The organism is Streptomyces sp. NPDC056527, assembly GCF_042794475.1.
GTDB lineage: Bacteria > Actinomycetota > Actinomycetes > Streptomycetales > Streptomycetaceae > Streptomyces.
In genome coordinates this window covers 1-89,512 of record NZ_JBHTTQ010000020.1, presented here as the reverse complement: position 1 = coordinate 89,512, position 89,512 = coordinate 1, and the positions used below count along the sequence as shown (strand labels likewise).

Annotated in this window: 80 protein-coding genes and 1 riboswitch; of the genes, 17 read left to right on the top strand and 63 right to left on the bottom strand. The window is 71.3% G+C overall.

Features of this window, described 5'->3' with window-relative positions:
- Positions 1-40: 40 nt before the first annotated feature.
- The 4 genes from ACFQ7Q_RS13755 to ACFQ7Q_RS13740 all read right to left on the bottom strand — a co-directional run bounded on the left by ACFQ7Q_RS13755 (position 41) and on the right by ACFQ7Q_RS13740 (position 3,964).
- Entirely contained in the window at positions 41-1,129 is a 1,089-nt protein-coding gene (locus tag ACFQ7Q_RS13755; RefSeq protein WP_383553756.1) for a branched-chain amino acid aminotransferase, read from the bottom strand.
- Positions 1,130-1,370: 241 nt separating this feature from the next.
- Positions 1,371-2,411: a 3-isopropylmalate dehydrogenase gene (locus ACFQ7Q_RS13750; RefSeq protein ID WP_383553753.1), complete on the bottom strand. Its 1,041-nt coding sequence runs from the start codon at positions 2,409-2,411 to the stop codon at positions 1,371-1,373.
- A gap of 310 nt (positions 2,412-2,721) precedes the next feature.
- Entirely contained in the window at positions 2,722-2,856 is a 135-nt protein-coding gene (locus ACFQ7Q_RS13745) for a hypothetical protein (protein ID WP_383553750.1), read from the bottom strand.
- A gap of 232 nt (positions 2,857-3,088) precedes the next feature.
- On the bottom strand, positions 3,089-3,964 hold the full coding sequence (locus ACFQ7Q_RS13740) for a LysR family transcriptional regulator (protein ID WP_383553747.1): 876 nt from the start codon (positions 3,962-3,964) through the stop codon (positions 3,089-3,091).
- Between the two features lie 101 nt (positions 3,965-4,065).
- On the opposite strand from ACFQ7Q_RS13740, the gene ACFQ7Q_RS13735 reads away from it, so the two are divergent.
- From ACFQ7Q_RS13735 to ACFQ7Q_RS13725, 3 genes are read left to right on the top strand one after another with little or no spacing between them, the layout of a single operon-like run.
- Positions 4,066-5,073 carry a zinc-binding dehydrogenase gene (locus tag ACFQ7Q_RS13735; protein ID WP_383553745.1) on the top strand — a complete coding sequence of 336 codons (1,008 nt, stop codon included), beginning with the start codon at positions 4,066-4,068 and terminating at the stop codon, positions 5,071-5,073.
- 49 nt (positions 5,074-5,122) lie between these two features.
- The gene (locus tag ACFQ7Q_RS13730; RefSeq protein WP_383553742.1) at positions 5,123-5,461 is read left to right on the top strand and encodes a PadR family transcriptional regulator; all 339 of its coding nucleotides are present in this window, start codon (positions 5,123-5,125) and stop codon (positions 5,459-5,461) included.
- On the top strand, positions 5,458-6,180 hold the full coding sequence (locus ACFQ7Q_RS13725) for a hypothetical protein (RefSeq protein ID WP_383553739.1): 723 nt from the start codon (positions 5,458-5,460) through the stop codon (positions 6,178-6,180). Before ACFQ7Q_RS13730 ends, ACFQ7Q_RS13725 begins: the two co-directional genes overlap by 4 nt.
- A gap of 13 nt (positions 6,181-6,193) precedes the next feature.
- Here the strand turns inward: ACFQ7Q_RS13725 and ACFQ7Q_RS13720 are convergent, their stop codons facing one another.
- Complete coding sequence (locus ACFQ7Q_RS13720) at positions 6,194-6,730, bottom strand: GNAT family N-acetyltransferase (protein ID WP_383553736.1); 537 nt, start codon at positions 6,728-6,730, stop codon at positions 6,194-6,196.
- Positions 6,731-6,843: 113 nt separating this feature from the next.
- On the opposite strand from ACFQ7Q_RS13720, the gene ACFQ7Q_RS13715 reads away from it, so the two are divergent.
- Positions 6,844-7,770, top strand: coding sequence for an alpha/beta fold hydrolase (locus ACFQ7Q_RS13715; RefSeq protein WP_383553733.1), 927 nt, complete (start codon positions 6,844-6,846; stop codon positions 7,768-7,770).
- A gap of 13 nt (positions 7,771-7,783) precedes the next feature.
- On the opposite strand, the gene ACFQ7Q_RS13710 is transcribed toward ACFQ7Q_RS13715, so the two are convergent.
- The 6 genes from ACFQ7Q_RS13710 to ACFQ7Q_RS13685 all read right to left on the bottom strand — a co-directional run bounded on the left by ACFQ7Q_RS13710 (position 7,784) and on the right by ACFQ7Q_RS13685 (position 13,224).
- Positions 7,784-8,296 (bottom strand): hypothetical protein, encoded by a 513-nt coding sequence (locus tag ACFQ7Q_RS13710; RefSeq protein ID WP_383553730.1) that lies wholly within the window; start codon positions 8,294-8,296, stop codon positions 7,784-7,786.
- Positions 8,293-9,735, bottom strand: coding sequence for a hypothetical protein (locus tag ACFQ7Q_RS13705; protein ID WP_383553727.1), 1,443 nt, complete (start codon positions 9,733-9,735; stop codon positions 8,293-8,295). Before ACFQ7Q_RS13705 ends, ACFQ7Q_RS13710 begins: the two co-directional genes overlap by 4 nt.
- A gap of 7 nt (positions 9,736-9,742) precedes the next feature.
- Positions 9,743-10,159, bottom strand: a complete 417-nt coding sequence (locus tag ACFQ7Q_RS13700) for a hypothetical protein (RefSeq protein ID WP_383553725.1) — start codon at positions 10,157-10,159, stop codon at positions 9,743-9,745.
- A gap of 111 nt (positions 10,160-10,270) precedes the next feature.
- Positions 10,271-10,507: a hypothetical protein gene (locus ACFQ7Q_RS13695; protein ID WP_383553721.1), complete on the bottom strand. Its 237-nt coding sequence runs from the start codon at positions 10,505-10,507 to the stop codon at positions 10,271-10,273.
- A gap of 128 nt (positions 10,508-10,635) precedes the next feature.
- Positions 10,636-12,267: an L-glutamate gamma-semialdehyde dehydrogenase gene (pruA, locus tag ACFQ7Q_RS13690; protein ID WP_383553719.1), complete on the bottom strand. Its 1,632-nt coding sequence runs from the start codon at positions 12,265-12,267 to the stop codon at positions 10,636-10,638.
- 30 nt (positions 12,268-12,297) lie between these two features.
- Positions 12,298-13,224 (bottom strand): proline dehydrogenase family protein, encoded by a 927-nt coding sequence (locus ACFQ7Q_RS13685; RefSeq protein ID WP_383553716.1) that lies wholly within the window; start codon positions 13,222-13,224, stop codon positions 12,298-12,300.
- A gap of 183 nt (positions 13,225-13,407) precedes the next feature.
- On the opposite strand from ACFQ7Q_RS13685, the gene ACFQ7Q_RS13680 reads away from it, so the two are divergent.
- Entirely contained in the window at positions 13,408-14,679 is a 1,272-nt protein-coding gene (locus ACFQ7Q_RS13680) for a PucR family transcriptional regulator (RefSeq protein ID WP_383553761.1), read from the top strand.
- A 124-nt stretch (positions 14,680-14,803) separates the two neighbouring features.
- Positions 14,804-15,796, top strand: coding sequence for an NAD(P)-dependent alcohol dehydrogenase (locus ACFQ7Q_RS13675; protein ID WP_383553713.1), 993 nt, complete (start codon positions 14,804-14,806; stop codon positions 15,794-15,796).
- On the opposite strand, the gene ACFQ7Q_RS13670 is transcribed toward ACFQ7Q_RS13675, so the two are convergent.
- The 7 genes from ACFQ7Q_RS13670 to ACFQ7Q_RS13640 all read right to left on the bottom strand — a co-directional run bounded on the left by ACFQ7Q_RS13670 (position 15,768) and on the right by ACFQ7Q_RS13640 (position 26,245).
- Complete coding sequence (locus tag ACFQ7Q_RS13670) at positions 15,768-16,349, bottom strand: TetR/AcrR family transcriptional regulator (RefSeq protein ID WP_383553711.1); 582 nt, start codon at positions 16,347-16,349, stop codon at positions 15,768-15,770. The two genes, ACFQ7Q_RS13675 and ACFQ7Q_RS13670, sit on opposite strands and share 29 nt — an antisense overlap.
- Positions 16,350-16,443: 94 nt before the next feature.
- Positions 16,444-18,033 (bottom strand): phosphoglycerate dehydrogenase, encoded by a 1,590-nt coding sequence (serA, locus tag ACFQ7Q_RS13665; protein WP_383553709.1) that lies wholly within the window; start codon positions 18,031-18,033, stop codon positions 16,444-16,446.
- A gap of 237 nt (positions 18,034-18,270) precedes the next feature.
- Positions 18,271-19,272 (bottom strand): ketol-acid reductoisomerase, encoded by a 1,002-nt coding sequence (gene ilvC, locus ACFQ7Q_RS13660; RefSeq protein ID WP_383553706.1) that lies wholly within the window; start codon positions 19,270-19,272, stop codon positions 18,271-18,273.
- A gap of 128 nt (positions 19,273-19,400) precedes the next feature.
- A complete protein-coding gene (ilvN, locus tag ACFQ7Q_RS13655) occupies positions 19,401-19,925 on the bottom strand; it encodes an acetolactate synthase small subunit (RefSeq protein WP_215065241.1) in 525 nt (174 codons plus the stop codon).
- Between the two features lie 32 nt (positions 19,926-19,957).
- Positions 19,958-21,841, bottom strand: coding sequence for an acetolactate synthase large subunit (locus ACFQ7Q_RS13650; RefSeq protein ID WP_383553704.1), 1,884 nt, complete (start codon positions 21,839-21,841; stop codon positions 19,958-19,960).
- Positions 21,842-22,046: 205 nt separating this feature from the next.
- Positions 22,047-25,079, bottom strand: coding sequence for an EAL domain-containing protein (locus ACFQ7Q_RS13645; RefSeq protein ID WP_383553702.1), 3,033 nt, complete (start codon positions 25,077-25,079; stop codon positions 22,047-22,049).
- A 203-nt stretch (positions 25,080-25,282) separates the two neighbouring features.
- A complete protein-coding gene (locus ACFQ7Q_RS13640; RefSeq protein ID WP_383553699.1) occupies positions 25,283-26,245 on the bottom strand; it encodes a 2-hydroxyacid dehydrogenase in 963 nt (320 codons plus the stop codon).
- Positions 26,246-26,320: 75 nt separating this feature from the next.
- Here ACFQ7Q_RS13640 and ACFQ7Q_RS13635 point away from each other — a divergent pair, with 75 nt between their 5' ends.
- From ACFQ7Q_RS13635 to ACFQ7Q_RS13625, 3 genes are all read left to right on the top strand, one after another.
- Positions 26,321-27,322, top strand: a complete 1,002-nt coding sequence (locus ACFQ7Q_RS13635) for an aldo/keto reductase (RefSeq protein ID WP_383553697.1) — start codon at positions 26,321-26,323, stop codon at positions 27,320-27,322.
- 83 nt (positions 27,323-27,405) lie between these two features.
- Positions 27,406-28,497 carry a PQQ-dependent sugar dehydrogenase gene (locus ACFQ7Q_RS13630; protein ID WP_383553759.1) on the top strand — a complete coding sequence of 364 codons (1,092 nt, stop codon included), beginning with the start codon at positions 27,406-27,408 and terminating at the stop codon, positions 28,495-28,497.
- Between the two features lie 10 nt (positions 28,498-28,507).
- A complete protein-coding gene (locus tag ACFQ7Q_RS13625) occupies positions 28,508-28,825 on the top strand; it encodes a DUF6191 domain-containing protein (protein WP_383553694.1) in 318 nt (105 codons plus the stop codon).
- On the opposite strand, the gene ACFQ7Q_RS13620 is transcribed toward ACFQ7Q_RS13625, so the two are convergent.
- The 17 genes from ACFQ7Q_RS13620 to ACFQ7Q_RS13540 form a co-directional block, all read right to left on the bottom strand.
- Entirely contained in the window at positions 28,709-31,768 is a 3,060-nt protein-coding gene (locus ACFQ7Q_RS13620; protein WP_383553691.1) for an AAA family ATPase, read from the bottom strand. The genes ACFQ7Q_RS13625 and ACFQ7Q_RS13620 overlap by 117 nt on opposite strands.
- Before the next feature lie 7 nt (positions 31,769-31,775).
- Positions 31,776-31,958, bottom strand: a complete 183-nt coding sequence (locus ACFQ7Q_RS13615) for a hypothetical protein (protein ID WP_383553688.1) — start codon at positions 31,956-31,958, stop codon at positions 31,776-31,778.
- A 130-nt stretch (positions 31,959-32,088) separates the two neighbouring features.
- Complete coding sequence (locus ACFQ7Q_RS13610; protein ID WP_383553685.1) at positions 32,089-32,631, bottom strand: hypothetical protein; 543 nt, start codon at positions 32,629-32,631, stop codon at positions 32,089-32,091.
- 35 nt (positions 32,632-32,666) lie between these two features.
- Positions 32,667-33,233, bottom strand: a complete 567-nt coding sequence (locus tag ACFQ7Q_RS13605) for a GNAT family N-acetyltransferase (RefSeq protein ID WP_383553682.1) — start codon at positions 33,231-33,233, stop codon at positions 32,667-32,669.
- Positions 33,211-35,481 (bottom strand): MMPL family transporter, encoded by a 2,271-nt coding sequence (locus ACFQ7Q_RS13600; protein ID WP_383553679.1) that lies wholly within the window; start codon positions 35,479-35,481, stop codon positions 33,211-33,213. The genes ACFQ7Q_RS13605 and ACFQ7Q_RS13600 overlap by 23 nt, the downstream gene beginning before the upstream one ends.
- A gap of 194 nt (positions 35,482-35,675) precedes the next feature.
- Positions 35,676-37,766: a phosphocholine-specific phospholipase C gene (locus ACFQ7Q_RS13595; RefSeq protein ID WP_383553676.1), complete on the bottom strand. Its 2,091-nt coding sequence runs from the start codon at positions 37,764-37,766 to the stop codon at positions 35,676-35,678.
- 183 nt (positions 37,767-37,949) lie between these two features.
- Positions 37,950-38,336: a VOC family protein gene (locus tag ACFQ7Q_RS13590; protein WP_383553673.1), complete on the bottom strand. Its 387-nt coding sequence runs from the start codon at positions 38,334-38,336 to the stop codon at positions 37,950-37,952.
- Entirely contained in the window at positions 38,333-38,626 is a 294-nt protein-coding gene (locus ACFQ7Q_RS13585; protein WP_383553670.1) for an ArsR/SmtB family transcription factor, read from the bottom strand. The genes ACFQ7Q_RS13590 and ACFQ7Q_RS13585 overlap by 4 nt, the downstream gene beginning before the upstream one ends.
- 121 nt (positions 38,627-38,747) lie before the next feature.
- Positions 38,748-40,259, bottom strand: a complete 1,512-nt coding sequence (gene gatB, locus ACFQ7Q_RS13580; RefSeq protein WP_383553667.1) for an Asp-tRNA(Asn)/Glu-tRNA(Gln) amidotransferase subunit GatB — start codon at positions 40,257-40,259, stop codon at positions 38,748-38,750.
- 16 nt (positions 40,260-40,275) lie between these two features.
- Positions 40,276-40,509 (bottom strand): hypothetical protein, encoded by a 234-nt coding sequence (locus ACFQ7Q_RS13575; protein WP_189513203.1) that lies wholly within the window; start codon positions 40,507-40,509, stop codon positions 40,276-40,278.
- 5 nt (positions 40,510-40,514) lie between these two features.
- Positions 40,515-42,014, bottom strand: a complete 1,500-nt coding sequence (gene gatA, locus ACFQ7Q_RS13570; protein WP_383553664.1) for an Asp-tRNA(Asn)/Glu-tRNA(Gln) amidotransferase subunit GatA — start codon at positions 42,012-42,014, stop codon at positions 40,515-40,517.
- 4 nt (positions 42,015-42,018) lie between these two features.
- Positions 42,019-42,315: an Asp-tRNA(Asn)/Glu-tRNA(Gln) amidotransferase subunit GatC gene (gatC, locus tag ACFQ7Q_RS13565; protein WP_015036350.1), complete on the bottom strand. Its 297-nt coding sequence runs from the start codon at positions 42,313-42,315 to the stop codon at positions 42,019-42,021.
- 118 nt (positions 42,316-42,433) lie between these two features.
- On the bottom strand, positions 42,434-44,491 hold the full coding sequence (locus ACFQ7Q_RS13560) for a putative bifunctional diguanylate cyclase/phosphodiesterase (RefSeq protein WP_383553661.1): 2,058 nt from the start codon (positions 44,489-44,491) through the stop codon (positions 42,434-42,436).
- Between the two features lie 296 nt (positions 44,492-44,787).
- Complete coding sequence (ligA, locus tag ACFQ7Q_RS13555; protein WP_383553658.1) at positions 44,788-46,968, bottom strand: NAD-dependent DNA ligase LigA; 2,181 nt, start codon at positions 46,966-46,968, stop codon at positions 44,788-44,790.
- Between the two features lie 32 nt (positions 46,969-47,000).
- On the bottom strand, positions 47,001-48,014 hold the full coding sequence (locus ACFQ7Q_RS13550) for a methionine synthase (protein WP_383553655.1): 1,014 nt from the start codon (positions 48,012-48,014) through the stop codon (positions 47,001-47,003).
- 5 nt (positions 48,015-48,019) lie between these two features.
- Positions 48,020-48,709 carry an SDR family oxidoreductase gene (locus ACFQ7Q_RS13545; protein WP_383553652.1) on the bottom strand — a complete coding sequence of 230 codons (690 nt, stop codon included), beginning with the start codon at positions 48,707-48,709 and terminating at the stop codon, positions 48,020-48,022.
- 46 nt (positions 48,710-48,755) lie between these two features.
- On the bottom strand, positions 48,756-49,286 hold the full coding sequence (locus tag ACFQ7Q_RS13540) for a TIGR00730 family Rossman fold protein (RefSeq protein ID WP_383553648.1): 531 nt from the start codon (positions 49,284-49,286) through the stop codon (positions 48,756-48,758).
- A gap of 98 nt (positions 49,287-49,384) precedes the next feature.
- On the opposite strand from ACFQ7Q_RS13540, the gene ACFQ7Q_RS13535 reads away from it, so the two are divergent.
- Complete coding sequence (locus tag ACFQ7Q_RS13535) at positions 49,385-50,194, top strand: alpha/beta fold hydrolase (RefSeq protein WP_383553646.1); 810 nt, start codon at positions 49,385-49,387, stop codon at positions 50,192-50,194.
- Positions 50,195-50,334: 140 nt separating this feature from the next.
- Here ACFQ7Q_RS13535 and mnmA read toward each other — a convergent pair whose 3' ends face one another.
- Complete coding sequence (gene mnmA, locus ACFQ7Q_RS13530; protein ID WP_383553644.1) at positions 50,335-51,465, bottom strand: tRNA 2-thiouridine(34) synthase MnmA; 1,131 nt, start codon at positions 51,463-51,465, stop codon at positions 50,335-50,337.
- Between the two features lie 61 nt (positions 51,466-51,526).
- On the opposite strand from mnmA, the gene ACFQ7Q_RS13525 reads away from it, so the two are divergent.
- The gene (locus ACFQ7Q_RS13525; RefSeq protein ID WP_383553642.1) at positions 51,527-52,177 is read left to right on the top strand and encodes an N-acetylmuramoyl-L-alanine amidase; all 651 of its coding nucleotides are present in this window, start codon (positions 51,527-51,529) and stop codon (positions 52,175-52,177) included.
- Positions 52,178-52,193: 16 nt separating this feature from the next.
- Here the strand turns inward: ACFQ7Q_RS13525 and ACFQ7Q_RS13520 are convergent, their stop codons facing one another.
- From ACFQ7Q_RS13520 to ACFQ7Q_RS13465, 12 genes are all read right to left on the bottom strand, one after another.
- Positions 52,194-53,357 carry a cysteine desulfurase family protein gene (locus ACFQ7Q_RS13520; RefSeq protein WP_383553640.1) on the bottom strand — a complete coding sequence of 388 codons (1,164 nt, stop codon included), beginning with the start codon at positions 53,355-53,357 and terminating at the stop codon, positions 52,194-52,196.
- Between the two features lie 126 nt (positions 53,358-53,483).
- A complete protein-coding gene (locus ACFQ7Q_RS13515) occupies positions 53,484-54,446 on the bottom strand; it encodes a helix-turn-helix transcriptional regulator (protein ID WP_383553638.1) in 963 nt (320 codons plus the stop codon).
- Positions 54,447-54,552: 106 nt separating this feature from the next.
- Positions 54,553-55,401 (bottom strand): thioesterase family protein, encoded by an 849-nt coding sequence (locus ACFQ7Q_RS13510; RefSeq protein ID WP_383553635.1) that lies wholly within the window; start codon positions 55,399-55,401, stop codon positions 54,553-54,555.
- Positions 55,402-55,424: 23 nt separating this feature from the next.
- Positions 55,425-56,102, bottom strand: coding sequence for a trimeric intracellular cation channel family protein (locus tag ACFQ7Q_RS13505; protein ID WP_383553632.1), 678 nt, complete (start codon positions 56,100-56,102; stop codon positions 55,425-55,427).
- Positions 56,103-56,258: 156 nt separating this feature from the next.
- Positions 56,259-57,491 carry an ABC transporter ATP-binding protein gene (locus ACFQ7Q_RS13500; protein WP_383553629.1) on the bottom strand — a complete coding sequence of 411 codons (1,233 nt, stop codon included), beginning with the start codon at positions 57,489-57,491 and terminating at the stop codon, positions 56,259-56,261.
- On the bottom strand, positions 57,488-58,621 hold the full coding sequence (locus ACFQ7Q_RS13495; RefSeq protein ID WP_383553627.1) for an ABC transporter ATP-binding protein: 1,134 nt from the start codon (positions 58,619-58,621) through the stop codon (positions 57,488-57,490). Before ACFQ7Q_RS13495 ends, ACFQ7Q_RS13500 begins: the two co-directional genes overlap by 4 nt.
- Entirely contained in the window at positions 58,618-59,619 is a 1,002-nt protein-coding gene (locus ACFQ7Q_RS13490; RefSeq protein WP_383553624.1) for an ABC transporter permease, read from the bottom strand. The genes ACFQ7Q_RS13495 and ACFQ7Q_RS13490 overlap by 4 nt, the downstream gene beginning before the upstream one ends.
- 118 nt (positions 59,620-59,737) lie before the next feature.
- Positions 59,738-61,498 (bottom strand): ABC transporter substrate-binding protein, encoded by a 1,761-nt coding sequence (locus ACFQ7Q_RS13485; protein WP_383553622.1) that lies wholly within the window; start codon positions 61,496-61,498, stop codon positions 59,738-59,740.
- Between the two features lie 49 nt (positions 61,499-61,547).
- Positions 61,548-62,537, bottom strand: a complete 990-nt coding sequence (locus tag ACFQ7Q_RS13480) for an ABC transporter permease (protein WP_383553620.1) — start codon at positions 62,535-62,537, stop codon at positions 61,548-61,550.
- 453 nt (positions 62,538-62,990) lie between these two features.
- Complete coding sequence (locus ACFQ7Q_RS13475; protein ID WP_383553617.1) at positions 62,991-63,734, bottom strand: enhanced serine sensitivity protein SseB C-terminal domain-containing protein; 744 nt, start codon at positions 63,732-63,734, stop codon at positions 62,991-62,993.
- Positions 63,735-63,774: 40 nt separating this feature from the next.
- Positions 63,775-64,515, bottom strand: a complete 741-nt coding sequence (locus tag ACFQ7Q_RS13470; RefSeq protein WP_383553615.1) for an enhanced serine sensitivity protein SseB — start codon at positions 64,513-64,515, stop codon at positions 63,775-63,777.
- Between the two features lie 236 nt (positions 64,516-64,751).
- Positions 64,752-65,423, bottom strand: a complete 672-nt coding sequence (locus ACFQ7Q_RS13465; protein WP_383553612.1) for an AAA family ATPase — start codon at positions 65,421-65,423, stop codon at positions 64,752-64,754.
- 140 nt (positions 65,424-65,563) lie between these two features.
- A riboswitch (glycine riboswitch) is annotated at positions 65,564-65,666 on the top strand.
- 149 nt (positions 65,667-65,815) lie between these two features.
- Between ACFQ7Q_RS13465 and gcvT the strand changes: the two genes are divergently transcribed.
- From gcvT to ACFQ7Q_RS13445, 4 genes are all read left to right on the top strand, one after another.
- Positions 65,816-66,943 (top strand): glycine cleavage system aminomethyltransferase GcvT, encoded by a 1,128-nt coding sequence (gene gcvT / locus ACFQ7Q_RS13460; RefSeq protein WP_383553609.1) that lies wholly within the window; start codon positions 65,816-65,818, stop codon positions 66,941-66,943.
- A 77-nt stretch (positions 66,944-67,020) separates the two neighbouring features.
- Complete coding sequence (gcvH, locus tag ACFQ7Q_RS13455) at positions 67,021-67,401, top strand: glycine cleavage system protein GcvH (protein WP_260227860.1); 381 nt, start codon at positions 67,021-67,023, stop codon at positions 67,399-67,401.
- Positions 67,402-67,421: 20 nt separating this feature from the next.
- Entirely contained in the window at positions 67,422-68,681 is a 1,260-nt protein-coding gene (gene glyA / locus ACFQ7Q_RS13450) for a serine hydroxymethyltransferase (protein ID WP_383553607.1), read from the top strand.
- A gap of 150 nt (positions 68,682-68,831) precedes the next feature.
- On the top strand, positions 68,832-70,202 hold the full coding sequence (locus ACFQ7Q_RS13445; protein ID WP_383553605.1) for an L-serine ammonia-lyase: 1,371 nt from the start codon (positions 68,832-68,834) through the stop codon (positions 70,200-70,202).
- Positions 70,203-70,331: 129 nt separating this feature from the next.
- On the opposite strand, the gene ACFQ7Q_RS13440 is transcribed toward ACFQ7Q_RS13445, so the two are convergent.
- Together ACFQ7Q_RS13440 and ACFQ7Q_RS13435 are read right to left on the bottom strand one after the other, a co-directional pair.
- Positions 70,332-73,271, bottom strand: a complete 2,940-nt coding sequence (locus ACFQ7Q_RS13440; RefSeq protein WP_383553603.1) for an ATP-binding protein — start codon at positions 73,269-73,271, stop codon at positions 70,332-70,334.
- Between the two features lie 57 nt (positions 73,272-73,328).
- Positions 73,329-73,988, bottom strand: coding sequence for a TetR/AcrR family transcriptional regulator (locus ACFQ7Q_RS13435; RefSeq protein WP_383553601.1), 660 nt, complete (start codon positions 73,986-73,988; stop codon positions 73,329-73,331).
- Between the two features lie 71 nt (positions 73,989-74,059).
- On the opposite strand from ACFQ7Q_RS13435, the gene ACFQ7Q_RS13430 reads away from it, so the two are divergent.
- Entirely contained in the window at positions 74,060-75,538 is a 1,479-nt protein-coding gene (locus ACFQ7Q_RS13430; RefSeq protein ID WP_383553598.1) for an MFS transporter, read from the top strand.
- 65 nt (positions 75,539-75,603) lie between these two features.
- Here ACFQ7Q_RS13430 and ACFQ7Q_RS13425 read toward each other — a convergent pair whose 3' ends face one another.
- The 9 genes from ACFQ7Q_RS13425 to ACFQ7Q_RS13385 all read right to left on the bottom strand — a co-directional run bounded on the left by ACFQ7Q_RS13425 (position 75,604) and on the right by ACFQ7Q_RS13385 (position 84,842).
- Positions 75,604-76,353, bottom strand: a complete 750-nt coding sequence (locus ACFQ7Q_RS13425; protein WP_383553595.1) for a class I SAM-dependent methyltransferase — start codon at positions 76,351-76,353, stop codon at positions 75,604-75,606.
- 16 nt (positions 76,354-76,369) lie between these two features.
- Positions 76,370-77,602 carry a flavodoxin family protein gene (locus tag ACFQ7Q_RS13420; RefSeq protein ID WP_383553593.1) on the bottom strand — a complete coding sequence of 411 codons (1,233 nt, stop codon included), beginning with the start codon at positions 77,600-77,602 and terminating at the stop codon, positions 76,370-76,372.
- Positions 77,599-78,741 (bottom strand): bifunctional diaminohydroxyphosphoribosylaminopyrimidine deaminase/5-amino-6-(5-phosphoribosylamino)uracil reductase RibD, encoded by a 1,143-nt coding sequence (gene ribD, locus ACFQ7Q_RS13415; protein ID WP_383553591.1) that lies wholly within the window; start codon positions 78,739-78,741, stop codon positions 77,599-77,601. The genes ACFQ7Q_RS13420 and ribD overlap by 4 nt, the downstream gene beginning before the upstream one ends.
- Positions 78,742-78,758: 17 nt before the next feature.
- Positions 78,759-79,763: a formylglycine-generating enzyme family protein gene (locus tag ACFQ7Q_RS13410; protein WP_383553588.1), complete on the bottom strand. Its 1,005-nt coding sequence runs from the start codon at positions 79,761-79,763 to the stop codon at positions 78,759-78,761.
- On the bottom strand, positions 79,760-81,121 hold the full coding sequence (locus ACFQ7Q_RS13405) for an SGNH/GDSL hydrolase family protein (protein WP_383553586.1): 1,362 nt from the start codon (positions 81,119-81,121) through the stop codon (positions 79,760-79,762). Before ACFQ7Q_RS13405 ends, ACFQ7Q_RS13410 begins: the two co-directional genes overlap by 4 nt.
- On the bottom strand, positions 81,118-81,819 hold the full coding sequence (locus ACFQ7Q_RS13400) for an SAM-dependent methyltransferase (RefSeq protein ID WP_383553583.1): 702 nt from the start codon (positions 81,817-81,819) through the stop codon (positions 81,118-81,120). Before ACFQ7Q_RS13400 ends, ACFQ7Q_RS13405 begins: the two co-directional genes overlap by 4 nt.
- A 135-nt stretch (positions 81,820-81,954) precedes the next feature.
- On the bottom strand, positions 81,955-83,640 hold the full coding sequence (locus tag ACFQ7Q_RS13395; protein WP_383553580.1) for a WD40 repeat domain-containing protein: 1,686 nt from the start codon (positions 83,638-83,640) through the stop codon (positions 81,955-81,957).
- Positions 83,637-84,272, bottom strand: coding sequence for a GTP cyclohydrolase II (gene ribA / locus ACFQ7Q_RS13390; protein WP_383553577.1), 636 nt, complete (start codon positions 84,270-84,272; stop codon positions 83,637-83,639). The genes ACFQ7Q_RS13395 and ribA overlap by 4 nt, the downstream gene beginning before the upstream one ends.
- A 354-nt stretch (positions 84,273-84,626) precedes the next feature.
- Positions 84,627-84,842, bottom strand: coding sequence for an EF-hand domain-containing protein (locus ACFQ7Q_RS13385; RefSeq protein WP_329115664.1), 216 nt, complete (start codon positions 84,840-84,842; stop codon positions 84,627-84,629).
- Positions 84,843-84,956: 114 nt separating this feature from the next.
- Here ACFQ7Q_RS13385 and ACFQ7Q_RS13380 point away from each other — a divergent pair, with 114 nt between their 5' ends.
- Complete coding sequence (locus ACFQ7Q_RS13380; RefSeq protein ID WP_383553573.1) at positions 84,957-85,595, top strand: GNAT family N-acetyltransferase; 639 nt, start codon at positions 84,957-84,959, stop codon at positions 85,593-85,595.
- A 76-nt stretch (positions 85,596-85,671) separates the two neighbouring features.
- Here ACFQ7Q_RS13380 and ACFQ7Q_RS13375 read toward each other — a convergent pair whose 3' ends face one another.
- The 4 genes from ACFQ7Q_RS13375 to ACFQ7Q_RS13360 all read right to left on the bottom strand — a co-directional run bounded on the left by ACFQ7Q_RS13375 (position 85,672) and on the right by ACFQ7Q_RS13360 (position 89,452).
- Complete coding sequence (locus ACFQ7Q_RS13375; RefSeq protein WP_383553570.1) at positions 85,672-86,859, bottom strand: YncE family protein; 1,188 nt, start codon at positions 86,857-86,859, stop codon at positions 85,672-85,674.
- Complete coding sequence (locus tag ACFQ7Q_RS13370; RefSeq protein ID WP_383553567.1) at positions 86,859-87,620, bottom strand: polysaccharide deacetylase family protein; 762 nt, start codon at positions 87,618-87,620, stop codon at positions 86,859-86,861. Before ACFQ7Q_RS13370 ends, ACFQ7Q_RS13375 begins: the two co-directional genes overlap by 1 nt.
- A gap of 404 nt (positions 87,621-88,024) precedes the next feature.
- Positions 88,025-88,528: an ATP-binding protein gene (locus ACFQ7Q_RS13365; RefSeq protein ID WP_383553564.1), complete on the bottom strand. Its 504-nt coding sequence runs from the start codon at positions 88,526-88,528 to the stop codon at positions 88,025-88,027.
- A 156-nt stretch (positions 88,529-88,684) separates the two neighbouring features.
- Positions 88,685-89,452, bottom strand: a complete 768-nt coding sequence (locus ACFQ7Q_RS13360; protein ID WP_383553561.1) for an enoyl-CoA hydratase/isomerase family protein — start codon at positions 89,450-89,452, stop codon at positions 88,685-88,687.
- Positions 89,453-89,512 lie beyond the last annotated feature (60 nt).

The window sequence follows — 89,512 nt, the reverse complement described above, 5'->3', positions numbered from 1 at the left end:
GCCCCGGGGCGGTGTGCCCCGGGGCCGTTCGCGGTGTCGACTAGCCCAGCTGGTGCGTCCAGCCGTGGACGTCCTCGGCCTTGCCCGTCTGGATGGCGAGAAGCGCCTCCCGGAGCTTCATGGTGACCTCACCCGGCTGTCCGCCCGACTGCTGCCAGTCGCCGCGCGCCGCCTTCACCGTGCCGACGGGGGTGATGACCGCCGCCGTACCGCAGGCGAAGACCTCCTTGAGCGAGCCGTTCTCCGTGTCGGCCTTCCACTGGTCGATGGAGATCCGACCCTCCTCGGACCGGTAGCCGAGGTCCTCGGCGAGCCGGAGCAGCGAGTCACGGGTGATGCCGGCGAGCAGGGAGCCGGTCAGCTCGGGGGTGACGATGCGGTCCTCGTACACGAAGTACAGGTTCATGCCGCCGAGCTCCTCGACCCACTTGTGCTCCACGGCGTCGAGGTAGGCGACCTGGTCGCAGCCCTTCTCCGCCGCCTCGGCCTGCGCGAGGAGGGAGGCCGCGTAGTTGCCGCCGGTCTTGGCGTCGCCCATGCCGCCGGGGACGGCGCGGACGCGGTCCTCGGAGAGCCAGATGGAGACGGGCTTCACGCCACCGGGGAAGTACGGACCGGCGGGCGAGGCGATGACGACGAAGAGGTACTCGTTCGCCGGCCGCACGCCCAGACCGACCTCGGTCGCGATCATGAACGGGCGCAGGTACAGGGACTCCTCGCCACCGTGCGCCGGGACCCACGCCTTGTCCTGCTGGACGAGGACGTCACACGCCTCGATGAACGTCTCGACGGGCAGCTCCGGCATCGCGAGACGGTGCGCGGAGGCCTGGAAGCGCCGGGCGTTGGCGTCGGGGCGGAAGGTGGCGACGGTGCCGTCGGGACGGCGGTACGCCTTGAGGCCCTCGAAGATCTCCTGCGCGTAGTGCAGGACGTTCGTGGCCGGGTCGAGGGAGAGCGGGCCGTACGGCACGAGCTGGCCGTCGTGCCAGCCGCGGCCCTCGGTCCACCGGATGGTCACCATGTGGTCGGTGAAGTGGCGGCCGAATCCCGGGTTGGCCAGGATCGCCTCTCGCTCCGCGTCGGACAGCGGGCTGGAGGAGGGCTTGAGCTCGATCGTGGGCGTCGTCATGAGTGCTTGTCCTTCACCGGTTGTGTGTGACGGACCGCGCTCACGCCGCTATCAGTGCTCTGCTAGGACGTCCGAGCTTTCCCGCATGCCGCGGCCCCACGTTCGATTATCGCCCGTGGGAGGCGGTGCACGGAAACGGCGTGCATGCGATCCATGAGTTGATGGTGGCACCCCACGGCCGCATAGGTACAGCCGCCGGGTGCTTGCGCGACCCGGCGGCTGTGTGACGTCAGTCGACGGGTCAGCTCGCTACGCGTACCGCGAGCGCGTCGCCGATCTCGTCCGTCGTGCGGACGGAGTCGCCGCGCTCGGTCAGATCGGCGGCGACGGCGGCCTCGATGCGGGCGGCCTCGGACTCGTGGCCGAGGTGGCGCAGCAGGAGAGCGACGGAGAGAACGGTGGCCGTCGGGTCGGCCTTGCCCTGGCCCGCGATGTCCGGCGCGGAGCCGTGGACGGGCTCGAACATGGACGGGAACTCGCCGCTCGGGTTGATGTTGCCGGAGGCGGCGACGCCGATGCCGCCGGAGACGGCCGCGGCGAGGTCCGTGATGATGTCGCCGAAGAGGTTGTCGGTGACGATCACGTCGAACCGCTCGGGCTGCGTGACGAGGAAGATCGTCGCCGCGTCCACGTGCAGGTAGTCCGTGGTGACCTCGGGGAACTCCTCGGCCACCTTGGCGAACACGTTGGTCCAGAGGTGACCCGCGTACGCCAGGACGTTGTTCTTGTGGACCAGCGTCAGCTTCTTGCGCGGGCGGGCCTGGGCGCGGGTGAAGGCGTCACGGACGACGCGCTCGACACCGAACGCCGTGTTGACGGAGACCTCGGTGGCGACCTCGTGCGGGGTGCCGGTACGGATCGAGCCGCCGTTGCCGGTGTACGGGCCCTCGGTGCCCTCGCGGACCACGATGAAGTCGATCTCGGGCTGGCCCTTGAGCGGGGTCGACACGCCGGGGAGCAGCTTCGAGGGACGCAGGTTGACGTGGTGGTCGAAGAGGAAGCGGAGCTTCAGCAGGAAGCCGCGCTCCAGCACTCCGGACGGGACCGACGGGTCGCCGATCGCGCCGAGCAGGATGGCGTCGTGCTGCTTGAGGGCCTCGGCGTCCGCGTCGGTGAGGGTCTCACCGGTCGCGTGATAGCGCTTGGCGCCGAAGTCGTACTCCTTCGTCTCCAGCTTCACGTCCTGCGGAAGCGCGGCGGCGAGGACCTTGAGGCCCTGGGCCACGACCTCCTGGCCGATGCCGTCGCCGGGAATGACTGCGAGATTGATGCTGTGAGACATGTCGGCACCCTACTCCTCGTCCCAGCGTCTGACACTCGTTGTCCACCATCCGGACGCCGGTGAGTACCGGCAAGCCGCCGGCCAGGACCGAGGACACCCCACGCTTCGGGCGCCCCGACACTCTCGCTCGACGCATGTCGGTGCCGGAGCAACACGACTGTCCGCGCGGGAAGTTGAGGCGCCGTGGCGTTCTCGCCGGTTCGGCGGCATGCGGCGCCGCGGCCGGTACCGGACGGCTCGCTCGCCACCCTGGGCCGTGTCGGCGCGGCGCGGACACGGCCCGGCGCGGGCAGCGCCGACGAGGCCGGGCCTAGTGGCCGGTGGCGCCGCCGTTGTCGCGGCGGTCGAGGGCGCGCTGGAGCGCGGCGGCGGCGTTCTTACGGGCGTCGTCGGCGATGGGGCGGGCGACGGAGTGGCGGACACGGCGGGCGGTCTCAGCGGCCATGGGGATCGACTCCTTGAGATCAGTGGTGATCCGAGATCGGAGATCAGTGATGATCGAAGGCGCCGGAAGGGGCGGGGAGCGCCGCCGCAGGGGTTGCCTGCACAGGGGCATCGCGCTCTCGACCGCCATTCGCTGATGAAGCGAGACGTTCGGCTCCTACAAAGCTAGGACAGGTGGCCGCATCTGTCTCCACAATTACTCGGACTTCCTACTATCTGAGACGGTGATCGCCTCACCACGGCTGCCGCACAGCCCTCAGCTCACGGATCAACGCCCGCACCGCGAGGGATCTCGCCAGCTCAGGGGTGGTGACATAGCCGACGGACCGCGTCGGGCGATCCGGACCGAGATCGGTGATCTGCACCGAGGGCGGTGCTCCGATCAGGGAGAGTTCCGGCATCACGGCCATACCGAATCCACTGCTCACCATCGAGAGCACCGCTCCGTCGTCCTCGGCCTCGACGGTGGCCGCGGGCAGCCAGTCCTGCTCCGCCCACCACTCCCGGGTGTACGAGGTGCAGTTCTCCGTCCAGTCCACGAGCGGCAGGGAGCGCGGCGCGGCATTGCCGGCCGGGTGCACCAGCGCGTACCCCTCCTCGACCAGCACGCCCCCGACGAGCTGCGGCGGCACGGGCGACGTCGTGCCGATCGTCGCGATGCCGAGGTCGGCTCGCCCCTCCAGGACTTCGCCCGCGGTCCCGGGCCCCACCTCCCGCACGATCCGCACCTCCGGGGCGATCTCCGGGTGGCGGGCCGTCAGTCGCTCCAGGGCGCGCGGCAGCAGATGCAGCGCGGCGCTGCGGAAGGCGGCGATCCGCAGCGGCCCCGCGGCCGTGCCCGCCTCGGCACCCCGGACCTCCGCGCCCATCACCTCCAGGAGCCGCAGCACCCGCCGCGCATGGGCGAGGGCCCGCTGCCCGGCGGCGGTGGGTGCGGCCCCGGACCGCCCGCGATCGAAGAGGACGGCGCCGAGCTTGCGTTCGCTGGTCCGCACGGAGTGGGAGACGGCGGACTGCGACATGCCGAGCACGGCGGCCGCGGCCGAGAAACCACCCTCGTTCCCGACGGCGAGAAGGACGCGCAGTTCATGCGGCGCGAGGTCGGTCATCAGGGCTCCCACCTCGGAGTATGAGGAACTTCGATGGATCGGTGCGATCCATCGGAGCAACCTACTGCCCAGCCGTGGCATTCCTTCCTACGGTCTCCCCCATGACGCACGAGACCATGATCACCGTCCAGCAGACCGCCCGTCCCGACGGCTTCCCCACCCCCGCCCACTTCGCCTTCGTCGAGTCCCCGGTCCCGGACCCGGCGCCCGGCACCGCGCTGGTCGAGAACCTGCTCTGGTCCGTGGACCCGTACCACCGCGAGGCGATGGACGGGGACTTCCTGTGGACCCTGCACTCCCCCATGGAGGGCCGCACCCTCGGCCGCGTCGTGGACTCCCGCGCCCCTGGGCTCTCCCCCGGCGATCTGGTCCAGCACCGCAAGGGCTGGCGCACGCACTCCGTCGTCGCGCCGGACGAGGTGCGCCCCGTCCCGGACTTCGCCGGCGTTCCCCTCTCGGCGCATCTGAGCGTGCTCGGCGGCACGGGCCTGTCGGCGTACGTCGGTCTGACCCGGATCGCACGGCTCCAGCCGGGCGAGGACCTGTTCGTCTCGGCCGCGGCCGGCGGGGTCGGCACGGCGGCCGGCCGCTTCGCCCGTCTCCTGGGCGCCGGGCGGCTCGTCGGCAGCGCGGGCTCGGCGCGGAAGGTCGCGTACCTCACCGAACGGGTCGGCTTCGACGCGGCCTTCGACTATCACGAAGGGCCGGTCTCCGAACTGCTCGCGAAGGCGGCACCGGACGGCCTGGACGCCGTGCTCGACGGGGTGGGCGGGGACCACCTGGAGGCGTCGATCGCCGCTCTGCGGGAGCACGGCCGCATCGCCTGGGTCGGCGCGGTCGCGCAGTACCACTCGCTCTCCGCTCCCCCGCCCGCCCCGCGCAACCTCTTCGACCTGGTGGAGAAGAGCATCCGCCTCGAAGGCTTCCTGGTCTCCGGTCACACGGACGCGCAGCAGGAGTTGTACGACTTCGCGGTGCCGCATCTGCGGAGCGGGCGGCTGCCGCTGGACGTGACGGTGGTGGAGGGCTTCGAGCACATCGTGGACGCGTTCCTGGGGATGCTGCGCGGCGAGAACATCGGGAAGATGCTGGTGTCCCGATCCAGCTAGCGACGCCAGCTAGGTTGCATTCCTATCTAGCTGGTGCTGAAATACAGCCATGGCCGCAGACCGCAGATCAAGTTGGCTCAAGGGCGTCCTGGACCTCCTCGTCCTCTCCTGCCTCACGGAGGACGAGAGTTACGGGTACGAGATCTCCAAGGCCCTCGCCGAGGCGGGGCTGGGGGAGATCAAGGGCGGGACCCTCTATCCCGTACTGAACCGGCTGGAGGAAGCCGGGCTGGTGGAGGCCGAGTTCCGGGCCGCCGAGCGGGGGCCGGGGCGCCGCTACTACCGGCTCACCGAGCAGGGCCGGAGCCACCTCACCACCGAGAGCGGGGCGTGGCTGACCTTCCACACCGCCGTACAGACCATGCTGAACACCGGGGGAACACGATGAACACCGAGCCGAGCACGTACTTCGACACGCTGACCGCCGCGCTGAGCAGGGCCGGCGTTCCGGCGGAGCAGATCGCCGCCACCGTCGCCGAACTGCGCGGACACCTCGCCGAGACGGACTCCTCGCCCCAGGACGAGTTCGGCCCCGCCGAGGACTTCGCGGCGCGACTGGGCGGTACGGCGCCGGTGGCGACGGAGCCCGTGGAGGCCGAGACCTGGCTGTGGACGGCCGACATCTACAGCGACCGGCGGCTGCTCGCGCTCCACGGCGACCAGGGGTGGGAGGTCGAGGGGCTCGACACGCTCGGCCGGTTCATGTGCCGCCGGGTGCCGGGCGCCGCCCTGCGCTGGGAGTACCGCCGCGAGCTGATCAGCGGGAAGCGGCGCGACGAGGTCCTCGACCGGCTGACGCCGGAGGGCTGGGAGATGTGCGGAGAGTGGATGATCTTCGCGTACTTCAAGCGCCCGAAGGCGGCCAGCGAAGGACCTGCCGCGGCCCTCGACACACTGCCCGAGCGGCCCGGCCGGTGGCTCTTCCTCAGCCGCAAGGGCAAGGTGCTGCTGACGGTCTGGATGCTGCTGGTCGTCGGCGCGGTCGGGGTGACCCTCGTGGACGTCTTCGACATGCCGGCCTACACGACGCCCTTCGTCGCGCTGTTCGGTGCGACCGGCGCGCTGATCGGCCTGAAGCGGGACGCGGCCAAGGGCTGCCGGGGCTGAGCCCTCCGAACACTCAGAGCACGTCGCCGTCGCGCCAGTCGAAGAGCAGCGCGGCGGCGGGGTCCGGCAGCGTCCCGTCGGCCGCCGCACGCAGATAGGTGGACCCCTCCTCGTCCGGGAGGTGGACGATCCCCTCGGGCCCGATCACCTCGATCCGCCCCTTCCACGGCGCCCAGCCGCGCGCCCGGTAGAGCGCGGCCCCCTCGTCGGAGGCGGAGAGCGCCCCGAAGGCGTACGCCCCGTCGATCACCCGCTCCAACTCGTCCATGACGAGCCCGCCGAGCCCCTGCCGGCGCCGGTCGAGGCGCACAGCCACACCCTCGACGTAACCGATGCGGTGCGAACGCCCGTCGTGGAGCACACGCCGCATGATCACGCTGCCGTGGGCGACGATCCCCCGCGCGTCCTCGATCCAGGCATGCATGCCGCCGAGGGTGTGATCCCAGTCCTCGTCGGAGAAGTCGCCGTCGAACGCGGCGTCGAGCATGTCCTTGATCGAGCGGAGGCGTGCGGGCCCGAGTTCATGGGTGGCAGCGGTGATCACGTTCACCCCTCAAGTCTCCCCCTCACCGCAGCTAACCATCAAAGGATTATTGACAGGTTAGAACCAATCCTGATTCACTCACCGTCAACCAGTCAGAGCGCATTGAGGGGTTAGAGACGATGTCTCCTGTGCAGCCGGTCCACCACCGCACCGTCACCGTCCGCGGCCACGAGATCCACTACCGGGAGGCGGGCCCCGCGGACGCCCCGGTCCTGCTTCTGCTGCACGGCTTCCCCACCAGCTCGCACATGTTCCGCGATTTGATGCCGCTCCTCGCCGGCGCCCCCCGCACTCTCGGCTCCGCCCGAGCGCAGGGGCACCCGCTCCGGCTGATCGCCCCCGACCACATCGGCTTCGGTCGCAGCGCCGCGCCGTCGGCCGAGGAGTTCGACTACACCTTTGCCGAACTGGCCGCCGTCACCACGGAGTTCACCGAGGCCCTCGGCCTGGACCGGTTCGCCCTCTACATCCAGGACTACGGCGCCCCCATCGGCCTCCGCATGGCCCTCGCCCATCCGGAGCGGATCACCGCGATCGTCACCCAGAACGGCAACGCCTACGAGGAGGGCCTCGGGGCCGACGCCTGGGCACCCGTCCTCGCGATGATCGCCGACCGCACGCCGGAGACCGAGGAGCCGGTGCGCGGCATCCGCTCCCTCGACGGCATCAAGTGGCAGTACGAGACGGGCGTCCCCGCCGGGTTCCGCGACCTCCTCAGCCCGGACGCCTGGCACCACGACGCCGCCCTGATGGCCCGGGAGGGCCAGGACGCCATCCAGCTGGACCTGATCGGCGACTACGGCTCCAACTTCGAGCTCTACCCCGCCTTCCACGACTACTTCCGCACGACTCAGGTCCCCCTGCTCGCCGTCTGGGGCGAGGGCGACGAGGTCTTCGTCCCCGCGGGCGCCAAGGCCTTCGGCCGCGACCTCCCCGACGCGGAGATCCACCTCCTGCCGACGGGCCACTTCGCCCTGGAGACCCACGCTCCCCGGATCGCCGAGCTGATCGGCGACTTCCTCGCGCGGCGCGTCCCCAGGCCGTAGCCGGCCGTCGCGATCACCAGGCGCGCAGGTAGACCCGTGTGTGGTCGGCGTCCAGCTTCTGGAGGTAGATCTCGATCCACTGCATGTGCTTGCGCCGCTGGTCCTTGACGCAGGGCGGGCAGACGCCGGCCCAGCGCAGACCGGTGAGGGATTCCGGTTCGGAGGTACCGAGGTGGGCGAAGGACGGGTCGGTCGTGGGCTCGGCGCTCTGCGCCGGCCGCACGATCAGCGGACCCTGCCCCTCGAACTGCCGCCCGAGGGCCTCGGCCTCCTTCGGCGTGGTGACGAAGGTCAGCAGCTGGACCGCGTCCTGGGGGACGAGCTTCACCGCTCCCTTCACCTCGGTGGCCCCCGCGGGCACGTCGACCTTCATGTAGGCCGCGGTCTCGGTCGCTCCGGCGCCCTTCTTCCACTCCGGTCCGCGCTGCTCGTCCGCCCCGGACGAGCAGCCGGAGCCGGTGAGCAGCACGGCGGCGGCGAGGGTCGCCACGAGGACCGTTCGCCTGGAACGGGCGGGCCACGTCATCGGTTCGCCTCCCTGGCGCGGTCCGGGTCCTTGCGGGTGCCGTCCCGGCCCGGATCGGTGTCGGGCACGGGGGTCGAGGACGGGAGGACGGTCAGGTCCTGGTGGCGGACCGAGCTGGATCCTCGCATGTCGAACTCCTGGGCGAGGCCGGTCTTGTGCAGGCGTTGCATGTCGGTGTCCGGGATGTGCACGGGGCCGAGGTCGATCCCCTTGCCGTTGTCCCAGTTGTAGCGGTCCCAGACGTTGACCTGGTAGTCGAGGGCCACCTTGGGCTTGCCGTCGTCCCCCGGGGTCACGGTCACCACGCCGGAGACGTTCTGCTGGTGTCCGTTGATGGCGTGGTACCACTCGGTGCCCTCCTTGAGCTGCTGCCCGATGGCCCGGCTCTCCACCGGGACCGCCACGGGCTTGCCGCCGGACTGCTGGTAGGCATCGAGGGCCTGCTGCCGCCAGGCCTCCTGGTTGAGCTCCAGATGGTTGGTCCTGATGGAGTTGCCGAGCTGTGGTTCGTCGTGCAGGAAGCGGTCCACGTCCACGGTGAGCGGCTCTCCCGTGGCGCTCAGGTAGTGCGACATGTTGCGGCTGGCGCCGTTCTGGCCGATGACGTCGCCGCCGCCCTCCAGCAGCTTCGCCTGGGCGAGGACCCAGTAGTCGCGTGCCGTGGGGTCCTCCACGTCGAACGCGCCGGCGCCCTCGTCGGGCTTGGACCACTTGTAGTGGTAGACGTCGAGGACGCCCGCCTTGCGCAGCTCGTCGCCGCGCTCCTCCAGCAGGATGGCCCGCGTCACCGGATCGAGCCTGCTCCACCACTCCGGCACCTTCGACCGGTCCTTGGGCATGTTCTCGGCCGCGGCAGCCTCCTTGAGGGAGGAGTACGGGCGGCTGCCGTTGAAGCCGCCGAAGGTGCCGTCCTGGAAGTTCGTGTCCGTCACCGCGTCGACGAGGGCCAGCTTGACCCCGTTGTCCGCCTCGTCGAAGGCGTCCACGGCCTGCTGGATCCGCCGTGTCCAGGATCGCTCCACCTCGGGGAGGTCGGGATCGTGGCGGATGGCACGTGCGTCCTGAGTGTCGACCTTGGAGAAGTCGAACGAGGCGACCCCGCCCTCGCTGACCTTCATCCCCGCCGCCACGGCCTCGTCGACCGCCGCTTTCACCTTTCCCTTCAGTTCGGTGAAGAGCGTGCTCGCCTCGCGCAGCAGCATGGCGACCGTCCGCGCCTGGATCTGCGCGCTGTTGTACTCGTTGCGGGTGACGGCGAAGTTCGGTGCGGCCACCTGCTGGGCCTGCCCGAGCCAGATGCCGCTCGTGGTGGTCGACTGGACCTTCTTCTCGTACGTCGTCTCCAACGTCTCGAACTTGTCCGCCATGCCGTCCCAGGCCGTGGCCGCCGTGGTCAGCTTGCCGAAGTCGGTCGTCATGACCTCGTGGTACGTGAGCACGGTCGCCCTACTCCTTCGGGCCGGGCGCCAGCGGCTGAAAACCGTCGCGGATTCTCAACTCCTGTACCTGAAAGGAGAATCCGGACCCGCCGAGCGCGCCCTTCTCGCCGCTGAGCCGTCCGAGCAGCATCTTCACCTGGCCGGTCCAGGTCTCCTCGACGGTCTTCAGCGCGGAGGCCGTCTGCCACCCCGCGAACTCCGTCTTCACCGCGGTCGTCGACGCGTCGGCGTGATCCCCCGCGGTCCTCGTCTCCGGCTCCAGGATCTCGTGGATGGCCTTGGCCGCCGCCTTCTTCTCGGCCGGCGCGGTCTTCAGGTCCGGCTGCGACGTTCCCCCGCCGCCACCCCCGCCCCCGTCGAGCTGGTTGAGCCGCATCGTGGTCGTCTCGGTCTTGATCCGCGACCACTCGTCGTCGAACGCCATATCCACCCCCGTTGAGATCGGCGTCAATCGACGTCACCCTACACAGCGCCTCCGACAGCCCGTTCGAGGAAGTCGCCGAGCTGACCGGCGACTTCCTCGCACGGCGCGTCCTCAGGCCGTGGCCTTCTCCAGATCGCGGGCCATCCGCTCCACCCAGTCGGCGAAGCCCTCCCGATGGAGGCCCTCGCCCCCTCGCAGGGCCTCGATCTGCGCGTCCGTGAGCCGGTCGGGCCCCGGTTCGGTCAGCAGCCGGTGCAGCTCCTTCATCAGCGACGTCATCCGCAGCGCGTCGAGGTGCTCGATCGCGTCGACCCCGTGCCCGGGGCCGATGGTCGTCGAACCAGGCATGGCGTACCTCCTCACCGAGCCCCCTCCCAGCAGCGTAAGCCCCCCGCATGAGAACCGCCCCCGTCCTGGGTTGGGGGACCCAGGAGGGGGGCGGTGTCAGAGGCGGGCCTCAGGAGGCCCGGGGGGCGTCAGCCCATGTGGGGGTAGCCGTACTCGGTCGGCGGGACCAGGGTCTCCTTGATCGCGCGGGTCAGCGTCCAGCGCATCAGGTTCTGCGGCGCGCCGGCCTTGTCGTTCGTGCCGGAGGCGCGGCCGCCGCCGAAGGGCTGCTGGCCGACGACGGCGCCGGTCGACTTGTCGTTGATGTAGAAGTTGCCCGCGGCGAAGCGGAGCTTCTCCATCGTGTACGCCGTGGCGGCGCGGTCGCCGGAGATGACCGAGCCGGTCAGCGCGTAGTCCGAGACCGACTCCATCTGGGTCAACATCTCGTCGTACTTGTCGTCCTCGTAGACGTGGATCGCGAGGATCGGGCCGAAGTACTCGGTCGTGAAGACCTCGTTCGCCGGGTCGGCGCACTCGATGACGGTCGGACGGACGAAGTAGCCCTCCGAGTCGTCGTAGGTGCCGCCGGCCACGATCGTGCAGGTCTCGTCGGCCTTCGCGCGGTCGATCGCGGCCTTGTTCTTGGCGAACGAACGCTCGTCGATCACGGCGCCGATGAAGTTCGTCAGATCGGTGACGTCACCCATCTTGATGCCGTCGACCTCGGCCGCGAACTCCTCCTTGAAGCCCGAGTTCCAGATGGAGGCCGGGACGTACGCACGCGAGGACGCGGAGCACTTCTGGCCCTGGAACTCGAAGGAGCCGCGGGTCAGCGCGGTCTTCAGGATCGCGCGGTCGGCGCTCGGGTGGGCGACGACGAAGTCCTTGCCGCCGGTCTCGCCGACGATCCGCGGGTAGGAGCGGTAGGACTCGATGTTGTTGCCGACCGTCTTCCACAGGTGCTGGAAGGTCTTGGTCGAACCGGTGAAGTGGATCCCGGCCAGGTCGCGGTGGTTCAGGGCCACCTCGGAGACGGCGATGCCGTCGCCCGTCACCAGGTTGATGACGCCCTTGGGCAGGCCGGCCTCCTCCAGGAGCTCCATCAGGAGCACGGCGGAGTGGGTCTGGGTCGGGGACGGCTTCCAGACCACCACGTTGCCCATGAGGGCGGGGGCGGTGGGCAGGTTGCCCGCGATGGCCGTGAAGTTGAACGGCGTGATCGCGTAGACGAAGCCCTCCAGCGGGCGGTGGTCCAGTCGGTTCCACACACCCGGGGAGTTCGCCGGCGGCTGCTCGGCCAGGATCTGGCGGGCGTAGGCCACGTTGAAGCGCCAGAAGTCGACGAGCTCGCAGGGGGTGTCGATCTCGGCCTGCTGGGCGGTCTTGGACTGGCCCAGCATGGTGGAGGCGGCCAGCGTCTCGCGCCACGGGCCGGACAGCAGCTCGGCGGCGCGCAGGATGATCGCGGCGCGGTCGTCGAAGGACATCGCGCGCCAGGCCGGGGCGGCGGCCAGGGCGGCGTCGATGGCGTCCTGGGCGTCCTGCTGGGTGGCACCGGCGAAGGTACCGATGACGGCCTTGTGGTTGTGCGGCTGCACGACGTCGACGCGCTCGCCGCCGCCCATGCGCTTCACACCGTTGATCGTCATCGGGAGGTCGCGCGGGTTCTCGGCCAGCTCCTTGAGCCTGGACTCGAGACGGGCGCGCTCGGGGGAACCGGGGGCGTAGCTGTGCACCGGCTCGTTGACCGGAGCGGGGACCTGGGTTACAGCGTCCATGAGTCTCGTAACTCCTTTTGAGGGGTGGGCTCAGCCCTTGGTGAGGATGGAGCGGGCGAAGAAGAGCAGGTTGGCCGGCTTCTCCGCGAGGCGGCGCATGAAGTAGCCGTACCAGTCCGTGCCGTAGGCCGTGTAGACGCGCATCCGGTGGCCCTCGGCGGCGAGACGGTTCTGCTCCTCGCTGCGGATGCCGTACAGCATCTGGAACTCGTACTCGTCCAGCTTGCGCCCGGCGCGGCGGGCGAGCTCCTGGCCGATGGAGATCAGGCGCGGGTCGTGGGAGCCGATCATCGGGTAGCCCTCGCCCTCCATCAGGATCTTCATGATCCGCACGTAGGCCTTGTCGATCTCGGCCTTGTCCTGGACGGCGACGGAGGCGGGCTCCTTGTAGGCGCCCTTCACGATCCGGACGCGGGAGCCGTTGGCGGCGAGGCGCCGGGCGTCGTGCTCGGTACGGAAGAGGTACGCCTGGATGACGCAGCCGGTCTGCGGGAAGTCCTTCCGCAGCTCCTCGTGGATGGCGAACATCGAGTCGAGGGTGGTGTGGTCCTCGGCGTCCAGGGTGACCGTGGTGCCGATCTCGGCGGCGGCCTCGACGACGGGGCGGACGTTGGCGAGGGCGAGCTCGTGGCCGCCCTCCAGCGACTGGCCGAACATCGACAGCTTGACGGACATCTCGGCGCGCTCGCCGAGGCCCAGCTCCTTGAGGCGGCCGATGAGCTCCAGGTAGGCGTCACGGGCGGCGTGGGACTGCTCGACCGTGGTGATGTCCTCACCGACGACGTCGAGGGTGACCTCCAGGCCGCGGCCGGCGATGTCCTCGACGATCGGGATGACGTGCTCGACCGTCTCGCCGGCGATGAACCGGTCGACGACCTGCTTGGTCCCGGGGGCGGCCGACACGAAACGGCGCATCTTGTCGCTGCGCGACGCGGCGAGGATCACGGGACCCAGCACGGGGACCTCCAGAAGGGCAGGGTGACGAAGGGTGCCTACCCGATCTTTCGTAAGGAATCGGGAACAGCACGGAGAACCACCGTGAAACCTAAGGATCGCTCCGATCCTCTGCCATCGACACCTGTCACGCATCCGTGGGCGGCATCTCATACATATGTCTGAGAGGGTGCGAGAATGGCTGCCGTGAAGGGCGACTACCAAGAACTGGTCGACGAGATCTCGGCGCTGCTCGGCGCCCCGGCGACCCTGGAGAACCGCGATTTCGGGCTGATCGCCTTCGGGGCCCACGACAGCGACGACGACAGCGCCATGGACCCGGTCCGCACCCGCTCGATCATGACGAGGAAGTCGACGCCCGCCGTCCGCGCCTGGTTCGAGGGCTTCGGCATCACCCGGGCGACGGGCCCGGTACGGATCCCGGCGGCCCCGGACGCCGGGGTGTTCCGGGACCGCATCTGTCTTCCCGTGCGGCACCGGGGCGTCGTCCTCGGGTACGTCTGGCTGCTGGACGCCGAGCCGCATCCCACGCCCGACCAGCTCACGGCGGCCATGGAGGTCGCGGCGCGGATCGGCGGCCTCCTCGCGGACGAGGAGCGGGCGGGCTCGGACCTGTCACGGGAGCTGAGGGCCGCGCTGACCGCGGAACGGGGCTGGCAGTACGACATGGCGCTCGCCGCACTGCGCACGGCGCTGGGCCCTGACGCCGAGGGGCTGCACGCGGTGGTGGCCGTGACCCCGTGGCCGGGCGAGGACAGCCCTTCGGTCCGTACGGTTCCGGCCGCGGCCGCGCTCTGCACGGTGCCGTGGCAGGGCCCCGCGACGGGTTCCGCGACGGCGGCGGGGGGCGAGGAGGGCACGGGCGAGCGGGCGCTCGCGGTCCTCGTCCGCCTGCGGGCGGCGGACAACCTCGCGCCGGCCGCGGCGGCGGCAGGGCGACTACGGCACGCGGCGGCCGGGGGGACCGGGGCGGGGACGGGCACGGCGGGGACGGACGCGAAGGCCGGCAGGGCGCGTGGAAGCGCGACGGCCGAGGCGGGGACCGGCGCGGAGGCCGTCGCGGGGATCGCGCTCCCCCGCCGTGGTCTCGCCGACCTGGACACCGCCTGGCACGAGGCCGCCGCCGCCGCCCGGGCGGCGACCGCCCAGCCGGGACTCGGCCCGCTCGCCGAGTGGTCGTCCATCGGCCCGTACCGTCTGCTCACCGCCCTCCCCCGGACCGCCCCCGACCCGGCCGTCCAGGTCCTGCTCTCCCCCTCCCACGCCGAACTGGCCCGCACCGCGGAGGTGTTCCTCGACAACGCGGGCCAGGCGGGACGCACGGCGGCGGCCCTGGGCATCCACCGCCAGACGCTCTACTACCGGCTCTCGCGGGTCGAGCAGCTGACGGGCCTGGACCTGGACGCGGGCGAAGACAGGCTGCTGCTCCACATGGCGCTCAAAGCGGCGAAGTTGTAGTCGTTCCCGGCGGTCGTCCCACCCCCGGGATTCCTCGGGGTTCCGTGGGGATGTTCTCGGGGGCGTCCCCGATACCCCCGGGCACCCCCGGCGCCTACCGTCGGAGGTAGTCGAGGGAGGCCGCATGAAGGCAATCGTTCAGGACCGGTACGGCTCGGCCGACGTACTGGAGTTCAGGGACGTCGAGACGCCGGTTCCGGGGGCCGGTGAGGTGCTCGTACGTGTCCACGCGTCGTCGGTCAACGCGCGCGACTGGCACCTGATGCGGGGCGATCCGTACCTGGCACGCCTGACGCTCGGCGTCCGCAGACCGAAGGCGCAGATCCTGGGTACGGACTTCGCGGGCCGGGTGGAGGCGGTGGGCGCGGGAGTGACGCGACTGCGCCCCGGCGACGAGGTGTTCGGCGAGGCCGAAGGCGCGTTCGCGGAGTACATGTGCGCCTCCGAGGACGTCGTGGAGCGAAGACCGGCGAACCTGTCGTTCGAGCAGGCGGCGGCGATCCCGCTGGCGGGCACCACCGCCCTCATGGGGCTGCGCAACGCGGGAGGCGTGCGGCAGGGACAGAAGGTGCTGATCAACGGCGCGTCAGGAGGCGTGGGGACCTTCGCCGTCCAGATCGCGAAGGCCCTCGGCGCGGACGTCACCGGTGTGTGCAGTACGCGGAACGTGGAGCTGATCCGCTCGCTCGGCGCGGACCGGGTCGTCGACTACACCCAGGAGGACTTCGCCGCGGGCGCGGAGCGCTACGACCTTCTGTTCGACCTGGTGGGCAACCGTTCACTGGCCGAGTGCCGACGCGTCCTGACCCCCGCCGGGACGCTCGTCCTGTCCGGAGGCGGCGTCTTCGAAGGGGGCAGTCTGGTCGGGCCGATGGGGCTTCTCCTCAAGGGGAAGGCGATGTCATTCCTCGTGCGCCAGCGGCTGCTCGTGCTCTCGGCCTCCCCTGGCAGGGAGAAGCTCGCGGCCCTGCGTGACCTGGCCGAGAGCGGGAGCGTCACACCGGTGATCGACCGGACCTATCCACTGAGCGAGGCGGCGGAGGCCATCCGGTACGTGGAGGTCGAGCACGCCCGCGCCAAGGTCGTCGTCAGTTCCCCTCCGCCATCAGGACCTTGAGCCCCTCGGTCAGGTCCTCGGCCGTCGGCGCGGTCTCGGGGTCCACCACCCACTGGATCATCACGCCGGTCACCAGGGCCTGACAGAGCAGCCCCGCCACCCGGGCCTTCTCCGGGTCGGCCTCCGGGTCGATGCCGAGGAAACCCTCGGCCATGCCGAGGCGGCCCTCCCGCTGGGGCTCCTTGATGGCCTCGCGGAGCTTCTCGTCGTCGTCGAGGCGGGTGACGACCTCCGTCTGGAGCTTCCAGACCGGCCGGCTGGCGTCCGCCGCCGCGATGACCTGCTCCCAGAGGTCGTGGAAACGCTGGTACGGGTCGGCCGGCAGCGCCTTCTTCTCCTCGCCGCTTCCGGCCGGGCCGACCTGGTTGCCCCACTCCTCCGTCAGCGTGAGGAAGGCCTGCTGGAGCAGGGCCTCCTTGGAGCCGTAGTGGTAGCCGATGGAGGCCAGGTTGGTGCCCGAGGCGGCGACGATGTCGCGGGCCGTCGTGCGGGCGTAGCCCTTCTCCAGGAGGCAGCGCTTGGCGCCTTCGAGCAGGTCTTCCTTGTGTCCCATGACAGCACTGTACCCGGCAGCTAGACAATCGTGTAAGACGATCGTCTAGCACACCGGGTACGGGTACCTGGGGCGGACCGGGATCCGCCCGGGATCAGACCAGGTTGACCGAGCGGGCCGAGGCCGCGCCGATCTCCTCCGAGATCTCCGCGAGCACGGCCGCCGGGACCGTGTCGTCGACGGTGAGCACGACGAGCGCCTCGCCGCCCTCCTCCGAGCGGGCCACCTGCATTCCGGCGATGTTCAGACCGGCCTCGCCGAGGATCCGGCCGACCGTGCCGACGACACCCGGGCGGTCCTCGTAGCGCAGCACCACCATGTGGTCGGCGAGCGCGACGTCCACGTCGTAATCACCGACGGCGACGATCTTCTGGAGGTGCTTGGGGCCGGCCAGCGTGCCGGAGACCGCGACCTCCTCGCCGCTGGAGAGCGTGCCGCGCACGGTGACCACGTTGCGGTGGTCCGGGGACTCGCTGGAGGTGGTCAGCCGCACCTCGACACCGCGCTCCTGCGCGAACAGCGGGGCGTTCACATACGACACGGTCTCGTCGACCACGTCCTCGAACACGCCCTTGAGCGCGGAGAGTTCGAGCACCTTCACGTCGTGCTGGGTGATCTCGCCGTACACCTCGACGTCGAGACGGGCCGCGACCTCGCCCGCCAGCGCGGTGAAGATCCGGCCGAGCTTCTCGGCGAGCGGCAGACCCGGCTTGACGTCCTCGGCGATGACACCGCCCTGGACGTTGACAGCGTCCGGCACAAGCTCACCGGCGAGCGCGAGGCGCACCGAGCGGGCGACCGCGATACCGGCCTTCTCCTGGGCCTCGTCCGTGGACGCGCCGAGGTGCGGGGTGCAGACGACCTGGTCGAGCTCGAAGAGCGGGGAGTCCGTGCAGGGCTCCTTCGCGTACACGTCGAGACCGGCACCGGCGACCCGGCCCTCCTTGAGGGCGGAGAAGAGCGCGGCCTCATCGACGATCCCGCCGCGCGCGGCGTTGACGATCCGGACGCTGGGCTTGACCTTGTGCAGCGCCTCGTCGCCGATGAGACCGAGGGTCTCCGGGGTCTTCGGCAGGTGGACGGTGATGAAGTCGGCGACCTCGAGGAGCTCGTCCAGGGCCAGCAGCTTCACACCCATCTGGGCGGCGCGGGCCGGCTGCACGTAGGGGTCGTACGCGACGATCTTCATGCCGAAGGCGGACATGCGCTGGGCGACCAGAACGCCGATGCGGCCGAGGCCGACGACGCCGAGGGTCTTCTCGCTCAGCTCGACACCGGTGTACTTCGAGCGCTTCCACTCGCCGTTCTTCAGCGCGGTGTTGGCCTGCGGGATGTTGCGCGCGGTGGCGACGAGCAGGCCGCAGGCGAGCTCGGCGGCGGTGACGATGTTGGAGGTCGGGGCGTTCACGACCATGACGCCGGCCTTGGTGGCGGCGGAGACGTCGACGTTGTCCAGGCCGACACCGGCGCGGGCCACGACCCGGAGCTTGTTGGCGGCGGCGATGGCCTCCGCGTCGACCTTGGTCGCGGAGCGGACCAGGATCGCGTCCACATCGGCGATGGCGGGCAGCAGTTCGGCGCGGTCGGCGCCGTTGCAGTGCCGGATCTCGAAGTCCGGGCCCAGTGCGTCGACGGTGGCGGGCGACAGCTCTTCAGCGATGAGTACGACGGGTTTCGAGCTCACGTGAGTCCTCACAGATCCAGTGCGGACGGCCGTCCCGACGGCCGCAGGCGGTGGAGGGGGCTTGCCGCGTGAAAGCGCACGACGCTGTGGGCCTGAACGCGAATGTTGTTGAGCAGTGTAGTGGTGCGTCGGCGCAGTTCATGCGCCTCGTTGGAAGGATCACTCGTCCGTGGTTGGACGGCCTGTCCAACGATGTGGCACAGGGCCGGACAGTGTGTCCGGCCCTGTGCCGAAGGCTTACGCCTCCTCGTCGTTCACCCAGCTCATGAGCTTGCGCAGCTCCTTGCCGGTGGTCTCCAGGAGGTGCTTCTCGTCCTGGGTCTTGTACTCGTTGTACTTCTTCAGACCACCGTGGTACTCGTCCATCCAGTTCTTGGCGAAGGTGCCGTCCTGGATGTCGGTGAGGACCTTCTTCATCTCGGCCTTGGTGGCGTCGGTGATGATCCGCGGGCCGGTGATGTAGTCGCCCCACTCGGCGGTCTCGGAGACCGACCAGCGCATCTTCTCCAGGCCGCCCTCGTACATGAGGTCGACGATGAGCTTCAGCTCGTGCAGGCACTCGAAGTAGGCGATCTCCGGCTGGTAGCCGGCCTCGACCAGGGTCTCGAAGCCCGCCTTCACCAGCGCGGAGGCGCCACCGCAGAGGACGGCCTGCTCACCGAACAGGTCGGTCTCGGTCTCCTCGGTGAAGGTCGTCTTGATGACACCGGCGCGGGTGCCGCCGATGGCCTTGGCGTAGGAGAGCGCCAGGGCGAAGGCGTTGCCGGTCGCGTCCTGCTCGACGGCGGCGATCGCGGGGACGCCGCGGCCCTCCTCGTACTGGCGGCGGACCAGGTGGCCCGGGCCCTTCGGGGCGACGAGCGCGACGTCGACGCCGGCCGGGGGCTTGATGAAGCCGAAGCGCACGTTGAAGCCGTGGGCGAAGAACAGCGCGTCGCCGTCCTTCAGGTTCGGGGCGATGGACGCCTCGTAGACCTGGGCCTGGATCGGGTCCGGGATCAGGATCATGATGACGTCGGCCTCGGCGGCGGCCCCGGCGGGCGTCACCACGCGCAGGCCCTGCTCCTCGGCCTTGGCCTTGGACTTGGAGCCCTCGTGCAGACCGACGCGGACGTCGACACCCGAGTCACGGAGCGACAGCGCGTGGGCGTGGCCCTGGCTGCCGTAACCGATCACCGCGACCTTGCGGCCCTGGATGATGGACAGGTCGGCGTCGGCGTCGTAGAACAGCTCGGCCACTGGGAATCTCCTTGATGTGCTGGTGTTGCGTCCCACCGTACGGCGGGGAGCGGGAGGGAGGTTTTCGGGTCTCGCCAGGCGGACCGCCGGATGGACCAGGCGGTCCGTGCCCGTTGGCGCCGGGAGGGTCAGGCGCTGCGGTCGAGGGCCCGCAGGGAGCGGTCCGTGATGGACCGGGCACCACGGCCTATGGCGATCGTGCCGGACTGCACGAGCTCCTTGATGCCGAACTGCTCCAGCATCTTGAGCATCGCGTCGAGCTTGTCACTCGAACCGGTGGCCTCGATGGTGACCGCCTCGGGCGAGACGTCCACGGTCTTGGCGCGGAACAGCTGGACGATCTCGACGATCTGGGAACGGGTCTCGTTGTCGGCGCGGACCTTCACCAGGACGAGCTCGCGCTGGATCGCAGCGGAGGGCTCGAGTTCGACGATCTTCAGGACGTTGACCAGCTTGTTGAGCTGCTTGGTCACCTGCTCCAGCGGCAGGTCCTCGACATTGACCACGATGGTGATGCGGGAGATGTCGGGGTGTTCGGTGACACCGACGGCGAGCGAGTCGATGTTGAAGCCGCGGCGGGAGAACAGTGCGGCGATCCGGGCCAGGATGCCGGGGGTGTTCTCCACCAGGACGGAGAGCGTGTGCCTAGTCATGTGCGTCGTTCCTCTTCCTACGGCTCTCGGTCTCAGTCGTCTTCGTTGTCGCCGAAGTCGGGGCGGACGCCCCGGGCGGCCATGACCTCGTCGTTGGAGGTGCCGGCGGCGACCATGGGCCAGACCTGGGCGTCCTCGTGGACGATGAAGTCGATCACGACCGGGCGGTCGTTGATGGCGTTGGCCTCGGCGATGACCTTGTCCAGGTCCGCCGGGTCCTCGCAGCGCAGGGCGACACAGCCCATGGCCTCGGACAGCTTGACGAAGTCCGGGATGCGGGTGCCCTTGCGGGGCGCCGTGCTCGCGCCGACCTGGGAGCCGGTGGCGTCGTGGCCCGTCTCGTCGGCGTGCAGGACCGTGCTCGAGTAGCGCTGGTTGTAGAAGAGGGTCTGCCACTGGCGGACCATCCCGAGCGCGCCGTTGTTGATGATGGCGACCTTGATCGGGATGTTGTTGAGCGCGCAGGTGACGAGTTCCTGGTTGGTCATCTGGAAGCAGCCGTCGCCGTCGATCGCCCAGACCGGGCGGTCCGGCATGCCGGCCTTGGCGCCCATGGCGGCGGGGACCGCGTAGCCCATCGTTCCGGCGCCGCCGGAGTTCAGCCAGGTGGCCGGCTTCTCGTAGTCGATGAAGTGCGCGGCCCACATCTGGTGCTGGCCGACGCCGGCCGCGTAGATGGTGTCGGCGGGGGCGAGCTGGCCGATGCGCTGGATGACCTGCTGCGGCGAGAGGCTGCCGTCCTCCGGCAGGTCGTAGCCGAGCGGGTAGGTCTCGCGCCAGCGGTTCAGGTCGCTCCACCAGGCGGTGTAGTCGCCCCGGTTGCCCTCGGCGGCCTCGGCCTGGACGGCCTGGACCAGGTCGGCGATGACCTCGCGGGCGTCACCGACGATCGGGACGTCGGCGGCGCGGTTCTTGCCGATCTCGGCCGGGTCGATGTCGGCGTGGACGATCTTGGCGTACGGGGCGAAGCTGTCCAGCTTGCCGGTGACGCGGTCGTCGAAGCGCGCTCCGAGGGCGACGATCAGGTCGGCCTTCTGCAGCGCGGTGACGGCGGTGACCGCACCGTGCATGCCCGGCATTCCCACGTGCAGCGGGTGGCTGTCGGGGAACGCGCCCAGCGCCATCAGGGTGGTGGTGACGGGGGCGCCGGTGAGCTCGGCGAGGACCTTCAGCTCGGTGGTGGCGCCGGCCTTCAGGACGCCGCCGCCGACGTACAGGACCGGGCGCTTGGCCGCGGCGATCAGCTTGGCGGCCTCGCGGATCTGCTTGGCGTGCGGCTTGGTCACCGGGCGGTAGCCGGGCAGGTCGGTCTGCGGCGGCCAGCTGAAGGTGGTCTTCGCCTGCAGGGCGTCCTTGGCGATGTCGACCAGGACCGGGCCGGGACGGCCGGTGGCGGCGATGTGGAACGCCTCGGCGATCGTCCTCGGGATGTCCTCGGCCTTGGTGACCAGGAAGTTGTGCTTGGTGATCGGCATCGTGATGCCGCAGATGTCCGCCTCCTGGAAGGCGTCCGTGCCGATGGCCTTCGAGGCGACCTGGCCGGTGATCGCGACCAGCGGGACGGAGTCCATGTGGGCGTCGGCGATCGGGGTCACCAGGTTGGTGGCGCCGGGACCGGAGGTCGCCATACAGACGCCGACCTTGCCGGTCGCCTGGGCGTAGCCGGTGGCCGCGTGGCCCGCGCCCTGCTCGTGGCGGACCAGGATGTGGCGGACCTTCGTGGAGTCCATCATCGGGTCGTACGCGGGGAGGATGGCGCCGCCCGGAATACCGAAGACGGTGTCGGCCCCCACTTCCTCGAGAGAACGGATGAGGGACTGCGCACCCGTGACGTGCTCGACGGTGGTGGCGGACTGTCCGCCGTTACGGGCCCGCGGCTGCGGATGGTGCCCGGTGGCCTGCTCGGTCATCAGCATTCTCTTCTCGAAGCAGAGGGTTTTTGCGAGGGTTTGGGGGGAGCCGGTGCAACAAAAAACCCCTCGTGCCGGGAGGCAAGCGAGGGGAGCGCGTCGGTAGCGTTCAAGCCGGGCCTTCTAAGGCCCTGCTTCAGCCGACGCGCTTTCCAAGTACGAGAATTCGGGTGCGCATGGCACTGACCCTCTCCCCGACGCACCATCAGTGTCAAGGGGGTGGGACGGGCGTCTCACTATTTGAGCGGAACGGGGGATGGTTTCCGGCTGGAATCGCCACCTCCCCGGGGACGGGATACTCGTCCCGCACGAGCGCGCGGCGCAGCCGGTACTCGTCCAGCGGACCCGAGAACGCCATACCCTGGCCGTGCGTGCAACCCATGGCGCGCAGCGCGATCACCTGCTCGGGGACGTCCACGCCGTCGGCGACGGACTGGAGCCCGAGATCGCGGGCGATCCGGAGCAACCCACTGGTGATCTTGCGGAGCCTGGCGGACTCGACGACGCCCTCGACCAGACCTCTGTCCAGTTTCAGTACGTCGACGGGGAGGCGCCGCAGCGCGTTGATGGCCGCGTGGCCGCTGCCGAAGCCGTCCAGGGCGATCCGTACGCCGAGGCGACGCAGGGCGACCAGGCGCTGCTCCAGGTCGTCGAAGGAGACCCGGGGGTCGCTGTCGGCGAGCTCGATCACCAGGGATCCGGAGGGGAGCCCGTGGCGGGTCAGCAGCGCCTCGACGGTGCCGAGCGGCAGGGAGCGGTCCAGGAGCCTTCGGGCGGAGAGCCGCACGGAGACCGGCGTCCGATGGCCGAGCCCGGCCCGCTCGGCGGCCTGCTCGACGGCCTCCTCCAGGAGCCAGCGGCCGAGCTCGGAGACGCGCTCGCTGTCGTCGGCGACGCGCAGGAACTCGGCGGGGGTGAAGAGGATGCCCTGGGCGGAGCGCCAGCGGGCCTGGGCCGCGACGGCGGTGATACGGCCGCTGGTGAGGTCCACGACGGGCTGGTGGAGCAGGGCGAACTCGCCGTCGTCGAGCGCGGTGCGCAGCCGGGTGGCCAGCTCCGTCCTGCGGACGACCTCGGCCTGCATCTGCGGGGCGTACATCTCGACGCGGTCCTTGCCGGCGGCCTTGGCCCGGTACATGGCCAGGTCGGCGTTGCGCAGCAGGTCCCCCGCGCTGATGCCGGGCTCGGCGAAGGCGACGCCGATGGAGGCGGCGACCCGTACCTCGTTCCCGCCGTCGAGCCGGTACGGCTGGGAGAGCGTGAGGCGGAGCCGGTCGGCGATCTCGTGGACCTGGTACTCGCGGGCCGACGTGTCCCGTGAGCCGTCGCCGAGGATGAGCGCGGCGAACTCGTCGCCGCCGAGACGGGCGGCGGTGTCCCCGGCCCGCACGGAGTCCTGGAGGCGACGGGCGGCCTGGACGAGGAGCTCGTCGCCCGCCTGGTGGCCGAGCCGGTCGTTGACGCCCTTGAAGCCGTCGAGGTCGATGAAGAGCACGGCGGTGCCGGGATCGGAGGAGCGTCGGCCGGTGAGGGCCTTGCGGACGCGCTGGGTGAACAGCGCCCGGTTGGGCAGGTCGGTGAGCGGGTCGTGCTCGGCGTTGTGCTGCAACTGCGCCTGCAGGCGGACCCGTTCGGTGACGTCGCGGCTGTTGAAGATGAGCCCGCCCTGATGGCGGTTGACGGTGGACTCGACGTTGAGCCAGTCGCCTCGGCCGGAGCGGAAGCGGCACTCGATCCGGGTCGTCGGCTCCTCCGAAGGAGAAGCGGCGAGGAACCGCCGCACTTCGTGGACCACGCCGCCGAGGTCCTCGGGATGGATGAGGGAGGCCAGCTCGGAGCCGATCAGATCCTCGGCCTCACGACCGTAGACCCCCGAGGCGGCGGGGCTGACGTACCGGAGTATGCCGGTCGGCGCGGCGATCATGATGACATCGCTGGAGCCCTGCACCAGGGACCTGAAGTGGTTCTCCTTCTGGGCCAGTTCATGCGTGAGGGCGATGTTGTCGAGGAGCATGATGCCCTGCCGGACGACCAGGGCGAGGACGACCGTACAGCCGGTGAAGACGACCACGCGGTCCACTCTGCGTCCCTCGACGACGTTGTACAGGATGCCGAGCGTGCAGACCGCAGCGGCGAGATACGGGGTGAGGGCGGCCAGCGAGCCGGCCACGGGGCGGCTGGGGAGGCGCTGGCCGCGCGGGGAGGAGGGCCCTTCGGCGCTCCGGCGAACCCCCCAGGGGGCGTACGCCAGGAGCAGCGATCCGGCGAACCAGCCGGCGTCGAGCAGCTGTCCGGAGGTGTAGTTCTCCCGGAGCAGGGGTGAGGTGAACAGGGCGTCGCACAGCACCGTGAGGGCGAGGGCGGCGATGGCCGTGTTCGTCGCCGAGCGGTTCACGTTGGAGCGGCGGAAGTGCAGGGCCAGGACCATGCTGACGAGAACGATGTCGAGCAGCGGGTACGCGAGCGAGAGCGCGGCCTCGGCGACGCTCTCGCCCTGGAAGTGGGCGGTGTGCGCGAGGGCGAGGCTCCACGAGAGGGTGAGCAGCGAACCGCCGATGAGCCAGGCGTCGAGCCCGAGGCAGACCCAGCCGGCCCGGGTGACGGGCTTCTTGGCGAGGACGAGCAGGCCGACGATGGCGGGCGGGGCGAAGAGCAGGAAGAACAGGTCGGCGACGGAGGGGCTGGGCACCTCCCGGCCGAGCACCACTTCGTACCACCCCCAGACTCCGTTGCCGGCGGCGGCCATCGTGGAGGAGAAGGCGAAGAGCAGCCAGGCCGGGCGGAAGCGGCTCTCGCGGACGCGGGTGTAGAGGAAGCAGGAGACACCGGCCGCCAGGGCCGCCGCACTGAGGCCGAAGTCGCCCATGATGAGCGCCAGTTGTTCCGACCCCCAGCCGAGGGCGGCTCCGGTCGCGTACGCCGCGCAGACGAGTCCGAGGACGACCTGGGTGAGGACTCCTCCACTCTCGGACGGCGTCGGGTCCGGCCCGCGGGCGCCGCGGGCGCCGCCTCCGGACTTCTTCGCCGGGGAGCCGGCCGCCACCGGGGCGGCGGACGAGGCACCGCCGGTCGTCGTGCCGCCCTGCGCGGCGCCCGCGGCGACAGGGCTGCGGCCGATGAGTGCGCCGGGGGCGGTCACCGGGGCTCCCCTGCGTGCGCCGCCGCCTTCCGGCGCCTCCTGTGCCGGAATGGGGCGCGCGAGGGTCGTCGACGGCGGCCCCGCCGCGTCGGATCGTCGGTCCATCGGCCGTACTTCACCCGTCGCCCCCCTCGGATTCTGATGACCCGTCACTTCGCTCCCCAGCGCCAGCTCGTACTCGACGCAGCCCCCCGCTCCGGGACGATACACCAGGACCGTCACTCAGGGACAGGGGTGCTGTACTCTCAGTGACGGCCCTGGGGCTCACAGCGGGCGCACCGAGGGGGCGCACGGCGTGGGCCTGCGGCTCAGGTGGTCAGGACCACGTTGGCCAGTCCCTCCCCCGCCGCGAACCGGGTCAGCTGGCCGGCGATCAGCCGCTTGGCACGGGGCATGAACGCCGAAGTGGAACCGCCGACATGGGGACTCACCAGGACACCGGGAGCGTGCCACAACGGGTGGCCGGGCGGCAGCGGTTCGGGGTCGGTGACATCGAGCGCGGCGGTGATCCGGCCGCTCTCGACCTCCTTGAGCAACGCGGCGGTGTCCACCACGGGACCCCTGGCCACGTTGACCAGAAGGGCCCCGTCCCGCATCCGCGCGAGGAACCCCGCGTCGGCGAGATGCCTGGTCTCGGGCGTGAGAGGAGTGGAGAGCACGACGACATCCGCCTGCGGCAGCAGGTCGGCCAGAGAGGACATCGGCTGGACCGGACCGCGCTCCGTGGTGCGGGCGGAGCGCGCGACGCGCGCCACCCGCGCGCACTCGAACGGCACGAGCCGGTCCTCGATGGCCGCACCGATCGACCCGTACCCCACGATCAGCACCGACTTGTCGGCCAGCGCCGGATAGAAGCCGGCCCGCCACTCCTCCGCGTCCTGGCCGCGCACGAAGCCGGGGATCCCGCGCAGCGAGGCGAGGATCAGGGCGAGCGTCAGCTCGGCGGTGCTGGCCTCGTGGACGCCCTTGGCGTTGCAGAGCTCGACCCCGGGGCGCAGCGCGCCGAGTCCGGGCGCCACATGGTCCGTGCCCGCCGACAGCGTCTGGATCGCGCGCACCGAGGTCATCGCGGCGAGCGGCCGGACGGCGATCTCCGTGCCCTTCATGTACGGGACGACGTAGAAGGCGCAGCGCGCCGGATCGGCGGGGAAGTCCGGACCGCCGTCCCAGAAACGGTAGTTCAGCCCCGACGCGCCCGGCTCCGGAAGCCCTTCGATCTCGTCCGAGGGAATCGGAAGCCACACGTCAGCGGCCGTGTCATGGAGTGTCATGACCGGGAGGCTATGCGAAGAACCCCGCTCACCATTGGTTACTTTGGGGGACGGCACAGGGAGGGGTACCGGCAGGTGGAGCGCAGGACTATCGGGGCGGCGGCGCTCGACGTGGGCGCGGTCGGCCTGGGCTGTATGCCGATGAACTGGGCCTACAGCGCCTCGCAGCGGCGCGGCGACCGCTCGCTGCGCACGGTGCACGCGGCGCTGGACGCCGGGGTGAGCCTGCTGGACACCGCCGACATGTACGGGCCGTTCACCAACGAGCTGTTGGTGGGACGGGCGCTGAAGGAGCGCCGGGCGGAGGCGTTCGTGTCGACCAAGTGCGGTCTGCTCGTGGGCGATCAGCACGTGGTGGCCAACGGCCGGCCGGGATACGTACGGCGGGCCTGCGACGCCTCGCTGCGCCGGCTGCAGACGGATGTGATCGACCTCTACCAGCTGCACCGGGCCGACCCCGAGGTGCCGGTCGAGGAGACCTGGGGCGCGATGGCCGATCTGGTGTCCGCGGGCAAGGTCCGGGCGCTCGGGTTCTGCGCGGTGGGGGCCCGGGCGACCCGGCGCGGCGGAGCGTCGCATCTGCATGAGGGAACGATCCGGCAGCTGGAGCGGGTCCAGCAGGTCTTCCCGGTCAGCGCGGTGGAGGCCGAGCTGTCGGTGTGGTCTCCCGAGGCGCTGGAGCGGCTGCTTCCGTGGTGCGAGGCGCGGGGCGTGGGGTTCCTGGCGGCGATGCCGCTGGGGAACGGCTTCCTGACCGGGACGCTGACGCCCGGCGGCGGCTTCGAGCCGGACGACCCGAGGGCCCGGCATCCTCGCTTCACCGCAGAGATGATGGCTGCCAACCAGCCTCTGGTGGCCGGTCTGCGGCGGGTCGCGGCCCGGCACGGCGCGGAGGTCACTCCGGCCCAGGTGGCGCTGGCGTGGGCGCTGGCGCAGGGGCCGCATGTCATACCCATCCCGGGGGCCAAGCGGGAGGTCTGGGCCGTGGAGAACGCGCGGGCGGCGGAGCTGGTGCTGACTGCGGCGGATCTGGCGGAGATCGCGCGGCTGCCCGCGCCGCGGGGATCGTGGGACTGAGCGCGGGAACCTGATCGGCCCGAGCGGTGTATCAAGGGTAGTGAGCGCCGTTCGAAGGGATCGGGACCGTGGGCCGAGCTTTTGTGGGAGCTGTGTGTGCCGCCGCCGTGCTGGGGCTCGTCACGGGGTGCTCGTCGGGCGGGGGCGGGCTCGCCTCCTCGCCCACGTCCGCGTCCGCGTCGGGGACCGGGACGGGGGGCGCGCCGGCCGACGTGCGGGTCGCCGGGACGCTGACCGAGGATCTGGAGTCGCCCTGGGGCGTGGCCGCGCTGCCCGGCGGGGATCTTCTCGTCGCCTCGCGCGACGAGCGGACGATCACCCGCGTCGACGCGAAGACGGGCAAGAAGACACAGGTCGGAGAGGTGCCGGGGGTGGTCCCCGGCGGTGAGGGCGGGCTCCTGGGCCTCGCCGTGCGGGACGGCCGGGTGTACGCGTACTTCACGGCCGAGTCGGACAACCGCATCGTCCGGATGCCGTACGGAGGCGGGAGCGCGGACCGGCTGGGCGCGCCCGAGGTGGTCCTCTCGGGCATCCCGAAGGGGAACGTGCACAACGGCGGGCGGATCGCGTTCGGCCCGGACGGGATGCTGTACGCGGGGACGGGCGAGCGGGGCGAGACGGGCCTCGCACAGAGCCTGGAGTCGCTGGGCGGCAAGATCCTGCGGATGACGCCGGAGGGGAAGCCGGCGCCCGGCAATCCCTTCCCCGGCTCGCCGGTCTATTCGTACGGTCACCGCAATGTGCAGGGCCTGGCCTGGGACGGGGACGGACGGCTGTGGGCGGCCGAGTTCGGCCAGAACACCTGGGACGAGCTCAATCTGATCCAGCCCGGCAGGAACTACGGCTGGCCGAAGGTGGAGGGCTCGTCGGACGTGTCCGACTTCGTGAACCCGGTGGCCCAGTGGAAGACGGACGAGGCCTCGCCGAGCGGTATCGCGTACGCCGAGGGCGCGATCTGGATGGCCGGGCTCAGAGGCGAGCGACTGTGGCGAATCCCGCTCGCGGGGGCGGAACGCGCGGGGGAGCCCGAGGCGTTCCTCGTAGAGGAGTACGGCCGTCTGCGCACGGTCCTGGCGGCGGGTGACGGCCGGCTCTGGCTGACGACGAGCGAGACCGACTCCCGGGGCACGCCCGGGCCCGGCGACGACAAGATCCTCCGGCTGGAGGTGAGATAGGGGCGACACGATGTTCAACCTGGCGGAAGAGCTCTTCGCACCGGGCCGCAAGCACACCGAGGACGAGCGTCAGCGGCTCGCCCTGACCAGGGAGGACCAGGGCGACGGCGATCCCGGGGAGGGGCCGATAGACCTGACCTCGGGCCGGGTGACGATACGCGTCCCGGGACCGGCCGCCACGAACGATCGGGGCGCCCAGGGTGCGCCCGCCTCAGGGAGTCGGCTCCAGGAGGCGGAGACGGTGGGCGAGGGCAGCCGCCTCGCCGCGGCCGGAGACGCCCAGCTTGGCGAGGATGTTGGAGACGTGGACGCTCGCCGTCTTCGGTGAGATGAAGAGCTCCTCGGCGATCTGACGGTTGGTGCGACCGGCGGCGACCAGGCGCAGGACGTCCTGCTCCCGGGGGGTCAGGCCGAAGGCGTCGTCTCCCGGCTCCGGTTCCGGCGCGTGGTCCGGGGCGGTGAGGGAGAGACGGGCGCGGGCGGCCAGGAGTGCGGCGTCCTCACGGAGCGGGTGCGCGCCGAGGCTGACGGCGGTGGCATGGGCCTCGCGTAGCAGGGCTGCCGCCTCCTCACGGCGGCCACCCTCGGCGAGCAGGGCGTCGGCGAGGCGGTGACGGGCCTGGGCGAGCGGGAAGGGGCGCTCCAGCTGCTCGTAGGCGGTGACGATCTGGGCCCAGCGGTCGACGGGCCGGCGGTCCTCCGCACGGTCCGTCTCCGCCGAGACGAACAGGGAGTACGCCTCCCAGACGGGCGCGGGGGTCGCCAGCCCCCGTACGCAGCGGCGGATCAGGGCGATCGCCTCCGCGCGGCCCTCCTCGGCGGCGGGCAGGCCGAGAGCGTCGGCCTCCGCGGTGGCGGCGGCGAGCAGCAGCGGCCAGGCCTCTCGATGGGTGCCGAGCGGGAAACCTGACTCCACGGCGGCGGCGAGCACGGTCCGGACGTCCTGGATCCGGCCGCCGGCGGCGGCGATGCTCAGCTCGACCATGCGCGTCGGGACGGTGTACTGCGGCATGGGGTCGGCCTCGCCGAAGTGCTCGCGGGCAGCGGCGAGCTGGGTGACGGCGGTGTCCAGCTCGCCCCGGGCGAGCGCCAGTTGGGCGAGGCGCAGGGCCACGGAGCCGCGCGGCTTGGACCGGATGCCGTTCTGTTCCAGCCACTCGCAGTTGCGCTGGACCTCGCACCAGAGCCCGAGGGAGAACTGCGACTCGGCCTGGTTGGAGCGGATCCAGCCCTGGCTGTCGAGGAGGCCGTGGTCGCGGGTGAGCCGGATGCCCTCCTCGGCGACGTCGACGGCCTCCTGGGAGCGGCCGAGGTTCTCCAGGGAGTGGGAGAGATTGACGTGGGCGCGGGAGGACTCGTGGTGGAGGCCGAGGGCGCGGGTGCGGTCGCGTACCTCGTACATGGTGGCGAGTCCGGTCGCGCGGTCTCCGGCGCCGACCTGGAGGGTGCCGAGGGTCAGACGGGCGCTGAGCTCGATGGACTCGTCCTTGACGAGGCGGGCGTATTCGACGGCCCGCTCGGCGGCGGCGAGACTCTCCGGGCCGGGCTTGTGGAGCATCCCCCAGCCGGCGGCCACGGCGAGGATGCGGGCGTGCACGCCGGACGGGGGCATGCCCTTGACGAGTTCCTGGGCGGTGGCGATCTCGTCCCAGCCGTCGGAGCGGCCGAGTCCGGAGACGATGCGGGAGCGTTCGGTCCAGAACCAGGCGGAGCGCAGCGGGTCGCGGTCCTCGTCCTCCTCGCCTTCGAGGAGCCGCAGGGCCATCTTGCCGATCTTCAGGGCCCGTTCGCGCTCTCCGCACAGCCGGGCGGCGTACGCGGCCTCGGCGAGCAGGTCGAGATAGCGCAGCGGCGTGGTCTCGGGGTCGCAGCCGCACGGAGGGTACGCCTCGGCGTAGTCCATCGGCCGCAGGGAGTCGCGCACCGCGGCGGGGACCTCGTCCCAGAGTTCCATGGCCCGTTCGAGGAGCCGCAGTTGTTCGGCGTACGCGTAGCGCTTGCGGGCGTCGGCGGAGGCGCGGAGCACGGCCGGCAGCGCCCGGGAGGGGTCGTGGGCGTGGTACCAGTAGCTGGCGGACCTGGTGGCGCGTTCGTCGGCGCGGACGAGGGTGGGGTCGGCCTCCAGGGCCTCTGCGTAGCGCCGGTTGAGGCGGGAGCGTTCGCCGGGCAGCAGGTCGTCGCTGACGGCCTCGCGGACCAGGGAGTGGCGGAAGCGGTAGCCGTCGCCGTCGGGGACGGACTGCAGGATGTTGGCGCCGACGGCTGCGCGCAGCGCCTCGATGAGATCGTCCTCGGAGAGCCGGGCGACGGCGGCGAGCAGCGCGTACTCGACGGTGGAGCCGCCTTCGGCGACGATCCTGGCGACCCGCTGGGAGTCCTCGGGAAGCGTCTCGACCCGCACGAGCAGCAGATCGCGCAGGGAGTCGGTGAGGGCGCCGGGGGCGCAGCCGGACTCGTGGGAGACGACGAGTTCCTCGACGAAGAAGGCGTTGCCGTCGGAGCGGTCGAAGACCTCGTCGACGAGGGCGGCGTCGGGTTCGGCGGCGAGGATGCCGGTGAGCTGGCGGCGCACCTCGGCACGGGTGAACCGGGAGAGTTCGATGCGCCGGATGGTCCGCAGCCGGTCGAGTTCGGCGAGGAGGGGGCGCAGCGGGTGGCGGCGGTGGATGTCGTCGGCGCGGTAGGTGGCGACGACCACGATCCGGCCGCGGCGCAGAGTGCGGAAGAGGTAGGCGAGGAGGTGCCGGGTCGACGCGTCGGCCCAGTGCAGGTCCTCCAGGACGAGCACGATCGTACGGTCGGCGGCGAGCCGTTCCAGGAGCCGTACGGTCAGTTCGAAGAGGCGGGCGGTGGAGTCCTCGTTGGAGGGCTCGTGGCTGCCGACGTCGCCGAGTTCGGGGAGGAGGCGGGCGAGTTCGCCCTCCTGCCCGGCGGCCGCGGCCGCCAGTTCGTCGGGGAGCCGGCGGCTCAGCGCCCGCAGGGCGGTGGAGAAGGGCGCGAACGGCAGCCCGTCCGCGCCGACTTCGACACAGCCGCCGACCGCGACGAAGGCGCCGCGGTCGCAGGCCGCGGCGACGAACTCCTCGATGAGCCGCGTCTTGCCCACGCCGGCCTCGCCGCCGATGAGCAGGGCCTGGGGCTCTCCCCCACCGGCGCGGACGAGCGCGTCGGTGAGGGCGGTGAGTTCGCCGGCCCGGCCGACGAACACGGGGCTGACTGACCTGGTCTCCACGGCGCCGAGCATCGCACAGACGTCCGGGGTCGTGCTCATACGGGGGTCACGCGGCCCGGACGAAGCGGCCTCGCTCGGCTCCCACCCGCCCTTCGGAGTCATGGTCTCCGGACCGGGCGGCCGCCTTCGCGGCCCGCCGCGCCTTGACGGCCTGGCGGGCCAGGCGCTCGGCGGCGGCCTCACGGACGCGCTCGTCGTGGTCCATGCGGTGCAGTTCGTACGCGAACATTCGATGCTCCCTGGTGTCGGTATCGCTCCTTGCGATGCCTCTACTTTCGTTTCCCAGGGGGTGTCGCCACATCGGGCGAGTGCCGCATGTTCGGCGTACGGGGGGCCTTAGGAGGGTGCCCAGGGGGTACTTAGGGCGCCGCCGGGAGGCTCAGGAACAGATCGAAGTACATGCCAGCGGACAGGAAGAGTCCGATTCCGCCCAGTACGGCGCCGGCGACGGCTACGGCCCGGACCCAGACGGGGCGCTGCGGGCGGGTGAGGACGACCACGGCGGTGATCAGGGCGAGGAGCGAGAAGAGGCCGTTGACGAGTGCGGTGGTGTGCCAGGCGTCGGCGTAGATCTCGGAGATCTGCTGGGCGGCCGTGCCGCCCTGGGCCTTGATCTGGCCGACGAGCGTCTCGCGCTCGCTGGCGACCTTCCCGACCCAGGTGCCGCTCAGCGCGGCGAGCCCGAGGGCGGCGGAGACGACGGCCGCGGCGCCCGCGCCGATGCCGGAGGAGACAGCGGGTTCCTCGTCCGCCGCCTCCGGCTGGTCGAGCTCGTCCGGCTCTTCCTGCTCGTCAGGCTCGTCGACGGCGTCGAAGGCATCGCCGGCGTCGACGGCCTCCGTGGTCCTCACGGCCTCGGTGGTCTTCTCGGCTTCCGTGTTCTCGTCAGTCTTGGCAGTCATGCACGGCACGCTAGGTGCCGCGTATGAGAAGGGCCTTAAGAAGCCCTTCCGGCCCCGAGCGGCTTCCACTCCGGCGCGAGCACCGACCAGACCTCCATGTCGAGGCGCTGCCCCCGGTACGGGTAGCTCTCCCGGAGCACGCCGTCCTTCGTCATGCCGAGTCGTCGGGCCACCGCGATGCTGGCCTCGTTCTTCGAGGAGACCAGCCACTCGACGCGGTGGATGGCGCGTTCCCTGATCGCCCAGTCGATGATGGTGCTCGCGGCCCGGGTGACCAGGCCCTTGCCGACCGCGGACGGCTCCAGCCAGCAGCCGGCCTCGGCCGTCCCGAGGCTCACGTCCATGGCGCGGAAGAGCACACCGCCGACGAGGGTGCCCTCGGTCCAGATGCCGTAGATCCGGCCCGCGTCGTCGGCCGCCTTCTCGGCGTACGCCTTGAGGAAGGAGCGGGCCGAGTCGAGGTCCGCCACGACGTCGGCGAGGGCGATGTGCTGCCCGACGTACTCCCGCCCGCGGTTCATGTGGGTGAGGAACTCCTCGGCGTGCGAGGGCTCCAGCGGCCTCAGCTCGGCACCGTCGTCACCCAGCGATATCGCGAACATCCTCGTTGTCCTCCGCGTTCGAAACCGTCACACGCTGCATGGGGATCTTCGCACGGGTGTCGTCCCGTTCGGCGTCCCGGGCGTCGGCCGCGGCGCGGGACTCGGCGGGTTCGATGCTGATCCGGGGCAGTCGGCGGTCGAGCCAGCGCGGCAGCCACCAGTTCGCGCCGCCGAGCATGTGCATGAGCGCGGGGACGAGCAGGGTCCGCAGGACGAAGGCGTCGAGGGCGACGGCCGCGGCGAGGGCGATGCCGAACATCGCGATGACCCGGTCCCCGCTCAGGACGAAGGCGAGGAAGACGGAGATCATGATGACCGCCGCGGAGTTGATCACCCGGCTGGTCTCGGCGAGCCCGACCCGGACCGCCCGCCGGTTGTCGCCGGTCTCCAGCCACTCCTCGTACATCCGGCTGACCAGGAAGACCTGGTAGTCCATGGAGAGCCCGAAGAGCACCGACACCATGATCACCGGCAGGAAGGGTTCGATCGGGCCGGCGCTGCCGAGACCGAGCAGTTCGCTCCCCCACCCCCACTGGAAGATCGCGACGACGATCCCGAAGGAGGAGGCGACGGCGGCCACGTTCATGGCCGCGGCCTTGAGCGGGATGCCGATCGACCGGAAGGCGAGCAGGAGCAGCAGACAGCCGAGCGCGATGACGACGCCCACGAAGAGCGGCAGCTTGCCGACGATGATCTCGGCGAAGTCGTCGTACGAGGCGGTGACGCCGCCCACGTGCACGTCCAGCGAGGTGCCCTGCTCGGCCGAGGGCAGCACGTCCGTGCGCAGCCGGTCGACGAGTTCGCTCGTCGCCTTCGACTGCGGCGAGGAGTCCGGTACGACGGTCAGGACGGCCGTGTCCCCCGCACTGTTGTACGTGATCGGCGAGACGGACTCGACGCCTCGGGTGTTCGCCAGCTCGGCCGGCAGTTCCCCGAGTGCGACCCGGTCGTCGGCGCCGTCGATCTGGGCGACGAGGGTGAGCGGTCCGTTGACTCCGGGCCCGAAACCGTCGGCCAGCAGGTCGTACGCCTGCCGGGTCGTCGCCGTGGCCGGACCGTTGCCCTGGTCGGAGGTGCCGAGGTGGAGCGAGAGGGTCGGCAGGGCCAGGACCAGCATGACGACGGCGGCGACCGCGCCGAGCAGCTTGGGGTGGCGCTCTACGAAGGCGGACCAGCGGGCGGCGAAGCCGGTCGGCAGCTCGGGCTGCGGGCCGTGCTCGGCGAGCTGTCGCCGTTCCCGCCGGCTGAGCCCGCGCATCCCGATGAGGGAGAGCAGCGCGGGCAGCAGGGTGACGGAGGCGGCGACGGTGAGGACCACGGTCAGCGAGGCGGCGATGGCGACGCCGTTGAGGAAGCTGAGCCTGAGGATCAGCATGCCGAGCAGTGCGATGCAGACGGTCGCGCCCGCGAAGACGACGGCCCGGCCGGTGGTCGCGACGGCGATCTGCGCGGATTCGGCGACCGAGAGCCCGCGTTTGAGGCCCTTTCGGTGCCGGGTGACGATGAACAGGGCGTAGTCGATGCCGACGCCGAGGCCGATGAGCATGCCCAGCATGGGCGCGAAGTCGGCGACCGTCATGACGTGGCCGAGCAGGGCGATCCCGGAGTACGCGATGCCGACGCTGACGAGGGCGGTGGCGATGGGGAGCGCGGAGGCGGCGAGCGAGCCGAAGGCGAGGAAGAGGACGACGGCCGCGACGACCACTCCGACGGCCTCGGCGATGTGCCCGCCGGGGGCCTCGGTGAGGGCGATGGCGCTGCCGCCGAGTTCGACCTGGACGCCGTCGCCTGCGGCCGCGCGGGCCGTGTCGACGAGCGCCTGGGCCTGGGCCTCCGGGATGTCGTCGGCCTGCTCGTGGAAGACGACGGCGGCGTAGGCGGTGTGCCCGTCCTCGCTGATCTGCGCCTCGGCGGCCGGGGTGTCTCCGTACGGGGAGCTCACCGACGCGATGCCGGGCAGTTCGGCCACCTCGTCGAGCATCTCGGTCATGCGCTGCTCGATGCCGGTGGCGCGGACACTGCTCGTGTCGGTGTGCCAGACGATGGTGTCGCTGTCACCGCCCGCGCCGGGGAAGCCCTTGTCGAGGAGCTCGGTGGCGCGGCCGGACTCGGTGCCCGGCACCTCGTAGTCGTTGGAATACGCGTTGCCCGCTACCGCTGCGCCGGCGACCGCCCCGCCGAGGGCGATGAGCCAGAGCAGTACGACGACGAGGCGGTGCTTGATGCACCACCGTGCGATGGCTGCCAAAGGACGTGCTCCCTGGTGGGTGGTTCGTGGATCTTTACCGGGGAACAGCCCGCAAAGAACGCATGACCTACGTGAGGCCACTGTTGCAGCCTTAAGTGATCCTTTGTCCCTTTCGTGTCGTTACTCACAACGCTGCGCGGAAGCTCAGGTCTTTGGTCCTGAGCTTCCGCGCGAAGGGGGCGTTCAGGTGGTCCTCAACCGGAGACGCTCGGCCGCCCGTTCTCGATGTGGCCCATGAGCCGTCGGCGGAAGCCGCCGGGTGTGGTCACCTCGAGGTCGTACCAGCCGTGCGCGTCGGCGGCGGAGTGCACGAGGGTCCGGCTCCTGCCGGGCTTGACGGTGACGGTGCGGGTCCGGTCACGAAGGTCGTCCCGGTCGACGTAACCGAGCGGGCGGACGGTGAAGGAGACCGCGGCGGAGCCCGTGTTCCGTACGGTGAGATGCAGGTCACGGTCATGGTGGTCGATGTACGAGGAGACCTCGGCACCGCCCGCCGCCGGGCCCTCGAACTCGCGGCGGAAGCCGTTCGGACCCGTGATCGTGAACCGGTAGCGATCACGCGTCAGGGGTACCGCCCACTGCGCCGTGCCCCTGACGTCCTGGTGCTGGGGGACGGTGAACTCGCCGGCGTACGGATAGAGCGCGAAGTGGACGCTCGCCTTCCCGCTGTTCCGCAGGGCGACGGTGATCTCCTTCTCCCCCACCTTCGCGGCGGCGTCCGGCTGGTAGGGCAGCGGGCGGGCGGGGCGGGTGCCCGGCTCCTGGACCGGCATCCGCTGGACCGCCGGGGGCTGCGGCCGCCAGCGGCCGGAGAACGGCGGAATCGGCCCCGGCTGCTCGACCTCGGGCTGCCGGTGACCACGGCGGAAGTCGAAGGCGGAGGTCAGGTCGCCGGTGACGGCGCGGCGCCACGGGGTGATGTTGGGCTCCTGGATGCCGGTGAGCTTCTCCAGGAAGCGGACCACGGAGGTGTGGTCGAAGGTCTCGGAGCAGACGTAGCCGCCGACCGACCAGGGGGAGACGACGAGCAGCGGGACGCGGATGCCGAGACCGGTGGGCAGACCCTTGTACCGCTCGTCGGTGTCGTCGGCCGGCGGGACGGGCGGCGGCACGTGGTCGAAGAAGCCGTCGTTCTCGTCGTAATTGATCAGCACGACGGTGTGGCGCCACACGTCGGGGTGCGAGCCGAGGGCGTCGAGCACCTTGTAGACGAGCGAGGCGGAGGCGATCGGCGAGGAGGAGCCGGGGTGCTCGGAGTCGATCGCGGAGGGGACGAGGTACGAGACCTCGGGCAGCGTCCCGGCGGCCACGTCGGCGCGGAAGGCGTCGGCCAGCCTGCCGGTCTCCACACGGCGCAGTCCGCGCTCGAAGAGCGAGCGCTCGGCGGCGGTGAGCGTGGCGACCCCGTCCTCGAGGGCGGCGAGGAGACGGGTCCGCTCGGCGGCGTCCTCGGTGTCGCGGACGGCGGCGTAGAAGGACTCCATGAAGGTGTGCCCGCCGGTGGTGGCGAGCGCCTTGCGGGCGATCTTCTTGAAGCCGGTGAAGAACTCGATGTTGTTGTCGGTGAAGTTCTCCCACTCCGTGTACGTCTTCCAGCTCCGCCCGGCCGCTTCGAGGCGCTCGGCGTAGGTGGGCCAGGAGTAGCCGGGGTGGGTGCCCTCGGCGTACGCGGCGTTGGTGACGGCACGGCTGCCGTCGGCCTCGAAGCCGGTCCAGCCGGACCACAGGTGGTTCCGGTTGGGACTCGTCGAGGTGTGGATGGAGGAGTGGTAGGCGTCGCAGACGGTGAAGGTGTCGGCGAGCTCGTAGTGCAGCGGGATGTCCTGGCGGTCGTAGTACGCCATGGTCGCCGCGGTCTTCGCGGAGACCCAGCCGTCCATCCAGCCGTCGTGCCAGGCCTTGGCGCCACCGCTCCAGGAGTGGTCGAGGTCGCCGATGTACTGGAGGTCCTTCTTCTGGGTCTCCGCGGCGCCGCGGACCGGGAACGGGAGCACGGTCCGGCCGAGGGCGGCGGGCTGTTCGAAGACCGGCTTGCCGGAGGGGAGCTCGATGGCGTTGCGGTCACCGAATCCGCGGACGCCGCGGAGGGTGCCGAAGTAGTGGTCGAAGGATCGATTCTCCTGCATGAGGATCACGACGTGCCTCACCGCCGACATCCCGCCGGCCGGGGGCCCCGCGGCGATGGCCTCCTGCAGCGACGGCGGAAGCAACGAACCGGCTGCGGCGACACCGAGGGCGCCGCCGCCCAGGGCGAGGAGCCTTCTGCGAGACATCTCGGATGACACGAACGACCTCCAGACGACGGCCAATGGTTCGCCTTCGAGCCATTGGGTGGTACGTGGGGGACGCTAGTGAGACCGGATGACGGAGAGAAGACCCGGCGACGGCGCGGTGGTGAACGTCCATCAGGCCGTCAAGGAAGTCCAAGCGAGTTTCGGCCATGGAGGGGTGAGGGCGCGGCGCAGGCCCTACTTGACGTGCACGATCTGGATCAGGTTGCCGCAGGTGTCGTCCAGGACCGCCGTGGTGGACGGACCCATCTCCAGCGGGTCCTGGGTGAACCGGACCCCGAGCCCGCGCAGCCGGTCGAACTCCGCCCGCACGTCGTCCACGGCGAAGGAGACCGCCGGGATGCCGTCCTTCGCCAGCCCCGTCTGATACGCCTGCACCACGGGATGGCGGGAGGGCTCGAGCAGCAGTTCCGTCCCCTCGGGGTCTTCCGGCGACACCATGGTCAGCCATCGGTCCGTACCCAACGGGACGTCGTGCTTCTTCACGAAGCCCAGCACGTCCGTGTAGAAGCGCTCGGCCTTCTCCTGGTCGTCGACGAAGACGCTGGTGATGTGGATCCTCATGGGGTGCTCTCCGGTGATTCCGGCCTGAGCCACCGGCTCGCGATGCGCTCAAGGGGTTCGGTGTTCAGATCGTGGAACTTGTAACGGCCCTGCCGCCGTGAGACGACCAGACCCGCGGATTCCAGTACGGCGAGATGCTGGCTGATCGCCTGGCGGGACAGGCCCAGACCATGCTTGGTGACCAGCCGCGTGCATATCTCGAACAGGGTCTGACCGTCCCGTTCCACCAGCTCGTCGAGGATGCGTCGACGGGTGGGATCGGCCAGCGCCTTGAAGACATCCTCCGTCATGCCCCCACCATAGGCAAGCAACCACTTGCCTATCAATCTCGGGCCCCGCACGACGAGAGCGGCCCGCCCCGGAATCCTCCGGTGCGGGCCGCCCCTGTACGCCTGCCTGTGAACCCGTCGATCAGCCCTCGCTGACGCCCAGCTTCTCCAGGATCAGTTCCTTCACGCGCGCCGCGTCCGCCTGGCCGCGGGTGGCCTTCATGACCGCGCCCACCAGCGCGCCGACCGCCGCGACCTTGCCGCCGCGGATCTTGTCGGCGATGGCCGCGTTGGACGCGATGGCCTCGTCGACCGCCGTGCCGAGCGCGCCCTCGTCGGAGACGACCTTGAGGCCGCGCTTCTCGACGACCTCGTCCGGACCGCCCTCGCCGGCCAGCACACCCTCGATGACCTGGCGGGCCAGCTTGTCGGTGAGGTCGCCGGAGGCCACCAGCTCGGTCACCCGGGCGACCTGCGCCGGAGTGATCGGCAGCTCGTCCAGGGCCGTGCCCGACTCGTTGGCGGAACGGGCCAGTTCGCCCATCCACCACTTGCGGGCCTGGTCCGCCGGCGCACCGGCGTCCGTGGTCGCGACGATGAGGTCGACCGCGCCCGCGTTGAGGATCGACTGCATGTCGTGCTCCGACACGCCCCACTCCTCACGGAGCCGGTTGCGGCGCACACGCGGCAGCTCGGGCAGCCCGCCGCGCAGCTCCTCGACCCACGCACGGGCCGGGGCGACGGGGACGAGGTCGGGCTCCGGGAAGTACCGGTAGTCCTCGGCGTTGTCCTTGATCCGGCCGGACGTGGTGGAGCCGTCTTCCTCGTGGAAGTGACGGGTCTCCTGCACGATCGTGCCGCCCGACTGGAGGACGGCCGCGTGGCGCTGGATCTCGAAGCGCGCCGCCCGCTCCACCGAACGGAGCGAGTTGACGTTCTTCGTCTCCGAGCGGGTGCCGAAGACCTTCGTGCCGTGCGGACGCAGCGACAGGTTCACGTCGCAGCGCATCTGGCCCTTGTCCATCCGCGCCTCGGAGACGTCCAGCGCGCGGATCAGCTCACGCAGCTCGGCGACGTACGCCTTGGCGACCTCGGGAGCACGCTCGCCCGCGCCCTCGATCGGCTTGGTGACGATCTCGATGAGCGGGATGCCGGCCCGGTTGTAGTCGAGCAGGGAGTGGGACGCGCCGTGGATGCGGCCGGTGGCGCCGCCGACGTGCAGCGACTTGCCGGTGTCCTCCTCCATGTGGGCGCGCTCGATCTCCACGCGGAAGATCTCCCCGTCCTCCAGCTGGACGTCCAGATAGCCGTTGAAGGCGATCGGCTCGTCGTACTGCGAGGTCTGGAAGTTCTTCGGCATGTCCGGGTAGAAGTAGTTCTTCCGGGCGAAGCGGCACCACTCGGCGATCTCGCAGTTCAGCGCGAGACCGATCTTGACGGCCGACTCCACGCCGATCGCGTTGACGACCGGGAGCGAGCCCGGCAGACCGAGACAGGTGGGGCAGGTCTGCGAGTTGGGCTCGGCGCCCAGCTCGGTCGAGCAGCCGCAGAACATCTTGGTCTTCGTACCGAGTTCGACATGGACCTCCAGGCCCATGACGGGGTCGTACGCAGCGAGTGCCGCGTCGTACGACAGCAGTTCAGTGACGGTCACAGTGAGACTTTCCCTCTCAGCCCAGCAGGACGTCGTCGTCGCCCAGGCGCTTCAGCTCCCGGTAGAGGATCGCCAGGCCGGTAACGATGGCGGCGGCGGACACGGCGGAGTCGATCAGCCGCAGCATGTCGTTGTCGTTGCGGGCCATCTTGGCCTGCTTCGCGACGCTGATGGCACCGAACGCGGTGGTCGCCAGCGAGACGTAGACGCCGGTCTTCGACTTCTTGAAGTTCTTGGCCTTCTTTGCCATGGCACTCACAGCGACGGAGCCTCCTCGAGCAGCGGGTGACCCCACTTTTCCACGAAGGCCGCCTCGACGGCGGCGCCGACCTTGTACAGCCGGTCGTCCTTCATGGCGGGGGCGATGATCTGCAGCCCGACCGGCAGACCGTCCTCCGGCGCGAGACCGCAGGGCAGCGACATGGCGGCGTTGCCGGCCAGGTTGGTCGGGATGGTGCACAGGTCCGCGAGGTACATCGCCATCGGGTCGTCGGCGCGCTCGCCGATCGGGAAGGCGGTGGTGGGCGTCGTCGGGGAGACGATCACGTCCACCTGCTCGAAGGCCTGCTCGAACTCGCGGGTGATGAGGGTGCGGACCTTCTGGGCCGAGCCGTAGTACGCGTCGTAGTAGCCGGAGCTCAGCGCGTACGTACCGAGGATGATGCGGCGCTTGACCTCGTCGCCGAAGCCGGCCTCACGGGTGAGGGCGGTGACGTCCTCGGCCGACTTGGTGCCGTCGTCGCCGACCCGCAGGCCGTAGCGCATGGCGTCGAAGCGGGCCAGGTTGGAGGAGCACTCCGACGGCGCGATGAGGTAGTACGCCGAAAGGGCGAGGTCGAAGGTCGGGCAGTCCAGCTCGACGATCTCGGCGCCCAGCGACTTCAGCAGCTCGACCGACTCGTCGAAGCGCTGGACGACACCGGCCTGGTAGCCCTCGCCGCGGAACTGCTTGACGACACCGACGCGCATTCCGGCGACGGAGCCGTTGCGGGCCGCCTCGACGACCGGCGGGACCGGGGCGTCGATGGAGGTCGAGTCCAGCGGGTCGTGTCCGGCGATGGCCTCGTGGAGCAGCGCCGCGTCCAGGACCGTACGGGCGCAGGGGCCGCCCTGGTCGAGGGAGGAGGAGAAGGCCACCATGCCGAAGCGGGAGACGCCGCCGTAGGTCGGCTTGACGCCGACAGTGCCGGTGACGGCGGCGGGCTGGCGGATCGAGCCGCCGGTGTCCGTGCCGATGGCGAGCGGGGCCTCGTACGCCGCGAGGGCGGCGGAGGAGCCACCGCCGGAGCCGCCGGGGATCCGGGTCAGGTCCCAGGGGTTGCCGGTGGGGCCGTAGGCGCTGTTCTCGGTGGAGGACCCCATGGCGAACTCGTCCATGTTGGTCTTGCCGAGGATGACGACGTCGGCGGCCTTGAGGTTCTTCACCAGGGTCGCGTCGTACGGCGGGATCCAGCCTTCGAGGATCTTCGAGCCGACGGTCGTCGGGATGCCGACGGTGGTGAAGATGTCCTTGAGCGCGAGGGGGACGCCGGCCAGCGGGCCGAGCTTCTCTCCCTTGGCGCGCTTCTCGTCCACGGCGCGGGCCTGGGCGAGGGCGCCCTCGCGGTCGACGTGCAGGAAGGCGTGGACCTTCTCGTCGACGGCCTCGATGCGGGCGAGGTGGGCCTCGGTCACCTCGACCGCGGTGAGCTCGCCCGCGGCGATCTTCCCGGCGATCTCGGCGGCCGTGAGCTTGATGATGATGCTGTCCGTCATGTGATTAGTCCTCCCCCAGGATCTGCGGCACCTTGAAACGCTGCTGCTCCTGGGCCGGGGCGCCGGAGAGCGCCTGCTCGGGGGTGAGCGACGGACGGACCTCGTCCGCGCGCATGACGTTCGTCAGCGGCAGCGGGTGGGAGGTCGGCGGAACGTCTTGGTCGGCGACCTCGGAGACGCGGGCGACCGCGCCGATGATGTCGTCGAGCTGACCGGCGAAGTGATCGAGCTCTTCGCCCTTCAGCTCCAGACGCGCCAGCCGTGCGAGGTGGGCGACCTCCTCGCGCGTGATGCCAGGCATGCGATCCTCACGGGGTGAGTTTGATGGTGTTGGGCCCAATCCTATGGGGCCCGCACCTCTGCCCGTGAAACGGTTTGCCCCGGCTGCCCCGGGGGCGTGCCCCAGGGCGGTCGGACGGCTACTGCACCACGTGCCCCGAAGGCTGGTCGGCGGCGGGTAGCGCGGCCTCCTCCGAGGGGCGGCGCCAGCCGTGCTCGCCGCGGGCCCGGAGCCAGGCCGTGGCCTCGCCGGGCGGCATCGCGGCGGCGACCAGCCAGCCCTGGACGGCGTCGCAGCCCAGGTCCCGCAGGCGCTCCCAGGTCTCGTCGTCCTCGACGCCCTCGGCGACGACGAGGAGGCCGAGCGAGTGGGCGAGGTCGAGGGTGCAGCGGACGATCTCGGCGTCCTCGGCGTCGACGGCGAGCCGGGCGACGAAGGAGCGGTCGATCTTCAGCTCGCTCACCGGGAGCCGCCGCAGGTGGACGAGGGAGGAGTAGCCGGTGCCGAAGTCGTCGAGGGACATCTTCACGCCGTGGCCGGTCAGACCGGCCATGGTGTCCGCGGCCCGCTGCGGGTCCTCCAGGAGCACGTGCTCCGTTATCTCCAGCTGCAGCGCGCCGGCCGGGACCCCGTGGCGGGCCAGGCGGGCGGCGACGGCGCCGGCGAAGCCGGGGGTGTGGACGTCGCGGGGGGAGACGTTGACGGCGACAGGAACGTTCAACCCCTGGGCTCGCCACCGGGCGACCTGCGCGAGCGCGGTCTCGAGGACGTACTCGGTGAGGTGGGGCATCAGGCCCGAGGACTCGGCGATCGCGATGAACTCGTCCGGAGGGACCCGGCCGCGCTCGGGGTGCACCCAGCGCACCAGGGCCTCCAGACCCGCGACCTGCCCGTCGAAGCGGACCTTGGGCTGGTAGTGGAGCTCGACCTCGCCGGCGTCCAGGGCGCGGCGCAGGTCGCCGAGGAGTCCGAGCCGGTCGGGGGTGTTGGAGTCGCGCTTCGACTCGTACACCTCCACGCCCGTACGGTCCCGCTTGGCCTGGTACATCGCCACGTCGGCCCGGCGCAGCAGTCCCTCGGCGTCGAGGGCGTGGTCGGGGAAGACGGCGACGCCTGCGCTGGCCTCCAGGACGAGGGTGAGCCCGTCCAGGTCGAGGGGCGAGGAGAGTTCGGCGACGAGGTGGCGGGCGACGCGCTGGGCGCTGGTGGTGGAGTCGGCCGTGGGGAGCAGGACGGCGAACTCGTCGCCGCCGAGCCGCGCGGCCTCCGCTCCACGCGGCAGGGCGAGCTTGAGCCGCTCGGCGATCTGGAGCAGCAGCCGGTCTCCGGCGAGATGCCCCAGGGTGTCGTTGACCGATCGGAAACGGTCGAGGTCGATCAGGACGAGGGCGGAGCGCGCGCCCTCCCCCTCGGCCTCTTCGAGGGCGGTCCAGGCCCGCTCCAGGAGCCACTGGCGGTTCGGCAGACCGGTGAGCGGGTCGCGCAGCTGCTCCTCGGCGCGGGCGCGGGCTATCCAGAGGGTGGAGTCGAGGGCGATGAGGGGGACGGCGAAGAGCGGCAGCAGCACCGGCTGGGAGACCGCGACGACGCAGATCAGCGGGGCGATGCCGAGCAGCGCGACCGCGACGAGTCCCTGCCGGAGCAGGGCCGTGCGGGCGACGGTCGGCAGGCCGCCGCCCTGGGGCGAGAGGGCGTACCACAGGAGCAGCCGGGTCACCACGAGGTAGGCGGCGGCGGCGAGCGCCACTTCCGGTACGTCGGTGATCCCCCAGTCGAGGGGCTGCCAGGGCCTCTCCACGGTCGGTACGTCTCCGAACGCGGCGAGGACCAGGGCGGCGCCGCCGATGCCGAGGACGTCCACGGCGCCGTGCAGGAGTCCCTGGCGCCAGCGGTGTCGGCGGGCGGCGCCGACGAGGACGACGACGGCCATGGAGACGAGGCCGGCGGGCACCCAGCCGTAGAGCAGCAGGACCGCGAGGGTGAGGGCGGCGCCGGAGCCGGTACCGCCCCACCAGCGGTCGCGGCCGAGGGCGACCAGGTGTCCGACGATGAGCCCGGTGAGGATGGCGAGGGACCAGCCCGCGGCACCGCCGGGGAAGAGTCCGTGGCCGGTGCTCAGGGCCCGGTAGAACCCGGTGGCGAGCACGACTGCGGCGATGCCCACGACGGCTCCGGGCAGCCCGGAGGTGATACCCATGAAGGTCTCACGGCCACGCGGCCGCGAGACGGGGGCGGCACTCTCGGTCGGTTTCATTCCGTCCCTCTCACAGCCGGCGGTGCCGTTGCAACGCGATGGGCCGTTGTCATGCCTCCACGACCGGCAGAGCCCTCACACGGCCGTGCACGGCAGACGCACGGTCTCAACACTAGGCCGCGGAGGGCTCCGACGGGCAGCGCTCTCCATGTCTTGCCCGAATGAGACCCGGCCACCCCTAACGATCTGGTATGCGCCGAACGGGTGACGTTCCCGGCTGTCCCTTGCCCCTCTGACGTCTACTCCTGTAGCGGGACCGCCGCCGCCCGAGCGGCTTCGGGACCCTCTGCGAGCAGCACCGCGAAGCCGTCCTCGTCCAGAACCGGAACCTTCAGCTGCATCGCCTTGTCGTACTTCGAACCAGGGTTGTCACCGACGACCACAAAGGCGGTCTTCTTCGAAACGGAACCGGTCACCTTCGCCCCGAGGTTCTGGAGCGACTCTTTTGCGCCATCCCTGGTGAAGTTCTGCAGGGTGCCGGTCACGACGACGGTCAGCCCCTCCAGCGGACGCGGCCCCTGCTCCTCGCCGGCACCCTCGTCCTCGAACGTGACCCCGGCGGCCCGCCACTTGCGCACGATCTCCCGGTGCCACTCCTCGGAGAACCAGTCCTTCACCGCGGCCGCGATGATCCCGCCGACCCCGTCGACGGCCGCCAGCTCCTCCTCGGTCGCCTGCTCGATCCGCTCCAGGGAGCGGAACTCGCGGGCCAGCGCCTGGGCCGCCACCGGCCCCACATGGCGGATCGACAGCCCGTTGATGAACCGGGCCAGCGGGCGCGCCTTGGCCGCCTCGATGTTCGCCAGCATCGCGAGGGCGTTCTTCTTCGGCTCGCCCTTCTGGTTGGCGAAGACCGTGACGACCTTCTCCTCACCGGTCTTCGGGTCCCGCTTGGGCAGCCCGCTGTCCGGGTCGAGGACGTGCGCCTTGATGGGAAGGAGCTGCTCGATGGTGAGGTCGAAGAGGTCGCCCTCGTCGACGAGCGGCGGCTCGGAAGGAACCAGCGGGCGGGTCAGCGCGGCCGCGGCGACCGCGCCGAAGTTCTCGATGTCCAGGCACTCGCGGCCGGCCAGGTAGAAGAGACGTTCACGCAGCTGGGCCGGGCAGGTCCGCGCGTTGGGGCAGCGCAGATCGATGTCGCCCTCCTTCATGGCCCGCAGCGGTGTCCCGCATGCGGGACACTCGGCCGGCATCACGAACTCCCGCTCGGTGCCGTCCCGCAGATCGGCGACCGGGCCGAGGATCTCCGGAATGACGTCACCGGCCTTGCGCAGCACGACCGTGTCCCCGATCAGCACGCCCTTGGCCTTCACCACCTCCTGGTTGTGGAGGGTGGCGAACTCGACCTCGGAACCGGCGACCTTGACCGGCTCGACCTGGGCGTACGGAGTGACCCGGCCCGTCCGGCCGACACCGACCTTGATGTCGACGAGCTTGGTGTTGACCTCCTCCGGCGCGTACTTCCAGGCGATGGCCCAGCGCGGGGCGCGCGCGGTGGAGCCGAGCCGGCCCTGGAGCGGGATCTCGTCCAGCTTGACGACGACCCCGTCGATCTCGTGCTCCACGGAGTGCCGGTTCTCGCCGAAGTACGCGATGAACTCCCGCACCGCGTCGAGCGAACCGACCACGCGGTTGTGCTGGGCCGTCGGCAGGCCCCATTCGCGCAGCAGGTCGTAGGCCTGGCTGAGGCGGTCGATGTCGAAGCCCTCGCGGGCGCCGATGCCGTGGACCACCATGCGCAGCGGGAGGGTGGCCGTGACCTTCGGGTCCTTCTGCCGCAGCGAACCGGAGGCGGAGTTGCGGGGGTTGGCGTACGGCTGCTCACCCGCCGCCACCCGGCGGGCGTTGAGGTCGGCGAAGGCCTCCATCGGGAAGTAGACCTCGCCCCGGATCTCCACCAGATCCGGGATCCGGTCGCCGGACAGCCGGTCCGGGATGCCGTGGATGGTCCGGGCGTTGGGCGTGATGTCCTCGCCCGTGACACCGGTGCCCCGGGTGGCGGCGCGGGTGAGCCGCCCCTTCTCGTACGTCAGGTTGATCGCGAGGCCGTCGACCTTGAGCTCGCACAGGAAGTGGTACGCGGACGCGCCGACGTCCTTGGCCACCCGCTCCGCCCAGGCGGACAGCTCGGCGTCGTCGAAGGCGTTGTCCAGCGAGTACATGCGCTCGCGGTGGTCGACCTTGGCCAGACCCGTCTCGTAGTCCCCCGAGACCTTCTGCGTCGGCGAGTCCGGCGTGCGCAGCCCGGGATACTCCTCCTCCAGCGCCTCCAGGGAGCGCAGGAGCCTGTCGAACTCGCCGTCGCTGATGACGGGCTGGTCCTTCACGTAGTACCGGAAGCGGTGCTCCTCGACCTGCTCGGCCAGGTCGGCGTGCTTCTCCCGTGCCTCGGCGGGCAGGGCCCCCTGTTCGACTGCCACCGTTACTCGTCCTCCCGTTGACTCGGACCCCGTCACTCAGGGTTGTCCGCGAGCGATCTCGCCGCCCGGGCGCAGTGGGCGAGCGCCGCCCGGGCATATGCCGGCGAAGCACCCGCGAGCCCGCACGTCGGAGTGATCACGACGGACTCGGCGAGAGTCCCCGGATTCAGCCCCAGCCTGCGCCACAGCGTCCTGACACCCATGACGCTACCGCCCGGGTCCGACAATGGGGCGTCGGTGGAGGACACCACGCCCGCGAAGAGCTTCGTGCCGGACTCCACGGCCTCGCCGATCGGTTCCTCGTCACGTTCGGTGAGCAGCCCGAAGTCGAACGAGACCCCGGCGACGCCGGTGCGGCGCAGCAGTCCGAAGGGGACGTCGGGTGCGCAGGAGTGCACGACCACCGGGCCGTCGTGGACCTCGACGACCTCCCGCAGGGCGCTCTCGACGACCTGCCGGTCGACGGCGCGGTAGGTGCGGTAGCCGCTGGCGGTACGGACCTGTCCCCGCAGGACGGACGTCAGGGACGGCTCGTCGAGCTGGAGGACGAGCCGGGCGCCGGGGACCCGCTTGCGGAGGTCGGCGAGGTGGTCGCGCAGCCCTTCGGCGAGGGAGCCCACGAGGTCCCGGCAGGCGCCGGGGTCGCCGAGCGCCGCCTCGCCGCCGCGCCGCTCCAGGGCGGTGGCGAGCGTCCAGGGGCCCACGGCCTGGACCTTGAGCGGACCTTCGTAACCCTGGGTGAACTCCTCCAGGGCGTCGAGGTCCTCGCCGAGCCAGGAGCGGGCGCGCCGGGTGTCCCGGCCCGGCCGGTCGCTGACCCGCCACCCGCTCGGCTCCACGTGCGCGTACATCTCGACGAGCAGCCCGATGGTCCGCCCGATCATGTCGGCGCCGGGCCCGCGGGCCGGGAGCTCCGCGAGGAAGGGGAAGTCCTCGAAGGAGCCCGCGACCGTCTTGGCCGCTTCCCGGGCGTCGCCGCCGGGCATGGAGCCGACGCCGGTGGCGGGCCCCCAGGTGAACGCTGCCTGCTCGCTGGTCTCGCTCACTGTTCCTACCGTCCCGGACGGACTGTCAGGTCGTTGATCTCCGCGTCGCGCGGCAGATCGACGGCCGTGATGATCGTGGTCGCGACGGACTCCGGGTCGATCCACTTCGAGGGGTCGTACTCCTTGCCCTCCTGGGCGTGCACCTTGGCCTGCATGGGGCTGGCGGTCCGCCCCGGGTAGACCGAGGTGACGCGCACGCCGTTGCCGTGCTCCTCGTGGCGCAGGGAGTCGGCGAGCGCCTTCAGGCCGTGCTTGGAGGCGGCGTAGGCGCTCCACTCGGCATGCGCGGCGAGCCCGGCGCCGGAGTTCACGAACACCACGTGGCCCTGGGAGACCCGCAGCTGGGGCAGGAAGTGCCGGGTCAGCTCGGCGGGGGCGACGAGGTTGACGTTGAGCTGGTGGCGCCAGGTCTTCGGGGTGAGGTCGCCGACCGGCCCGAGGTCGACGACACCGGCGATGTGCAGGAGGGTGTCGACCCGCTCGGGCAGGCTCTGGTGCGAGAACGCCCACGAGAGCCGGTCGGGGTCGGCGAGGTCTCCGACGAGGGTCCTGGAGCCGGGGAACTCGGCGGCGAGCTCCTTGGCCCGGCCGGCATCGCGCGCGTGGAGCACGAGTTCGTCCCCGCGCGCGTGCAGCCGACGGGCGACCGCCGCGCCGATGCCGGAACCTGCCCCGGTGATCACATGTGTAGCCATGGGGCCATGGTCCCATCACCGTGGCGATGCCCGCGGCGACAGCCGCTTATGTCACAGCCTCCAGATAGGCGAGAGCGGACACGCCGTCCTCGGCGAAGAAGACGAGGTCCGTCAGCGGGAGGGGCAGGAAGCCCTCGGCCTCCATGCGGTGGAACTGGGTCTTCAGCCCGTCGTAGAAGCCCGCCGTGTTCAGCAGCACCACCGGCTTGGTGTGCTTGCCGTGCTTCCTCAGCTCCAGGACCTCGGTGGCCTCGTCGAGGGTGCCGGTGCCGCCGACCATGACCACGATGGCGTCGGACTTGGCCAGAAGCAGCGCCTTCCGCTCGGCGAGGTCCCTGGCGATGATCATCTCGTCCGCGCCCGGCCGGGCCTTGGCGGCGAGGAAGTCGACCGAGACGCCGACGAGCCGGCCGCCCGCCTCCTCCACGCCGTCCGCGACGACCTTCATCAGACCGACGTCGGAGCCGCCCCACACCAGCGTGTGGCCGGCCTTTCCGAGGCGTTCCGCGAAGTCGCGGGCGGGGGCGGTGTAGCGCTCGTCGAGGTCGGCGGCGGAGAGGAAGACGCAGATGTTCATGGCCTCCACCGTAGGCGCCGACCTGCGAGTTCCAAGAATTTCCGGGAAATCCCGCCGAGTCGCGATGAGTTCGGGGAGCGGCTCCGGTCCTATCCGGCATGGACGAGGTGAACAGCACACTGAGCAGGTCGCCGGGACGGGTCACGTCGGGGGACGGCACGCGGATCGCGTACGAGCGGCGCGGGGAGGGGCAGCCGGTGATCCTGGTGGGCGGTGCGCTCTGCACCGCCGAGACCGAGGCGCCCTTGGCCGACCTCCTCGCGCCGCGCTTCTCGGTCGTGACCTACGACCGGCGGGGGCGGGGCGGGAGCGGCGACACCGGCCCGTACACCGTCGAGCGGGAGATCGACGATCTGGCGGCGCTGGCCGACGCGGTGGGTGGCCGGGTGATGGTGCACGGCACGTCCTCGGGCGGGGCGCTGGCGCTGGCCGCTGCGGGTGCGGGGCTGCCGATCGACCGCTTGTCGGTCTACGAGCCGCCGTTCTCGGCAGAGCCCGGGGCGTGCCGGACGTACGCCGCGCACCGGCGCCGGCTGACGGGTCTCCTCGACCGGGGGCAGCGGGCGGCCGCCCTCGAACTGTTCCTCGCCGACGCGATGCCGCCGGGGGCGTTGGCAGGGATGCGCGGCGGGGCGGAGTGGCCCCGGCTGGAGGCCGTGGCGCACACTCTGGCGTACGACCACGCCGTGCTCGGCGACGGAGCCGTGCCGGCCAAGTGCCTGCGCCGGGTCCACGCGCGCGTGCTGGTGGTCGACGGCGGCGCCAGCCCCGCCTGGATGCGCCGGGCGGCCCACCACGTCTCGACGGCCCTCCCCCACGGCCGCCACCGCACCCTGACGGGCCAGACCCACCAGGTGGCCCCGCACGTCCTGGCACCGGCGCTGGAGGAGTTCTTCGGGGAGGAGTGAGGGGACGGCGTCAGGGACGAGCCGACGGGCCGCACGTCCACGGCGTCAAGCCACCGCTTCGAGGCCCTCCCGCCGCTCGCCGTGAAAGCGCCGCCCCGAAGGCCGACCGCCGCTCGCCGTGGAAGCGCCGCTTCGGCGTCTCAGACCGTCGCCGTCGCCGCGGCTCGTACCGTCGTCGCGATCGTCGCCGAGCCCACCACGCGCGTGCCGTCGTACAGCACGATCGCCTGGCCGGGGGCCACGCCCCGGACCGGCTCGTCGAAGCCGACCGTCAGCACGCCGTCCTCCAGGGCAGCCGTCACCGCCGTCTCGCCGCCGTGGGCGCGCAGCTGGGCGGTGTAGCGGCCGGAGCCCTCCGGGGCGGTGCCGCACCAGCGGGGCTTGATCGCCGTGAGGCCGGTGACGTCGAGCGCCTCGACCGGTCCGACCGTGACCGTGTTGTTCACCGGCGAGATGTCCAGGACATAGCGCGGCTTGCCGTCCGGCGCCGGGTGGCCGATCCGCAGACCCTTGCGCTGGCCGATGGTGAAGCCGAACGCACCCTCGTGGGTGCCGACCTTCGTACCCGACTCGTCGACGATGTCACCCTCCGCCCGGCCCAGCCGGGAGGCCAGGAAGCCCTGGGTGTCGCCGTCGGCGATGAAGCAGATGTCGTGACTGTCGGGCTTCTTCGCCACCGCGAGCCCGCGCCGCTCCGCCTCCGCCCGGATCTCGTCCTTCGTGGTGAGGGTGTCGCCCAGCGGGAACATCGCGTGGGCGAGCTGCTTCTCGTCCAGGACGCCGAGGACGTACGACTGGTCCTTGGCCATGTCCGACGCCCGGTGCAGCTCGCGCGAGCCGTCCTCGTTGAGCACGACCGTGGCGTAGTGGCCGGTGCAGACCGCGTCGAAGCCCAGCGCCAGCGCCTTGTCGAGCAGCGCAGCGAACTTGATCTTCTCGTTGCAGCGCAGGCACGGGTTGGGGGTGCGGCCCGCCTCGTACTCCGCGACGAAGTCGTCGACGACGTCCTCGCGGAACCGCTCGGCGAGGTCCCAGACGTAGAAGGGGATGCCGATGACGTCGGCCGCACGGCGGGCGTCGCGGGAGTCCTCGATGGTGCAGCAGCCGCGAGCGCCGGTTCGGAACGACTGCGGGTTCGCGGAGAGCGCCAGGTGGACGCCGGTGACGTCGTGCCCGGCTTCGGCCGCGCGGGCGGCGGCGACGGCGGAGTCCACTCCACCGGACATGGCGGCAAGGACACGGAGGGGGCGCTGCGGCGGAGTCTGAGTCATAGCCCTACCAGGGTACGGGGCTCCGGGAACCACGGTCGCGTGAGTAAGCGTTGTCCTGCACATGGGGAGCGAGAAGAAGCGGGGGGTGGGGCGGCGAGCCGTCCTGCTCGGCGGCGGCGCGGCCGTGCTGGGTACGGCGGCACTGGCCCGCGACGAGCTGGCGCGTGCCTGGTGGCGGCTGCCGGGCACGGAGAAGGACCGGGTGGAGGGCGAGCTCGACCACAAGGGGGCGGACTGGTCCGCCGCGTCCCGGGCGAACTGGCGGCGGGCCGACCGGCCCGCCGACTACACGATCGACCGGGTGGTGATCCATGTCGTCCAAGGCAGCTACGCGAGCGCGCTGAAGGTCTTCAAGAACCCGGGGCACGGCGCGGCCACGCACTACGTGGTCCGTAAGGACGGACATGTGGCGCAGATGATCCGTGAGCTCGACGTGGCCTTCCACGCCGGGAACCGGGACATGAACGAGCGGAGCGTCGGGATCGAGCACGAGGGCTTCGTCGACCGGCCGCAGGACTTCACGGCGGCGATGTACGAGTCCTCGGCGCGGCTGACGGCCGGGATATGCGCCCGGTACGGCATCCCCGTCGACCGGGAGCACATCATCGGGCACGTCGAGGTGCCCGGGACCGATCACACGGACCCCGGGCCGCACTGGGACTGGGACCGCTACATGAAGCTCGTACGGGAGGCTTCGAAGAAGGTCGCCTGAGGGGCGGTCCGACTCGTCAGACCAGGCCGGCGGTGCGGGCCCGCTCGACGGCCGGCCCGATCGCGCCGGCGACCGCGGCCACGTCCTCCTTGGTTGAGGTGTGGCCGAGGGTGAAGCGCAGGGTGCCGCGGGCGAGGTCCGGGTCGGTGCCGGTGGCGAGCAGGACGTGGCTGGGCTGGGCGACGCCGGCGGTGCAGGCGGAGCCGGTGGAGCACTCGATGCCCTGGGCGTCGAGGAGCAGCAGCAGGGAGTCGCCCTCGCAGCCGGGGAAGGTGAAGTGGGCGTTGGCGGGGAGCCGGTCGTCCGGGTCACCGCCGAGGATCGCGTCGGGGACGGCGGCGAGGACGGCGGCGACGAGTTCGTCGCGCAGGGCGCCGACCTCCCGGGCGAACTCCTCGCGCCGTTCGGCGGCGAGCTGTCCGGCGACGGCGAAGGCGGCGACGGCGGGTACGTCGAGGGTGCCGGAGCGGACATGGCGCTCCTGGCCGCCGCCGTGCAGGACGGGTACGGGGCTGTACTCCCGGCCCAGGAGCAGTGCGCCGATGCCGTAGGGTCCGCCGATCTTGTGACCGGAGACGGTCAGGGCGGCGAGGCCGGAGGCGGCGAAGTCGACGGGGATCTGGCCGAAGGCCTGGACGGCGTCGGCGTGCAGCGGCACGTCGAACTCGCGGGCCACGTCGGCGAGTTCGCGGACCGGCATGATCGTGCCGATCTCGTTGTTCGCCCACATCACGGTGGCGAGCGCGACGGATTCGGGCTCGCGCGCGATCGCCTCGCGGAGGTCGTCGGGGTGGACGCGGCCGTACCGGTCGACGGGGAGGTACTCGACGGTGGCGCCCTCGTGGGTGGCGAGCCAGTCCACGGCGTCGAGCACGGCATGGTGCTCTACGGGGCTCGCGAGGACGCGGGTGCGGGCGGGGTCGGCGTCGCGGCGGGCCCAGTACAGGCCCTTGACGGCGAGGTTGTCGGCCTCGGTGCCGCCCGAGGTGAAGACCACCTCGCTGGGCCGGGCGCCCAGGGCGGCTGCGAGGGTCTCGCGCGCCTCCTCGACGACCCGCCGGGCGCGCCGCCCGGCCGCGTGGAGCGAGGAGGCGTTGCCGGTGACGGCGAGCTGGGCGTTCATCGCCTCGATCGCCTCGGGAAGCATGGGCGTGGTCGCGGCGTGGTCGAGGTAAGCCATGGTGCCTTGATTCTACGAGGGCGCGGGGGCCCCGTCGGCCGGGGGCCGGGGCGGGCGGGGCGGTCCTCTCGGGACGGGGCTTCCGTCGGGCTCACCGACGAGGCCCCTCGGCGCGGAGGGAAGACCTCAGCCGGCGTCGCCGTGCAGGGCGAGGATCTCTGCCGCCGCCTTCGCCAGGAGGGTTCTGACCTCCGGTGGGGTGAGGACCTCGATGCTGCCGCCCAGGGCCAGGAGAGGGCGGGCGTCGCCCGGTTCGGCGAAGGCCAGTTCGACCTCCGTCCACTCTCCTTCGGCTTCCCCCGGCGGAGATGTCAGTCGGTCGCCGTGCAGGCGGAGGAAGCGGTCCAGGCGGTCGTGTCGGATCCGGGCCCGGACCAGGACGCCCGCGGGCCGGTTCTCCACACGGCGGCGCAGCCGTCCCCACACCTCGGCCAGTTCGGCGCCCTCCCGGCGCCGTACGGACTCGTCGAGGAGCTCGGCCCGCCGCACCCGGTCCGCGCGGAAGAGCCGGGGCTCGCCCCCGTGGTCGGCGACCAGGTACCAGACGCCCGCCTTCACCACGAGTCCGTACGGGTCGACCGTGTACGTCTTCGACGCCGGCGCCCCGCTGCTCCGGTACCGCAGCCGCAGGCGCCGGTCGGCGAAGACGGCACGGTTGAGGACGTCCAGGTCCACGGCCGGGAGGGGCGTCCGCATCCAGCGGTCCGGGTCGACCAGGATGCGGCGGCTCGTCAGTTCGGCGGCGGGCCGGTGGGGTTCGGGGAGGGCGGCCATCACCTTGCGCAGGGCGGAGCCGAGGGCCCGGTCGAGGCCGAGGGCCGCGTGGGCGCCCTGGGCGGCGAGTACGAAGAGGGCGCGGGACTCGTCGGCCGTCAGCCCCGTGACGTCCGTACGGAAGCCGGGCAGGAGGGCGATGCCACCGTGCCGCCCGCGTTCGGCGTAGACGGGCACGCCGGACGCCGAGAGCGCCTCGACGTCCCGGTAGATGGTGCGTACGGAGACTTCGAGGCGCTCGGCGAGCTCCGAGGCCGGGACCAGGCCCCGGGTCTGGAGGAGCAGGAGGAGGGAGAGGAGTCGGTCGGACTTCACCGGCCGAGGCTAACCCCGGGGCGCCGACGGGAGGATGGCCGCCCGGTGCCCGACGTGCCGTCGGGCACCCGATGCGAGCGCACCGCCCCGGCGCCCGGGACCGGCGTCAGCCGCGCGGGGCGCGGGCCAGCTGACGGGACTGGGCCACGAGTCGGTCCGCGCTGTCCCAGACCTCCGCGTCCTCCTCCAGGAAGCCGCCGGCGAGGTTGCGCGTGGTGATGGAGACGCGCAGCGGGCCCGGGGCGGGGCGGCAGCGGATGTGGGTGGTGAGCTCGACCGTCGGGGTCCAGCCCTTGAGACCCAGCTCGAAGGAGGTCGGCGGCAGCGCGTCGACGGTGAGGAGCAGGGAGAGGGCGTCGGGCTCACGGCCGTCGGAGAGGCCGAACCAGCCGCGCATCTCGCCCTTGCCGGACGGCGCGCCGATGGCCCAGCCGACCGTCGCCGGGTCGAGCTTGAGGTCGAGCCGCTCGGTGATGGCGCTGGAGCCGGGGATCTGGGGCGTGGGGCCGTCGGAGGCGCCGAAGCAGTGCTCGATGGGCGCGATCGCGGGGGGCGTGGCGGCGGTGCGGACGTCGTCGGGGAGGGCGTCGAGGTCGCCGTACGAGGCGAGGACCCGGATGCGCTCGACCTCGGTGCCGTCCTCGGCGTACTGGAAGAGGGACGCCTGGCCGGTGGAGAGGGTGCGACCGGTACGGACGGTCTCGGTGCGGATCACCGCGGGGCCGGGCACGGAGGGCGTGAGGTAGTGCGCCGAGATCGTGAACGGGTCCGGGTGCGGGAGGTGGTCGCCGAGTGCGCGGCCGAGCAGAGCGAGGAGGTATCCGCCGTTGACGGCGCTGATGATGGTCCACCCGGCGGAGAGTTCGGCGTCGTAGACACCGGGGGCGCGGAGGGTGACGGCGGTGTCGCGGTCGAACTCGCTGGTCCCCGCGATCGTCTCGATACTCGTGCTCATGCTTTCGACGGTACAGCAGGAAACTACTGAGCGGTAGCTTTTTCCGGCTCCTCGCGAGCGGAGGAGCGGCGGTTCCAGGCACGGGGCGCGCGCCAGTGGTAGCGCATCGCGAGGAGGCGGAGGACGAAGGCCGTGGCGACGGCTACGCCGCTGGTGTACGCGTTGAGGACGTCGAAGCGGATGCAGAGGACGACCATCGTGGCGCCGACGATGGCGGGCACGGCGTAGAGGTCCCGGTCCCAGCGGAGGAGCGAGGGGACCTCGTTGGCGAGGACGTCGCGCAGGACACCGCCGCCGACGGCGGTCGCGAGACCGAGCACGGCGGAGGAGGTGAGGCTGAGGCCGTAGTCGTACGCCTTGGTGGTGCCGGTGACGCAGAAGAGTCCGAGGCCGGCGGCGTCGAAGACGTTGACGGCGTTCTGGGTGCGCTCGACCTCGGGGTGGAGGAAGAAGACGAGGACCGTGGCGACGAGCGGCATGACGAAGTAGCCGAGGTCCGTGAAGGCGGCGGGGGGTACGGCGCCGATGATCAGGTCGCGGAAGAGGCCGCCGCCGAGGGCGGTGACCTCGGCGAGGACGGCGATGCCGAAGACGTCGAAGTTCTTGCGGACGGCGAGGAGGGCGCCGGAGATGGCGAAGACGAAGATGCCGACGAGGTCGAGGGAGTGTTGTACGGAGGGGCTGAAGAGGTCGTGGAGCACCGAGCAATTGTGCCGGGTCCTCGCGGGGGCGGCGGCCATGTGCGGCGACGGGGGCTCGCGCCGCACTGGGTTCCGACGGTCGGACGCTCCGTGCCGCGGTACGGCGCGAGGCCCCGGACCGTGGTCGTCCGGGGCCTCGTGGGATTGCTCGTGCGGCTACGCCTTCGGCGGTGCGTCGTCTTCGGCGTCCGACGTGTCCGCGTCCTCGGCAGCCTCGGGCTCCTCGCCCTCCGCCGCGCTCGCCGGCGCCTCCGCCTTCGCGAGGGCGTCCTTCGCCGGGGCCTCCCCCTCCGTCGGGGTCTCCCCCGAAGCCGAAGCCGACACCGTCTTCGACGGCGTCTCCGGGCTCGACACCTCCAGCGATTCCCTCGCCTGCGGCACCGTCAGGCCCTCCGCGTTCTCCGGGTGGTGGCATGCCACCCGCTGGCCCGGACGGAGTTCCAGGAGTGGGGGTTCCACCGTCTTGCAGACGTCCGTCGCCTTCCAGCAGCGGGTGTGGAAGCGGCAGCCCGGCGGCGGGGCGATCGGCGAGGGGACGTCGCCCTGGAGCAGGATCCGCTCGCTCTTCGCGCCCCGGCGCCTCGGGTCCGGGACCGGGACCGCCGACATCAGGGCCTTCGTGTACGGGTGCATCGGCGACTCGTACAGGGACTTGCGGTCCGCCAGCTCCACGATCTTGCCGAGGTACATCACCGCGATCCGGTCCGAGACGTGCCGGATGACCGACAGGTCGTGGGCGATGATCACGTACGTGAGGCCCAGCTCCTCCTGGAGGTCGTCCAGGAGGTTCACCACCTGCGCCTGGATGGAGACGTCCAGCGCGGAGACCGGCTCGTCGGCCACGACCAGCTTCGGCTTCAGGGCGAGCGCGCGGGCGATGCCGATGCGCTGGCGCTGACCGCCGGAGAACTCGTGCGGGTAGCGGTTGTAGTGCTCCGGGTTCAGGCCGACCAGGCCGAGGAGACGCTGGACCTCCTTCTTGACGCCGCCCTCCGGCTCCACGCCCTGGAGCTTGAAGGGCGCCGAGATGATCGAGCCGACCGTGTGCCTCGGGTTGAGCGAGCCGTACGGGTCCTGGAAGATCATCTGGATGTCGCGGCGCAGCGGACGCATCTTGGCCACGCCGAGGTGCGAGACGTCCACGCCCTCGAACTCGACCGTACCGCCCGTCGGTTCGAGCAGCCGGGTGATGAGCCGGCCCATCGTCGACTTGCCGCAGCCGGATTCGCCGACGACACCGAGGGTCTCGCCGGGCAGCACCTCGAAGTCGATGCCGTCGACCGCCTTGACCGCCCCGACCTGGCGCTGCAGCAGCCCCTTCTTGATCGGGAAGTGCTTCACCAGGCCGTTGACCTTGAGCAGGGGCTCAGTGCTCTTGTTGTCGCTCACAGCTTCGGCGCAATCTCTTCGGTCCAGATCCGGGTCCGCTCCTCCGGTGACATGTGGCAGGCGGAGTAGTGACGGCCGGGGCCGTCACCGCTCTGCGCGAGCCGCAGCTCGGGGCGTTCCGTGCGCGTGACGCCGCCCTTGGGCACGTCCGCGTACGGGCAACGGGGGTGGAACGCGCAGCCGCTCGGGATGTTGATGAGGCTGGGCGGCGAGCCCTTGACCGGGATGAGCCGGTCGGTCTGCTCCCGGTCGATCCGCGGCATCGAGCCGAGCAGGCCCCAGGTGTAGGGGTGCTGCGGCTCGTAGAAGACCGATTCGGCAGGACCGCGCTCGATGCACCGGCCGCCGTACATCACGAGGATGTCGTCGGCGAGCTCGGCGACGACGCCGAGGTCGTGCGTGATCATGATGACCGCGGAGCCGAACTCCTTCTGCAGGTCCCGGATCAGGTCCAGGATCTGCGCCTGCACGGTCACGTCGAGCGCGGTGGTCGGCTCGTCCGCGATGAGCAGTTCCGGGTTGTTGACCAGCGACATCGCGATCATCGCGCGCTGGCGCATACCGCCGGAGAACTCGTGCGGATAGGCGTCGAAGCGCTTGTCGGGCTCGGGGATGCCGACCCGGTCGAGCATCTCGACCGCGCGCTTGCGGGCGGCCTTCTTGTCGACGGCGTTGTGGGTGCGGTACGCCTCCACGATCTGTTTGCCGACCGTGTAGTACGGGTGCATCGCGGACAGCGGGTCCTGGAAGACCATCGCCATCTTGCGGCCGCGCAGACGCCGTACCTCGTCGGCGTCGGCGCGGATCAGCTCCTCGCCGTCCAGCCAGATCTCGCCCTCGATCACCGGGCGGTTGCGGCTGTGGCCGGTGCGGTGCAGGCCCATGATGGCGAGCGAGCTGACCGACTTGCCGGAGCCGGACTCACCCACGATGCCGAGGGTCTTGCCGCGCGCCAGGTCGAAGGAGAGCCCGTCGACGGACTTGACCAGACCGTCGTCGGTCGGGAAGTGGACCTTGAGGTCGCGCACCGAGAGGTACGCGTCGTCCGCGGGTCCGGACTGCACGGGGACGCCGACCGGACCGGTGGTGGCGCCCGCGGGGCTGTCGTTGTTCAGCGGGGTCTCGGTCACGTCAGCCTCACGCGCGGGTCGACGACGGAGTACATGATGTCCACGATCAGGTTCGCCATGACGACGAAGAAGGCCGCGATGAGGGTGACGCCCATGATGACGGGCAGGTCACCGGCGCCGATGGCGCCGACCGCGGCGGTGCCGAGGCCCTGGAAGTTGAAGGTCGTCTCGGTGAGCACGGCGCCGCCGAGGAGGCCGCCGAGGTCGAGTCCGACGAGGGTGATGACCGGGGTCAGGGTCGAACGCAGGGCGTGCTTGCCGATGACCACGTTCTCCTTGAGCCCCTTCGCGCGGGCCGTGCGGATGTAGTCCTCACCGAGGACTTCCAGCATGGTCGCGCGAGTGATGCGGGCGTACGTGGCGGCGAAGAGGAACGCCAGCGTCACCCAGGGCAGGATCATGCTGTTGAGCCATTCCCCTGGATCCTCCGCCAGGGGTTTGTAGTTGCTCTCGTCCAGCCAGCCCAGCGAGTAGACGAAGACCGCGCCCGCCAGCATTCCGGTGAAGTAGATGGGCAGCGAGACGCCGGCCAAGGCCGTCATCATCGTCGCCCTGTCCCAGATCGTGCCTCTGCGCAAGGCCGAGATCACGCCTGTCAGGACACCGCCGATCACCCAGAGGACCACCGCGCCGCTGGCGAGGGAGAGCGTCACCGGGATCCGGTCGAGCAGCAGCTCCCACACCGGCTGCTCCGCCTTGAAGGAGTAGCCGAAGCACGGCGCGGGGCAGTGCGTCACCTCCGTGCCCTGGTTGTAGTCGCGGCCGGCGACTATGCCCTTGAGGAACAGTCCGTACTGCTCGGGGATGGACTTGTCGAAGCCCATCTTCACGCGGATGCCCGCAAGAGCGGTTTCGTTGGTCTCGCGGCCTGCGTACATGAGCGCCGGGTCGCTGCCGGTTATTTTCGGCACCGCGAAGAAGATGCCGAAGGTGACCGCGGAGACCACCAGCAGCGTTGCGACGACGTTGAAAAGCCGCCGGATGAGGTAGACGAGCACTGCAGTCGGCCGCTCGGGGCGGGCGGCTGCCGCCCCTTGTGGGGACGACAGCCGCCGCCTGCGGCCTTCACCTGCCCTTCGAACTAGCGCATGTGGGGTGAAGGCACATGTCCTGCTGTTACTTGACGACGCCCACGGTGGCGAGGTCGATCTTGCCCATCGACTCGTTGAAGTAGACGTTCGTCAGACGGGGGTTGTGGTAGACGAGCGCCTTGTCGAAGTTGATCGGCAGGTAGAGCGCCTTCTCCATGATCTTCTTGTTGATCTCGGTGTAGAACGGCGCGGCCTCGGCCGGCGTCGGGGCGTCGGCGGCCTTGTCGAACAGGCCGTTCACCTCGGGGTCGTTCAGCATCGAGTAGTTGTTGTTGCCGTTCGGCAGGATGAACGAGCCGTCCACCAGCGGCTGCAGGAAGCCCGCGCCGGAGTTGTAGTCGGCGCCCCAGCCCATGACGATGATGCCGTAGCCCTTCTTCTTCACGTTCTCGGGCGAGCCGATCGTGGAGGAGGAGAGCTTGCCGTCGTACTGGTCGATCGAGGCGTCGATGCCCACGGCCTTCAGCGCGGCCTGCAGCGACTCGGCGGTCTTGACCTCGGCGGCGCGGTTGTTGCGGACCGCGATCGTGGTCTTGAAGCCGTTCGGCTTGCCACACGCAGCAAGCGCGGCCTTGGCCTTGTCGACCTGCGGCTTGCCGGCGGTCAGGCCGTACGGGTCGAACGCCTTGTCGGCGCCGGGGATGCCGGGCGGCAGCATGTTGGCGCCGAGGTCACCGGAGGTCGGGCCGCCACGGGCCGTCTGCAGGGACTTCGGGTCGGCCGCGTAGATGACGGCCTTGCGGCACTCGACGTTGTCGAACGGCGCGACCGTCTGCGGGAAGACCATGTAGCGGATGTAGCCCGTGAACGGGTTGTCCGCGTTGGCCTTCAGCTTCGGGTCCTGAAGGATCTTGATCTTCGCGGCGTTCTGGACACCCGTGCCGTCGACCGCGAGGTCGATGTCACCGGACAGCAGACGCTGGTCCATGTCCTCAGGGTTGGTGGTCACCGTGAAGGAGACCTTGTCCGGCAGACCCTTGCGGATCGTGTCGGTCTTCGGGTCCCAGTTCGGGTTGCGCTCGAAGGTCGCGCCCTTGCCCGCGGTGAAGCTGGTGACCTTGTACGGACCGGTGGACAGCGGCTTGTTGGTGTACTTCGCGCCCGTGTCCTTGGCCATCGGGACCGGCGAGGAGGACGGCATCGCCAGCAGGTAGGAGAAGTCCGAGTTCGGCTTCGCCAGGTTGAAGACGATGGTCTTGTCGTCGGGCGTCTGGACCGACTTCAGGCCGAGCTTGTCGGCGGCCTTGTCCTTGTACGGGCCGGGGTACTTCTGGCCCTGGTCGAGGATGTCGATCAGGTACGTCGGACCGCCGGACAGCACGTCCTGCGCGAAGACGCGCTCGATGCCGTACTTGATGTCCTTCGAGGTGACGGGCGTGCCGTCCTCGTACTTGACGCCGTCCTTCAGCTTCAGCGTGTAGGTCTTGCCGCCGTTGCTGAGGACCGGCAGCGCCTCGGCGAGGTCCGGGACCAGCTTGGTGCCCGCGTCGCCCGGCTTGCTGTCGTACGCGAGCAGCTGACGGACGTACAGGCGCTGGAGGTTCCAGACGAAGCCGTAGTAGGCGCGCGCCGGGTCCAGGTAGTCGACGTCCTGGGGCGACCAGAGCTTGAGCTCGCCGCCCTTCTTGTCGGAGACGTTGACGACACCCTTGGTCGCCGCGTCGAACCCGGCGCCGGCGGAACCCTTGCCCTTGCCGCCGTCGTCGCTGCCGCCACCGCATGCCGCGGTGAGGGAGAGAGCGGCGACCAGCGCGGTGAGCGCTACTGCCTTCTTTCTGCGGATCACTGTGTTCCAACCTCCCAGGAATGGATTCAGGTGAATCAGGTGAATCGGTTCAGCTGCCCTTGGGGTCGAGTGCGTCACGCAGCCCGTCCCCGAAGAGGTTGAACGCAAGGACGGTGACGAAGATCGCGAGACCCGGAACAACCATGAACGTCGGGTCCGCCTGGTAGATCGGGACGGCGTCGGAGAGCATCTTTCCCCAGGACGCGGTCGGCGGCTTGACGCCGGCGCCCAGGAAGCTGAGGGCCGCCTCGGTGAGGATGTTGGTCGGGATGATCAGCGTCGTGTAGACGAGGATCGGGGCGACCAGGTTGGGCAGGAGCTCCTTGCGGAGGATGTAGCCGCGGCCCGCCCCGAGGGATCGGGCGGCCTCGACGTACTCCCGCTCGCGCAGCGACATCGTCTGGCCGCGGACGATGCGTCCGATGTAGGGCCAGCCGAAGAAGCCGATGACGACGATCAGTACGCCCATGCGGACGCCGGTGCCGGTCAGCCCCCAGAGCGAGTTGGGGACCACGGAGACCAGCGCGATGGTGAAGAGCAGCTGCGGGAAGGCGAGCAGCAGGTCCATCAGCCGGCTGATGATCGCGTCGACCCAGCCGCCGAAGAATCCGGCGATGGCGCCCAGGATGCTGCCGATGACGACGGACACGAAGGCGGCCAGGAAGGCCACGAGGAGCGAGATCCGCGCGCCGTAGACGATGCGGCTGAAGACGTCGCGTCCGTTGGTCGGCTCCACACCCAGCAGGAAGTCGGAACTCATCCCGCCGAAGGATCCCTTGGGGATGCCCAGGTCGGGGTCGAGCATCTCCTCGTGGAACTCGTTCGGCGGGTGGCCGAAGACACTGACGATCTGCGGCGCGAAGATCGCGACGAGGATGAGGAAGAGCACGAGGAATGCGCCCGTCAGTGCGACCTTGTCGCGCTTGAGGCGTGTCCAGGCGATACGGCCGGGAGAACGACCCTCGATGGCCTTGGCAGGGACTTTGGCGGCGACAGCTGCGATCTCGTCCGCGGCTGTGTCGTGCAGTGGTGCCGTCATCGTGGTGGGGACCCCTCTCGGCCGACGGTGGCCGGCCCATGCCCGCCGCTGTAGCGGCTTGTCTCACATCGGTGTCGCTGATGCTGCGTACGGGTGCGTTTGTTACGTGTGGATTGCTGCGAAGAGCGTCTGAAGTGCTCGTGAAGAGTCGGTGGTCGCGGGCCGTCCGGCTCTCGGTTGGGGGGAGTCTTCATCGGGCTCACGATCACCCGCCAGACCTGCTCGGGATGTGATGCGCAACCGTGATGTGGCCCGGAGCCTTCCGTTATCCGGACCGGCGGCCCTGCTGAGCGAAACAACACCGCCCGTTCGGCGCGGAACGGACATCACGCCCAACAGTGCGTTCCTGGCTGCTTTTTGGGTGGATTCGCCGAGGACGACGAAGGCCGCACCGAGGAACTCGGTGCGGCCTTTTCGGACAGGCGTCTCGCGATACGGACGGACTGTCAGGGCTCAGCGATAGACGGGGACGTGGGCGTCGCGGTCGTAGAACGGGCGCGCGTTGGCGCGCAGCCACATCGTCACAGGGTCGTACTCGTCGGACATGGCGACCGTCGAGACGGGCAGCCCGTCGGGGACCGCCGCGATCGACTGGCGCATCATGCCCCGCACCGCCTCGACCGAGGCGGCGGAGGTGTCGTAGAGGTCGAGACCGATGGCGAGGTACGGGGAGCCGAGCGCGGGTTGCACCCAGGCGCGGCGCAACGCCCGTACGGCCGGGGTGCGATGGGCGTTCTGGGTCAGCAGGGCGTAGAACTGCGGGATCTCCAGGGCGGGTTCGGAGAGCCGCAGCGGTCCGGCGGGCATCCGGTCGAGACCGGTGGCGATCCGCCGGAGATCGGCCCAGGGGATGCCGACGCCGCCGCCCGGGTCGTGCGGGTTGAGCCAGATGCCCCAGCGGTCGGGGTAGAGGGAGCGCGCGATGTCCCGTCCCGTGACCACTTCGTGGGCGCGGTTCCAGCCGGAGGCGGCGAGCTCCTGCGCGGAGGTGACGCACGGGGCGTACCCGAAGCCGTCGACCTCCATGTTCCCGTACTGGGCGTCCGGCGAGCCGGGTGTGCCCTGCCAGAGCAGCATCCAGACATCGCCTTCGGCGAGGGCGTGCAACAGCTTCTCGTACGCGTCGTAGCGTCCGGGTGCCACCTGGCGCAGCATGTGCTCGACCTGTCCGGCCGCAGCGGTGCTCGACGCGCTCACCCTGGGTCCCGCCCCTCTTCCGTCCACCGAACCAGCTTAATTACGCGGACGCCCGCTGATAGAAGGGGCGCACCCGCTCCAGCATCCAGTCGCCGACAGGGTCCTGCGCAACGTCCAGCAGGATGAGATTGACCGGCCAGGCCACCTCGACCCGGCCCAGCGCGCGGCCGAGCGCGTCGAGCGGGGCGTTGCGGTCGACGCCGTCCCAGGTGGCGAGCTGGACGCCGACGAAGAGCGCCGGCTCGGTGCCCTCGACGCTCGCCAGGGCGCGGCGCGCGCTGACGACGACGCCGGTGGCCTCGAACTCGGCGGAGGCGGCGGCGAGGAAGTCGACGGGGTCGTCCTGCCAGTCGGGCTCGAAGAGCCGCACGCGGCCGCCGCTCGCGGGGCCGTCCAGCGGAGTGCGGCCGACCCGGCAGAGCTCGGCGACGGCGGGCGGAGGCAGCGGGGCGCCGACGGTGCCGCCGGGGTTCACGGCGATGCCGAGCTGGGGGGGCAGACCGCGGGCGAAGTCGCGCGCGGGGGCGACGGTGAACGACATGTGAGCACCGACACAGGCCAGGAACTGCTGCTCGGAGCTGAAGACGGGGACGTACGGCAGTCCGTCGATCTCCATCGTGGGCAGATCGAGGTCCCGGCTCTCGGGGGTGCCGCCGTTGGGGAGGGGCACCCAGACGGGGCTCCGCCCGAGCACCTCGACGAGCCGGCCTCCGGCCGCGGGGTTGCCGAGCGAGGCGGCCAGCACCTCTTCGAGCTCATTGCCCGGCCATGTGACGTCCACGCTTCTCGGTTCCCCTTCTCGCGCGCCCTGGTCGCGTCTCGCACGCCCTGGTCGTGGCGCCCTCGGGGCAGAACCCTAACGCCGCCCCGGCACCGCCGTGGCCAAAAGCGTACGGAGCACCCCGGTCCGGATATCCCGGGAGGGGGGTCGAACCGATGCGGACGGCCGGCCGGTGCGCGCCGACGTCACGCGACCGGACCTGGCGCCGTCGGCGGCGCTCCGGCGGTGCGGACGCGTCAGTGCTTGGCGCGGAAGGTGATTCTGCGCAGGGCGCCCGCCGCGTCCCTGTCGAGGAGGGTGGCCGAGGAGCAGCCCCGGGGCAGGCGGCCGGATTCCACGGAGCTCAGCAGGCGGCCGACGGCCCGGCGGTGCCGGGCGAAGGCGTACCCGGAGACGCCTCGGCCGCGATCGCGCTGCCCCTCCCGCGCAGCGGCCGGGGTGACGTCGAGCAGGACCAGGTGCAGGGCGCCGCCCCGCCGGCGGGCCTCGCGGGCGAGCCAGTTCCGCACCCAGGACTGGGTGCCGCAGTCGTGGACGACCACGCTCCGCCCGGAGCGCAGCGCCCGGCGCAGCCCGGCGTAGTGGGCGATACGGGCCAGCGGGCGGTAGACGGCGTACGGCAGGAAGCGGGGCAGTCGTGCTTCCCAGCGCTCGCGGGCGTCCTGCGAATCGATGCCCAGGCCCTCGGCCGCGCGTCGCATGAGCGTCGACTTGCCGCTGCCGGGCAGCCCCGAGACCACGACGAGGTCGCCGGCGGCGAACGAGAGCACGCGGGGGCCGCGGCCGCCGCGCTCACGCAGATCGCGCAGCAGCGGCACGGCCGAGCCGCGCCTGCGGGTCCTGGCCCGGGCGCGCGGGGACGGTATCCCCGTCCCTGTGGCGTAGGCGCCGGTGTGCTGGAACGTCATCGCTTCTCCCCCAGTCGGGTTCCCGGGAACCCTTGCCCATAAAGTGTAAAGAAGCGGTAATGAGGCACAAGCGATTTGCCGATCAGACCCCTCGTGCAATGATGTGCGCGCCAAGCGCACACAACCTCATACCGGCCGCTCGAATCCGCGCGGGAGAGTCCCGGAACCACCACGGTGGGCCCCGGGCGCCGAAGGAGCAAGACCCTCCCTTGAATCTCTCAGGCCCCGTACCGCGTGGATGAGGCAGATCTGAAAAGCGGGCGCACAGTCGCGCCCCACCCAAGGTGCAAGCCGAGGATGCCCTCGGTGAACCTCTCAGGTTCCATGACAGATGGGGAGGATCGTCCTCGTCCGTCATGATTTTTCTGCCTTGGGACCCGGGAGCCACACCCATGAGCACTGCCGCCCCCCGTCTGACCGCCCTCGATGCGCTGCATCGCTCCCTGGGCGCGACCATGACCGACTTCGCCGGCTGGGACATGCCGCTGCGCTACGCCAGCGAGCGCGACGAGCACAACGCCGTCCGTACCAAGGCGGGCCTCTTCGACCTCTCCCACATGGGTGAGATCACCGTCACCGGCCCGCAGGCCGTCGAGCTCCTCGACTTCGCGCTGGTCGGCAACATCTCCACGGTCGGTGTGGGCCGTGCCCGCTACACGATGATCTGCCAGGAGGACGGCGGCATCCTCGACGACCTGATCGTGTACCGCCTCGGCGAGACGGAGTACATGGTCGTCGCCAACGCCTCCAACGCGCAGATCGTCCTCGACGCGCTGACCGAGCGCGCGGCCGGCTTCGACGCCGAGGTGCGGGACGACCGTGACGCGTACGCCCTGATCGCCGTCCAGGGCCCGGAGTCCCCCGGCATCCTGAAGTCGATCACCGACGCCGACCTGGACGGCCTGAAGTACTACGCCGGCCTCCCGGGCACGGTCGCCGGGGTCCCCGCGCTGATCGCCCGTACCGGCTACACCGGCGAGGACGGCTTCGAGCTGTTCCTGAAGCCCGAGCACGCCGAGGTCGTCTGGCAGGCGCTGACCGAGGCGGGCACGCCGGTCGGCCTGATCCCCTGCGGCCTGTCCTGCCGTGACACGCTCCGTCTGGAGGCGGGGATGCCGCTGTACGGACACGAGCTGACCACCTCCCTCACCCCCTTCGACGCGGGCCTCGGCCGGGTCGTGAAGTTCGAGAAGACGACCAACGACGGCGACTTCGTCGGCCGCAAGGCGCTGGAGGCCGCCGCCGAGCGCGCCGCCTCCAACCCGCCGCGCAAGCTCGTCGGCCTGATCGCCGAGGGCCGCCGCGTCCCGCGCGCGGGCTTCTCCGTCGTCGCGAACGGCGAGGTCGTCGGCGAGGTCACCTCCGGTGCCCCGTCCCCCACCCTCGGAAAGCCGATCGCCATGGCGTACGTGGACGCGGCTCACGCCGAGCCCGGCACGCAGGGTGTAGGTGTGGACATCCGCGGCACCCACGAGGCGTACGAGGTCGTGGCACTGCCGTTCTACAAGCGCCAGAAGTGACGCATCCGTCTCGCTCCGTGTCTCACCCCGCAAGACTCACGTTCATCAGCACTCCCTCGATCCAGGAGAATCAGGTCATGAGCAACCCCCAGCAGCTGCGCTACACCAAGGAGCACGAGTGGCTGTCGGCCGCCGAGGACGGCGTCGCGACGGTCGGCATCACGGAGTTCGCGGCCAACGCGCTCGGTGACGTCGTCTACGCCCAGCTCCCGGAGGTCGGTGACACGGTGACCGCGGGCGAGACCTGCGGTGAGCTGGAGTCGACCAAGTCCGTCAGCGACCTGTACTCCCCGGTCACCGGTGAGGTCGTGGCGGCCAACCAGGACGTGGTGGACGACCCGTCGCTGGTGAACACCGCTCCGTTCGAGGGTGGCTGGCTGTTCAAGGTGCGCGTCACGGGTGAGCCGGACGATCTGCTCACCGCCGATGCGTACGCCGAGTTCTCCGCCGGGAACTGAGACCCCTTAGGGATCGATTCATGTCTGTGCTGAACACCCCTCTTCACGAGCTGGACCCGGACGTCGCCGCCGCCGTCGACGCCGAGCTCCACCGCCAGCAGTCCACCCTCGAGATGATCGCCTCGGAGAACTTCGCTCCGGTCGCGGTCATGGAGGCCCAGGGCTCCGTTCTCACCAACAAGTACGCCGAGGGCTACCCGGGCCGCCGCTACTACGGCGGCTGCGAGCACGTCGACGTCGCCGAGCAGATCGCGATCGACCGGATCAAGGACCTGTTCGGCGCCGAGTACGCCAACGTGCAGCCGCACTCCGGTGCCTCCGCGAACCAGGCCGCGCTGTTCGCGATCGCCCAGCCCGGCGACACGATCCTGGGCCTGGACCTGGCCCACGGCGGTCACCTGACCCACGGCATGCGCCTGAACTTCTCGGGCAAGCAGTTCAACGTGGTCGCGTACCACGTGGACGACGCCGGCCTGGTCGATATGGCCGAGGTGGAGCGCCTGGCCAAGGAGCACCGCCCCAAGGTGATCATCGCGGGCTGGTCCGCCTACCCGCGTCAGCTGGACTTCGCCGAGTTCCGTCGGATCGCCGACGAGGTCGAGGCGTACCTGTGGGTCGACATGGCCCACTTCGCGGGCCTGGTCGCAGCCGGTCTGCACCCGAACCCGGTCGAGTACGCGGACGTGGTGACCTCCACCACGCACAAGACGCTCGGCGGCCCGCGCGGCGGCATCATCCTCGCGAAGAAGGAGTTCGCGAAGAAGCTGAACTCCTCGGTCTTCCCCGGTTTCCAGGGCGGCCCGCTGGAGCACGTGATCGCGGCCAAGGCCGTCTCCTTCAAGGTCGCGGCCTCGGAGGAGTTCAAGGAGCGCCAGCAGCGCACGCTGGACGGCGCCCGGATCCTCGCCGAGCGCCTGGTCCAGGACGACGTCACCGCGCACGGTGTCTCGGTCCTGTCCGGCGGCACGGACGTGCACCTGGTCCTGGTCGACCTGCGCAACTCCGAGCTGGACGGCCAGCAGGCCGAGGACCGTCTCCACGAGGTCGGCATCACGGTCAACCGGAACGCGATCCCGAACGACCCGCGTCCGCCGATGGTCACCTCGGGTCTGCGCATCGGTACGCCGGCGCTCGCGACCCGTGGTTTCGGCGACGAGGACTTCCGTGAGGTGGCCGACGTCATCGCGGAGACCCTGAAGCCCGGCTTCGACGCCGAGGCGCTCAAGGCCCGGGTGTCCGCGCTTGCGGAGAAGCACCCGCTGTACCCCGGCCTGAAGTAGTTTCGTACGCTTTAGTTCCAGGTTCGTTCGTACGAAAGCTCCGGGGCACCGCGCACACTGGACAGTGGGCGCGGTGCCCCACCCCCTTTTCCTGCTGTTCTGCACCACCCCGGCAGACAACGGCGTCTAGCCCCCCACAAGGAGTTCCCCGTGGCCATCTCGGTCTTCGACCTGTTCTCGATCGGTATCGGCCCGTCGAGCTCCCACACGGTGGGCCCCATGCGTGCGGCCCGGATGTTCGCCCGTCGGCTGAAGAACGAGGGGCTCCTCGCGCACACCGCCTCGATACGCGCGGAGCTGTACGGATCGCTGGGCGCGACGGGTCACGGCCACGGCACGCCGAAGGCCGTCCTGCTGGGTCTGGAGGGCAGCTCCCCGCGCACCGTCGACGTCGAGACGGCGGACGACGAGGTCGAGCGCATCAAGTCCAGCGGCAGGATCAACCTGCTCGGCGCGCACGAGATCCCCTTCGACTTCGACGAGGACCTGATCCTGCACCGCCGCAAGGCGCTGCCGTACCACGCCAACGGCATGACGATCTTCGCGTACGACGCGGAGGGCGCCCCGGTCCTGGAGAAGACGTACTACTCGGTCGGCGGCGGCTTCGTCGTGGACGAGGACGCGGTCCAGGGCGAGAACCCGATCGTCCCGGACGACACGGTCCTGAAGTACCCCTTCCGTACGGGCGACGAGCTGCTGCGTCTGGCGAAGGAGACCGGCCTGTCGATCTCGGCGATGATGCTGGAGAACGAGAAGGCCTGGCGCAGCGAGGAGGAGATCCGCACGGGTCTCCTGGAGATCTGGCGGGTCATGCAGGCCTGTGTCTCGCGCGGCATGTCCCGCGAGGGCATCCTGCCGGGCGGTCTGAAGGTCCGCCGCCGCGCCGCGAACACGGCCCGCAAGCTGCGCTCCGAGGGCGACCCGGCCGCGCTCGCGATGGAGTGGATCACCCTCTACGCGATGGCCGTGAACGAGGAGAACGCGGCGGGCGGCCGGGTGGTCACCGCTCCGACGAACGGCGCGGCGGGCATCATCCCGGCGGTCCTGCACTACTACATGAACTTCGTGCCGGGCGCGGACGAGGACGGCGTGGTCCGCTTCATGCTGGCGGCGGGCGCGGTCGGCATGCTCTTCAAGGAGAACGCCTCGATCTCCGGCGCCGAGGTCGGCTGCCAGGGCGAGGTCGGCTCGGCCTGCTCGATGGCGGCCGGCGCCCTCGCGGAGGTCCTGGGCGGCACCCCCGAGCAGGTCGAGAACGCGGCCGAGATCGGCATGGAGCACAACCTCGGCCTCACCTGCGACCCGGTCGGCGGCCTGGTCCAGATCCCGTGCATCGAGCGCAACGGCATGGCGGCCGTGAAGGCGGTCACGGCGGCGAAGATGGCGATGCGCGGCGACGGCAGCCACCTGGTCTCCCTCGACAAGGTCATCAAGACGATGAAGGAGACCGGCGCGGACATGTCGGTCAAGTACAAGGAGACCGCACGCGGCGGTCTCGCGGTGAACATCATCGAGTGCTGAGCCTTCTCGGCGTCGGCGCGTCGGTTCCCGCGGTCGTCTCCGGGGGCTGATCGGGGCGTCGGGGGTGTGGACCGCCCGGTGGAAGCGGGGTGGTCCACCGGGCGGTCAGGGCTCGCGCACCGTGCGGGGTCAGGTGATGACCGGGATCTTCCGCGGCGCGCACAGCTCCGGTGTCTTCGGCGACCGCGGTGCGGGCGCCTGGGGAGGCGCGGGATCGTCATGGATCATCTCGTGCAGATCGCGCCGGTCCGATATGGACAGCTTCCGGTACGCCCGGCTCAGATGGATCTCCACCGTGCGCCGTGTGACGAACAGACGGTTGGCGATCTCCTGGTTGGTCAGGCCGCCCGCGGCGAGCAGGGCGGTACGGCGTTCGGCCGGCGTGAGCGAGGCGGGTCCGGTCTCGGTGTCCCGGCGCGGCCTGGCGCCCGACTCGAGCAGGTCCTGACGCAGTTCGCGTACGAGCGCTCCCGCCCCGCACTTCTCTGCCAGGGCCGTGGCCGCGCGCAGCTGCTCGCGGGCCTTGCGGATCTTGCGGGTGCGCATGTACTCGCGGCCGAGGTCTCCCAGGGCCTGGGCCTCCGCGAGGGTCGCGCCGGACTCCCGGAGGATCCCGACGGCCTCGGTGAGAAGGGCGGCCCGCCGGTCGCCGCCGGCCAGCAGGCCGAGGACGCGCAGGGCGCCGCCGATGGCGTGCGGTGCGCCCCAGGCACGGGCCAGTTCCAGCTCCTCGCGAGCGAGGCGCTCCGCGATGGCAACGTTGCCGAGGCGGCTGTGGGCCAGCGCCGCCTCGGAGCGCCAGGGGTACACGGCCGAGTCCGCCCAACCGCGCAGCCGCAGCCGGCGGCCGCACTCCTCCAGGTCGGCGAGGCCCGCCCTGGCATGTCCCATCGCGATGTGCAGCCGGCCCCGGTGGAAGAGCAGTCCGGGCAACGCCATCCCGGGAGGGCCGCTCGGCCTGCTGTCGTCGAGGAGCACCCGCTGGGCCTGTTCGAGGTCTCCGGACTCCAGCAGTGCCGCCCCGAGCCAGCAGCGGGCCTGGGCGGAGCCGAGCCACTCGCGGCCGGGCAGCACCGGGCTGTGCTCCAGCGCGTCGTACGCCGCCCGGGCGGACTCCTGCAGACGGCCCACCCGGAACGCGCACTCCGCGAGCGCGGCCCTGGCCAGGGCGGCCACCGTGTGGGAGCCCTCGACCGTCGCCTGGGCGAGCAGGGCCCGACAGATCTCCAGCGCCTCCTCGTGCTCGCCCGCGCGTGCCAGGACGAGGAGGAGGGCGGTCCGCAGCGCCGCGTCCTCGTTGACGCTGCCCACCGGTTCGCTGAGCGCGAGGCGGGCCAGCTGTACGGCCTCCTCCCGTCGCCGGCCGCGCCACTGGGCGTGCAGGGCCGGCACCGCCGCCTCGGCCCGTCGGACCCAGGGGGTACGGGCGACCTCGAACCGCACCGCCCTGGCCGCGGGCGGCGCCGCCGGGGCGCTCCGGCCGTCGAGCAGGCGCAGCAGTTCGAGAAGGGCACCGGTGCCGGCGCGCAACTCCTTCTCGGCGTCCTGCCGTTCGAGGTCGGCGGCCTCGGCCTCCATGATGCGCAGGGCTTCGGGGATGTCGCCGGAGAGCACGACGGCCTGGACGAGGTCGGCGAGCGCGGCGGCCCGCCGGTCGCCGACCTGGGGTATGAGGTCGAGCGTGTTGCGCAGCCGGGGCACGGCCGCGTCGAGGTCGTCGGCGAGCTCCACCTGGCCGAGCCGCCGCAGCAGTTCGGGCTCGCGCTCCGCCCCGCACTCCTCCATCCCGCGCTCCAGATAGGCCCGGGCCTCCTTCGGCTCTCCGGCGGCGAGGGCGGTGTCGGCCGCGTCGACGAGGATCTGGCCGGCCCAGGGCGCGCCGACGGGCGCGGAGTGCAGCAGGTGGGCCGCTATCTCCTCACGGGGCGCGGCCGCGGCGTGCAGGACCTTGGCCGCCTCGGCGTGCAGGCGGGCCCGTTCGCTGGGCGGCATGGCGGCGAGGAAGGAGGTCCTGACCATCGGGCGGCTGAAGGTGACGCCTTCCTCGGTCGCGTCCAGGACTCCGGCGCGGACGAGGGTGTGGAGGACGTCGGCGGCCTCCGCGGGGTCGAGCCCGGCCAGTTCGGCTACGAGTTCGGCCGAGTGCGCGCGGCTCATGATCGCGACGGTGCCGAGGGCTCGGCCGATGCCGGGGAACCAGGTCTCGAAACGGGCGACGAGGGTCTCCGCGACCTCCGCGGAGCCGAGTTCGGCGATCCGCGCGGCGGACAGCTCGCCCGGGCCGACGCCGGTGCGCTGCAACTCCCGTAACAGGGACTGGACCAGGAGCGGGTTGCCACCGGTGGTCTCGTGGCAGGCGCGGGCGAGGCCGGCGTCGACCGGGACGCCGAAGGAGGAGGACAGCAGATAGCCGACGCTGTCGGCGTTCAGTCCCCGCAGCACGACGCGCCGGTGGAACTCGGAGGCCACCGCGGCCACCGAGGTCGTGTCGGGCCGCTGCGCCTCCTCGTCCCCCGGCTCCGTGTGGTCCCGCGCCAGGGTGCCCAGCAGTGCGACCGGCAGTCCTTCGAGGCGGGCCATGAGATGACCGAGCCAGTGCAGCGACCAGGTGTCGGTCCACTGCAGGTCGTCGACGACCAGCAGCAGGGGCCTGCGGGTGGCATGGCCGGTCAGGAGGCGGTGGACTTGGGCCGCGGCGGCCTCGGGCAGGAAGGCCGAGATCCCCGTGGACTCGCGGGACGACTCGGGCGGGCCGAAGCCGTCCGGAGCGGAAGGACCCGGAGCGGACGGGCCGGGGAGACAGGACCCCGGGGCGGACGGGCCCGGTCCGGTCAGGAGTTGGTCGCGCACCTGGTGCAACACCCCGTACGGCAGGGCTCGTTCCGCCTGCCGGGCCCTGGCCGACACCACCTCGAAGCCCCTGGCCCGCGCCGTCCTGAGGGCGGCGCGGGCCAGATAGGACTTCCCGGTGCCGATGCCACCCTCCATCAGGAGACTGGCCCCCATCCCGCCCGCCGCCGCGGCCAACGCCTCTTCCAGGGCGGACACTTCGCCATCTCGACTCAGCACAGCAACTCCCTTGTCGCCCCAGCGTTTCGGCGTCGCTCGTCGTGCGTGTACTGCGGTTCAGACCCGTTCAGGCCCCCCGTGCCGGCTGCGCCAGCGATCGGTGGCCACCCCCGCGAGGACGACCTCGACCACGTCCTCCGCCAGGGCGGCCGTGACCGGCAGGTGCCCGAAGAGCACGCGGTAGTAGGTGGTGGAGGCCAGCATGTCGAGGAGCAGATCGATGTCCGCGTCCCCCCGGATGTCGCCCCGGTGGATCCCGCGCCGCAGCGCCTCGGCCGTCGACGCCCGGCGTACGTGGAAGAACTTCTCCAGGAACTCCGACTCCAGCTCCGGGTCGTCGGCCAGATCCGCGACCAGGGCGGGCAGGACCCGCCGGCCGACCGTGTGGGTGAACGCCTGGCTGAGCGTGCCGATCCCGGCGATGAGGTCGCAGTGCGTGCAACCGGTGTCCGGCGTCGGCGTGGTGCCGATCGCCGACGCGAGCGTGTCCACGACGAGGTGCTGCCGTGACCGCCACCGCCGACGCAGGGCCGGCTTGCTGGTACCGGCGCGGGCCGCGACCGCCTCCAGGGTCAGCCTGCCGTAGCCCCCCTCGTTGAGGATCTCCATCACCGCGCTGGGCACGGCGACGTCGATACGGCTGTCGCGGGGCCGTCCGGAGCGCTGCCCACCGGGGGTCCGCACCTCGGGCTCGGCCCGGTTCGGGGTGTTCACCATGCCGTCAGTATAGGTATGCTCACCACCATTCCGTTCCGGCACGGAACGAAAATGGCTCAAGGAGTGACTCCATGTCTCACGGTGTCGACGAAGTGGCCGAGGGGACCGGCGGGTCGGGCGGATCACAGACCCCGGCCGCCGCCGCGGAACCCACGCCCTCGGAGAGCGTCTTCTCGGGGCCCTACCGGGCCCTCACGTTAGGCGTGATCCTTTCGGTCAGCATGGTCGCGTTCGAATCGCTCGGCGTGGCCACCGTGCTGCCCGACATCGCACGGAAGCTGGACGGCCTGGGCGCCTATGGCTGGGGCCTGTCCGCGCTCATGCTCGCGAACATCATCGGTACGGTGCTGGGCGGCCGGTCCGCCGACCGGAGCGGCCCGTGGCGGCCGATGGCGGTCGGCCTGGCCGTCTTCGCCGTGGGCTGCGCGGTGGCGGGCGCCGCCACGTCCTGGCCCCTGTTCCTCGTCGGCCGGTTCACCCAGGGGCTGGGCGTCGGCGCTGTCATGGCCATGGCGTACACCGTGATCGGTCTGGCCTATCCGGAGCATCTGCGGGCGCGCATGTTCGCCCTGCTGTCCTCCGCGTGGACCATCCCGTCCCTGATCGGCCCCGTCGTCGCCGGCACCCTGGCGGACCTGACGGACTGGCGCGCGGTCTTCCTGCTGATGCTGCCGCTCATCGCGATCGCGGCGGTCCTCACCCTCCCCGGCCTGGCCAAACTGAACCGGTCCCGCGGCGAAGCGGGGACGGCGGAGGCCGGGACCCCCGCGCTGCCCTGGTGGAAGAGCCCGTTGGCCAATGCCGTCCTGCTCACCGTGGGCACCGGCCTGCTGCTCCAGGCCCTCCTCCTGAAGAACATCCCCCTGCTCGTCGTCCTCGCCCTGCTCGGTGTGGCCATCGCCGTCCCCGCGCTGCGCCAGGTGACGCCGGAGGGCACCCTGAGCGCCCGGGCCGGCCTCGGCGCCGGCATCGTGATCCGCGGCCTGCTCTGCGGCGTCTACTTCGGCAGCGAGGCATTCCTGCCGCTGGGCCTCCAGGAGTTGCGCGGTTCGAGCGCCACCGAAGCCGGCCTCGGACTCTCCGCGGGCGCGATCACCTGGGTGCTGGGCTCCGCGTGGCAGGCGAAGCGGGACGGCGGGAGCCGGGGCAGCCGCACCGGTGGCGTCGCACTCGGCTTCGTCGTTCTGCTCGTCGGTGTGGCCGTCATGGCCCTCGCCGTCCTCACCGATTCGGTCCCCGCCTGGATCGCCGTACTGGGCTGGGCCATCGGCGGAATCGGCATGGGCGTCGCGTTCAACGCCGCCACCACCGACACCCTGGAGCAGGCGCCGGCCGAGCGGCAGGGCGAGGTCAGCGGCGCGCTCCAGCTCGCCCAGACCCTCGCCACCGGCCTGATCGCCGGACTGGGCGGTGCGGCCATCGCGATCGCGCAGCACTACGACGCCACCACCCGTACCGCGCTGTTCGGCGTCTTCGCCCTCACCGGCGCCCTCGCCCTGATCGGCGTCCTCCTGTCCCGGCGACTGCGCCCCGCGTCCCCGGCGAAGTGACCGTAGGTCACACGTGAGGGGGCTCCGCGGCGATCCGCGGAGCCCCCTCGCTCATGTCCGGCCCGTCAGGCGCGACAGCGCAGCATCACCAGGGGCGGATTGGCCAGGAAGTCCGCCCAGTACGGCTCCCCCATGGCCCGTACGCCGTCGTCCGGCACCCCCAGCGGCACCCAGGTCACGTCGCGGAAACCCGCTGCCCGGAGGCTCTGCTCGTACACCTCGCGGCGCGGGTAGTTCGTGACGAACTCGACCGGCGGGTCGAGCAGCGCCGTGATGCGTACCCGCGGCCCGGTCGCCCCCTCCCCCACCGGCACGTACCGGAATCCGTACTTGTCGGTGGGCGGCCCGTCGAACCGGAAGTCGGGCGCCTGGGTCAGCACGAGGAACTCGCCCCCCGGAACCAGACTCCGGTGCACGCCACGGCACATGCTCTCCATGGCGGCCGCGTCGTCGGCGTAGTTGAGCAGATAGACGGCGGTCGCCACGTCGAAGGGGCGCTCGGGTGCCGGGAGTTCGGCGGCGTCGCCGACGGCGTAGCGCACGCCCAGCGGCCTGCCCTCCTCGATGCGCCGGGCTGCGGCCACCATCTCGCCCGAGATGTCGACCCCGAGCACGTCCTCGGCGCCCAGCCGTTTGATCCGCCGGGTGTAGAAGCCCGTGCCGCATGCCAGGTCGAGCACGGACCTCCCCCGGACGTCACCGAGCATCCGCAGGAAGCTCCCCCGCTCCGGGTAGCGCGCCAGCGGCAGCGCCTTGAACCCTTCGTAGGTCTCCCCGATCTCGTCGTACTGCAGTGCGTCGCGCTGTCCGTTCACCTCGGTGTCCTCCCGTTCATGCGATCTCCCGGACGTTCTCGACGGCCGTGGTGCCCACGGCGTTCTCTCCTGCGGTGCGGCGCAGCAGGTCACCCGCCAGCGCCGCGCGCCGGCCCTGGTGCCGGGCGGCCTCGCGTACGGCGTGCGACGGCACGTCGCCCGCGGTCAGCGGGTGCGAGGTGCCGTACGGATTGCCGCCGGCAGCGAAGACCGACGGATCGGTGTAGCCGGGCGGCACCACCACCGCCCCGCCGTGCAGCAGCACATGGTGGAAGGCGAGCAGCGCCGACTCGCTGCCGGCGTGCGGGCGGTCGGTCGCGACGAACCCGCTCGCGGGCTTGCCGGACAGCGGTCCGGGTCCGGCGGCCGGTTCCAGCGACTGGACGAAGTCCAGCAACGGCGCGGCCAGGGCGCCCAGTCGGGCCGGCCCTCCGAAGACGACCGCGTCCGCCCAGGCCACGTCCGCCGGCTTGGCGAGCGCGGCCGGGGATCCGGACCACCCTGCCGTGCCCCAGCGCACCGAGCCGCTCGCGCCCCCGATCCGCCGCAGGCGGACCCGTGCGCCCAGGGAACGGGCGCCCGCCGCGCACTCCTGCGCCAGGAGACGGGCGGGACCGCTGTCCGCGCCGTGCACCACCGTCACCTTGACGGGCCCCGCGGCGGCGGAGGCGGCGGCCGCGGGCCGCGCCCGCGCGGTCAGTTCGGCGAGCCGACGGCCGAGCAGCCGGGCCGCCCGCTGTTCGACGGCTCCGGTGCCGGTCCCGTCCGTATCGCGCGGCCGGGACTCCACCGACAGGCCGTACGGATTGCCTCCCAGCGAACGGAACACCGGGTCCGCCGGATCGGCCCCGACCACCCAGGAGCCCCAGTGGTAGGCGGTCTGATGGAGGGACAGCAGCGTCGCCTCCCGGCCGCCGTGGGTGCAGGTGGAGGCCGTCATCCCGGTGACCAGCCGGTCGGCGAGCAGCCCTTGCCTCCACAGCGGGCTCGTCGTCTCCAGGAACCGCTTGAAGGTGGCGGACACATTGCCGAAGTATGTGGGCGTCGCCAGGACGAGGCCGTCCGCCCACAGCACGTCGTCCGGCCCTGCGACCGGTTCCGGCCACGGGCCGCCGTCCTCGCCCGCGTCCGTCACGCGCAACAGCCGCACGCGGGCTCCGCCGGCCCGCGCGCCCTCGGCCGCCGCCAGCGCGAGAGCCCGCATGGTCCCCCGACGGCTGTGGAAGACGACCGCGATCCGGGGCCTCATCCCGGCTCCCCGGGCAGCGGTCGGGCGCGCAGCACGAGACGTACGTCCTCACCGACGCGGCTCACCTCGTCGAGGCGCAGCCGGACGGCGTCGGCGAGGGTCGTCGTACCGAGGTCGTCGAGGACCGGGCGGCCCCCGGCGCCGAGCAGCACCGGCGCCACATAGGCGACGACCCGGTCGAGAAGACCCCCGGCGGCGAAGGCCGCGGCCAGCCGGGCGCCTCCTTCGAGCAGCAGGGAGCGCACGCCGCGTGCGTACAGTTCGTCGGCCAGGGCCCGGATGTCGAGCTCGCCGTCCACGACGGGGAGCTCCACCACCTCGTGTGGCGACGGCAGTCGGGGCTTCGCCGCGCCCCGGCCGATGACCACCAGGGTGGGGGCGGCGTCGTCGAGCACCCGTGCGCCGGGCGGGATGGCGCCGGCGCGGTCCAGCACCACCCGTAGCGGTGGACGGCCGTGGACCGCGTGCCGCAGGCCCAGATGCGGGTCGTCGGCGCGCAGGGTCCCCGAGCCGACCAGCACGGCGTCGTGAGCGGCTCTCAACGCGTGGACGTCCTCCCGCGCCGGCTGCCCGGTGATCCACCGGGAGGTGCCGTCGGGCGCAGCCGACCGGCCGTCGAGGCTGCCGCCGAACTTCCACGTCACACACGGCCGGGAGGCCCGGACCGCGGTGAGCCACAGCTCGTTGCCGCGCTCGGCCTCCGCGCGCAGGACTCCGGCCACCACCTCCACACCGGCCTCGCGCAGCCGCCGGGCACCGCCGGCGGCGGACGGGTTCGGGTCCGGCACCGCGTAGAGGACCCGGGCGACGCCCGCGCGCAGCAGCGCGTCCGCGCAGGGTCCGGTACGGCCCTGGTGCGCGCAGGGCTCCAGGGTGACCACGGCGGTCGCGCCCCGCGCCCGGGTTCCGGCGGCGACGAGGGCCTCGACCTCGGCGTGCGGGTGGCCGGCTCCCCGGTGGAAGCCCTCGCCCACCGGGGAGCCGTCCGGGCTGAGGAGGACACAGCCGACGACGGGATTGGGGCTGGTCTCGCCCAGTGCGATGGCCGCCAGGTCGATCGCCCTGCGCATGGCGGCCTCCTCGGCCGGACGAACCGACGCGCCGTGGGGGGCCGGCGCCGTGCCGCTCGTGGCCGTCATGCCGTCGCTCCCCGCCGTCATGCCGTCTCCGCGAGCCGGAAGCCCATCGCGTAGATGTCCCGCTCGTACCAGCCGTGCCTCCGCCGGCAGCGGGCCAGGTCGCCGAAGCGGGTGAAGCTGCCGCCCCGGGCGATGCGATAGGCGCCGCGGGTCCGCGCCAGATCGTCGGCGACGTCCGCTCCACCGGGGTACGGGCGGTAGTCGTCCGCCGTGTACTCCTCGACGTTGCCCGCCATGTCGTGCACGCCGAACGGCGAACGGCCGCCGGGGTACACACCGATGGGGGTGGTGGTCAGCGGACCGTGCTCCACGGTGTTGGCGCGGTCGGCCGCGAACTCCTCCCCCCACGGGAAGTCCCGGCCGTCGCCGCCGGAGGCCGCGTACTCCCACTCGGCCTCGGTCGGCAGCCGGAACGCCCGGCCCGTACGGCCCGCCAGCCAGGCCGCGTACGCGTCGGCGGCCTCGGGCGGGACCGTCCACACCGGATGGTTGTCGAGCGTCTCGGGGTACACCCCGAACCGCCAGGAGGTGGGCAGCCAGGTGGCGCCGGTGTCCTCCAGGAAGCGGCGGTACTCCACGTTGGTGACCGGGTGGAGCGCGATCCGGAAGGGCGCGATGTCGGTCTCGTACGCGGGGCACTCCTTGGCGATCCAGTCCTCCTCGACTCCCGCATGCCGCCAGCGGGCGGTGACCGGCCCGACGGACTCGGGGTCGAGGCCGAGCAGGACCCGGGCACCGGGGACGGTGGCCATCGGCGGGTCGTCGGGGCGGATGCGCGGGTCCCCGACGAGGCCGAGGACGGTGCCCGCCGCGTGCCGACGGGAGAAGGGCCGGCCGGGATCCTCCGCGATCGACACCAGGGTCACGGCCGGGGCGCCGAGCAGGTCGCGGTGGTCCCGCAGTGCCCAGGGCCCGGTGCGGGCGGTGAAGCCGTCGGGCAGGCCCATGGCCGCCCGGTCGGACAGGGTGTTGGGGTTGGCCATGACCGCCGGCGGGGCGGCGGAGGACGTGCTGCTGGTCATGGGAGCCTCCGGTCGGTCGTCGGGGCGCGGCCGGTGGTGCCGGTGAGACCGGCGGTCGGTACGGCCTCGGCCAGGGCGCGGTAGCCCGCGTCGTTGAGGTGGATGTGGTCGCCGCTGTCGTAGGCGGCGCGCACGCGCCGGGGGTCGGCGGGGTCACGGACCGCCGCGTCGAAGTCCGCGACGGCGTCGAACTCCGGTGCGGAGCGCAGCGCCGCGTTGAGTTCGGCACGGGCGCGCTCGGCGTCCGCGGTCCAGAACGGCGAGTCCTTGAACGGTGTCAGGGTGCCCACCAGGACGCGGATGCCTCGCTCGCGCAGGCGCTGAGCCATCGTCCGCAGCCCTTGCAGCACGTCGTCCGCGGTCGCGTACGGCGCGAGCTGGAGGTCGTTGACGCCCTCGTAGAGCACGACGGTCCGCACGCCGGCCTGGGCGATCGCGTCCCGGTCTAGGCGCCCCAGGGCACGGGTGCCGCGCTGCGGCCGGTCGGTCTCGGTGCCGTCGCGGAGGACCCGGTTGCCGCCGATGCCCTTGTTGAGCACGCCGACCCCGGCGGTCGCCGGGTCTGCGGCGAGGCGGCGCGCGAGGGCGTCGGTCCAGCGGCCGTTGCCGTCCGGGGTGGAGCCGACGCCGTCGGTCTGCGAGTCGCCGATCGCGACGACCGCGCCCCGCGGCCGCGTTCCGCGCGCGTCCGCGCCGCGGACGTCCACGCCCGTGAGGAAGAACCACGAGGTCTCGGTGCGGGTGAACGCGGTCCCCGCCCGGTCGGCGGTGTGGTCGCCCGGCTCGGAGACGTATCCGCGCTGCTGTGCGAGCCAGTGCCAGGTGGTGGGCCCGGTGGGTTCCGGCAGATGGACGCTGACGGCCAGATCCGCCCCGGCGGGGACGTCGAAGGCCACCGGGTCGCTGACCGCTTCGGAGCCCGCGGGCACGGTCGTCCCCGACGCGCCGCCGTCGAAGGTGACCTCCCGCGCGCTGCCGGGCACCACGGCGGCCGGGGAACCCGGCACGGGCAGCGCGACGGTCGTACGGCCCAGGGTCAACGGCCGTGTGCCGTAGGCGTGGGACAGCCGCAGCCGTAGCTCGCCGCCGCCGATCGAGGTGTGCACCACCATGCGTACGGTCCGGTCGTCCAGACCGTCCCGGGAGATGCCGTCGGGCGCGGCGGGCGCCGGGGCCGTGCCCCAGGAGCCGACCCAGCCGGACGCGTCGGCCTCGGCTCCCGGCACCGGTCCGGGTCGGCCGGCGGCCGCGGGTGAGGCGGCGAGCAGACCGGTCGCACACACCGCCACCAGGGCGGCGGCCCACCGCCCGCTTCGTGAGCCGCGCGGCGCGGCGGGACCACCGCCGGTGCCGCTCATCGCGGGTCGCCGTCCGCCGTGCGTCGGAACGTGCCCAGGAGATAGGTGAGCCCCGCCGTGCCGCGCGGCACCTGCCGCACCTCGACCGGCTCGAACCCCTGGGCCGTGACGAGGCGGTCGAGCTCGTCGGGGGTGAACTCGCGGTAGAGCCGCTTGCCGGCGTTGACGAAGAGGCTGCCCGCCTCGCCCGCGGCCTGGAACACGGAGACCGTGAACAGACCACCGGGCAGGAGCAGTTCGCGGACGCGGCGCAGATAGCGGGGGTAGCTGTCCGGGTGCTGGTGATGCAGACAGCCGTTGTCGAGGACGGCCCGGTACTCCGCCGTGCCGGGCAGCTCCGTCAGGGGGGTGACGAGGAAGCGGGCGCGCCCGGGCCGCCGCGCCGTGATCGTCTCCCACTCGGGGGAGGCGATGAGGTCGATGCCGGTGACCCGGTGTCCGTCGGCCAGGAGGATCTCGGCGTCACGGCCGTGGCCGGTGCCGATGTCGAGGATGTGGGCGTCCCGGGCGTCGCCGAGCGCGCGTGAGAGCACGCGCGGCGCCTCCCGCATCGCCTGCTCTCCTGTCCACAGGTCGCGCCCGTCGGCGTAGTGGTCCCGGAAGTCGGAGTGGAGCACGGTCGCGTACGCCGTCTCGTCCATCTGCGAGGTGCCCGCGGGGCTGACGGTGTACCGGTCGGCTATCGGATGGCTGTCCATGTGGTGCCGGGTCCTCTCGTCAAAGAGTGACTGGGAAAGGGAAAGGGGGAGGCAAGGGCGTCCGCTCGCGGGACGGCGCCGGGGGAGGCGGGGTTCTCCCTCACCTCCCCCGGCGCCGTCCGCGATGCCGGCGGCTCAGCCGCCGATCGGATACACCTGACCGTCGTAGGACGCGGCGGCGAAGACCTTGCGCGCCGCGTCGTACGCGAGGGCCGAGATGCCCGCCGTGGTGGGCCTGACCACCACGGTCCAGGCGCGCTCCACCCGGTCGTACACGGCGACTCGGCCGTTGTAGCTGCCGGTGGCCACGAGCCTGCCGTCGTCGGAGGCCGCGACGCACTTGATGGAGTGGGTGTGCGGCGTCGGCAGGACCTCGGCCCGGCGCTCCGGGTTCCACAGGCGCAGCTTCAGGTCACGGCTCACGCTCGCGAACCAGCCGTTCTCCAGGCCCGCGCAACCGTTGGCGATCCTGTCGTGCGCGTCCTCGACGGTGGCGACCTTCTCCAGGGTGGAGATCCGGTACCAGGTGGCCGAGGCGTCGGCCGCCACCGAGAAGAGGAGGTCCCCGGAGACGGCGACTCCCTTGACCGCGTTCACATGCAGGGGAAGGTCCGCGACGTGCTCGACGTCGTCGCCGCCTCGAAGCCTCAGCAGCAGCCCCTCGCCGGTGTACGCCCCGACGACCGCGTACCGCTCGCCGTCCCGCTCGAAGGCCGCGCCGCAGTTGAGCGGCGAGCGGTGCTGGTACAGCTCGCGGCCGGTGAGCGCGTCGAAGACCTTGCCGAGCTGGCCGCCGGAGAGCACCGGGCCGTGCAGCGGCGTGAGGAAGTTGCACAGGCTGCCGGTCTCGGCCACGTACGCGCCGTCCCGGCGCACCACTCCGGCGTCGCCCACGGTCAGCGCGCCGTCGGGGGCCGGCAGGACGGCGTTGACCCCACCGGTGGGCGGGACCTCCGCCGTGTCCCAGACCCTCTCCTCGTAGTCGTAACCCCGGTACTCGGCCCCGAAGGTGGCGAAGACCAGCCGGGAGCTGCCGGCGAACGCGCAGGAGCGCGGCCAGACGTCGGCGGGCAGACCGCTGGTGTCGCGCAGTTCCGGACGGCCGGAGGAGACGTCCCACAGCCGCATGGTCCGGTCGTAGCTGAGGCTGACCAGGAGGTGGCGGGAGTCGTCGAGGACGAGGCGCTTGATGCCCGCCTCGTGGGCCGGCACGTCGGTCTGCCCGGTCGGCCCGACGACGACGATCCGGCCCTCGTCGTTGCCCGCGAAGATGGTGCCGCCGGAGGAGATGGCGATCGTGTCCGTCTCCACACCGCCCATGTCGAGATTGGCGACCATGCCGCCGGTCTCCAGGGACCAGCGCTTGATGGTGCCGTCGTCGCTTGAGGAGATCACCTCGTCGGCGTCGCGGGTCCATTCGACGGAGATGACGTCGGCGGTGTGACCGGCGAAGGTGGTGACGAGCCGCCCGGCGAAGTCGTACACGCGGACCCGGTGGTCGCGGGAGGCGGTGGCGATCAGCTGCTTGGACGGATGGAAGACCGACATCTCCACGTCGTCCTGCTGCTCGGCGAGGACGGCGACGAGACGCAGGTCGGGCACGGTCCACAGGCGGGCCGTGTAGTCGCTGGAGGAGGTGAGCAGGTGGCGGCCGTCGGGCGAGAAGGTGCACTGGTTGGCCAGGTGGTCGTGGAAGGAGCGCGCGAGCGCCCGCCCGGTGCGCTGGTCCCAGCAGATGACCTGGTTGTCGTAGCCGGCGGTGGCGACGTACGCGTCCTGCCAGGCGGCGATGCCACTGATCGGACCCCGGTGCCGGATCATATGGACTCCCCCGCGAGTTCGATGGTGTGCCCGCTGCGCTCGACCTTGGCGCGCAGATAGTGGCGGTTGCGCTCGGTCTGGAAGATCCCGGTCGGCACGACCTCGTCGATGGTGATGCCGTACGAGGTCAGCTGCGCGGCCTTGTCGGGGTTGTTGGTGTGCAGCCTGATCCGTGTGGCGCCGAGCGCGCGGAGCATCTGGGCGGCGGCGCTGTAGTCGCGCAGGTCGTCGGAGAAGTTCAGCTCGCGGTTGGCGGCGAAGGTGTCGAGGCCGAGCTCGTCCTGAACGCGATAGGCGTCGAGCTTGTTGTAGAGCCCGATGCCGCGGCCTTCCTGCCGCAGATAGAGCAGGATGCCGCCGGACTCGGCGAGCAGCTGCATCGATTCGGTGAGCTGGGGACCGCAGTCACAGCGTGCGGACCCGAAGACGTCGCCGGTGAGGCACTCGGAGTGGAGCCGCACCAGTGGGACGTCCGCGCCCGGCGCGAAGGTCACGGCGATGTGCTCCTGCCCGTCGCCGAGCTCGGCGAAGGTGACCATCTCGGCCGTCTTCCAGCCTCCGTCGGCCAGCCGCACCGGCACTTCGACACGGGCCCGGGTACGGGTCGTGGGATTCGTTAATACGGAGGTCACTGGCGGATTCGCACCATTGAACCTGTTGCGCACGTGATCGTCCTCCCATCGGAACTGGCATACCCCATGCCCATCCGGCTGCCAGGGTGCAATGGAGAACAGCATCGACAACCGCACGGCTGTGCACAGCAGGGGTGGACCGGTATCGGCACCGAGACATTTGACGGTCAGGACCGAACCACGAAGGACTGCTGTCGGCTTTCGGTGCCGCGAGGAGGGCGCGGTGGCATACGGGGTGCGACGCGCGGTGGGAGGTGGTGCGGGGGCCGGACGGGCGGCGGCGACTCACGTACGTATGTACGTGGTGGGGCCGTACGGATTGCGGTACGGCGCCGCCCGTCCTCGCCCGGCGGGTCAGGCCTTGTTGAGGTCCGCCCAGAACTCGTCCCAGGACAGCTTGCCGTCGGCGTTGCCGTCGCGCTGGCCGATCAGGGCCTCCGCGACCGTCTCGGTGACGTTGAAGTCACCCAGCTGCGCCATGACGCTCTTGTACTCGGCGGCGGTGATGAACCCGTCCCCGTCCACGTCGAACCGCTCGAATGCCTTGCGCGCCGACTCGATGTCCGCCACAGCTTCCGCCCCTTCTCGATGCTTCGATGACGGGGTCAGATTATCGGGCGTTCCGCCGGGTCCGGGCGCCGGGCCACGACCGGTCAGGGCGGGTCATGGCGGATCATGGGAGACATGAGCGACGACGTGGCACGGATCCTGGCAGCGGCGGCCCACGGACGGTTCCCGCCGCCGGACGGTTCGACGACGGTGGTCCCGCCGCCGAACGACCGGGACTCCGGCGTCCTCGCCTTCACCGCGCACTCGGTGGTCTTCACGGACGCCGATCCCGCGTGGGTGCGTGCGGAGCTGGCGGCCGCCGACAGCGACCCGCTGGCCGCCTCGATGAACCCGGGGTTCCTCCTCGCCCTGATGCGGCACACGGGCCGGCGCATGAACACCGTCGACCTGCTGACGGTCGCCACGGCGCTGCCCGGGGACCCGGAGCTGCCGCTGCGGGAGATCGAGGACCCGGAGCATCCCCGGGTGGCGCGGGCGTTGAAGTACCGCGACGACGTACGGGTGTGGGCGGCCGACGGCGGCGTGGTGGTCCTGGGCCGGGGCGTGGCGGGCCGCTGGGAGGCGGCGATCGAGGTCGACGAGGAGGTCAGGCACCGCGGGACCGGCCGGGCGCTGGCCCTCGCCGCCCGGCATCTGACGCCGGGCGACGTGGTCTGGGCGCAGCAGTCCCCGGGCAACGCCCGCAGCGTGCGCGTCTTCCAGGCGGCGGGCTACCGCCCGGTGGCCTCGGAGGCCCTGCTCACGGCGGGCTGACCTGCGGCCCGGCCGAGCGAGCCCGCCCGAAGGCGCCTGGCGGGCAAGCCCGACCGAAGGCGAACCGAGCCGTGAGCTAGCGGAACACGCCGGTGTGGCCGAGGGAGTAGCGGCCGGGCTGGGGGTAGACCGCGAGGCCGTGGGGGCCGCCGCCGACCGGGATGCGGGCGAGCTGCTTGCCGGTCCTGGTGTCGATCGCGTAGACCTCGGAGTCGTAACGTCCCGAGAGCCACAACACCTTGCCGTCGGCCGAGACACCGCCCATGTCCGGGGAGCCGCCGTCCGGCAGCCACCACTTCTTCGTCAGCTTGTCCTGCCCGAAGTCGAAGACCGAGACGGAGCCCTCGCCGCGGTTGGGGATGTACATCTCCTTGGAGTCGCGGGAGACGTAGAGGCCGTGGGCGCCCTTGCCGGTGGGCATCAGCCGCGGGGTGGTGAACTTCTCGCCGTCCAGGACCCACATGCCGTGGGCCATCATGTCGGCGATGTAGAAGGTCTTGCCGTCCGGCGAGATCTTGACGTCCTGCGGCATGGCGCCCTGGAAGGGGAGCCGCTGCTGTCCGATGACCTCCATCTTCGCCGTGTCGACCTTGAGCAGCTCGCCGGAGAACTCGCAGGAGACGACGAAGTACCGCCCGTCCGCCGAGAAGTCCGCGTGGTTGACGCCGTAGCAGGAGACCGGGACGGTCTTCTTCCGGGCCATGGTGTGCGGGTCGCGGAAGACCAGCTCACGGTCGAGGGAGGCCATGACGACGGCGTACTTCCCGTCGGGCGTGAAGTAGAGGTTGTACGGGTCGTGGACCTCGACGGCCTTGCCGGCGACGCCGGTGGCGGGGTCGATCGGGGTGAGCGTGTGGCCGCGGTTGTTGTTGACCCAGAGCGTCTTCAGGTCCCACGACGGGACGACGTGCTGCGGCTGGATGCCGACCGGGATGGTCTCGATCACCTTGTAGGTCGTCGGGTCGATGACGGAGACGGTGTTGGAGTTGGTGTTGGGCACGTAGACCCGGGACGGGAAGTCCTTGACCACGGGCGAGAGCCGGCCGGGCCGGTCGGCCGCGTAGACGTCCTTGGGGTCGAGGAGGGGCGGCATCCCGGGGAGGCCGTCCGGGACGGCCTCCTTCGGTGCGACCGGGCGGGCCGCCGTCTCCTTCTTGGCGCCGCCGCGGGGCTCGGCCCCGTCGTCCGCGGCACCGCACCCGGCGAGCGCGGCGAGCAGCACGGCGGCGAGGAGGCTCTTCGAACGCTTGGTGAGTGGCAGCATCAGGTCAGCAGCTCCGTGGTCGTCACCGCGCGCAGGCCGCGGCGGTCGAGGTCGGCGAGGAGGGGCGGCAGGGCGGCGAGCGTGTCCGCGTAGCCGAGGTGGAGGCTCACCACCGATCCGTTGCGGATCGACCCGGTGACGTTGCGGACGACGGCCGCGGCGCCGGGCGAGGTGAAGTCGAGGGAGTCGACGTCGTACGAGAGGACGTGCGGGTAGCCGGCCCGGCGGGCGGCCCGCTGGACGGCCGGGCTCGCGTTCCGCCCCCTGGAGGGCCTGAACCAGCTGCCGATGGAGCCGGTGAGCCGGCGCAGCCGCGTGGCGCAGGCGCTGATCTCCGCGTGCGCCTCGTCCTCGGTCATCGCGTTGACGTCGAGATGGCGCTGGGTGTGATTGCCGAGGTCGTGGCCGCCGTCGAGGATCCTGCGGGCCAGCTCGGGGTGGCTGTCGAGCCAGTCGCCGACGGCGAGGACGGTGACCCGGGCGCCGCCCTCCTCGGCCGCGGCGAGGACGGCGCGGGCGAGGGCGGGGTCGCCCTGGCCGTGGAAGGTGAGGGCGACCCGGGGGCGGTCGCGCGGCCCGTTCGTGATCTCGACGGGCCGGCCGGGGTAGCGGCGGGGGGCCGGGGCGGCGGCGGGCTTGGGGGCGGGCGCGGGGCCGTCGGGCGCGGGGCGGCCGTCCGTGCCGCAGGCGGTGGTGAGCGCTCCCGCGAGGGCGGCCGCCGCGCCCGCCCGGAGTGCGCCACGGCGGTCGGTCAGGGTCACGCGCCCATTTAAGGCCCGTAGTGACCGTTTTTTAACGATTGGGCCAATTCAGGACGTTTGCGGGTCGCGCGCCGGTGTCCACCATGCGGGCAGGTCGAGGAAACAAGCAATGAACGCCATACTTATTCACTGTTTACAAGGCGGGTGCTCTAGGTCACCAACGATTCATCGGTAAACTGTCCAGCTTTGACCGAATTTGCACCAGTAGGGACTTTTGGCGGGATGGCGCGCTGTCTGCCATAGTCGAAGACACGACCCCCATTGACCCGGGCCAGGTCGTTTTCACGGCCGTGGATACACCCCCCCGATCCACGGCCGTCCTCACGGAAGCCCCCAGGCGCCCCACAGCGGCGGACGGGGGCTTCGGTGCATCCAGGGGGCAGCCGGCGACCGGGGAACGGCGTTCATCGGTCCGAGACGCGCATCTCGAACCAGGTCGTCTTGCCGCGCGGCTGCAGATCCACACCCCAGCGGTCGGAGAGCTTGTCGACGAGGAAGAGCCCGCGCCCGCTGATGTCCAGCTCCTGGACCGGCATGAGGCACGGCAGCCCGCGCGAGGGGTCACGGACCTCGATCCGGATCCAGCCACGGCGGCGCAGCATCCTCAGCCCGAAGACCCGGGCCCCGGTGTGCCGGACGGCGTTGCCGACGAGTTCGGAGACGAGCAGGACGGCGTGTTCGGCGATCTGCGGGGACAGCGCCCAATGACGCAGCACCACGCACTGGGTGAGCCTGCGGGCGATGGCGGCGGACTCGGGACGGGACGGCAGTCGCACGTCCTCCTCGGCCGGATTGCCGTACAACTCCAGCGCCTTGAGGGCCTGTTCGTCCTCGGGTGCCGGTACCCACCGTGCTGCGGTCGCACCGCTGTGCTGCCGCGGCTGTTCCACACCCTCCAGGCCCGCCATGCCCCCCATCATGGCCGGGCGGAACGGGCCGCGGGGCCGTTCCGGCGGAATCGAGCCCCCGGAATCGACAATTCCAGTGAATTCACTTGGCATATGCCCTTGGCGGACGGTGGTACTGGAGAGTAGGGTCCGCCGTCCGCCTCGGGCCGCCGGAACTCAGACGAACTTCGCCTTGCCCGGACCCTCCTCGACGAAGCTGCGCATCCCGCGCTCGCGGTCCTCGGTCGCGAAGAGGCCGGCGAACCAGGTGCGTTCGATCGCCAGACCGGTGTCGATGTCGGCCTCCAGACCCTGGTCGATCGCCTCCTTCGCGGCGCGCAGCGCGATGGCGGGGCCCTGGGCGAGCTTCGCGGCCCAGGCATGGGCCTGCTCGTACACCTCGGCCGCCGGAACGACGCGGTCGACCAGGCCGAGCGTCAGGGCCTCGTCGGCCTTGACCATGCGGCCGGTGAAGATGAGGTCCTTGGCCTTCGACGGGCCGACCAGACGGGACAGCCGCTGGGTGCCGCCGGCGCCGGGGATCAGGCCGAGCAGGATCTCGGGCTGGCCGAGCTTGGCGTTGTCCGCCGCGATCCGGTAGTCGGCGCACAGGGCCAGTTCGCAGCCGCCGCCCAGGGCGTAGCCGGTGATCGCGGCGACGACGGGCTTGGGGATGCGGGCGACCGCGGTGAAGGAGTCCTGGAGCGCGCGCGACCGCTTGACCATGGCCGCGTGGTCCATGGCCTGCATCTCCTTGATGTCCGCGCCCGCCGCGAACACCTTCTCGCCGCCGTACAGGATCACGGCCCGCACGTCGTCGCGGTCGGTCGCCTCCTGGGCCAGCTCGAGCAGCCGGTCCTGGGTGGCGATGTCCAGGGCGTTCATCGGGGGGCGGTCGAGACGGATGGTGCCGACGCCTTCGGCGACTTCGAGGTTCACAGTCATACCCGGCAGGTTAGCCGCCGTTAACGACGGCGGACCCGGTGCTGTTGCTCACAGCACCGG

Bases quoted from the DNA above. Each gene is read 5' to 3' on its own strand.
- ACFQ7Q_RS13410 (WP_383553588.1), bottom strand. From the start codon at position 79,763: ATGACCAGCAGCACGTCCTCCGCCGCCCCGCCGGCGGTCATGGCCAAC.
- ACFQ7Q_RS13540 (WP_383553648.1), bottom strand. From the start codon at position 49,286: ATGAACATCTGCGTCTTCCTCTCCGCCGCCGACCTCGACGAGCGCTAC.
- ACFQ7Q_RS13735 (WP_383553745.1), top strand. From the start codon at position 4,066: ATGACGCACGAGACCATGATCACCGTCCAGCAGACCGCCCGTCCCGAC.
- ACFQ7Q_RS13730 (WP_383553742.1), top strand. From the start codon at position 5,123: ATGGCCGCAGACCGCAGATCAAGTTGGCTCAAGGGCGTCCTGGACCTC.
- gcvH (WP_260227860.1), top strand. From the start codon at position 67,021: ATGAGCAACCCCCAGCAGCTGCGCTACACCAAGGAGCACGAGTGGCTG.
- ribD (WP_383553591.1), bottom strand. From the start codon at position 78,741: ATGACGGCCACGAGCGGCACGGCGCCGGCCCCCCACGGCGCGTCGGTT.
- ACFQ7Q_RS13560 (WP_383553661.1), bottom strand. From the start codon at position 44,491: ATGGGTATCACCTCCGGGCTGCCCGGAGCCGTCGTGGGCATCGCCGCA.
- ACFQ7Q_RS13650 (WP_383553704.1), bottom strand. From the start codon at position 21,841: ATGCTGATGACCGAGCAGGCCACCGGGCACCATCCGCAGCCGCGGGCC.
- ACFQ7Q_RS13755 (WP_383553756.1), bottom strand. From the start codon at position 1,129: ATGACGACGCCCACGATCGAGCTCAAGCCCTCCTCCAGCCCGCTGTCC.
- ACFQ7Q_RS13395 (WP_383553580.1), bottom strand. From the start codon at position 83,640: ATGATCCGGCACCGGGGTCCGATCAGTGGCATCGCCGCCTGGCAGGAC.
- ACFQ7Q_RS13675 (WP_383553713.1), top strand. From the start codon at position 14,804: ATGAAGGCAATCGTTCAGGACCGGTACGGCTCGGCCGACGTACTGGAG.
- ACFQ7Q_RS13610 (WP_383553685.1), bottom strand. From the start codon at position 32,631: ATGACTGCCAAGACTGACGAGAACACGGAAGCCGAGAAGACCACCGAG.
- ACFQ7Q_RS13525 (WP_383553642.1), top strand. From the start codon at position 51,527: ATGGGGAGCGAGAAGAAGCGGGGGGTGGGGCGGCGAGCCGTCCTGCTC.
- ACFQ7Q_RS13700 (WP_383553725.1), bottom strand. From the start codon at position 10,159: ATGGCGTTCGACGACGAGTGGTCGCGGATCAAGACCGAGACGACCACG.
- ACFQ7Q_RS13430 (WP_383553598.1), top strand. From the start codon at position 74,060: ATGTCTCACGGTGTCGACGAAGTGGCCGAGGGGACCGGCGGGTCGGGC.
- ACFQ7Q_RS13535 (WP_383553646.1), top strand. From the start codon at position 49,385: ATGGACGAGGTGAACAGCACACTGAGCAGGTCGCCGGGACGGGTCACG.
- ACFQ7Q_RS13575 (WP_189513203.1), bottom strand. From the start codon at position 40,509: ATGGCAAAGAAGGCCAAGAACTTCAAGAAGTCGAAGACCGGCGTCTAC.
- ACFQ7Q_RS13740 (WP_383553747.1), bottom strand. From the start codon at position 3,964: ATGACCGACCTCGCGCCGCATGAACTGCGCGTCCTTCTCGCCGTCGGG.
- ACFQ7Q_RS13640 (WP_383553699.1), bottom strand. From the start codon at position 26,245: ATGACACTCCATGACACGGCCGCTGACGTGTGGCTTCCGATTCCCTCG.
- ACFQ7Q_RS13695 (WP_383553721.1), bottom strand. From the start codon at position 10,507: ATGCCTGGTTCGACGACCATCGGCCCCGGGCACGGGGTCGACGCGATC.
- ACFQ7Q_RS13590 (WP_383553673.1), bottom strand. From the start codon at position 38,336: ATGAGGATCCACATCACCAGCGTCTTCGTCGACGACCAGGAGAAGGCC.
- gatC (WP_015036350.1), bottom strand. From the start codon at position 42,315: ATGCCTGGCATCACGCGCGAGGAGGTCGCCCACCTCGCACGGCTGGCG.
- ACFQ7Q_RS13365 (WP_383553564.1), bottom strand. From the start codon at position 88,528: ATGGCGGGCCTGGAGGGTGTGGAACAGCCGCGGCAGCACAGCGGTGCG.
- ACFQ7Q_RS13605 (WP_383553682.1), bottom strand. From the start codon at position 33,233: ATGTTCGCGATATCGCTGGGTGACGACGGTGCCGAGCTGAGGCCGCTG.
- ACFQ7Q_RS13420 (WP_383553593.1), bottom strand. From the start codon at position 77,602: ATGAGGCCCCGGATCGCGGTCGTCTTCCACAGCCGTCGGGGGACCATG.
- pruA (WP_383553719.1), bottom strand. From the start codon at position 12,267: ATGGACGCTGTAACCCAGGTCCCCGCTCCGGTCAACGAGCCGGTGCAC.
- ACFQ7Q_RS13375 (WP_383553570.1), bottom strand. From the start codon at position 86,859: ATGCTGCCACTCACCAAGCGTTCGAAGAGCCTCCTCGCCGCCGTGCTG.
- ACFQ7Q_RS13620 (WP_383553691.1), bottom strand. From the start codon at position 31,768: ATGAGCACGACCCCGGACGTCTGTGCGATGCTCGGCGCCGTGGAGACC.
- ACFQ7Q_RS13510 (WP_383553635.1), bottom strand. From the start codon at position 55,401: ATGAGCACGAGTATCGAGACGATCGCGGGGACCAGCGAGTTCGACCGC.
- ACFQ7Q_RS13380 (WP_383553573.1), top strand. From the start codon at position 84,957: ATGAGCGACGACGTGGCACGGATCCTGGCAGCGGCGGCCCACGGACGG.
- ACFQ7Q_RS13435 (WP_383553601.1), bottom strand. From the start codon at position 73,988: ATGGTGAACACCCCGAACCGGGCCGAGCCCGAGGTGCGGACCCCCGGT.
- ACFQ7Q_RS13725 (WP_383553739.1), top strand. From the start codon at position 5,458: ATGAACACCGAGCCGAGCACGTACTTCGACACGCTGACCGCCGCGCTG.
- ACFQ7Q_RS13480 (WP_383553620.1), bottom strand. From the start codon at position 62,537: ATGACGGCACCACTGCACGACACAGCCGCGGACGAGATCGCAGCTGTC.
- ACFQ7Q_RS13465 (WP_383553612.1), bottom strand. From the start codon at position 65,423: ATGACGTTCCAGCACACCGGCGCCTACGCCACAGGGACGGGGATACCG.
- ACFQ7Q_RS13615 (WP_383553688.1), bottom strand. From the start codon at position 31,958: ATGTTCGCGTACGAACTGCACCGCATGGACCACGACGAGCGCGTCCGT.
- ACFQ7Q_RS13625 (WP_383553694.1), top strand. From the start codon at position 28,508: ATGTTCAACCTGGCGGAAGAGCTCTTCGCACCGGGCCGCAAGCACACC.
- ACFQ7Q_RS13585 (WP_383553670.1), bottom strand. From the start codon at position 38,626: ATGACGGAGGATGTCTTCAAGGCGCTGGCCGATCCCACCCGTCGACGC.
- mnmA (WP_383553644.1), bottom strand. From the start codon at position 51,465: ATGACTCAGACTCCGCCGCAGCGCCCCCTCCGTGTCCTTGCCGCCATG.
- ACFQ7Q_RS13545 (WP_383553652.1), bottom strand. From the start codon at position 48,709: ATGGCTACACATGTGATCACCGGGGCAGGTTCCGGCATCGGCGCGGCG.
- ACFQ7Q_RS13715 (WP_383553733.1), top strand. From the start codon at position 6,844: ATGTCTCCTGTGCAGCCGGTCCACCACCGCACCGTCACCGTCCGCGGC.
- ACFQ7Q_RS13400 (WP_383553583.1), bottom strand. From the start codon at position 81,819: ATGGACAGCCATCCGATAGCCGACCGGTACACCGTCAGCCCCGCGGGC.
- gcvT (WP_383553609.1), top strand. From the start codon at position 65,816: ATGAGCACTGCCGCCCCCCGTCTGACCGCCCTCGATGCGCTGCATCGC.
- glyA (WP_383553607.1), top strand. From the start codon at position 67,422: ATGTCTGTGCTGAACACCCCTCTTCACGAGCTGGACCCGGACGTCGCC.
- ilvN (WP_215065241.1), bottom strand. From the start codon at position 19,925: ATGACTAGGCACACGCTCTCCGTCCTGGTGGAGAACACCCCCGGCATC.
- ACFQ7Q_RS13745 (WP_383553750.1), bottom strand. From the start codon at position 2,856: ATGGCCGCTGAGACCGCCCGCCGTGTCCGCCACTCCGTCGCCCGCCCC.
- ACFQ7Q_RS13670 (WP_383553711.1), bottom strand. From the start codon at position 16,349: ATGGGACACAAGGAAGACCTGCTCGAAGGCGCCAAGCGCTGCCTCCTG.
- ACFQ7Q_RS13710 (WP_383553730.1), bottom strand. From the start codon at position 8,296: ATGACGTGGCCCGCCCGTTCCAGGCGAACGGTCCTCGTGGCGACCCTC.
- ACFQ7Q_RS13360 (WP_383553561.1), bottom strand. From the start codon at position 89,452: ATGACTGTGAACCTCGAAGTCGCCGAAGGCGTCGGCACCATCCGTCTC.
- gatA (WP_383553664.1), bottom strand. From the start codon at position 42,014: ATGACGGACAGCATCATCATCAAGCTCACGGCCGCCGAGATCGCCGGG.
- ACFQ7Q_RS13520 (WP_383553640.1), bottom strand. From the start codon at position 53,357: ATGGCTTACCTCGACCACGCCGCGACCACGCCCATGCTTCCCGAGGCG.
- ACFQ7Q_RS13405 (WP_383553586.1), bottom strand. From the start codon at position 81,121: ATGAGCGGCACCGGCGGTGGTCCCGCCGCGCCGCGCGGCTCACGAAGC.
- ACFQ7Q_RS13750 (WP_383553753.1), bottom strand. From the start codon at position 2,411: ATGTCTCACAGCATCAATCTCGCAGTCATTCCCGGCGACGGCATCGGC.
- ACFQ7Q_RS13645 (WP_383553702.1), bottom strand. From the start codon at position 25,079: ATGGACCGACGATCCGACGCGGCGGGGCCGCCGTCGACGACCCTCGCG.